This is a genomic window from Streptomyces sp. NPDC102274 (assembly GCF_044766385.1).
Taxonomy (GTDB): Bacteria; Actinomycetota; Actinomycetes; order Streptomycetales; family Streptomycetaceae; genus Streptomyces.
Genome location: NZ_JBIWLW010000003.1, coordinates 241,775 through 356,110 on the forward strand (window position 1 = coordinate 241,775; position 114,336 = coordinate 356,110).

The following is a 114,336-nucleotide window of genomic DNA, read 5'->3' on the forward strand; positions in this document are numbered from 1 at the left end:
GCTGACACCCGAGGAGCGCGGGGTGATCGAACTGCACCCCGAGTACGGGCACGAGATGGTGCGCGGCATCGGATTCCTGGGCGAGGCGCGGTCCGCGATCCTGCACCACCACGAACGGCTCGACGGCACCGGCTATCCGTTCGGACTCGCCGGGAAGCGGATCCCCGAGTTCGCCCGGGTGGTGGCCGTGGCCGACGCCTTCGACGCGATGACCTCGACCCGTTCGTACCGGCGGGGGCGGCCGGTGCCCACCGCGCTGGCGGAGCTGGAGCGGTGTGCGGGGACGCAGTTCGATCCACGGATGGTGCGGGCGCTGGTACGGGCGTTGGACCGGCGCGGCTGGCAGACGGTGGTCACGGCGGACGAGGCCGCTCCACCGGGCCCGCCGCCCGCCGCCGTACCGTCCGCGGCGTCATCGAGCGCGTCCCCCGCCGCGTCCCCCGCCGCGTCCCCCGCCGCGTCATCCGCCCTTCCGGCAGCCCCGCCCTCTGCCCCGTCCCGTGTCCAAACCGTCCTTCCGGCGCCTGCCGCGGTCGGGCGCGGAAACGTCCCTCCGGCCCGGACCGGCGGCACCGGCCGGACGCCCCAGGCCGGCCGTAATGCCGGGACCACCCGGAGCGGCCGGAGCGGCGGGCGATGACCTCGGCCGCGGTCCGGTCGTCGGCCGCCGGTCGCCACCCCGTCGCCCGCACCGTCATCGCGGTGTACGGCGCGGCGGCGCTGCTGACCGCCGTCGGGCTCGGCTCCACGCTCTGGCACGGCCTCGCCGACCCCCGGATCGCGCTGGCCTTCGGCGTACTCATCGCCGTCGGTGAGCTGGCGCGCTGGGGCGCGCTGCCCGGCGAGCGGGAGCCCGCGCCGGTCGCCGCCGCCGGGGCCCTCGCGTACGCGCTGCTCGGTGAGAACGCCGGACAGCCGGTGGGCCACGGCGTGCTCCAGACCGTCACCGTCGTCCTCACAGCCGCGCTCGCCGGGGCCGTACCGCATGTCGCCCGGGGGCGCGGGCCCGTGCTCGACCACATCGTGAGACGCGTTCTCACCGTCGGCTTCGCCGCTGTCTGCTTCCAGCCGCTCTACGACATGGCCGAACTGCGGGAACGGTTCGGCGCCGGTCCCGGCTACGCGATACTCCTGCTCCTGCTGCTGGGGCTCACCGCGCTCTGCGACGCCGTACTGGCCGCGCTCACCCTGCGGGCTCGCACCCGCCACCCCTTCGGGCCCCTGCTCCGCGACGAGTTGCGCGCGCTGCTGCACATCGGCTCCGCCGTCTGTGCCACCGGAGCGGTGATCGCGCTCGGGGTCGCCGTCGCCGGGCTGTGGGCGCTGCCGGTGTTCTGTGTGCCGCTGCTGCTGACCCAGCTGTCCTTCCGGCGGTACGCCGCCGTGCGCACGACCTACCGGCAGACGATCGCCTCCCTCGCCCGCGCCACCGAGATCGCCGGATACACCCCCCAGGGCCATGCCCGCAGGGTCGCGGAACTGAGCCTGGCCGTCGGCCGTGAGCTGAGGCTCTCCGGCCCCGAACTGACCGTTCTGGAGTACGCCGCCCTGATGCACGACATCGGCCAGCTGTCCCTGGTCGACCCGGTGCCCGACGGCGCCACCGCCCTGCTGCCCGTCACCGAACAGCGGCGGATCGCCCTGCTCGGCGGCGCGGTGGTCCGCCAGACCGGGGTGCCCGCCGCCGTCGCGGTGGTGGTGGAGCGGCAGGCGGACCCGTACCGGGAACAGCCGATGTCCGCCCGGATTGTCCGCGCCGTCAATGCGTACGACGACCTGGCCGGGGAATGTGGCACTGCGAGTGGACCGCTCAGCGCGCTGGAGCGGCTCCGGCTCGGGACGGCGCACGACTACCAGCCCGAGGTGGTGGAATCCCTGGCGCGCGTGCTCTCCCGAGGATGGTCGGGACCCCGGTCCGACGGGGTAACCCATGGGTAATGAGCGGGCGTCCGACCGAGCATGGTTGGATGCGAAGAAGAGCAAGATGTGGTGTCCGGGGGCACTGACCCGAACGACCGGCAGGCGGGAATCGTGAGGATCTTCGGGAAGGTACGGCATCGGCCCTCCGCCTCGTGGCGGCAGGCCACCGACCGCGCGTTCACGCTGATCGGTGACGGCAGGTACGAGGACGCGGGGGCGCTGCTGACGCGCGCGGCGGATCTGGAGCCCTGGCTCTCCGAGTCCTGGTTCAATCTGGCGCTGCTGCACAAGTTCCGGCACGACTGGGAGCAGGCGCGGGCCGCCGGGCTGCGCGCCGTCGCCCTGCTGGACAAGGAGACCGGCGCCCCCGACTGGTGGAACGTCGGGATCGCCGCCACCGCGCTCCAGGACTGGCCGCTGGCCCGCCGCGCCTGGCAGGCGTACGGACTGCGGGTGCCGGGCAATCCGCACACCGTCGAGGCCAACGGCGAGCCCGAGGGCATGGAGCTGGGCAGCGCGGCCGTCAGGCTCTCGCCGGAGGGCGAGGCCGAGGTCGTCTGGGGCCGCCGTCTCGACCCGGCCAGAATAGAAGTGCTCTCGATCCCGCTGCCCTCGTCGGGCAGGCGCTGGGGCGAGGTCGTGCTGCACGACGGCGTGCCGAACGGTGAGCGCACGACGGCATCGAGCCCGGACGGCACCACCCGCGCCTACCCGGTCTTCGACGAGATCGAGCTGTGGGCCCCCTCGCCCGTGCCCACCTGGGTGGTGCTGCTCGAAGCGGCGACCGAGGAGGACCGGGACGCCCTGGAGCGGCTGGCCGCCGATGCCGGATTCGCCGCCGAGGACTGGTCCTCGTCCGTACGGCTCCTCTGCCGGGCCTGCTCGGAGTCCACGATGCCGAGCGCCGAGGGCGACGGCGAGCATCTCGACCCGCACGACCACAGCGAGCCGGGCCATCCGGGGCCGCTGGGCCACCGCACGGCCGGCGACCTGTGGGCCCCCGAGCGCGAGTGCGGGATAGCGGCCCCGGCCGCGCTGGTACGCGGCCTGCTGGACGGCTGGGTCGCCGACAGCCCGGACACCCGTGAGTGGCGCGATCTCGAAGAGGTCTGCTGAGCGCTCCCCGAGAGGGGAGATCCGCCGGGCCGGTAAGGGAGATCCGCTGGGGCACGGGGGAGATCCGCCGGGGGACCGGGGAAGATCCGCCGGAGCGGCAGGGGAGATCCGCCGGGGCACGGGGGGAGATCCGCCGGGGCCGTCTGCCGGGAACGTGCTGAGACTCCCCGAGGGCTGCCCTTAGGCTGTATGGGCACATCGCACGGATCGTGCAGGCAGCATCGGGTACCGAGGAAGGCGTACTGCGGACATGGCGCAGCAGGAGACGGACCAGCGGATCGACAGAGGGACCTCGGTGGCGGAGCCGGGGGACGGGTTCGTCGTGGACACGGAGGACGCCGAGGCGCGCGAGCTGGCGCACCGCGAGCGAGGCACGTCCCGCCCGATCACCATCGTCGGGAATCCGGTGCTCCACAAGGAGTGCCGGGACGTCACGGAGTTCGGTGACGAGCTCGCCGCGCTGATCGACGACATGTTCGCCAGCCAGCACGCGGCCGAGGGCGTGGGCCTGGCCGCCAACCAGATCGGTGTGGACCTGAAGGTCTTCGTCTACGACTGCCCGGACGACGACGGCGTACGGCACGTCGGCGCCATCTGCAACCCGGTGCTGGAGGAACTGCCGCCCGCCGAGCGGCATCTCGACGACTCCAACGAGGGCTGTCTCTCCGTGCCGACGGCGTACGCGTTGCTCCCGCGCCCCGACTACGCGGTGGTACGCGGTCAGGACGCTCAGGGCAACCCCGTCAGGGTGCGCGGCACGGGCTACTTCGCCCGCTGCCTCCAGCACGAGACGGACCACCTCTACGGGTACCTGTACATCGACCGTCTCTCGAAGCGCGACCGCAAGGACGCGCTCCGGCAGATGGCGGAGAACACCCCGCGCTACGAGACGGTTCCCAACCCCTGAGGGACCCCCGCCCCCGCGAGCGGCGGCGGGGGCGCCACCGTGCGCTGGTACTCCTCCCAGATCAGCGGCGGGAACGCGCTGCCCCGCTCGGAGTCGGGGCCGCCCACGCCCTGCATGGGAAGCAGGTTCGGGACGTCGGGCTTCGTGCGGAACATCGTGACCGAGGTGCTCAGTTCGCTGGTCGTACCGATGAACCAGGCTGATTTCATCCGGTCGTTGGGACCGGTCTTGCCGACCTGGACCGGGTAGTGGACCTTCCGGTCCTTCGGGGGTTCGAGGGCGCTCCAGCCGACCCGCTGGAGCGCCGCGCCGACGATCGCGGCCACCTTCGGGTCTATCGCGCGCCGTGCCTCGGGCTTCTCGAAGCCGTCGACCTCGACGCCGTCCCGCTCGATCCTGGTCACCGAGTACGGCTCCGTCGCCCGGCCCTCGTTGATGAAGGTCGTATAGGCGCTGGCCAGCCGGACGGCGCTGGGGGTCGAGGTGCCGATCGAGAACGTCGGCTCCAGCTTCGCCATGCTCTCCTCGCGCAGCCCCGCCGCGATCGCCAGCTTCTCGACCGTCTTCAGCCCGATGGCCTTGCCGGTCTGCACGAACGGGGTGTTGTCCGAGTCCACCAGAGCCTGGGCGAGGTCCCAGGGCATCGGCTCGGACCGCGCCGGTGCTACGGGTTTCAGTGCCTTCCCGTCGTCGGCGGGAAGGGCGGACGGATGCTTCCGGGCGCTGACGCGCTCCAGGGCGGCGGCGTACACGAAGGGCTTGAACGCGGAGCCCGCGGGCACGCCCGAGGTGTCCGCGTTGTTGCTGAAGTGCTCAATGGCGTCCGCGCCGCCGTACACCGCGACGATCGCCCCGTCCTCGGGCCGTACGGAGGCCGCGCCGACCTGCGCACGCTGGTCGGCCGCGCGTTTCTTCGGATCCAGGCGGTCCGCGCGTACCTTCTCGACGGCCTTGGTCAGCGCGCGCACCTTGTCCTTCTCGAAGGTGGTGTGGACGCGGTAGCCGCCACCGGCGAGATCCTTGTCGGTGATCTCCGTGCGGCTCTTGATGTACTTGTTGGTGATGTCGACGAGATAGCCGATCTGTCCCGCCTGGCTGGTCGGCTTGACGGGCGGTTTCGGCTCGGGGAACGACGTGTACTTCGCGCGTTCCCCGGCGCTCATCGAGCCGGTCTCGACCTGACGGTCCAGGATCCAGCTCCACCGTTCCACGGCCCGCTTGTGGTTCGCGGGGCCGAGGGCCGGGTCGTAACTGTCCGCGCCCTTGAGGAGTGTGGCGAGCAGGGCGCCCTGACTGGGGTTCAGGTCCTTGGCGGGGACACCGTAATACGCGTACGAGGCGGCCTGGACGCCGTACGAGTCGCGGCCGAACCACGAGGTGTTCAGATAGCCCTGCAGGATCTCGGACTTGGGCTTCTGATTGCTGACTTTCAGGGAGAGGAAGAGCTCCTTGACCTTGCGAGTGATCGTCTGGTCCTGGCTCAGATAGGTGTTCTTCACATACTGCTGGGTGATCGTGGAACCGCCCTGGGTCTCCTCTCCCTTGACGATGTTCACGGCGGCGCGGGCGATGCCCGTCACCGAGATGCCCGCGTCCCTGTAGAAGTCCGCGTTCTCCGCCGCGATGACGGCGTTCCGGACGGACTTGGGCACCTGCGCGAGCGTGATGTCCTGCCGGTTCGTATCGCCCACGCTCACCATCCGGCTGCCGTCCGCCCAGTAGTAGACGGTGGCCTGCCGGCGCGCGGAGTCGTGCTCGTCCGGGATCTCGACGCTCAGGTAGATGGCCACGAACAGGCCCGCGAGCGCGCCGACGGAGAGCAGGAACAGGCCGGAGACGAGCTTCCAGGAGGGCAGCCAACGCCGAAGGCCGCGCCGGCCGTCTCGGGGGAAGTCGATGCGCCGGCGGCGTGGCTCGCGGCGGTCGGCCTGGATGTCGTCGCTGTCGGACGGCGGTTCCGTGTGGTTCGCGCGGCGTATGCGGGGCAGCCTCATGGGGGGTGCGGACCTCCTGGATCATGAGCCGCCACTCGAGGGGATGGCGAACTCGGCCGGGAAGATCTCCGGGCGGCGACCGCGGTTGGTTCGTTCGCGGAACCTCCACATCCCGATCGGCGCTCTTCCACTTCCGCTCCGCCTTGCCGGGGACCGGTTGACGCGCGTCGACCTGTACGCCAATCTCTGCGTACAACTCAGCCCCGGCACAGGGAGATCCGATGCTCAGACGCACCGTCCGACTGCTCCTCAGCCTTGTCATGGCCATGTCCTTCGCCTGGGCCGGAGCGCTCGCCACGGCCGGTACGGCACACGCCGACGGCTGCTACACGTGGTCCCGCACGCTCTCCGAGGGCGCCTCTGGCGCCGATGTCACCCAGCTCCAGATCCGGGTGGCCGGCTATCCGGGGACCGGCGCGGTACTCGCCATCGACGGCGCGTACGGCCCGGCGACCACCGCCGCCGTGAAGCGCTTCCAGTCCGCGTACGGGCTGGCGGCCGACGGGGTCGCGGGCCCCGCGACCTTCAGCAAGTTCTACGCGCTCCAGGACGACGACTGCACGCCGATCCACTTCAGCTACGCCGAGCTGAACACCTGCAACAGCACATGGGCGGGCGGCGCGGTGACCGCGGCCACCGCCAAGTCCAACGCCCTGCGCACGATGTGGAAGCTGGAGGCGATGCGCCACGCGCTGGGCGACCAGCCCCTCCGGGTCACCAGCGGCTTCCGCTCACAGGCGTGCAACAGCGCGGTCGGCGGGGCGGCGAGCAGCCGCCATCTCTACGGGGACGCCGCCGACATCGGTGCCGGGCCGCACTCGCTCTGCACACTGGCGCAGACGGCCCGTAACCACGGCTTCAACGGGATCCTCGGCCCCGGCTACCCGGGCCACGACGACCACGCGCACGTCGACCACCGGCCGAGCCGCTACTGGTCGGCGCCGAGCTGCGGCATCTGACCCGCGCGGCGCGTCGCGTGACCGCGCGGCGCGTCGCGTTCCGGGGCCTCACGCGGCGTGCGAGGGGCCCCGGAACGTACGGCGGTACGTGTTCGGGGTCGTCCCGAGCGTCCGCAGGAAGTGATGGCGCAGCCCGGCCGCGTTCCCGAACCCGGCCCGGCCGGCGACGCTGTCCACCGTCTCGTCCGTCGCCTCCAGCAACTCCTGTGCCAGCAGCACCCGCTGGCGCAGCAGCCAGCGGTACGGAGTGGTCCCCGTCTCCTGCTGGAAGCGGCGGGCGAACGTGCGCGGCGACATATGGGCACGCTCGGCCAGCTGCTCGACGGTCATCTCGCGGTCCAGGTGCCGTTCCATCCAGCCGAGGACGTCGCCGACCGTGTCACAGCGGCTGCGGGGCAGCGGGCGTTCGATGAACTGGGCCTGGCCGCCGTCGCGGTGCGGCGGTACGACCATGCGGCGCGCGATCGCGTTGGCGACCTCGGGGCCGTGCTCCTTCCGTACGAGATGGAGGCAGGCGTCGATCCCGGCGGCGGTGCCGGCCGAGGTGATCACCGGCCCCTCGTCCAGGTACAGCACGTCCGGCTCGACAACGGCCCGCGGGTAGGCGCGGGCCAGCTCCGCCGCGTGCCGCCAGTGCCCGGCGCACCGGCGCCCGTCCAGCAGCCCGGCGGCGCCGAGTACGAAGACCCCGGAACACACGCTCAGCACCCGAGAGCCCCGGTCCACGGCGCGGCGCAGCGCGGCGAGCAGCTCCGGCGGGTACTCGCGGCGCGCGTACGAGTCTCCGGCCGGTACGGCGATCAGATCGGCCTCTTCGAGGCGGTCCAGACCGTGCAGCGAGCCGATCGTGAACCCCGCGTGGGTCCGCAGCACGGGCCCCTCGGCCGACACCACCGCGAAATCGTGCACGGGGAGATCCTCGTCGCTCCGGTCGAGACCGAACACCTCACAGAGGACGCCGAGCTCGAAGGGATGTACTCCGTCCAGCAGGACGGCGGCCACATTGTTCAGCATGGATCCAGTGTGGCAGTAATTCGATGGTTGATGACAGTACTGCCACTGCTTTCGATGCCGGAGACCGGCGAGAGTGGGGACATGGACACCTTCCTGACAGTTCTCGCCCTTATCGCCCTGTTTGTTCTGATGGGTCTGCCGCCGCTGATCTGGCACCTCAAGGACCGGGCGATCGACCGCCAGCTACGCCGTGCCGAACACCCGGAACGCCAGGAGAACGCCCCGCGCCCCGCCGCCACCCCGCCACGGTCCCGTGCGCGAGCCCCGCGCACAGTGCACCGACCGCGTACCACAGCAGGTCAGGGGCGTTGAAGGTCGAGCCGAGCACCAGCCGCGCGAGCACACTGCGCGCGGCCAGCTCGCCCGGAAGGTCAGTGAGCTGAAACAGCTCGACGGCCCAGCTGAACCCGAGCGCGACACCCCCGGCGACGAGCGGCCGCGCCCGGGGAGCGACCAGCACGGCCAGCGTGTACACGAGCACGGTATAGAGCGCGTCCCCGCCGTACTTGACGACGTCACCGCCCCCGGACCCCACACCCCGGATCCCGAGCCCGGCCCCCACGGTCAGCAGCGCGGCACCACCGGCGACCAGGCGCGTACGCACGAGAGTTCCCATGGGGGGAGACCTTAGAGGTCGCGCACATAGGTGGGGCGGCGTCGCGTGCCGATGGGCGGCGCCCGGCGGCGTTGTCGTCGGTCCACGAAGCTCCGCTTCGCCTCCCTCCTCCGCCTTGCCACGCTTGCCCCTCACCCCGCTCCTTCCTCCACCCCACCTATGTGCGCGACCTCTTAGTCCGACCGTCGCATGCGCCCGGTCAGGTCCGGCGCCCTCCAGCAGGATGCCTTCCAGCAGGACGTCGACCTGAATCGGGGTCTTCAAAGTTGAGCGGTGCGGAGGTGTCCGCGGGCTCGATTCCGAGTGGTTACCGCACCTGGCACCCGCTCGCGAAGCGGCTGTGGGACTCCCTTCAGGACTCCGGGCAGGCCGACTTCTATCAAGCGAGCGACTGGACCCTGGCCTACTCGCTGTGCGAAGCCCTCTCCTACTACAAGAAGTCGGGGAAGCGTTCGGGACAGATGCTCCAGACCATCTACTCAGCCTTCGAGCGGCTGCTCGCCGTCGATGAGCCAGAAGTCCGCTGCGGGCAAGGCGACCCCGAGAGCCTGACGGCGAGGCAGCCAGCGCACCTGTTCCCCGGCTTCGATGTTCAAAGGCGTCGTGAGGCGGGGCAGTTGCCGCTGTTGGGATCGATCCCGATGAACCGTAAATCCATAGTGACCTCACTTCATGTCGGCGAGGTCATCGACGGTATGGGTTTCGTGGGGCCGTCTTCAACGAGACTGCAGCGCCTTGCAGATGGACTGGGGAGACGGGCACGGTGGAGGTCAGGCGGGGGTGGTCGGCTGGGTGCCGGCGAACGCGATGAAGGCGTTCCAGTGGTCGGTGGGGAAGTGAAGTATGGGGCCCTGTACGTGCTTTGAGTCGCGGACGTGGACGGTGTGAGGGGCGGCGGCCACCTCTACGCAGTCCCCGCCGTCAGATCCGCTGTAGCTGCTCTTGAACCACGTCAGGTGAGATGACTGGTTGGCAGAGTGTTCGTTGTTCATGCCTCTCCCGCAACTCGCTCGATCAATTGCGCAGATGCCTCCGCGTTCAGGGCCTGCGTCCGCAGCTTGCCATAGCGCAGGGTGAAGCCACTGACCTGTGCGGCGTCGGTGATCACCAGCCCAACTCCCTGCGACTCGATATAGCCGACATGGCGATGCTCCAAGGTCTCCATGAGGACCACAGGTCCATTCAGTCCTGGGTGGAAACCACGGTCCGAGGGCATGACCTGGATCTCGACATTGCGCATTTGGCCTTGCTTGAGCAAGTGTTGAAGCTGCCCTCGCACCACCTCGGGGCTGCCCGCCATACTCATCAAGGCCGTTTCGCCGATGATGAAGCATGTCTCCACCATGGGTGTTCGCGTCAGCAGCTTCTGTCGGCTGAGCCTGGCTTCAGTGTGCTGTTCGATCACCTCCTCGCTGAGCGGTGGGCAATGCGCCGAGAACAACGCCCGCGCGTAGTCCTCGGTCTGGAGCAATCCAGGGATGAGCAAAGGTTCGTAGCACATTCGACTGATGGCCTCCGCCTCGATCAGGGCGAAGTCCTGGAAGAACAGCGGGAGCTTTGCGAGATCCACATCGTCTTGCAGGACCGCCAGCGCTCCCTGCGCGTTCAACGCCTGCTCCGCCCTCTCCGTGAACATTGCCTTGGCTGGCCGTCGGCCCTGCTCGATGGACGCGACCTGTTCGTACGAGTAGCCCACCACATCGGCGAACGCCTCCTGGGTCAGCCCGGCTCTGTTCCGGAAGAGCTTGACCAACTTGCCGTAGCCGACCCAGATGCCCGGTCGGTCGTCGGCCGGAGAACGTTGCTTCTTCGTGCGGCTGGTTCCCATACGTCTCACACTCCAACGCGTGTGCCATTTGCGAATGCCTCTTACCGGCCAACGCCCGGTACTGCGCGAACGGCACGGGTTGCGACCCGTACAAAAAAGTGGCCGACCCGTACCAGCGCGTCAGGTACGACCGCCTGACCTGGCAACACTATGCGCGTGACGGGACCGTTACCCTATGAAGTCGGAAATCGCCGCCCCCACGGTCTCAACGGGCCCGGCCGTCCCCGCCCAACTCACCTCCCCGCCCCCGCTTTCGCCGCTGTATCCGCCCTCTCGGATCAGGCTCAGTTCCAGCCATCGCGGTGCGCGGCTCGCGCGGTTGCTCGCCGCGCAGCAGCTGGCGGAGTGGGGGATTCCACGTACGACGTCCACCGGCACCGTCGTCGTCGCCGTTGTCGCCGAGCTGGCCGCGAACGCCGTGACGCACGGCCGTACCCCCGGGCGGGACTTCGAGGTGCGGCTGGCGCTCTCGGCCGTCGTCGTCCGGGGCGAGGTCCTCGACACCCGGCCCGACCGGCTTCCCCGTGTCCCGGGCCTTACGCTCCCGCCCCCACCGGACGCGACCAACGGGCGCGGGCTGCTGCTCGTCGCCGCGTATGCCGACCGGTGGGGGTGGAGTGTGCGTGATGCGTACACCACCAAGACCGTCTGGGCCGAGGTGGACTACCGAAGAGTCTAGAAGTCGTCAGAGTCTAGAAGTCGTCGTCGAAGCCGACCGTGCCCTCGACCGCGACCTGGTACGCCGACGGGCGGCGCTCGAAGAAGTTCGTCAGCTCCTGGACGCCCTGGAGCTCCATGAAGGAGAACGGATTCCGGGAGCCGTAGACCGCCGGGAAGCCCAGCCGCTGGAGGCGCTGGTCCGCGACGCACTCCAGGTACTCGCGCATCGACTCGGTGTTCATGCCCGGCAGACCGTCGCCGCACAGGTCGCGGCCGAATTGCAGCTCCGCCTCGACGGCCTCCTTCAGCATGTCCGTGACCTGCCGCTCAAGTGCGTCGTCGAAGAGGTCGGGCTCCTCCTTGCGGACCGTGTCCACGACCTCGAACGCGAAGTTCATATGCATCGTCTCGTCACGGAACACCCAGTTGGTGCCGGTGGCCAGGCCGTGCAGCAGGCCGCGCGAGCGGAACCAGTAGACGTACGCGAACGCGCCGTAGAAGAACAGCCCCTCGATACAGGCCGCGAAGCAGATCAGATTCAGCAGGAAGCGCCGGCGGTCCGCCTTCGACTCCAGGCGGTCGATCTTCTCCACCGAGTCCATCCATGTGAAGCAGAACCGCGCCTTCTCGCGGATCGACGGGATCTCCTCCACCGCGTCGAAGGCCGCCGCGCGGTCGTCCGGATCGGGCAGATACGTGTCCAGCAGCGTCAGATAGAACTGGACGTGTACGGCCTCCTCGAAGAGCTGGCGGGAGAGATAGAGCCGCGCCTCGGGGGAGTTGATGTGCTTGTAGAGCGTCAGCACCAGATTGTTCGACACGATCGAGTCGCCCGTCGCGAAGAACGCGACCAGCCGGCCGATCATGTGCTGCTCGCCGGGGGAGAGCTTGGCGAGGTCGGCGACGTCGGAGTGCAGGTCGACCTCCTCCACCGTCCAGGTGTTCTTGATCGCGTCGCGGTAGCGCTCGTAGAAGTCCGGGTAGCGCATCGGCCGCAGTGTCAGCTCGAAGCCCGGGTCCAGGAGGTTCTTGGCGGTTGTCACGGTTGGTTCGGTGGTCATTTACTGGCACGCCTCGCAGGACTCGGGGTTTTCCAGGGAGCAGGCGATGGCGTCCTCATCGGGCGTCATCTGCGCGGGGACCGGCGCGGGTACGGGCACGGGCGCGGGTACGGGCGCCTGTGCCGCCCGCGCGATACGCGTCGCCGGGCGCGAGCGCAGGTAGTACGTCGTCTTGAGGCCCTTCTTCCAGGCGTACGCGTACATCGAGCTGAGCTTCCCGATGGTCGGCGTTTCCAGGAACAGGTTCAGCGACTGGCTCTGGTCGAGGAACGGCGTACGGGCCGCCGCCATGTCGATCAGGCCGCGCTGCGGGATCTCCCACGCCGTGCGGAACAGCTCGCGCACCTCCGCCGGGATCCAGGTGAAGCCCGCCACCGAGCCGCTCGACTCGCGCAGCGCCTCGCGCGTCTGCGCGTCCCAGACACCGAGCCGCTTCAATTCGTCCACCAGGTACGAGTTGACCTGGAGGAACTCCCCGGAGAGTGTCTCGCGCTTGAAGAGGTTGGAGACCTGCGGCTCGATGCACTCGTACACGCCCGCGATCGAGGCGATCGTCGCCGTCGGCGCGATCGCGAGGAGCAGGGAGTTGCGCATACCGGTCGTGGCGATCCGGGCGCGCAGCGCGTCCCAGCGCTCCGGCCAGTTCAGCTCCACGTCGTAGTGGTCGGGGTGCAGCACCCCGCGCGCGGCGCGCGTCTCGGACCAGGCGGGGAGCGGGCCGTTGCGCTCGGCGAGCGCGCAGGACGCCTCGTACGCGGCGAGCATGATCCGCTCGGCGATCTTCGTGGAGAGGGCGGCGGCCTCGGCGGAGTCGAAGGGCAGCCGCTTCTTGAAGAAGACGTCCTGGAGGCCCATCGCGCCCAGGCCCACCGGGCGCCACTTCGCGTTGGACCCGGCGGCCTGCTCGGTCGGGTAGAAGTTGATGTCCACGACCCGGTCGAGGAAGGTCACGGCCGTACGGACGGTCTCGTCGAGCCGCTCCCAGTCGAGGTCGCCCGACTCCAGCACGAACGAACCGAGGTTGATGGAGCCGAGGTTGCAGACGGCCGTCTCCCCGTCGTCCGTCACCTCCAGGATCTCCGTGCAGAGATTGGACGAGTGGACGACACGGCCGGGCTCGGCGGTCTGGTTCGCCGTACGGTTCGAGGCGTCCTTGAAGGTCATCCAGCCGTTGCCGGTCTGGGCGAGGGTGCGCATCATCCGGCCGTACAGCTCGCGGGCCGGGATGGTCCTGCGGGCCAGTCCCGCGGCCTCCGCCTCGCGGTAGCGCGCGTCGAACGCGTCGCCCCACAGGTCGACCAGTTCCGGCACGTCGGCGGGGGAGAAGAGGGACCAGACGCCGTCCGAGTCGACCCGGCGCATGAACTCGTCCGGGATCCAGTGCGCGAGATTCAGATTGTGCGTACGGCGGGCGTCCTCGCCGGTGTTGTCGCGCAGCTCCAGGAACTCCTCCAGATCCGCGTGCCAGGTCTCCAGGTAGACGCAGGCCGCGCCCTTGCGCCGGCCGCCCTGGTTGACGGCCGCGACCGAGGAGTCGAGGGTGCGCAGGAACGGGACGATGCCGTTGGAGTGCCCGTTGGTGCCCCGGATCAGCGAACCGCGCGAACGGATACGGGAGTACGAGAGGCCGATGCCGCCCGCGTGCTTCGAGAGCCGCGCCACCTGGTGGTAGCGGTCGTAGATCGAGTCCAGCTCGTCCAGCGGGGAGTCCAGCAGATAGCAGGAGGACATCTGCGGGTGGCGCGTACCGGAGTTGAAGAGGGTGGGGGAGGACGGGAGGTAGTCCAGCCTGCTCATCAGGCGGTAGAGCGCGGCGACCTCGTCGAGTGCGCGGACGCTCTCGTCCTCGGCCAGTCCGCAGGCCACGCGCAGCATGAAGTGCTGCGGGGTCTCGATGACCTGGCGGGTGATCGGGTGGCGGAGCAGATAGCGGCTGTAGAGGGTACGCAGCCCGAAGTAGCCGAAGCGGTCGTCGGCGTTCCGGTCGATGAGCGCGTCGAGGAAGTCGGCGTGGAGGATGACGAAGGCGGCGGTACGGTCCGCGATCAGGCCCTCGCGGTGGCCGACGGCGACGGACGCGGAGAACGCCACCGAGCCCTGGCCCGCGGCCTCGTCGGCGATGGTGCGGGTCAGCAGCCTCGCCGCGAGCAGGGAGTAGGCGGGGTCCTCGGAGATGAGCCCCGCCGACGCCTCGGTGGCGAGCGCGCGCAGCTCGGCCTCGTCCGACCGGGCGTTACGGCCGCGTAGCGCGGCGGCGGCGACTCTTCCGGGGTCGGTGTCGGGCAGATCGGCGGTCAGGTTCGTCAGGGTCCGCAGCAGTGCGGTCCCGGGTCCGTCGGCCGCCCGCGCGGTGGCCTCGGAGATGCCTGAAGCCGGATCGGCTGGCGCGATGGTCACGTGGTGCTCTCCCTCGCTCGGCTCTGGGCCGTCGGGAGGGGAGCGGGCTTGTTCTCGCGGTACGGAGCGTACGGCCCGGATCCGGGCAGCGCGGCGTACGGCGCCCACCGGCCCATCCACGAGGCCCGGACGTCTCGGCGTCCGGTTCGGTCGAACCGGGCGCACTGCCGGCAGGTGTTCGGACTCGTGGGTACGGCAAAGCACACCACATCACACCGTTGCGGGACAGTTCCGGATTCGCACCGGATTCCCCTGCGTAGACAGCGAGGTCGAGCATACATGTGGGGGCTGGCTCGGGTACCACCCCCCAGATGTTGTGTCGTGCGTCATCCTGTCCGTGGCCGCGCGGACAACGGAAGGGCCGCCGGATCCCCCGCGTACCAAGGGATCCGGCGGCCCTTCCGGACAGGGCCCAGCCGTACGGCAACCGGTCAGCGGCCTCCCGGGCCGCCCGACGTCGGTGCTGGGAGTTCGACCTTCACGCCCGGTTCGCCCGCGTCCGCCGTGTAGTCGGTGGGGCTCGTCTCGTCCGTGCCCTCCGGGGCCTTGGCCGCGCGCAGGACGAAGGTGAGCGCCACCGTCACCACCAGGTTGAGCACGAACGCGGTGAGGCCGATGTAGCCGATCTCACCCAGGCCGGGGATCTCCTTGGACGAGCCCCCGAAGTGCGCCTGGGTCGGGCTGGCCACGCCGTACGCGGCCGCCGTGCCGTAGACCATGCCGACGGCCCAGCCCGCGAGCAGCGCCCAGCGGTGGAACCAGCGGGTGAACAGACCGCCCACCAGCGCCGGCATCGTCTGGAGGATCCAGATCCCGCCCAGCAGCTGGAAGTTGATCGCGACCGTCTTGTCCATGGTCAGGACGAAGGCCAGCGCGCCCACCTTCACCAGCAGTGAGACCAGCTTCGAGACCTTGGTCTCCTGCGCGGGTGTGGCGTCCGGTTTGATGAAGTCCTTGTAGATATTGCGGGTGAAGAGATTCGCCGCCGCGATCGACATGATCGCGGCCGGCACCAGCGCGCCGATGCCGATGGCCGCGAAGGCCACCCCCGCGAACCAGTCGGGGAACATCGTCTCGAAGAGCTGCGGGATCGCCAGCTGTCCGTTGTCGACCTTGACCCCGGCGGCGATCGCCATGAAGCCGAGCAGCGCCAGCAGACCCAGCATCAGGGAGTACAGCGGGAGGATCGTGGTGTTGCGCCGGATCACCTCGCGGCTGCGACTGGAGAGCGTCGCCGTGATGGAGTGCGGATACATGAAGAGCGCGAGCGCGGAACCGAGCGCCAGCGTGGCGTAGCCCCACTGCCCGGCCTCGCCCGGCGCGAGCGAGCCCCGTGGCTGGCCGGTCGCCGGGTTGGTCTGCGCGAAGGCGTCCCCGGCCTTGGCGAAGATGTCGTCGAACCCGCCCAGCTTGATGGGGATGTAGATGATCGCCACGACGATCACGATGTAGATCAGTGTGTCCTTGACGAAGGCGATCAGCGCGGGCGCCCGCAGCCCCGACGAGTAGGTGTACGCGGCGAGCACACCGAAGGCGATCAGCAGCGGCAGGTCCTTGATGAACCAGTGGGTGTTCTCACCGCCGCCGACGCCCATCACGTCCAGCACCGCCTGGATGCCGACGAGCTGGAGCGCGATGTACGGCATCGTGGCGAGGATGCCGGTGACGGCGACCGCCAGCGACAAGCCCTTCGATCCGAACCGGCCGCGGACGAAGTCCGAGGTGGTCACGTATCCGTGCTTGTGCGACACCGACCAGAGCCGGGGCAGAAAGGTGAAGATCAGCGGGTAGACCAGGATCGTGTAGGGCACGGCGAAGAAGCCGGACGCGCCCGCCGCGTAGATCGCCGCCGGTACGGCCACGAAGGTGTACGCCGTATAGAGGTCGCCGCCGAGCAGAAACCAGGTGACCCAGGTGCCGAACGAGCGGCCGCCCAGGCCCCATTCGTCGAGGCTGTTCTCGTTGGCGGCCTTGCGCCAGCGTGCCGCCAGGAACCCCATGACCGTGACGGCCACGAAGAAGATGATGAAAACGGCGAGTGCCACGCCGTTCACGCCGTCCTTCATTTCGACGCACCTCCCTTGCGGGAGCGCTGGTCACGCTTCCACAGCTGGTAGGCGGCCATCGTGAGCACCGCCGAGACCGGGACCCAGAGCATCTGGTACCAGTAGAAGAAGGGGATGCCGATGAACGTCGGCTCGGTCTTCGCGTAGGACCCGACCCAGAGCAGCGCCACGAAGGGCGCGACGAGGCAGAGGGCGATGATCACCCGCGCGGGCGTGACCGTGGGGGGTGGTTTCTCTTCCGGAACTTCTGACACAGCGGCTCCGTTCCCTCGTTGATCGCCTGTGGTAATGCGCAGGAAATCTAAGGGAAGGCGCTGGTCAGCGTCACCCCCTGTCCGCAGGTCGTTACGTCAACGGTATGCGGACGGGGTGCGCCGGGGCGGCGTGCGCTTCAGCGGGCGAGGCGCTTCGGTGGGCGGCGTACGCTTCAGTGGGCGGGGCGTTTCAGTCTTGCCACGAACTTGTAGCGGTCGCCGCGGTAGACGGACCGTACCCACTCCACCGGCTCACCGGCCGCGTCCAGTGAGTGCCGCGAGAGCATCAGCATCGGCAGCCCGACATCCGTACCGAGCAGCCCGGCCTCGCGCGGGGTGGCCAGCGAGGTCTCGATGGTCTCCTCGGCCTCGGCCAGATGGACGTCGTACACCTCGGCCAACGCCGTATAGAGCGAGGTGTACTTGACGAGCGAGCGGCGCAGCGCGGGGAAGCGTTTGGCCGAAAGGTGGGTGGTCTCGATGGCCATCGGCTCGCCGCTGGCCAGCCGCAGCCGCTCGATCCGCAGCACGCGCCCGCCGGTGGTGATGTCCAGCAGCCCGGCCAGCGTGTCGTCGGCGGTGACATAGCCGATGTCCAGCAACTGCGAGGTCGGCTCCAGGCCCTGGGCCCGCATGTCCTCGGTGTACGAGGTGAGCTGGAGCGCCTGCGAGACCTTGGGCTTGGCGACGAACGTGCCCTTGCCCTGGATACGTTCGAGCCGGCCCTCGACCACCAGTTCCTGGAGCGCCTGGCGCACGGTGGTGCGCGAGGTGTCGAACTCGGCGGCGAGCGTACGCTCCGGAGGCACCGGCGTGCCCGGCGGCAGCGTCTCCGTCATATCGAGCAAGTGCCGCTTCAAACGGTAGTACTTGGGCACGCGTGCCGTACGGGTGGCAGGTCCGCTCTCGGTCTCCGTACCGCCCCCGTCCGTGGCCATGGCCTGCCTTCCCGACTCCTGTGCTGCTGCCGTCACCGGCTCCTCCGTCTGTCGCGGCTCACATGGTGGCACGGTCCGGCCACGGGTCGTCGCCCTGCCTCAGAGCCTCTCAGGTGTCGGTCCGATAACGGACACGACTGCCCTTCTTATACACCCTTGACACCCCTAAAGGTCTAGGCCAAGCTCCCCGTACTGGTCTAAACCATTAAAGACCAGGTCCCAGCCCCAGCAGTACTCGTCGTACGTCTTCGCGGTCTTCGCGGTGGGCAGGGGTTGCAGGCATCCCTGAGGAGGGTGGCGTGAAGCGCAAGCTCATCGCGGCGGTCGGCGTCGCGGGCATGATGGCCGGTCTTGCCGCGTGTGGTTCGGAAGAAGGAACGGCGTCCAAGGATCCCAAGGACCGTAAGGAGACGCTGACCGTCTGGCTCATGTCGGACGCGCAGAGCACCTGGCCCGAGCTGGTCAAGGATGTCAACGCGCAGTTCAAGACGAAGTATCCGAATGTGAAGGTCAACGTCCAGTACCAGCAGTGGGCGGACAAGGCCAAGAAGCTCGACGCGGCACTGGCCGGCGACAAGTACCCCGATGTCGTCGAGCTCGGCAACACCGAGACCATGACGTACATCCTCAACGGTGCGCTCGGCGAGATCGACCCGAAGAAGTACGAGAACTCGGACACCTGGATCAAGGGCCTGAAGGACACCTGCTCCTTCGAGGGCAAGCAGTACTGCGTGCCCTACTACGCCGGTGCGCGTGTGGCCATTTACAACAAGGACATGTTCAAGGCCGGTACCGGCTCGGACCAGCTGCCCACCACCGAGGCCGAGCTGACCGCGGCGCTCGACAAGGTCGGCGCCAAGTACGGCAAGGACAAGGCGTTCTCGCCGCTCTACCTGCCGGGCCGTTACTGGTACGCCGCCATGTCCTACGTCGCGGCGTACGGCGGCCGGATAGCCGAGTACGACGAGGGCGCGAAGGAGTGGAAGGCCACCCTCTCCACCCCGGAGGCCCAGAAGGGCATCCAGCACTTCGTCGACCTGGTGAAGAAGTACAACCACGGCGACAAGACCAAGGACGAGGCGGACCACGCCAACGTCATGGCCAACGAGAAGACCGCGCTTCTCTACGGCAACGGCTGGGAGGCCGGCAGCGTCGTCGACTCCGCCACCAACGGCAACCCGAAGCTGAAGGACAAGATCCTCACAGCCGGTATGCCCGGCCCCGACGGCAAGGCCCTGCCGTCCTTCATCGGCGGCTCCGACCTCGCCACCATCTCCAAGTCCAAGATCCAGGACCTCGGCGAGGAGTGGATCGCGGCCTTCACCAGCGCCAAGTCGCAGGAGGTCCTCGCCTCCAAGAACATCCTGCCGAACAACACCAAGCAGCTGGAGCCGCTGAAGGCGAAGCCGGAGACCGCGCCGATCGCCAACGCCGTCCCGGACGCGTGGTTCACCCCGATCGCCCCGGGCTGGACCGCCATCGAGAAGAAGGAAACCCTTGAGGTGATGCTGCTCGACATCATCAAGGGCAAGTCGGTGGCCGACGCCACGAAGGCGGCCGACGCGGAGATCGACCAGCTGATCAACGAAGAATCCTGAGTCCGACGAGTCCGACGAGCTTCTGAGTCTCCGACTCCTTCGTCTCCGACTCTGTTGATCGCCTACGGGGGGTGGCAGGCCCGCGAGGGCTCCGCCGCCCCCCGTCCTCCGGTACCAGGTCCGAACGGAAGGCCAGCACAGTGAGTGCCGCCGACATGAAAGCAGCCGACCCTCCGGTAGCCGTCGCACGCGTCCCCGAGAGATCCGGCTCCCAGCCGCCCGTGGGCGGGCAGCGCAAGCGGCGCAAGGCCGGCGCGCTGCTGCCGTATCTCCTGATAGCTCCCGCGTTCGTCGCGATCGCCGCCGTTTTCGTCTGGCCGCTCATCAAGACGATTCTCATGTCCTTCCAGGACGTCGGCCGCCGTGAGCTGTGGAGTGGGGAGGCCGCCCCCTGGGTGGGCTTCGAGCAGTTCACCAACATCCTCGGCGACGGCGAGTTCTGGGCCGTCGTCTGGCGGACCATCATCTTCATGGTCGCCTGTGTGGTGGCCACGATGGGTATCGGGCTCGGCATCTCCATGCTGATGCAGCGCATGGACACCTGGGTACGACTGCTGCTCACGGCGGCGCTGGTGGCCGCCTGGTCGATGCCGCTGCTGGTGGCGACGTCCATCTTCCGCTGGTTCGCCGACTCGGACTACGGCGTCCTGAACATGGTGCTGACCAAGTACCTCGGGATCGACGCCCAGGGCCACAACTGGTTCCTCGACCCCAAGCAGGGCTTCCTCGTCATCGGAGCCGTCGTCGTCTGGGGCGCCATCCCCTTCGTCGCCGTCACGCTCTACGCCGCGCTCACCCAGGTCCCCCGGGAGCTGGAGGAGGCGGCGTCCCTCGACGGCGCGGGCGTGGCCGGGGTCTTCCGCTATGTCACCTGGCCGGTCATCAAGCCGGTGTTCCAGATGGTGGCCACGCTGTCCGTCCTCTGGGACTTCAATATCTTCGGCCAGATCTTCCTGATCCGCGGCAACAAGCCGGAACCGGAGTACTCGGTCCTCGGGATCTACTCGTTCGAGAAGGCCTTCGAGTCCAACTCGTTCAGCCAGGGCGCGGCCATCTCCCTCATCACGGTCCTGCTGCTCTCCGGTGTCGCCGTGTACTACCTGCGTCAGCTGCTCAAGATCGGAGAGGTCGAATGAGCGCCTCCACCTCCCAGGCCCTCCGCCCGGACACCGAGCGGGGCACCGCGCCGGGCGCCGGGCAGGTCCTGCGCCAGGACCGCAAGAAGAACCGGCTCGTCTACAACATCCTGGGCCTGGCCGTGTTCGTCTTCATGGCCTTCCCGGTGTACTGGCTGATCATCAGCGCCCTGCGGCCGAACCACGAGATCCGCAGCTACGACCAGACCCTCTGGCCCTCGTCGATCACCCTCGACAACTTCCAGCGGGCCATCGACCAGCCGAACTTCGGCACGGCCATCCAGTCCAGCCTGATCATCTGCGGCGTCGCGGTCATCGGCGGCATGCTGCTCGCCACCATCGCCGCCTTCGCCATCGGCCGCTTCCGCTTCCGCGGCCGCAAGTTCTTCATGATCGTGCTGCTCGTCGTGCAGCTGCTGCCGCCGACCGCGATGCTGATCCCCATCTACATCCAGCTCAACGACCTGGGCGGGCTGAACGAGTACTGGGGCGTCATCGTCATCTATCTGGTCTCGACGCTGCCCTTCGCGACCTGGATGATCCGCGGCTTCATCGTCAACATCCCGCCGGAGCTTGAGGAGTCCGCGATGGTGGACGGCTGCAGCCGGATGGGCGCCTTCTGGCGGGTGACCTTCCCGCTGCTCGCCCCCGGTCTCGCCGCGGCGGCGATCTTCTCCCTGATCACGGCGTGGAACGAGTACCTCCTCGCCTACGTCGTCCTCCAGGACAATGACAAGTACACGCTGAACGTGTGGCTGATGAACTTCACCACCTCGCGCGGTATCGACTACGGAGCCCTGATGGCCGCCTCGACCCTGATCGCGATCCCGGTCGTGGCCTTCTTCCTCCTGGTGCAGAAGTACATGGCAACCGGCCTCACCTCCGGCGCAGTGAAGGGTTAGGACCGCCGATGACGACTCTCGTAAGCAGTACGGACACCCTCACCCGCGACGCACTCGCCGTGCTCCAGCCCGGCTTCCTGGGCACCACCGCCCCCGACTGGCTGCTGCGCCGCCTCGGCGAGGGCCTCTCCTCCGTCGGGCTCTTCGGCCGCAACATCGCCTCGCCCGAGCAGCTCGCCGCGCTCACCGAGCGGCTGCGGGCCGAGCGGGACGACGTCCTCGTCGCGATCGACGAGGAAGGCGGCGACGTCACCCGTCTGGAGGTCGGGCACGGCTCGTCCTTCCCCGGCAACTACGCCCTGGGCGCCGTCGACGATGTGGACCTCACCCGGGCCGTCGCCCGGGAGCTGGGCCGGCGGCTCGCCGAGTGCGGGGTCAACCTCAACTGGGCCCCCTCGGCCGATGTGAACTCCAACCAGGACAACCCCGTCATCGGCGTACGGTCCTTCGGCGCCGACACGCCCCTGGTGGCCCGGCACACCGCCGCGTATGTGGAGGGGCTCCAGAGCGCCGGGGTCGCCGCCTGTACCAAGCACTTCCCTGGCCATGGCGACACCTCCGTCGACTCGCACCACGCGATGCCCCGTATCGACGTGGACTTGGACACAGTGAACGCCCGCGACCTGCTGCCTTTCCGCGCGGCCATCGCGGCGGGTTCCAAAGCGGTCATGAGTGCGCATATCCTGCTTCCCGCGCTCGATCCGGACCACCCGGCGACTCTCAGCTCGCGGATCCTCACCGGTCTGCTCCGTGAGGAACTGGGCTTCCAGGGCCTGATCGTCACCGACGGCATGGAGATGCAGGCCATCGCCTCGAAGTACGGGATCGAGCGCGGCTCCGTCCTCGCGATCGCCGCGGGCGCCGACGCCATCTGCGTCGGCGGCGGCCTGGCGGACGAGGAGACCGTGCTGCGGCTGCGCGACGCGCTGGTGGCAGCGGTACGGACCGGCGAACTGCCCGAGGAGCGACTGGCCGACGCGGCCGCGCGGGTGCGCGGACTCGCCGACTGGACGCGCCGGGTCAGGGGGGCTTCGGGGCCGGGCGCGGATTCGCAGGAGGGGACCGCGCCCGGCACCGCGTTCACCGTCGCACCGGACACCGGGATCGGCCTCGTCGCCGCCCGCCGCGCCGTGCGGGTGACGGGCAGCGCGGAGCCGCTCACGGAAGCGCCGTACGTCGCCGCGTTCACCCCCGTCGCGAACATCGCCGTCGGCGAGGAGACCCCGTGGGGCGTCGCCGCGGAGCTGGGGCGGCTGCTTCCCGGTACGGAGACGGGCTCGTACAGCGGCGCCGGAGCGGCCGGTACGGACCCGGCCTGGCCGGCCGGTGAACTGCTCGCCGCCGCCGGCGACCGTACGATCGTCGCCGTCGTACGCGACGCGCACCGCCACCGCTGGATGTCCGACGCGCTGGACGCCGTGCTGGCCGCCCGCCCGGAGACGATCGTGGTCGAGATGGGTGTGAACGAGGCGGAGCCCAGGGGTGCGCTGCACATCGCGACGCACGGCGCCGCGCGGGTCTGCGGACGGGCCGCCGCGGAGGTCATCACGGGCCGCCGGGAGTGAGCCTCCGGGACCGGTTCTGAAACGACGGTGCCGGGCCGCCCCTTCGCGGGGGTGGCCCGGCACCGTCGTGTGTGGGGGCTGGGGTGATGTGGGGGCGCGAGGTCAGATGCCCTGCCAGTCCGGCTTGGACGCGTAGGTGGCGCGGAAGTAGTCGGCGAGCTTCAGCCGGGACGCCGCCGACTCGTCCACGACGACCGTGGCGTGCGGGTGGAGCTGGAGCGCGGAGGCCGGTACGAGTGCGGCGACCGGGCCCTCGACGGCCTGCGCGATTGCCTCTGCCTTGCCCTCGCCGGTGGCGAGCAGCACCAGATGGCGGGCTTCCAGGATGGTGCCGATGCCTTGTGTGATGACGTGGTGCGGCACCTCCTCGGGGCTGTCGAAGAACCGCGCGTTGTCCTCGCGGGTCTGCCGGGTCAGCGTCTTGATGCGGGTGCGCGAGGCGAGCGAGGAGCAGGGCTCGTTGAAGCCGATGTGCCCGTCCGTACCGATGCCGAGCAACTGGAGATCCACACCGCCGGCCCCGCTCAGGGCGCGGTCGTACGCCTCGCACGCCGCCTGCACGTCCTCGGCGGCGCCGTCGGGGCCGATGAAGGAGCTCTCGCTCAGTCCCAGCGGCTCGACGACCTCGCGCAGGACCACGGAGCGGTAGGACTCGGGGTGGCCCGCGGGCAGCCCCACGTACTCGTCCAGCTGGGCTATGCGCGCGCGTGAGGCGTCCACCTCGCCGGCGCGCACCTTGGCCGTCAGCGCCTGGTAGATGGGCAGGGGGGTCGAGCCGGTGGCCACGCCGAGCAGAGCGTCCGGCTTGCGGCGCAGCAGGCCGGCGATGCTGTCCGCGATGAGCTCGCCACCTGCCGCGGCGTTCGGGACGATGACAACTTCCACGCTGGACCCTGCCAATCTGGTAATGAGACTCTTGTGGTATAGACCAATTCTATCAGAGGCTGCCCGGAGCCGAGCGGTGGCGGCCCGGCGACGGCCCGGTGGCGGCCCAGTGGCGGGGGCGCCGGGGCCCATGGCCGAGCGGAAGGACCGGGGCACGACCGGCGGGGGCGTGACGGACTTCGCTATCAGCAAGTGGGCGGCTCGCCCGATGGGCGGCAGAGGCGGCGCAAGCCGGGTGGCATATGCGCGTCGGGGGGGGGCAGGGCCAGGATCCGTACGCGCCGCGCGCGATGGCGAAGACACCGGAGGCCGGCCGGCCGTGCACCGGACGTGCTCCGTACCGGCGGGCCGTGACGCGCTCCGTACCCGCGGGCCGCGGCGCCGCGACGGGACCCTCAACCCGTACGGCACCGCAGCCCGGAGTTGCTACGGCCGGCGGGTGTGCGGTCCCGCGTGGCCGTTGGGAGAGGTCCCGTCGCAGTCAGGGCAGAGAGCGCCGGCACCTCGGTCCACCCTCCTGTGCGGGGAGAGCGGAGGCTCATACAGCATTGTGGACTAGACCATTCTGGCCTGTCCATGCGTGTACCGAGCCTATTTCCCTTCGTACCCTCCAGTACAGACCACGTTCGTGCGGGTTCCCGCCGCGGGTACGCTCGCCTGTGTGCCCTCCATGAACGACCTCGTACGCCAGCACACAGCCCTCAGTGAGTCCGACCTCGAGTGGCTGCATCTGCTGGTCTCGGAGTGGCAGCTGCTCTCCGACCTCTCCTTCGCGGATCTGGTGCTCTGGGTCCCCACCCGCGACGGCACCCGCTATGTGTCCGTCGCCCAGATGCGCCCCAACACCGGACCCACCTCCTACCAGGACGACATGGTCGGCCATCTCGTCCCGCGGGGCCGCCGTCCGCTGCTGGACGCGGCGCTCGACGAGGGGCGGATCGTCAGGGAGGGCGACCCCGAGTGGCGTGAGGAGGTGCCCGTACGGGTCGAGTCCATCCCCGTACGGCGCGACGGCCGGGTCCTCGGGGTCATCGCCCGCAACACCAATCTGCTCACGGTCCGCACGCCCAGCCGGCTGGAGCTCACCTACCTCCAGTCCGCCTCCGATCTGGCCCAGATGATCGCCGCGGGGTCCTTCCCCTTCCCCGGCCAGCAGGTCGACATGGACGCCTCCCCGCGCGTGGGCGACGGGCTGATCCGGCTGGACGCGGACGGGGTCGTCCAGTACGCGAGCCCCAACGCCCTGTCCGCGTATCACCGATTGGGACTCGCGTCCGACCTGGTGGGACACCACCTCGGCCGCACCACCGACGAACTGGCGCCCGCGCGCGGCCCGGTGGACGAGGCCATGGTCAAACTGGCCAGCGGCTACGCGCCACGCGAGACCGAGGTGGAGGGCAGCGGTGGGGTCATCCAACTGCGTGCCATCCCCCTCAAGCCCAAGGGCACCCGGATCGGCTCTCTGGTGCTGCTCCGCGATGTCACGGAACTGCGGCGGCGCGAGCGCGAGTTGATCACCAAGGACGCCACCATCCGGGAGATCCACCACCGGGTGAAGAACAACCTCCAGACGGTCGCCGCGCTCCTCAGGCTCCAGTCGAGGCGGATGGACTCCGCGCAGGGCAGGGAGGCCCTCGACGAGGCTGTACGGCGCGTCGGTTCGATCGCCATCGTGCACGAGACGCTGTCTCAGAATCTGGATGAACGCGTCGAGTTCGACGAGATCGCCGACCGGGTGCTGGCGATGGTCGCCGAGATCTCGCCCGGCAAGGTCGTCTGCCGCCGTACGGGGAAGTTCGGCGTGCTCGACGCCGAAGTGGCCACGCCCCTCTCGATGGTGCTCACCGAAATTCTCCAGAACGCGCTGGAGCACGCCTTCGCGCCGGGGGAGGAGGGCCGGGTCGATGTCTCGGCGGTCCGCAGCGGCGAGTCGCCCGGGGCCAAGCGCCGTGAGGGGGTCCGCTCGGACGCCCGGCTCATGATCACCGTCCAGGACGACGGGCGCGGTCTGCCCGAGGGGTTCGATCCGCAGCGGACCGGAAACCTGGGGCTCCAGATCGTGCGGACTCTGGTGGAAGGGGAGTTGGGCGGCGGCTTCGACATGGTGCCGGCGCCGGTGCGCGGTACGCGCGTACTGCTGGACATTCCGGTGGAGCCCCAGAAGTAGCCCGGAAGTAGCCGCCGTCGGCGAGCGTATTTTCGTACCGCCCAACACAGCAGCGAGCCCCGGACCGTGGTGACGGTCCGGGGCTCGGCTCGAAGCTCACTTTGCGATGCGCATCGGGGGGTACTGCGCGCTGCGTTTCGGGGGCGGGCCTATGCGTACACGCTGTACGCTCCGCCGGCTAGGGCTCGTGGCGGGGTGCTTCAGGCGGTCGCGTTACGCGCCCGGTTACGAGCGGCGCGGCGCTTCATAGCGCGGCGCTCGTCCTCGCTGAGGCCACCCCAGACACCCGAGTCCTGACCGGACTCAAGTGCCCACTGCAGGCACTGCTCCATAACGGGGCAGCGACGGCAGACGGCCTTGGCTTCCTCGATCTGCAGCAGCGCAGGACCGGTGTTGCCGATGGGGAAGAACAGCTCGGGGTCTTCCTCGCGGCAAACGGCGTTGTGACGCCAGTCCATGGCTGCTACCTCTCTTGGTATTACGTGCAGATTGCTTGTGAATGTGAACGCTTTCACGAATCCCCCGACAAGGGAAGGGCCGACCGCCAGTCGAGACCGGCGGGGTCCTTGGTTTGAGGAGGGGTTCTGGCTCTCAGAGAGGCCGATGTTGCGGGCCGTCCCGAGCGCCATGTAGAGATTCGCAAACCTCGGCGGCGGATACAACCCCTTCTGGAAAGTTTTTTTTGATTCCTCGGTGTCGACTAGGTCACAGCCGTACTTCCATGGGGTGGATGCCAGCCTAAACGTTCGAGTGAAAGGACTTTGGCCCCTTCCACTCACACAATCACACGCAGTGCACGGCGTACGCCTGTGAACGTCACGCTCGTGCGCAGTCCGAGATGGTCGCCGTCCATCTGGAAGGGGAGGGGCGCCTTGGAATGCAAGGTGAAGTCGGTCAGGTCATGAAGGGACACCGCATGGCGTCCGCGGGGGCCCCGATCGGGGGTCGAAGTGAGCAATTGGGTCGCATATCTGGCTACCGCCGGAGTCGACATTCTGCTCAACCCGAGGACATCGAGGGCCAGATCGAAAGAGGCCGCGGGGGACGCGTACACCGGACGATTGCCCAGGTAGGTCCAGGGGGCGGTGTTGCAGATTATGGAGAGGACAAGATCTTTCACCGGATCCTCACCGGGGCGTTCCAGTGTGATCAGCCCGCCCCGACGGTGCGGCTCCTCAAGGAACTGCCGTACCACCTGGCGCACATAAAGAGCGTGCGTCGACCGTTTCCCGCGTTCCCGCTGCTGTTCGACCCGCCCGATCACCCCCGCGTCGAAACCGAAGCCGGCGCAGAAGGTGAACCAGCGGGACGGCACGGACTCGTCCTCGGTGCCCGGCGTCCCGGCCGCCAGTCCCAGACCGACCGTACGTTCGCTCCGCAGGGCGAGCGCGTCCAGGATCGCACCGGTCGCCTCGACCGCGTCATTGGGCAGCCCGAGCGCGCGGGCGAAGACATTGGTCGAACCGCCGGGCACCACCGCGAGGCGCGGCAGCCGGTCGGGATCGGGGCCGTTGTGCAGCAGTCCGTTGACGACCTCGTTGACCGTGCCGTCACCGCCGAGGGCGACGACCAGCTCGATGTCATCCGAGTCGGCGGCCCGTCTGCCCAGGTCACGGGCGTGTCCGCGGTACTCCGTGGTTACCGCTTCCAGCTTCATCTCGCTGGCGAGCGCGTGGATCAGTACGTCACGTGTGCGGGCACTGGTGGTGGTTGCTGCCGGATTGACCACGAGGAGTGCGCGCATGCCGAGCAGATTACCGGCCGGGCGCCGGAGGAACGTCCCCGGGAGCCCGGGACGCCGGGGCCTGTCGGGCCGCGACACCGGGCCTGCCGGGCCCCGACGCCGGGGCCTGTCGGCCCGGAAAGCCGGGGCTGTCGGGGGGTGCGCGGCGGCCCTGTGGTTACCCTGCAGAGGTGAGCAGCAGCAGTGAGCAGACCGCCCCCGCATCCTCCCCGCGCCCTACGCGCCTGACCGCGGCGGCCGCCGCCTGTGGGCTCGAAGCCCTGGCACTGGTCGTCGGCGGTGTGTATCTGGTGGTGATGGGCCTGCTCGGGAAGCCCGACAGCCCGCAGCAGGCGGAGATGGGCGGGATCACCCTGATCGCGCTCGGTGTGATCCCGCTGATCGCCGCGCGCGGGCTGCTGCTGCGGCGCGCCTGGAGCCGGGGGCCCGCGCTGATCACCCAGATCATGGCGCTGCCCGTCGCCTATACGCTGCTGACCTCCACGGGCGGCATGATCCCGGCCGGGATCGCGCTCGCGGTGGTCGCGGTGACGGGGCTGGTCCTGCTGGTCAACCCCACCACCACGGAAGCCCTCGGTATCCGCGGCCCCGCCGGCGACTCCCGGTCGTAGCCCTCCGCGGCACGACCCCCGGCGCCGCCGGCTCCTACTCCTCCACCAACAGCCGCTCGCGCAGCTGCGCGAGCGTGCGGGCCAGCAGTCGCGAGACATGCATCTGCGAGATGCCGACCTCCTGCGCGATCTGCGACTGCGTCATGTTGCCGAAGAACCGCAGCAGAAGAATCCGCTTCTCCCGCGGCGGCAGATCCTCCAGCAGCGGCTTGAGCGACTCGCGGTACTCGACGCCTTCCAGCGCCTCGTCCTCCGCGCCCAGTGTGTCCGCGACCGCCGGGGATTCGTCGTCCGTGTCCGGGACGTCCAGTGACAGTGTGGAGTACGCGTTGGCGGACTCCAGGCCCTCCAGGACCTCTTCCTCCGAGATGCTGAGCCGCTCCGCCAGCTCATGGACCGTGGGCGAACGGCCGTGCTGCTGGGAGAGTTCGGCGGTGGCCGTCGTCAGGGCGAGCCGCAGTTCCTGGAGACGGCGCGGCACCCGGACCGCCCAGCCCTTGTCCCGGAAATGCCGTTTGATCTCCCCGACGACCGTCGGCGTCGCATAGGTCGAGAATTCGACCCCACGCTCCGGATCGAAGCGGTCCACGGACTTGATCAGGCCGATGGTGGCGACCTGTGTCAGATCGTCCAGCGGCTCGCCGCGGTTGCGGAACCGTCTCGCCAGATGCTCGACCAGCGGCAGATGCATCCGCACCAGTTGATTGCGGAGGTCCGCCTTCTCGGGCGAGCCGTCAGGCAGCTCGCGCAGCTCGACGAACATCGCCCGCGCCCCGCTGCGGTCATGTGGATCGTGCTGTTTGTCGTTGTGCTGCTCGCTCATAGTGGCCGCCCGCTCTGCCTGCGCCTGCTCCGCCGCGGCCGTCTGGCCGTCAAGCCCGTCCTCCGGATGGGGACGGGCCTGCTGCTCCGGGATGCCCGCGGGGGCGGGCTCCGGCTCCGACGGAGCTTCGTGCCCTTCCCGCGGCTCCCGTGGGATGCGCCCCTCGTCACGCACCGGACCGTCCCCGTTCCTCACGCCGGCCCGGGTCCCGCGCCGCGCTGTTTGTAGAGGCTGATGGTGACCGTACGGTCCTCCGCGACCGTCGAGTCGACCTTGCCGGCCAGCGCGGAGAGCACTGTCCAGGCGAAGGTGTCGCGCTCCGGCGCGCGTCCGTCGGTGGTGGGCGCCGACACGGTCACTTCGAGCGCGTCCTCGATGAGCCGGAAGACGCAGCTGAGTACGGAGCCCGGTACGGCCTGCTGGAGCAGGATCGCGCAGGCCTCGTCCACCGCGATGCGGAGGTCCTCGATCTCGTCGAGGGTGAAGTCCAAGCGCGCCGCGAGGCCGGCCGTGGCCGTACGCAGCACGGACAGGTAGGCACCCGCAGCGGGCAGCCGGACTTCCACGAAGTCCTGGGTCCCGGGCTCGCCTGCGATCTGGGACACCCTCACCTCCAAGGTGGCACAAGCTCTTCTGGGCTCAGGGACGGGGGGTGTCCAGGAGCCTTGCGGTACGTAGTCGGTACGTAGCCGGTCTGGAGTGGCGACGCTATCGCGATCCATGGTGCTGTGTCGCCGGGACCCCCACCCAGCGGCTGTCACTCATGGTAACCATATGAACACAGAAAGTGGCTAGAGGTCTGTGGCGTCCAATTACGAAGAACCGGCGGAGGGTTGACGTACCCAGTCGTCAGACGATCGAACCGTCCACGAAGCACCACCGCCAGCTCTCCCCGAGCTCGAAACTCCGCATCACGGCATGTCCCGTGTCCTTGAAGTGTTGTGTCGCGTGTTGGTACGGCGAGGAGTCACAGCAGCCGATCTTTCCGCAGACCAGACACTTCCGCAGTTGTACGGGGTGACTGCCGGCCGCGAGGCAGTCGTGGCAGGTGTCACCGTGCGGTGCGGGCTCGGGGTGCGGCAGTTCCGCGATGTGGGGGCACTCGCTCATGATGACCAGGTTACGACGGGTGCAGAGGACGTGGAATGGACGTATTGCCGCTGATCGCGCTGGTGGCGGGGAGCGCGGTCATCGCCGGCGCGGCTCGCAGGACGCCGGTGGCCGCGCCGTTGCTGTTGGTCGCCGCGGGGCTGGTCGCCTCGTATGTACCGGGTGTACCGGATTACACACTGGATCCGGATATCGTGCTGCCGCTGGTGCTGCCGCCGCTGTTGTACACGGCCGCGGTGGACAGTTCGTATCTCGATCTGCGCGCGAACATCAGACCGGTCGCGCTGCTGTCGGTGGGCTATGTCCTCTTCGCGACGGTCGCGGTCGGCTGGCTGGTGTACCTGCTGGTGCCCGATCTTCCGTTGACCGCGGCGCTGGTGCTCGGCGCGGTGGTCGCACCGCCGGACGCGGTCGCGGCCACGGCCATCGCGCGCAAACTGGGGCTGCCGAACCGGATCACCACCATCCTCCAGGGCGAGTCCCTGGTGAACGACGCGACCGCGATCACCGCGTTCAAGGTGGCGCTGGCCGCGGCGGTCGGCGAGGGCGCGAGCTGGGCCGGCGGGATCGGGGAGTTCGCGCTCGCCTCGCTCGGCGGCATCGGGGTGGGGCTGGTGCTGATGGTGCCGCTGCACTGGCTCCGGACCCATCTGACCGAAGCCCTGCTCCAGAACACCCTCTCGCTGCTCATCCCGTTCATCGCCTACGCGCTGGCCGAACACGTGGGCGCGTCAGGGGTGCTGGCCGTCGTCGTGGTCGCGCTCTATCTCGGACACCGTTCCTGGCAGGTGGACTTCGAGACCCGGCTCCAGGAAGCGGCGGTGTGGAAGATGGTCGCGTTCATCCTGGAGTCGGTGGTGTTCGCGCTGATCGGACTCCAGCTGTCCTACGTGCTCAAGGGACTCGGGGAGTACGGGGTCGGGCAGGCGCTGCTGTACGCGGTGGGCGTCTTCGCGGTGGTCGTGGTGGTCAGATTCGTCTGGGTCTATCCGGCGACCTTCGTGCCGCGCGTGCTGTCCCCGAGGATCAGGGAGCGCGAACCGGACACCGACTGGACCGGCCCGCTGATCGTCGGCTGGGCCGGGATGCGCGGTGTGGTGTCGCTGGCGATCGCGTTCTCCATTCCGCTGGCACTGGCGGACGGACGGCCGTTCCCCGGGCGCAATCTCGTCCTGTTCCTGACCTTCACGACCGTGATCGGCACGCTGGTGGTGCAGGGCCTCACGCTGCCTCCGCTGATCCGGCTGCTGAAGATCCCGGGCCGCGACCGGCAGGCCGAGACACTGGCCGAGGCGCAGGCGCAGAGCGAGGCGTCGGGGGCGGCTGAACGGCGGCTGGACGCACTGCTGAGAGATGAACGCAACGCGCTGCCGCCGCCACTGGCCGAACGGCTCCGGCACGTCCTGGACCGCCGCCGCAACGCGGTCTGGGAGCGGCTCGGGGCGGTCAACGAGGTGACGGGGGAGTCGGCGGACGAGACCTACCGGCGGCTGTCGCGGGAGATGATCGCGGCGGAGCGCGAGGTGTTCGTGGAACTGCGGGACCGGCGGCGGATCGACGACGAGATGATGCGGACGCTGCTGCGCAGACTGGACCTGGAGGAGGCGGCGGCCTACCGGGAGGAGGGCTGAGGCGGTTCCGGCCGAGGCGGCCTGGGCTCGCGCGGCTCGGGCCGGGACGGTTCCGGTCGAGGCGGTTCCGGCTGGGACGGTTCCGGATGGCCCGTGATGACGGCGGCGACGGTCGTGCCCGGCCGGAAGGCGCCCTCCTCGGCCAGTGTGGTCAGGCCGTACAGCATTTTGGCGACATAGAGACGTTCCACCCGCAGCCCGTGCCGCTCCCCGAACTCCTCGGCGAACGCGTCGAGGGCGGGGGTGGTACGGGCGAAGCCGCCGAAGTGGAAGCGTCCGTCGAGCCGCCAGTCGCCCACAGGGCCGCCGAACGCGGCCCGTTGGAGCTCCTGTATCTCCCGCTCCAGGAAGTCGCCCTTGAGCACCGGGAATCCCACGGCGCGCTGGCCGCTCCCCAGTCCGGCGGCCAGCCCCGCGAGCGTCCCGCCGGTGCCGCAGGCCACGGCGACGGTCCCGGCCACGCCGTGCAGCTCCCGACCCAGCTCGGCGCATCCCCGGGCCGCGAGCGCGTTGCTGCCGCCTTCGGGCACGACATACACGGCGTCGGGCTCCAGCCCCGCCCGGCCGAGGAACGCGGCCATCACCTCGGGCTCCGCCTTGCGCCGGTAGACCGCGCGGTCCACGAAACACAGCCGCATCCCGTCGGCCGCGCACCGGGCGAGCGACGGATTGAGCGGCCGGCCCGCCAGCTCCTCGCCCCGTACGACACCGACGGTGGCGAAGCCGAGGAGCCGCCCGGCGGCGGCGGTCGCGCGCAGATGGTTGGAGTACGCGCCGCCGAAGGTCAGCAGCGTCCGCCGGCCGCTCGCGGCGGCGGCGTGCAGATTCGGAGCCAGTTTGCGCCACTTGTTGCCGGCCAGTTCGGGGTGGATCAGATCGTCGCGTTTGAGCAGCAGCCGTACGCCGTGGCGCGTGAAACGTTCGTCGTCGGCGGGCACCAGCGGCGAGGGCAGCCGGGGCCGCAGGGCGGCGAGGTCGGGCGTTTCAGGGTCGGGCACCCCTTCATTGTGGCGTCTTCGCCGTGGCGTCCCGCGGGGGGGAGCGCCGCCGGTCTCCGCGCGGGTACCGGCGGCGCGCGACGCCTGGACGAACGTGCGCGTGTAATTCCCCGTTCTGGGCGATCCAGTCCCACTCATATGTGTAATGGCGGATGCACGCCACGTGATGGAACCATTCTTCTCGCAGGTCGGTACATGATCGAAGGGGAGACTTCATGTCGGTTGGTAACGAGGTTCTCGCAGGGCAGCCGCCGTCCCAGCAGAGTCTGGGAACGGCCGCGGCCCGGAACCTGGCGACCACCACCAAATCGGTACCGCAGATGCAGGAGATCACCTCACGGTGGCTGCTGCGGATGCTGCCCTGGGTGCAGGTCCAGGGCGGTACGTACCGGGTGAACCGCAGGCTCAGCCACGCGGTCGGCGACGGACGCGTGACGTTCGTGCAGACGGGGGACCGGGTGGCGGTCATCCCCGCCGAGCTCGGCGAGCTGCCGGCGCTGCGCGCGTACGGTGACGAGGGCGTGCTGGCCGAGCTGGCGCGCCGCTGCGAGCAGCGGGAGTTCGCGGCGGGCCAGGTCATGGTGGCCTCCGGCGACGCGGCGGACGAGGTCTTCCTGCTGGCGCACGGACGGGTCGAGAAGGTGGGCTCGGGTCCCTACGGGGACGACGCGGTGCTCGAAGTACTCGCCGACGGGGCGTACTTCGGCGACCAGGCCCTGCTGGACGGGGAGGCCACCTGGGAGTACACCGCGCGCGCGGTGACCGCCTGCACCGTGCTGGTGCTGAGCCGGGGGGACGTACGCAACCTCGCGGAGCGCGAGGAGTCGCTGCGCGACCATCTGGCGGCGTTGGTGTCCGTACCGCGCCAGCGCACCAACAAGTACGGCGAGGCCGCCATCGATCTCTCCGCCGGACATGTCGGAGAGAGCGTCGTACCCCATACGTTCGTGGACTACGACGCGACGCCGCGCGAGTACGAACTGAGCGTCGCGCAGACCGTGCTGAAGGTGCACAGCCGGGTCGCCGACCTCTACAACCAGCCCATGAACCAGACCGAGCAGCAGTTGCGGCTCACGGTCGAGGCGCTGCGCGAGCGCCAGGAGCACGAGCTGATCAACAACCGCGAGTTCGGCCTGCTCAACAACTGCGACTACGGGCAGCGGCTCCAGCCGTACGACGGCGGACCGAGCCCGGACGACATGGACGAGCTGCTCTCCCGCCGCCGCGGCTCGAAGATGTTCCTCGCGCACCCGCGGGCCATCGCCGCGTTCGGGCGCGAGTGCAACAAGCGGGGGCTCGTTCCGGGCAGTGTGGAGGTGGCGGGCCATCATGTGCCCGCCTGGCGCGGGGTGCCGATCTTCCCGTCCAACAAGATCCCGATCTCGGACGCCCGGACGACCTCGATCATCTGTATGCGTACGGGCGAGGCCGAGCAGGGTGTCATCGGCCTTCAGCAGAGCGGGATCCCGGACGAGATCGAGCCGAGCCTGTCGGTGCGCTTCATGGGCATCGACGAGCAGGCGATCATCTCGTACCTGGTCACGGCCTACTACTCGGCCGCCATTCTGGTGCCGGACGCCGTCGGTGTGCTGGAGAACGTGGAAGTGGGCCGCTGGGGGTGAGGTGACCGGCCCGGGGCGGGCCCGGCCGTGCTGTCCGTACGGCCGGGCCCCCGGGGCACCCGGACACCGACACCCGGACACCGACACCCGGACACCGGCACCCGGTGTCGGGCCCTGGTCCGCACCGCACGCCCCATGCCCGTGCCGCATGCCCCGTGCCCATGCCGCATGCCCTATGTCCCATGTCCCGTGGCACATGCGGCATGCCGTACGCCGCATGCCGCATGCCGCAGAGGAAGTGACCGTGACCATGACCAGCAGCGAGGGCCACGAGGCCGTGGCACTCCTGGAGCGCACCCGCACCGCTGTCCATCCCGAACTCCGCTCCACCGTCGAGTCGTTGCCCGATTCCCTGCGCCGGGTCGCGATGTACCACTTCGGCTGGGAGCACGCCGACGGCACCCCGGCCTCGGGCCGGGCGGGCAAGGTGATCAGACCCGCCCTCGTCCTCGCCGCGGCACGCTCGCTCGGCGGGGATCCGCACCACGCCGTACGAGCCGCCGTCGCCGTCGAGCTGGCCCACAACTTCACGCTGCTCCACGACGATGTGATCGACGAGGACCCGACCCGACGGCATCGCGCCACCGCTTGGACGGTCTTCGGTACCGCCGACGCCATCATCGCGGGCGACGCCATGATGGCCCTCGCGCTGCGGCTGCTCGCCGAGGACCCGCACCCGGCGTCGGCCGCCGCCTCCGCCAGGCTCACGGCCTGCGTCATCGAGCTGTGCGCGGGCCAGCAGGCGGACTGCGCCTTCGAGCAGCGCGATCCGCACGAGGTCTCGCTGGACGAGTGCGTGGCCATGGCGACGGCCAAGACCGGTGCCCTGCTGGGCGCTTCCTGCGCCCTCGGCGCGCTGTACGCGGGCGCGGGGGAGGAGCAGGTCGCCGCGCTGGATGCCTTCGGCAGGGAGGCGGGGCTCGCCTTCCAGCTGATCGACGACCTGATCGGGATCTGGGGGGAGCCCGACCGTACGGGCAAACCGGCCGGTGCCGATCTGGCCGCCCACAAGAAGTCCCTGCCGGTGGTCGCGGCCCTGGCCTCGGGCACCCCGGCGGCCGAGGAACTGGCCGAGCTGTACCGGGGGCCGATGGACGCCGGGGCCGTGGCGCGCGCGGCCGACGCCGTCGAACGGGCGGGCGGGCGCGACTGGGCGCAGTTCCAGGCGGCCGAGCGGATGTCCCGGGCCGTGCACGAACTGTCCCGGGCGGTCCCCGATCTCTCGGCGGCGGACGATCTGCTCGCCCTGGCGGAGTTCGTGACGCGCCGTACCCGCTGAGGCGGGCGGACGACAGCAGCGGGAATTCCGCTTGCGCGACCACTCCACCCGAATCACTATGAGTGCAGTGGTCAAGCGCTCTCGGGGCGCCGGCCCTTCCCGTCGTCCAGTGGCCCGGAGGATCCGGCTTGCGCAAGCTCACGTACTACATCGCGGTATCGATCGACGGGTTCATCGGCGACCCCTCAGGGGACGGGACGGCCTTTCTGTCCTTCGTGGACGAGGAGTTCCTCGCCTTCATGAAGGCGGAGTACCCGGAGGCCCTGCCCACCCATGGCCGCCGGCCCCTCGGTATCGACGATCTGGAGAACCGGCGCTTCGACACCATCATCCAGGGCCGGGCCAGTTACGACCTCGTCCTGAAGGGCGGGATCACCAGCCCGTACGCGCACCTGCGCCAGTACGTGGTGTCGCGCAGCATCAAGGAGAGCCCGGATCCCGCGGTCGAGATCGTCTCCGGGGACGTCGTCGCGAAGGTGCGGGAACTGAAGGCGGAGGAGGGCGGGTTCGGGATCTATCTCTGCGGCGGCGCCGATCTCGCCGGGCAGCTGGTCGACGAGATCGACGAGCTGATCATCAAGACGTATCCGCTGGTCCTCGGCTCGGGAATGCCGATGTTCGCCGCGGATTTCGCCCTCGCTGAGTTCGCCCTGGAATCCGTAAGGACGTTCGGGAACGGTGTGCTCGTGAGGAAGTATGACCGGAAGCCGTGACCCGTGCTGCGACGGAAGATCCGGTACCGCTACAGTCCGCGCCATGACAGCGGAGTCGACGGATTCATGGGCGGGTTGGTACCGGGACCGCCTTGGCGCGGAAGCGATCACCCTGAGCGCGGGTGGACGGCAAGTACGTACTCATATCAGGGGAGTTGAGTACGAAGGGGCGGATTTCGCCGTCCTGGAAGCGGTGGGGGCGGGCGGGCCGCTGTCGTCCTGCGTCATGGAATGGGACATACCGCTGCCCGTCAGTTCGGCCGACGCGGTCCAGCAGGCCACGCTCAGCTGTCTGCTGACGCTCGGTGACCGGGCGGCCGAGGGTCCGGTCGGCCGGGCGGAGCTGAGCCTGACGCTGCACTGCGGCGGGGCGGCCTACGCGTCGGGGATCGCCGGGGGAGGCTTCGAGGAGGCGCTCGGCCGGATCCGGCGTCAGCTGCCGAGCGGTACGGAACTGGGCGACCGGCCGCTGGTGGGAGCGTCCTGACGAGCTGACCTCCGGGACCTCTCGGTCCCTCTCGGGATCTCCCGGGACCCCCTGGGGCCTCCCGGGACGCCTCCGGCCCCCGGGACAGCCCTTGGTCGTCTAGTCGGGGACCGGGGCGTCGTCGTGGAGGACCAACCCCTCCGCGATGTCGGCCGGTTGGAATCCGGCCACCATCAGTCCGTCGAGCAGCGCGTCCAGCCGGGCGCGCGCCGCCAGTCTGCCGACTCCGCGGGCGCGCTGTGTCACGGAGCGCTCCTGGACCCCGCGCGACAGCACCCGGCGCGCGGCGCGCGAGACATGCGCGCTGTGCCGTTCGGCGACCGCGGCCAGGCGTCGGGTGTCGTACGGGATCGGCAGCCGCAGCGTGACACGGTGCTCGAAGTGACAGTACGCGGGCAGCGTCGCGGCCTCGGCGTCGGTCTGCGGCACCCCCTCGTTCCAGGGCGCCGCCACCAGCTTCGTCCGTACGACGGGGAACCCGGCCTCCGCGAGGCGCTCCGCACACCGCTCGGCGGCCCGGCGCTGCTCGTCGAGCGTGCCCGTACCGGGCAGGGTGAGCGTCGGCCTGGACGGGGTACGGCCGCGGTCCAGGACGACGAGGCTGACCGCGAGGCCATGGGCGGCGGCCCAGTCATGGAGACACGCGACCCGGTCCGGGCGGTCGGCCCGTACGGTCAGGAGTGTCTCGAAATCGCCCTTGATGGTCCGGCCGAGATCACGGGCGAGATCGTGGCCGGGCTCGCCGGGGGGCTCGCGATGCGGCTCGCGATGGGGCTCGCGGTGGGGCGACGCGCCGGTCTCCGAACTTAAGTCCACCGAGAGAAGTTACCAAGGGGGACACAGGAAGGGGCGCCCCTGGGTGAGTTCGGGGCGCCCCTGATCATGCGAGGGAGGTCAGGCGTGTGGTCTCCGCGGGGGAGGTCAGGAGACCTTGGCCAGCGCGGCGGCGAGGCCGTTCGCCCACAGGGTGTTGACCCGGGAGCGCTCGGCCGCGTTCGGCTGGGCGTTCTGGCAGGAGGTGCCGGGGCCGCCGCCGGACATCAGCTCGCTGCACGGGCCGGAGTAGTGGTCGGGGAGGCCGAGGACGTGCCCGGTCTCGTGTGCGGTGACGCGGGTGGAGTTGTACTGCTGGTTCTGCCGGTAGTCCAGGAAGATGTAGCCGGAACCGTGACCGTCGGTGCTCGCGTACGAGCCGCGCGAGTCATTGCCCTCGTAGTACGTGAAGTCCGCGTTGCTGCCCGCCTGGAGCTTCACATTGGAGACGGCGCTGTTCCATATCGAGGTGGAACTGGCTATCTGGCCGGCGAAGGTGGGCGCGTTCGACGCGTTGTAGACCACGGTGACGGCCTGGGCGCCGGGGTTCGCGGCACGCTTCTCGGCGACCGACTTCAGGACGGCCTCGAAGAACGCCTTGTTGCCCGCGGCCTCCGCCTTCGAGCCCTCGTAGGCGGCGTACGAGGAGGTGGCGGCCTCGCCGGCGGGGGCCGGAGCAGCGGTGGCGGTGGGGGCGACACCGAGCGTCGCGAATGCCAGACCGATACCGGCGATCGCGGAAATGGCGGTCTTGGGGTGTCTCATGTGGGGGGCTCCTACGTGTCCGTTGAACGGGTTCGGTACCGCAGAGTCTCGGGGAGTCCGCCCTTGTGCGGATGATGTCAAAGACCGATAGCACGAGCGCATCACCCTGGCCGTATATCTTCGAATGCGCCTCCAATTACAGGGATTTGGACATCTGGTGTGGTGCGGGAGGCCGCTCTACTCTCTGGGCATGGAGCTGGAGGTGAGACATCTGCGTGCCCTGTGTGCCATTGCCGATGCGGGCAGTCTGCACAAGGCGGCGCGACAGCTGGGGATGAGCCAGCCATCCCTGACCACGCAATTGCGGCGCATCGAGAACGCGTTGGGCGCGGAGCTGTTCTCCCGGGAACGTACCGGCTGCCGGCCCACCCCGCTGGGCCGCTCGGTACTGAGCAGGGCCCGTCCGCTCGTCTCCGGGATGGCCTCGCTGGTCGCCGAGGCGCGGGTGGCGGCCGGTCTGGCCGACGGACCGAGGCTGCGGATCGGCTCCACCGCGAGCCGCGCCCTGGTGGGATGGCTGCGCCGGCTCAGAAATCGGCTGCCCGGTACGGATATCTCCCTCCATATGGACGTCTCCGCCAACGCGTTGCTGCGGATGGTCGCCGCGGGCCAGCTCGACGTGGCGTTCGTCCACGAGGTGGAGGGCTGCCCGCTGCTCGTTCCCGAGGGGCTGGAGCGGCGCGTACTGGTCGAACGGGAACCGCAGTTCATCTCCATGGCCAGGGACCATCCGGCGGCGGGCAGCCCCGTCGTGGAACTGGCGGATCTCGCCGAGGACCGCTGGATGGTCGATCCGACGGTGGACGGTGAATGGGACGGGCTGCGCCGGGTATTGGGCGCGGCCGGGCTCAACCCGCCCGTATTGCATGGGGATTACCTCACGGCTGCCTCACTGATCGCGGTCGGCGAGGCGGTCGCGCCCTGCCAGCCCACGTCGGGCCCGCGCGACGACATGGCGATACGGCCGCTGCGGGACGATCCGCTGGCGGTGCGGCTGCTGCTCTTCTCGCGCCGTGGCGCGGAGGGGGCGGCCACGGGGGGAGCGGGCGTGGAGGGGGCCGGCGGCCACGATGAGGTGTTCACGGACCTGGAGGCGTCGTACCGGGAGGCGGCGCTGCGTGCGGTCCACTACCGCAGATGGCTGACCGCCCACAAGAGCCCCCTGCTGCACGCTCCGGCGGCCTGAGGGGGCGCCGCTTCACGGGGTCCGACCGGGTTCCGACGGGGGCTGCTCCATGGGGGAGCGCAGCCGGAAACCGGTTGATCGGACCGAGCCCGGCCGAGTAAGCAGGAGCCGTGCCCGTAGCTGACGGGCGGCCCCTCCGAGGAGTGACGATGGCTCACCGCATGACCGTGCCCGGCCTGTTTCCGCCGCCCGACTACGCGCATACGGCGATCGTCGAAACGGACCGGCGCCTCGCCTTCCTCGCCGGATCCGTACCGCTCGACGCCGACGGCACGCTCGTCGGCCCCGGCGATTTCGAGGCCCAGACGGAGCAGGTTCTCGCCAATCTGGAGACCGCGCTGCGCGCGATCGGATGCGGCCTGTCCGATGTCGTGGCGACCACGGTGTACGTGGCCGCGACGGAGCCGGCCGATCTCAGCCGGGTCTGGGAGGTGGTCCGCAAGAGCGGCCTGACCCTGGCCCCGCACACCTCCACGCTGCTCGGGGTCACCTGCCTCGGATACACGGGCCAGCTGGTGGAGATCACGGCCGTGGCCGAGGCCCCCTGACGCCTCTCTCCCTCGCTTGGAGCCCGTCGACCCCCGACGCCGATGTCAGTCCCCTCTGAGATGCTGCCCCCCTTGGCGCGGTGCGCCGTGCAAGACGGCAGGAGGAGCCGATGGGCTTTACGGACGAGATCTGGCACGTCGTCTCGCGCCAGGACGAGCAGCCGCTGGGCGACATCGCCATTGAGGAGGCGGACTTCCCCTGGCTCAGCGGCCACTTCACCCCGGGCCCCGGATTCGCCGCGGTGAAGCCCCTGTTCGACCGCGAGCTGTCCCTGCTGGACCGCGTGAACGAAGAGCCCGACGCCTGGGAGGCGGCGTACGACGACGTCGTACGAGCGGTCGCCCTGGTGTCCCCGGACGGCCCGGTGGCGGAATTCCTCCTGCACATTCGGAACGACCAGGCCTGGTTCCGCTGGAGCGACACCCCGTTCCCCGACTCCTGAGCGCGGTCCTCCTCCGGTTTCACGGCGCCGAATCCGGCCTCGGCGGGCTTCGCGATACCTTCGGCAATTCGTTTCCCGTGCACGTGGTAGCGGCGCAAGGGTGACTCGACTCCGGCCGCCTGCATGGTCGGCGCGGACGCCTCGTTGACAGGGAGCGGGCTCCCCATGCGCCGACGAGGGCGCCCGAAAAAGCGACCGCACCCGGTCCAGCAGGGACTCCGTGCCGGAGTCCTGCGGACCGGATGCGGTCGAAAAGCGCTGCGTATGAGGTAACCGCAGGTCAAGCGGCATGATCGGCGATCAGGCCTTCTTCGTCTCCCAGAAGATCTTGTCGATCTGGGCGATGTAGTCCAGGGCCTTCTGGCCCGTGGCCGGGTCCTTCGAGCCCTTCGCGGTCGACAGCGCCTTCAGGGCGTCGTTGACCAGCTGGTGCAGCTCCGGGTACTTCTCGAAGTGCGGGGGCTTGAAGTAGTCGCTCCAGAGCACCGAGACGTGGTGCTTCGCGAGCTCGGCGCGCTGCTCCTTGATGACCGTCGCGCGCGCCTGGAAGTGGGCGTCGTCGTTGCCCTGCATCTTCTCCTGGACGGCCTTGACCGACTCGGCCTCGATGCGGGCCTGGGCGGGGTCGTACACGCCGCAGGGGAGGTCGCAGTGGGCGCTGACCTTCACCTTGGGGGCAAACAGGCGGGAAAGCATGGAGCTGTCCTTCCTCGTGATCGTCTTCTCAGGTGGGACATTACTCCGTGAGAAGCCTGTTTTCGCGGGTGCCCCCTAGGGCTTAGGACAAAAGTCCGGGGTCAGTATGGGACGGGTGGCGGAACGTACCGTGGGACCGGGAGGTGCCGAATGGCGGAGCACGGGCGGGAGCCGAGGGTGTCGTTGGGGATCGCTGTGGTGATGGGTCCGTCCATGTATCCGACGCTCAGGCACGGCGATCAGCTCCTCGTGCACTATCGCGCTCCCCTCAAGCCGGGCGACGTGGCGGTGCTGAAACACCCGTTGCAACAGGACTTGCTCATCGTGAAGCGGCTGGTGGAGCGGCGCGACGGTGGCTGGTGGGTGCTCGGGGACAATCCGGGGGCCGAGGGGGACAGCCGGGTGTTCGGCACGGTGCCCGAGGAGTTGCTGCTGGGGCGGGTCCGGGCGCGGTACCGGCCGCTGGGGGATCAGCGGTCGGCGCGTGCCGTGGTGTCCTGGCTGGTGTCGGCGCTGCGGCCGGTGTCGGCCGAGCGCTCGGTCTCCAGGCGTTTGCGGGCCCGGTAGGCGGCGACGTTGGCGCGGGTCGCGCAGCGGTCCGAGCAGTAGCGGCGCGAGCGGTTGGTGGACGTGTCCAGATAGGCGTTGCGGCAGGGCGCCGCCTGGCACAGGCCGAGCCGGTCGACGCCGTACTCCGTCAGATGGAACGCGAGCCCCATCGCCGCCGTCGCCGCGAACCCGGCGGTCGCGTTGGAGGGGTGGTCCGCGAGGTGCATGTGCCAGCGCGGATGGCCCTCGTCGTCGAGGAAGTCATGGCCCGAGATCTGCGGACTGACCGGGAATTCGAGCAGCAGTGAGTTGAGCAGGTCCACCGCCTGGGTGGCCTCGCCCTCGTCGGCGGCGGTGAAGACCGCGCGCAGTCGGGCCCGTACCGACCGGAAGCGGGTGACGTCCGCGTCGGTGGCGCGGCGGGCCGCCTGGGAGCTGGGGCCGAAGAGGGCGCGGACGGCCTCGACCGAGGTCAGGGTGTCCGTACCGCGGGCCGGTTCCTCGGTGTTGACCAGTCGTACGGCGGAGTCCGAGTAAGAGGCCAGTTCCACTTGTAGTCCTTACGGAAGCGGTCTAGGGTCTGAGGGCAACGATGTAATGGCTGATTTTGCTTCTAGGGTATTACAGGGGAGGGTTTCCATGACGGAGACGGGAACCGCGAGTGCGGGAACCACGGGAACCACGGGCACGGGGGCCGACGAGTCGGCGGGGACGGACTGGCGCGGCTGGCAGGAGAGCTGGGACCGCCAGCAGGAGTGGTACATGCCCGACCGCGAGGAGCGCTTCCGGGTCATGCTGGACATGGTCGAGGCCGCGGTGGGCCCCGAACCGAGAGTGCTCGATCTCGCCTGCGGTACGGGAAGTATCACGGACAGGCTGCTCCGCCGGTTCCCCGGAGCGACCAGCACCGGTGTCGACCTCGACCCCGCGCTCCTCGCCATCGCCCGCGGCTCCTTCGCCGGGGACGAGCGCGTGAGCTTCGTGACCGCCGATCTGAAGGACCCGGGCTGGACGGCGCTCCTGCCGTACGGCTCGTACGACGCCGTACTCACCGCGACCGCCCTCCACTGGCTGCGCGCCGAACCGCTCGCGGCGCTGTACGGGCAGCTCGCGGGCCTGGTCCGGGACGGCGGCGTGTTCATGAACGCCGACCACATGACGGACGACTCCACCCCCAGGATCAACGCGATCGAGCGCGCCCATCGGCACGCCGGAATGGATCGTGCGAAGGCCGCGGGCGCCCTCGACTGGGCGGGCTGGTGGGAGCTCGTCGGCCGGGATCCGGTCCTCGCGGGACCGGCCGCCGAGCGCTTCAGGATCTACGGCGAACACGCGGAAGGCGATACTCCATCCGTGGACTGGCACGCGCGGAAGCTGCGTGACGCGGGCTTCGACGGAGGTACGGACGGTCTGGTCCTCACCGTCCGACGCGCTCGCCCTCGCGCTCAAGTAGGCGGACCGACCGGGCCGGGCCGGGGCCGGCACACGGGTGAGGGGCGGTACGGACGGGTCCGTACCGCCCCTCACCCGTCCCGGACCACCTTCTACAGCACCTTCGACAGGAACGACTTCGTCCGGTCGTGCTGAGGGTTCGTCAGCACATCGCGCGGGTGGCCCGATTCGACGACCACACCGTCGTCCATGAAGACCAGCGCGTCACCGACCTCCCGCGCGAAACCCATCTCATGGGTGACCACGATCATCGTCATACCGTCCTGGGCCAGATCGCGCATCACGTCGAGCACATCGCCCACCAGCTCCGGGTCGAGCGCCGACGTGGGCTCGTCGAAGAGCATCAGCTTGGGCTCCATCGCCAGCGCGCGGGCGATCGCGACCCGCTGCTGCTGGCCGCCGGAGAGCTGGGACGGATAACTCCCGGCCTTGTCGGAGAGCCCGACCCGGTCCAGCAGCCGCTCGGCACGGGCGCGGGCCACGGCCTTCGCCTCGCCGCGCACCTGGATCGGCGCCTCCATGATGTTCTCGACCGCCGTCATATGCGGAAAGAGATTGAAGCGCTGGAAGACCATGCCGATGTCCCGGCGCTTCCTGGCGACCTCGCTGTCCTTCAGCTCGTACAGCTTGTCGCCCTTCTGGCGGTAGCCGACCAGCTCGCCGTCGACCGACAGCCGGCCCGCGTTGATCTTCTCCAGGTGGTTGATGCACCGCAGGAAGGTCGACTTGCCGGAGCCGGACGGGCCGATCAGACAGAAGACCTCGCGCGGGGCGACCTCCAGATCGATGCCCTTGAGGATATGGGCGGCGCCGAAGGACTTGTGTACGCCCTCGGCCTTCACCATCTGGGTCATGCCATGCCTCCCTTGGGCCGGCCGAGGGACAGCAGGTTGACGCGGACGCGCTGGAACGGGGTCATGGGCAGGCTGCGGCTCGACCCGCGCGCGTAATAGCGCTCCAGGTAGTACTGGCCGATGCTGAGCACCGACGTCAGGATCATGTACCAGGCCGCCGCCAGGAAGAGCATCTCCACCGTGGCGCCCGAGGTCTGGGACACGTTCTGGGTTGCGCGCAGCAGCTCGGTGTACTGCACCGCCACCGCCAGCGACGAGGTCTTCAGCATGTTGATGACCTCGTTGCCCGTGGGCGGCACGATCACACGCATCGCCTGGGGTACGACGATCCGGCGCAGCGTCTTGGTGTGGCTCATGCCCAGCGCGTGGGCCGCCTCGGTCTGGCCCTCGTCGACCGCCAGGAGGCCGGCCCGGCAGATCTCCGCCATGTACGCCGCCTCGTTGAGCCCGAGGCCCAGCAGCGCGCACAGGAACGGGGTCATGAACGAGGACCACTCGTCCTTGTAGACGGGCCCGAGGTTGATGTACTCGAAGACGATGCCCAGGTTGAACCAGACCAGCAGCTGTACATAGACCGGCGTGCCGCGGAAGAACCAGATGTAGAACCACGCGATGGCGGACGTCACCGGGTTCTTGGACAGCCGCATCACCGCCAGGACGATGCCGAGCACCACCCCGAGGAGCATCGCGAGCACCGTGATGATCACGGTGTTCTTGACACCGGTCAGTATCTGGCCGTCGAAGAAGTAGTCGGGGATGGCGCCCCAGTTCACGTCGCCCTGGGCGAACGCGTACACGAGCGCGACCAGCACTCCGATCGCGACGACCGCGGACACGTACCGCCCGTAGTGCCGCACCGGAATCGCCTTGATGGATTCCGGTGCGGTGGACGACGTGTCCCGTGGGCCTTCCTTGGGGTCGTCCGATTTGTCGATGCCAACCGTCACGGATGTTGCCTATGCCTTTCAGAGCCTTCGAAGCGGGCGCGGAGTCAGGAACCGCCGTTGAGCTTGGCTTCCTTGACCGCGCCGTCCTCGACGCCCCACTTGGCGATGATCTTGTCGTACTCGCCGTTCTTGATGATCGCCTCCAGCGCGGACTGGAGCGCCTTCGTCAGCGGGTTGTTCTTGGCGACGGCGATCCCGTACGGAGCGGCCTCGACCTGCTCACCGACCAGCTGGAAGTCATTGCCGCCGCCCGAGGTCTTCACCGCGTACGCCGCGACCGGGAAGTCACTGGAACCGGCGTCCGCGCCGCCGCCGCGCAGCCGGGTCTGGGCCTCCAGGTCGTTGTCGAAGGCCTCCAGCGTGATCTTGCCCTTGCGGGCCTGCGTGCACTTCTCGCTCTCGGACTTGGCCAGATCGTGCGAGACGGTGCCGCGCTGGACGACCATCTTCTTGCCGCAGAGGTCGGACCAGGCGGTGATCCCCTTGTCGTCGCCCTTCTTGGTGTAGATCGAGACACCGGCGGTGAAGTAGTCGACGAAGTCGACGCCCTCGCCGACCTTCTTGCCGGTGTCGCCGTCCACACCGTTCTGCCGGTCCTTCGTGTCCGTCATGGCCGACATGGCGATGTCGTACCGCTTCGACCGCAGACCGGTCAGCAGAGTGTCGAAGGTGCCGTTCTCGAACTCGAACGTCACGCCGAGCTGCTTACCGAGCGCGCCGGCGAGATCCGGGTCGATGCCGACGGTCTTGCCGGACTTGTCCTTGAATTCCACCGGCGGGTACGCGATGTCCGAGCCAACCTTGATGACGCCCTTGTCCTGGATCGCCTTCGGCAGCTGGTCGAAGAGCGGGGCCTCGGCGGAGGAACCGCTGACCTTCTTGGCGCCCTCGGTCTGGTCGCCGCACGCGGTCAGCAGCAGGGTGCCCGCGACCGCGAGCGCGCCGACCGCGGCGATCCTGGACTTCGCGACGGTCGTCCGGCGGGTGGTGCTAGCGGTCATGATCAGGATCCTCCGGCGGATGAGGGAGCTGCCAATTGGCCGAGCACGCGTCTTCGAGTGTCGCGACCGAGTGTGATTAGGGCATCTTGCCATTCGGGCTGGCCCATTCAGGGGACCAGGCATGTCAAAATCGGGTAACGGGAGACCCCCTCACCCCGGCATGGCGGTACATCAAGACCGGACCATCTGCTGGAATACCGCCTTTCGGCGGGATAATCTCCGGTCCGTCCCCCTTTCTGGGCATGATTCATGCCGCTTACCGGAAGTGTCCGAATATTCGGCTATGGGTCATCTCACCAGGGAGATGTGGACTCGTGGACGGTGCGGTCCGTCCGGTAAGAAGGACGATTACACCCCTCATCCGGGGCTCAGGGCGCGTGTGCGGCGCGCCCGCGCGTACGTATCACCTTTCGGGCCGAGCGGACCAACCGGCGCGGATCACGCACGCGGTGCCCACCCACCCCTCCTCAACCAGGAGCGGCAACCCTCAACTGATGAAGACTTAAGGGGTCATCCACATGGCAGCGGAGATTGTCAATCCTCGCAGCGACAGCGCCACCGACAACCAGGGCGGTACGGGGAGTGCTTCCGACGAGCGCTTCGATCCGGCCTTCGCGCTGCACCGCGGCGGCAAGATGGCCATCGTGGCCACCGTGCCGGTGCGTGACAAGGACGATCTGTCCCTCGCGTACACCCCCGGGGTCGCGAAGGTGTGCAGCGCGATCGCCGAGCGGCCCGAGCTGGTGCACGACTACACCTGGAAATCGCAGGTCGTCGCCGTCGTGACGGACGGAACGGCGGTGCTCGGACTCGGTGACATCGGGCCGGAGGCCTCGCTCCCCGTGATGGAGGGCAAGGCGATCCTGTTCAAGCAGTTCGGCGGGGTCGACGCGGTGCCGCTGGCGCTCGCGACCACCGACACGGACGAGATCATCGACACCGTCGTGCGGCTCGCGCCGTCCTTCGGCGGCGTCAACCTCGAAGACATCTCGGCGCCGCGCTGCTTCGAGATCGAGCGCAGGCTCCAGGAACGGCTGGACATTCCCGTCTTCCACGACGACCAGCACGGCACGGCCGTCGTGACGCTCGCCGCCCTGCGCAACGCGGCGAAGCTGACGAAGCGCGAGCTCGGCGAATTGCGCGCCGTCATCTCGGGCGCGGGGGCGGCCGGGGTCGCCATCGCGAAGTTCCTGCTGGAGGCGGGCATCGGCGATGTCGCCGTCACCGACCGCAGGGGCGTCGTCAGCCGCGACCGCGACGACCTCACCGACGTCAAGCGGGAACTGGCCGAGATCACCAACCGCGCCGGGCTCTCCGGCTCGCTGGAGTCCGCGCTCTCCGGCGCGGACGTCTTCATCGGCGTCTCCGGCGGTACGGTCCCGGAGCCGGCGATCGCGTCGATGGCGCCGGGCGCGTTCGTCTTCGCGATGGCCAACCCGAACCCGGAGGTCCACCCCGACATCGCGCACCAGTACGCGTCCGTCGTGGCCACCGGGCGCTCCGACTACCCGAACCAGATCAACAACGTGCTCGCCTTCCCGGGGATCTTCGCGGGCGCGCTCCAGGTCCGGGCGTCCCGGATCACGGAGGGCATGAAGATCGCCGCGGCGAACGCGTTGGCCGACGTGGTCGGCGAGGAGCTGGCGGCGGACTATGTGATTCCGTCGCCGTTCGACGAGCGGGTGGCCCCGGCGGTGACGGCCGCGGTGGCGGCGGCGGCGCGATCGGAGGGCGTGGCCCGCCGGTAGCCTCCGGCGTTGCGCCGTCCGGCGGGGGGTCGTGGTGCGGTCGTCTTTGGCCCGGGGCCGGTTTCCGGGTGCGGGTTGTCGCCGGGTGTCGCTCCGGGGCTCGCGCCCTGGACGGCATGCTGTGCTTTTCCGGGGGACACCCCCGGACCCCCGTACGGCGCGACTCTGGCCACAGTCGGAGCACGGGCGGTCGCGCGCCACACATCACGCTTCAGTGTCCCGGACACGACCCCTGCGCGCCCCCCTTCACCGCCCGCACAAGCCACGAGGTCGTGTGCGAGGGCGGGCGGGGGAGGCGGCGGCACCCTCCCGCACCGGCCCACTCACCCCCGCCGAGTGGCCGGGGCCGCCGGGCCGCACTCACCCCCATCCTCAGGCGGGCGGTGAGTGGGAGCCGACCGCCGGGGGGAGGGGGTCGGGGTCGCAGGAGGTGCGTGTCCGGACGTAAAGCGTCGCAGCTCGCGCGAAGCGCGGTGACCACGCGACGGAGTCGCATATCGATCGCAGCGCAGTTCGGACACGGACCTCCGGAGGCCCCGGCCCCCGGCACACGACCACGCACCCCGCACCGCACCCGCACCCCGCACCGCACCCGCCCCCCGCCGGACGGCGCACCGCACCCCTCCGCCGGACGGCGACCCCCGCCGGAAGTTTGGTCGCGGGCCGCTCCCGGTTCACGCTCGCCTGTTGTGATGCTCCGTGACATCTGCCGACACAGGAGGCGCTTGTGAACCTGCTCGTCAACGGTGACGCCGAGCGTGGGCCCGGAGGGAGCGCCGAGCCGGTGGCCGCCGTCCACGGATGGGTCGTACGGGAAGGCGCGCCCGCGCTCGTCGGGTACGACGTCGGGAACGGCTATCCCACCCCCGCCGACCCGGGCCCCGGCGCCGCACACCGAGGCAGCCGGTTCTTCTCCGGCGGGAACAGCCCCCGCACCGCGCTCGTCCAGGACGTCCCGCTGCCCGTCGCCGGGAAGGCCGGCCGCGCCGCCGTGGACGCCGGGCGCGTGCGGTACGCCGTGTCCGGGTGGCTCGGCGGGTACGCCGCGCAGGAGGACGGCGCCAGGCTGTCGGTCGAGTTCCGCGACGGCAGGGGCACCCCCGTCGCCCTGTCCGTGCTCGGCCCGGTCACGGCGGCCGAACGCGGCGGCAGGACCGCGCTGGTCGAGCGGACCGCCGAGGCCGCCGTGCCGCCCGGCGCGCGGTCGGCGCGGGTGCTGCTCGTCTTCACCCGGACCGGCTCCGGGGTTTCCAACGACGGTTACGCCGACGCGATATCGCTGACTCTGACGGCCTCGGGGGGACGGGCATGAAACTGAACCGACGCGATCTGCTCAAGGCGGCCGGAGCCGCCGGAGCGCTCAATGTGGTCTGGCCGCTGAGCGCCGGCCTCTCGCCCGCGCAGGCCCGCGAGGCCGCCGAGGCGCTCGGCTCGACGTACGACGCCGCGCCGTTCACGCTCGGCGTCGCCTCGGGCGATCCGCAGCCGACGAGCGTGGTGCTGTGGACGCGCCTCGCGCCGGAGCCGTTCGCCGAGTCCGGCGAGCAGCCGCTGCCGGAGGTCGTCGAGGTGCGCTGGGTCGTGGCCGAGGACCGGGCGCTGCGCCGGGTCGTCGCCCGGGGCACGGCGCCCGCGTCCGCGACGCTCGGGCACAGCGTGCACGTACCGGTCCACGGCCTGCGTCCGGGCAGCGAGTACTGGTACGCGTTCACCGCGCTGGGCCGTACCAGCAGGCTCGGCAGGACCAGGACCGCACCCTCGGGACGCGTGCGGAGTGCCCGCTTCGCCACGGCCAACTGCCAGAATTACCCGCAGGGTTACTACGCGGCGCTGCGCGGGATCGCCCGCGAGCGGCTGGACTTCGTCATCCATCTCGGCGACTACATCTACGAGTACGGGCCCGAGGGCGGCGATGTCGTCCGCGACAACAACGGCCCGATGATCTACACGCTCGCCGACTACCGCAAGCGCCACGCGCTGTACAAGGGCGATTCCTCGCTGCGCGAGGCGCACGCCGCCCACCCCTGGTTCCTGACCTGGGACGACCACGAGGTCGCCAACGACTACAGCGGTACGGGCGGCGGTGCGCCGTTCCTCCAGCGCCGGGCCGCCGCCTACCAGGCGTGGTACGAGCATCTGCCGCACCGCGACGCCGGTGACTCCGCGCTGCCCGACCCGGACATCCACCGGGTACGCCGCTGGGGCGATCTGCTGGAGCTGGCCGTGCTGGATCTGCGGCAGTACCGCTCCGCGCAGAACCTCCCGGACGGCACGATCCTCGGCGCCGGCCAGAAGGCATGGCTCAAGCAGACCGTCGACCGCGCCCCCGACTCCTGGCACATCTGGGCCAACTCGATCATGCTCAGCCAGCTGCGCGGCTCGCCCGGCGGTTCGTACATGTTCACCGACCAGTGGGACGGCTTCCTCACCGAGCGCAAGGAGGTGCTCGAACACGTCCGTACGAGCGGCCTCGAAGACCTCGTCGTCCTCACGGGCGACTGGCACTCGGCGTTCGTCGACGACATCAGGCCGGACTACGACAACACGGAATCGCCCGTCATCGGTACGGAGTTCACGGCGCACTCGGTGACCTCCAGCGCGTACGACCCGGGGTGGAACGCGACCAACGGCCCGATCATGGGCCGGGCCAATCCGCACCTCCAGTACTTCGAGGGAAACCGCTACGGCTACGACGTGTACGAGGTGACACCGGAGCGCTTCACCACCCACATGCGGGTGATCGAGGACCGCCGGGATCCGGCCTCGCCCGTCTCCACGCTGACGACCTTCCATGTGGACCGGGGGACGGCGGGCGCGTACGAGGACCCGGCGACGAGGAACTCGCCCGCGCAGTACCGCAGGGACTGATCCGGGGCGCGGGACGCGTGTCACACGCGCGTACGGTTCCTCCGCGTCCCGCACCCGCCCTATCGTCAAGGTCATGTTCGCCGCCTACGCAGCCCGTATTGACCGCGACCACCCCCTCGACGGACTTGAGCTGGGCGAACGCCCCGCGCCCGAGGTACGACCCGGCTGGACCACCGTCACGGTGAAGGCCGCCTCGCTCAACCACCACGATCTGTGGTCGCTGCGAGGGGTCGGCCTGCCCGAGGGCAGGCTGCCGATGATCCTCGGCTGTGACGCCGCCGGTCTCGACCCGGACGGCAACGAGGTCGTCGTGCACGCCGTGATCGGCGGGGGCGACCACGGCACCGAGCCCCGTTCGATCCTCACCGAGCACTACCAGGGCACGTTCGCCGAGCAGGTGACCGTGCCCGCCGGGAACGTACTGCCCAAGCCGCCGGAGCTCACCTTCGAGCAGGCCGCCTGTCTGCCGACCGCCTGGCTGACCGCGTACCGCATGCTGTTCACCAACGCCGGTGTACGGCCCGGGGATTCGGTCCTCGTCCAGGGCGCGGGCGGCGGGGTCGCCACGGCGGCCATCGTGCTCGGCAGCGCCGCGGGGCTGCGGGTGTACGCGACCAGCCGCGACGAGGCCAAGCGGGCGCGCGCGCTCGAACTGGGCGCGCTGGAGGCGTACGAGCCGGGCGCGCGGCTGCCGCACCGGGTGGACGCCGTCATCGAGACGGTCGGCGCCGCGACGTGGTCACACTCCGTCAAGTGCCTCCGGCGCGGCGGCACGCTGGTGATCTCGGGCGCGACGAGCGGCGACCGTCCGGCGCACGCCGAGCTGACCCGGATCTTCTTCCTGGAGCTCAGGGTCGTCGGCTCGACGATGGGCTCCAGGGACGAGCTGGAGGACCTGCTCGCCTTCTGCGCGGTGAAGGGCGTACGGCCGGTGATCGACGAGGTGCTGCCGCTGGAGCGGGCGCGGGAGGGCTTCGAGCGGATGGCGGCGGGCGATCTGTTCGGCAAGGTCGTACTGACTCCCTGAGGTTGTCAACTTTTGTTGACAAGGCCTCCATGTCAACGTACGTTGACGTCATGACCGAAGCAACGGATCTCGCCGAACGGGCGGGTGACCGCGACCCCCGGGTCGGGCTGAGGGCGGTCGCCGCGCTGCGGCGGCTGCTGGAGCAGCTCGAAGCCGTACAGGTGCGCAGCGCCCGCAACCAGGGCTGGTCGTGGCAGGAGATCGCGGACGAGCTGGGCGTCAGCCGGCAGGCCGCGCACAAGAAGCACGGGAGGCAGTGATGTTCGAACGCTTCACCGACGGCGCCCGCGGTGTGGTCACCGGGGCCGTCGCACACTCCGAACGCAAGGGCGCGGACACGGTCACCGACGAACACCTGCTGCTGGCGCTGCTCGACCAGCGGGGCACCCGCGCGTCCTTCGCGCTGGCCGCGCTCGGTGTCGCCGACCGGCGCGAGTCCCTGGAGGGAGCGTTCGCGGAGGCGCGCAGGCGGGGCGGGCTGACGAAGGCGGACGCGGACGCGCTGGCCGGGATCGGGATCGACGTGGGAGAGATCGTCTCGAAGGTCGAGGCGGCCCACGGGGAGGGCGCGATGCAGGTCGGCAAGAGGTCGAAGCGGTGGTGGTCGGGGCACCGCGCGTTCACGCCGGAGGCGAAGGCCGCGCTGGAGAAGTCGCTGCGGATCGCACTGGGCCGCGGCGATCGCCACATCGGCGACGAACACCTCCTGCTCGCGCTGACGGCCCGGCCGGGGCTGGTGGCGGAGGTCCTGGCGGACCACGGCGCGACGTACGCGGCGGTGGAACGCGCGATGTTCGGCGGCCTGTCGGAGGCGAGCTGAAGCCCGCGCCGGTCGGTGGCGGGCGGTAAAGGGGGGCGGGCGGGGGTCGTGTCCGGGACACTGAAGCGTGATGTGTGGCGTGCGAACGCCCGTGTCTCAACGCTGGGCAGCTGCGCGCCGTACGGGGGTCCGAGGGTGTCCCCCGGGAAAGCACAGCATGCCGTCCCGGGCGGCGGCCCCCGCCGGAACGCGCACGTCACCCGTTGCGCGTGCGCAGCACCTCGCCGATACGCGTCGCCGCCGACGACAAGTGCCGCCTCGCCTCCGTCAGTTGCGCCTCCGTCACCCCGTTGTCCCGCGCCGCGTCCCGGATGTCGTCGCGGAAGCGGTCGAGCAGCCGGTCCAGGTCGCGTGCCGGGTCGCCCGTCCGTGGGGTGTCCTCCGCCCAGCCCGGGTCGGGCTCCGCCTGCGGGGCGGGCGGCTGTTTGCGGGTGGACCATGCCGTGGCGGCCAGGCCGCTGAGCTGGTCGGCCAGTTCCGACATGCCTTCGCGTACGGCGCTCGGCCAGTCGCCTTCCACGAAGTGGTCCTGGACCTGGTCCTGGACCTGCTTCGCGATGCGCTCCACCGTCTCGCGGGTCTGCTGCGCGTCCTCGCGGGCCCGGCGGGACTCGTCCTTCGCCCGGCGGGCCTGCTCCTTCCACTCCTGCTTCGCGCGCTTGAGTTCCTCCTTGGCCGCGCGCCAGGAGTCGTTGTCCCCGAAGGCCGACTCCCAGTCCTTCCGTGTGCCGCCCTTGCGTGCCTCGCCCTTGCGGGTCTCGGAGGCCGCCGCGCGCATCTCGCTGCGCAGCTGGCCCGCCGCGCCCCGTACGTTGTCACGGATCTCCGCGGCCAGCTCGGCCACGGACTCGCGGATCTCCAGCTCCAGGTCGGCCAGCTCGCCCCCGCGTCCGGCCAGTTCGGCGCGGCCCGCGTCGGTGATCGAGTAGACCTTGCGGCCGCCTTCGGTGGCATGGGTGACGAGGCCCTCGGCCTCCAGCTTGGCCAGCCGCGGGTAGACCGTGCCGGCGGACGGTGCGTACAGGCCCTGGAAGCGCTCCTCCAGCAGGCGGATCACCTCGTAGCCGTGGCGCGGCGCCTCGTCGAGGAGCTTGAGCAGGTAGAGGCGGAGTCGGCCGTGGGCGAAGACCGGAGACATGGTCAGAACTCCTTCGTGTCGGCGGGCGCGGTGCCGGCCGGGGAGGGGGCGGGGGAGTCGTACGGGCCGTCCTCCGCCGGTGGCCTTCTCAGCAGCGCGATCGAGCCGGACACCGTGGTCGCCTTGAGCGTGCCCGTGCCCGCACCCAGCGTGCCGGTGATCTTGTGTGCGCCCCATTGGCCGCTGACCCGCAGATCGTCGAACGCGTTGGAGACGGCGCCGCTCGCCGTGTTCACCTCGACCCGCGCGTCCGTGGGGTGCGGCAGCCGGATCGCGATCTCGCCCGAGACCGAGGTCAGCTTGATGTCGGTGGGCGCGCCCGCCGGGTCGAGGTCCACGACCATGTCGCCGCTGACCGAGTCGGCCCGTACAGACGAACCCGCGCCCTCGACGACCGTCAGATCGCCCGAGACGGAGTGGAAGCGGAGGCCGCCGGTGACCGCCTGGGCCTCCACATTGCCGGAGACCGTGTCCGCGCGTACTTCGCCGGACAGCCCCACGAGCGTGGTGTCGCCGCTGACGCCCCGTACGTCCGTACGTCCCCGTACCCCCGAGACCACGGCCCCCGCGCCGACCACCCCGACCTCGACCTCGGTCCCGGCGGGGACCGCGACGGAGACGACCGCGCTGCGGCGCCTGCCCTTGGGGTCCAGCCAGTTGAGGAAGTCCTTCCAGGGCAGGTCCTCGTAGGCGACCGTGAGCGTGGAGCCGCTTCTGGTCACGATCAGCGGCGGACCCACGATCTGGGAGATCTCCAGATGGGCGCCGCCCTGTTCGTTCAGTACGGCCTCGTCGGTGCCGACGACGTTCACGGTTCCGTTGACCACCCGCACATTGAGCGAGGTCACCGGGTCGTCGAAGGTGAGCTTTCTCGGCTCGGCGACTTCCCACGTCGACTCTGCCATGGTGCTGACCTCCCGAGGCCCCGGCGGAACGCAACATATCGCGTCTCTTGATGAACACGATATATCGCGGCTATCGGAAGTCAAGGCCGGGTGGCCGAACGAGTGGAGCGCAACGGCGGCCGCCCGGAGGTCACGGCGCCCATATCCGGGCAAAGTGCCCTAGCGTAAAGCTATGAACGCGACTTCCGTGGGGGCTCTGCTGCTCTGCCGGGCCGAGCCGGCGGTGGTACGGCCCGCCGCCCACCTGCTCCGCGAACGGCTGCTGCTCGCCCCGGCGGGCGAGGGCTGGACCGTACTGGTCCCCGAGGGCAAGCCCTGGCTGCACGGCGGCGATCCGGTCGACCGGGTCGTCGTGAGCTGGGCCACCGCGCTCGCCGTCGGCTCCAACTGGCCGGTTCTCGCCCTGTGGTGGGACGCGGGCCGGGCCGGCTACACCCTGGCGGCCGCCTTCCGGCGCACCGTCGGCTATGTCTGGCTCGCGGACGGCACGCCCGCGGGGGAGGACGAGGCGATGCGGACGTTCGCGGCCCGCCTCGGCCTCGATCCCGTACTGGATCTCCAGGCGCTGGGGCAGCTGACCGGGCAGGATCCGGAGGCCGACTCCAGGACCAGGCTGCGCGCGCTGGTCACGTTCCTCACCCGTGCGGACCTCGTGCTTCCGGCGGGTCTCACACCGGGAGAACCGGCCGACCGGCTGCGTGAGGTGGCACGGATCCAGCCGGGCGCCGAGCAACTCGAATGGGCGGGCTGGCGCGACACCGTACGGGCCGAGCTGGATGTGGTGGAGGACGGGCCGCTGGGCCCCTGGCTCCGTGGCCCCAAGGCCCGGCTGCTCGCCGCCGCCCAACTCGCGACGGGCGTACCGCTGGTCCTCTGGGCGGCCCGCCGCCGGAGCGCCGGATGGGTCTTCGCGGGCACGCTGCTCGTCACGCACGGCGTGCTGGGACTCGCGTACGACCGGTTCCGCGCCCAGGAATGAGGCCGGGCGGTGCGAAGGCGTGTCGTACGGGCTATTCGTTGTCCTCGTCGTCTTCGTCGTCTTCGTCGTCCAGCCGCGCCAGCCATGTCGCGAGACGTTCGACCGGGACCTCGAAATCGGGATTGAGGTCGACAAACGTACGCAGCTGTTCGGCCAGCCACTCGAAAGTGACCTCCTCCTCGCCGCGCCGTTTCTCCAGTTCCTCGATCCCACGGTCGGTGAAGTACATGGAATCAGCCTAATGCCTGGTGGGCGGGGTGTGAGGACCGGGAGCGAGGCCCCGCGTCCGCCGAGAACCGTCCGGGTACATACCGCCGTCCTTTCCCATGACCCTCGCGCCGGCTCTCTACTGCCGTTAATCTGCGGGGAATTGGGGGAACGGGGGAAGTCATGGGTGATGACGAGGCCAATGTCACGCGCATCGAAATGCCGGATGGTACGCCCGTATGGGCCCGGATCTCGGGGGCCGAGGAACTGCGCCGCCCTTCCGGGGGCCTGACGTACGCGGACACCGGGTTCGCCGACCAGGTGCAGGCGCGGGTCGAGAGCCTGCAATCCGTCGTGACCAGCGTCGCGCGGTCTCTCGCCGGGCCTCTACGCGCGGTGCGTCCCGACGAGGTGAGTGTCGAGTTCGGCATCGAACTCACCGCCAAGTCCGGCAAGATCATCGGACTGCTCGCGGACGGTGAGGCCAAGGGGGGCATCAAAGTCACCCTGACCTGGAACGGCGGCGGTCCGCCCGCCGACCTCGCCGCGCCACGGCCACTGGTGCCGCCCCAGACCGCGCCACCGCCGCCACCGTCCGCGCCGCCGACGGTCCCGCCCGCCGCGCAGCCCGCCGTCCCGGCGCAGCCCGCCGTCCCGCCCGCCGGTGGCACGCCCGGCGCACGTCCCGGCGCACCGGCGCATCCTGACGGGCCCACGCCCCCGGCCGGGAGCGGAGCATGATCGACGGGCTCGGCCGGGGTGTGCCCGGAGCCTTCGGCGACGGCGGACTGGCCCTCCTCGACCTCGTCATGGCCGCCACCGTGCGCATCCATGGCCCGGAGGGCGGGTATGACCCTGACGGGCCAAGCGGAAGCTTCCTGGGGAGCGGCTTCTTCATCGCCCCGAGCTGGGTTCTCACATGTGCGCATGTGGCGTTGCAGGGGGAGGGGCGGGACGTGACCGTGGTCTTCGAAACCGGTCCCCGAAGCGGCGAGACGGCGGTCGCGGGTGCCGTCGTGGCGGCGCTTCCCGAGGCGCCCCCGGGCGGCGGCGGTCCCGGTGCGGGCTGGCCGGCGCCCGATCTCGCGCTCGTCCGGCTCAGCAGACCCGTCGACCACGCCTGTGTGTACGTCAGCGAGCGCCCGGCGAAGTTCTTCGGCGGCGAGCAGGTGCTCTACTCGGGCTGGACCGAGGTGGGCGGCCGGCTGAAGCGGCTCAGCGGGCAGTGCGCCGTACAGGGCACGGTCGGCGGCTGGGCCGACTCCGACGAGCAGATGCGGCTCGGCGGGGATGTGCTGCCGCCGGGGGTCTCCGGCGGGCCCGCCGTCGATCTGCGCCGCGGCGAAGTGATCGGGGTGCTGAAGTCACAGCTCCTGGGTGCCATGGGCGGGACGTCCATCACCATTGACCGGCTGCGTTCGCTGCCCGTGCCCGCCGCCATGGCCGGGGCGGAGTCGGACGACGACTACCAGGCGGTGTTCCACGCCCATGACCGCTACCACGCCGACCGGCACATCAGCCGGGTGGGCACCGGCCGTACGTGGACCGATGTGCAGAGCTCCCTGGCCACCGGCGCCGACCGCGCGCTGACCCCGCAGCAGCGCGTCATGCTGCTCGGCAGGCTCGCCGAGCTGCCGCCGCCGGTCTCCACCCACAGCCTGCTCGATCTGCTCTTCCGGCTGCCCAATGTGCACTCCGTGGACCGCTATCCGGCGCCGCGCAGCTGGCGGGACGGGCTCGGGGCGCTCTACGAGACCCGTGGCGGGGAGGCCGCGCTCGAACTCGTCCTGCGCTACTGCATGAGCGTCATCTCCGCCGAGCGCCCCTATGTCACGCACACCACCGCGGCGGCCGAGGAAGCGCTCTGGGGCTGGGTGAAGGTGATCGCCGACGAGCGGCTCTCGCGGGAGTTCCGCAACGAGATCACCCGGCTGTGGTCGGCCGGACGCCACCGTACGGACCGCGAGCAGCGGCGCGCGTCCCCGGCCTACGGGGAGCGGCTCCGGGAGGGGGAGCGCCCCTTCGTCCTGCTGGAGCTGGAGCCGCGCGGCTGGGAGCGGGACAGCTACGACTGGCGGGTGGGTGTCGCCCGGCACAGCGGAGAGGTGGTGCCGGTCGCCGAGGACAGCCGCGGCACCCCGGGTCACTCCCTGCGCACGCGCGTCACCGCCGCGCTGACCGAGGCGTTCCGCCGCTGCGACGAGCCGGACAGCCCCGCCATGCTCCAGGTCGCCGTCGTGCAGGCACTGCTCGCTCTTGAGGTGGACGGCTGGCAGCTGTCGCCCGACGAGCCGCCGCTCGGGGTCACGCGTCCGGTGGTCGTGCGCTGTTCGGACCAGGAGCCACCGCTCTCGGAGGACGAGTCCCGCGAGCGCAGGGCGCGCTGGAACCGTACGTGGAGCGCGGCGATGCAGGCCGAGATCTTCGACTGCGAGGACGGACTGCGGGTACCCGTTCCGACGGAGGAGGCACTGCGCTCGCTGGCGTACGAGACCGTGCCCGTGCTCTGCCGCTACGGCGACCGGCCCGACGGGGAGACCGCCGCCGGGCTGGCGCGGGTGGTGCGCGGCGGCTTCCATGTCGCCCTGCTGCGACGCGGCATGGACCGTCCCGACGTGGTCTGCGCGGACTTCCACCGGGGCGCGGTGGCCACCGTCGCGGAGGCGGGCACCGCCGATCAGCTGCCGTGGAAGATCCAGGAACTGAGACAGGGAGTACGCGCGGGCCGTACGGAGATGTACTGGTCGGACGGCGTCGCGCTCTTCTACGACGATCCGCACCACCCGCTGCCCGGTTCCGGCCAGTTGCTGGAGGCGCCGTGAACCGCCCCGGCCATCGGCCTCTTACGGGGTCGGCGGCGGATCGCTACCGTGTGGCACGTTCGGCGGTTGCTGCCCCTGGCGGACGAGTGATGACGAGGAACACGCAATGAGTGAACCCAGCGAGTGGCTCATCTATCGAGGGGCCGGCGAGCCGCACGGAGGCATCACGCAACTGCCTCCGCCGCCTCCCTGGCGGGACTTCGCGGGCCGCGGCGACAACTCCCCGCACGGCGAGGGCGGTACGGACGACGGCAAGGACGGCGGCGACGGCTCCGCCGACCGGCGGCTCGGCGGCTACCGGCACGAGGCGGAGCTGCACCGGCCGGGCGCCGAGGAGCTCGAAATGATCAACGCGGCCCTCTACTTGAGGCGCCCGCTGCTGGTCACCGGAAGCCCCGGCGCGGGCAAGAGCACCCTGGCCCACTCCGTCGCGCACGAACTGGGGCTCGGCAGGGTGCTGCGCTGGCCCATCGTCAGCAGGTCCGCCCTCCAGGACGGGCTGTACCACTACGACGCGATCGCCCGGCTCCAGGACGTGCAGCTGGCCGCGCACAGCGTCGTTGGCACGAACGGCGCGAACGGCACGAACGGTGCGGACGGTACGGACCGCCACGACCCGTCGGCGGACATCGGCAGCTATATCCGGCTCGGCCCGCTGGGCACCGCGCTGCTGCCCTCGGAGCAGCCCCGCGTGCTGCTCATCGACGAGCTGGACAAGAGCGACATCGATCTGCCGAACGACCTCCTCAATGTGCTGGAGGAAGGGGAGTTCGGCATTCCGGAGCTGGAGCGGATCGCCGACCGGCTGCCCGACGGCGAGGCCGAGGTCCTCACCGACGACGGCAAGAAGGTGAAGATCAAGGGCGGCCGGGTGCAGTGCCGGGCCTTCCCGTTCGTCGTCCTCACCAGCAACGGCGAACGCGACTTCCCGGCGCCCCTGATGCGCCGCTGTATCCATCTGGAGCTGGGCCGCCCCGACCACCAGCGGCTCGCCACGTTCGTACGGGCACATCTCGGCGACGAGGCCGCGCGCGCCGGCGACGATCTGATCATCCACTTCCTGGAGCGCTCGCGCAGCGAACTCATCTCCACCGACCAGCTGCTGAACGCCATCTATCTCACCGACGCCGCCGCCCCGGCGGGTCGCGACCGTCTCGCCGACCTGCTCATCCAGCGACTCGACCGGCCGAGGTGATGTGCTGATGGCGGGCGGTGCGGCGGACCGTACGACGGACGGCCCGGCGGGCGGGCGGGCGCCGTACGACGGCGCTCTGCTGACCGCGCTCGTCGCCCGGCTGCGTGAGGCCGGTCTCGACCCCGACGCCGAACAGCTCTGCGACGCCCTCTGGCTGGCCGAGCAGACCGGCCGCGGCCGGACGCGGCAGGGCTCCGGAGAGGACGGCGAAGCGGGCGCGGACGGCGGCGAGCGGCCGGCCGCCACCGGCGCGACGGCCGTGGCACCCGCGACCCTCACCGACTCCGTCCAGGAGACCGAGCCGGAGGACGAGCCCGCGCCGCGGCCGGACCCCGGCGAGGAGGACGACCGCCGGATCTCCCTCTATCCCGTACCGAGCCACGGCGGACCGCGCACGCGGTACGGGCGCGGCGCCACCGCGCTCACTCTCGGGGTGCCCGCCGCGCCCGCGCTGCCCGCCCCCCTCGAACTCCAGCGCGCGTTACGGCCACTTCAGCGCTACCGGCCGGCCGCCCCGCCGTTGCGCCGTACCCTTGACGAGGTGGCGACTGTGGAACTGAGCGCTCGGGCCGGCGGGCTGATCATCCCGGTCTTCCGCGGGGTGTCGCGGGCGGACGCGCTGCTCCAGTTCGTCATGGACGCCTCGTCGTCGATGCGCGTCTGGGAGCGGCTCTTCGCCGAACTCCAGCAGATATTCGGCCAGTTGGGCGCCTTCCGGGATGTGCAGGTGCGCTATCTGCACCAGGGGCCCGACGGCGCGCCCGCCGTCAGCAGAAGTCCCGACCCGGCCGCCGCGCCGCTCAGCTCCGCCGACCGGCTGAGCGACCCGACCGGACGTCGCGTCACCGTCGTCGTCAGCGACTGCGCGGGCCCGCTCTGGCACAGCGGACGCGCCCACCGGCTGCTGCACCAGCTCGGCCGCCAGGCGCCCACCGCCGTACTGCAACCGCTGCCGCAGCGCATGTGGAACCGCACCCGGCTACCCGTCACCTACGGTGTGCTGTCCCGGGGCGAGGGGCCGGGCGGCGCGGCCGTGCTGAAGGTCGGCGGCGACGCCGCCACGGCGCCAGCCGCGCGGCCCGGAGCCCTCGCGATCCCCGTACTGCCACCGGTCGCGGGCGCGCTCGACGCCTGGGCGCGGCTGCTGTCGGGCACCGGCGCGGGCCAGATCTCCGGCGCGGTCGCCTGGGTGCGCGCCGACCATCCCGGGGCGCCCGCGCCGCGCCACGGCGACCGGATGTCCTCGCTCCAGCTGGTCAGCCGGTTCCGCTCGGCCGCCTCGCCGGCCGCCGGCCAACTGGCCGTCTATCTCGCCGCGGCCCCGCTCTATCTGCCGGTGATGCAGCTGGTGCAGCGCACGATGCTGCCCGACTCGGGCCCGTCCGAACTGGCCGAGGTGCTGCTCAGCGGACTGCTCTCGCGCAGCAAGGGCGACGGCGCGGACGACGGGCAGTGGTACGAGTTCGCGCCGGGCGTCCAGGACGCGCTGCTCGGACCGCTGGGACGGGACGAGGCGCTGCTCGTGCTCAAGCACTGCTCGGAGTACATCGAGCAGAGATTCGGCAGGGGCGGCCCCAACTTCCCCGCACTGGCCCTGGCCCAGCTGGGCGACAGCAGCCGCGGCCCGTACCTCCCGCGCGGCGGTCTCGACGACGACGGCGCGTTCCGCGGCGAGGGCGAGACGGAGATCGAGCCGGACGGCGAGCACGGCGACTCCGGGGAGAACGGCGGGCCGGAGGGCGGCGTGCGGCGCGCCCCGGATCCCTTCGCCGAGGTCGCGGCCCGGGTGCTGGAGCGGTTCATGCCGCTGCCCGACCAGTTCGCGCCGTACGGCGGCGGTCAGGTCCTCGACCCGCCCACCAACGACGCGGTGGAGAGCGCCCGCGGGCTGCTGCGCCAGTTCGATTCGGACAGCATGGTGCAGTATCTGATCGACGCCGTACAACTGCTGCGCGGCGCCACCGAGCGCGAGGAGCCGGCGTCCGGCTCCGACCCCGAGCTGTGGGCCGAGTTCGCCCGCTGTCTGCTGCGGCTGTGGGAGGTCCAGGGCGGCGCCGGACTGCTGCGCGAGGCCGAACGCGCCGCAGAGAAGGCCGCCGCGCACCCCCGGGCCGTCCGCGAACGGGCCGTGCTCGCCAAGGTGTTGCACGCCGCAGCCGACGACCGGCGGCGGCGCGGTGACCGGCGCGCCGCGCTGGAGCTGCTGCGCCGCGCCGACCGCGAGTACACCGTCGCCTGCGCGGCGCCGGGACTGGAGCCCGGCGAGGCCCTGCGGCTGACTCTGGAGCGGGTGCGCGCCCTGGAGGCGCAGTGGAGGCTGGGCGGCGACAGCGCGCTGCTCCAGGGCGCGATCGGCATGCTGGAGGCGTTCGCCGACGTCTGGCCCGACCAGGAGAACCGGCCGCCCGGCCTGCCGCTGGCCCATGGACGTACGCTGCTGCGGCTGTCCGGCGCGACCGGCGACCTCGAACAGTCCCAGGTGTACGCGGGCCAGGCGGCGCGCTCGCTGCGCAGAGCGCTCGCCCCCGGCGGTCACACCGTCGGCACCCAGGCCCGGATCCTGCTCGATCTGGTGGACGCGCTGCTGCGGTCCGGCGACGGCCTGGACGAGGCGGGGACGCTCGTCGAGCAGTCGCTGGTGACCGTACGGGACGAACGGCTGCTCGCCTCGCTCAGGACCAGGGCGGGCCGGGTGCGGGTCGCCCGGTACGAAAGCTCCGACGACCCGGGCGATCTGGAGGAGGCCGCCGAGTACTTCGCCCGTGCCTCGCGCGGAATCCCCCGTGACTCCCGGGCCCACGCGGATCTGCTCGCCGAGTGGGGCAGGACCCTGCTGAGACGCGCGGAACTGCCGGACGGCAGTCGCTACATCGGCGCGGCGGTACGGGTGCTGCGCGACTGCCGTACGGAAACGGTGCCCGGCATCCGGCAGGCCGACCGGCTGCTGATGCTGGGGAAGGCCCTGATGCTGCGTCACCGGCTGGGCGGCGACCGGGTGGATCTGCGGGAGGCCGAGCATCTCTTCGGGCTCGCGGCCCAGGAGGCGCGCGACCCGCTGACCGCCGCCCGCTGCTGGCTGGAACTGGGCCGCTCGCACTTCGACGCGCACCGGATCCTGCAGCGGCCGGCCCGGCTCGACGAGGCGGCCGAGGCGTTCAGGGACGCGGCGGACTCGGCCAGGACCGCGGAAGCGGAGCTGGACAATCCGCGACAGCGGCTGGAAGCCGTGGCACTGCGCGCCGAGGCCAATCACTGGCGGGGCATGACCTATGAGGAGGCCGGAAGGCCCCGGGCCGCGCGCGAGGCGTACCGCGCGGCGCGTACGGAGTGGGGCAAGCTGCCGGACGGCGGCGGCGACCGGGCGCGTTCGACGATGGAACGGCTGGCCGAGCTGGAGCGGTGAGGACCGGGCGCGTACGGGGTACGGGAAGGGGTACGACCGATACGACAGCACGGACACGGCAACGGGGAGGCCTGATGGACGAGTTGGCACGGACGACACACACAGTGGATGCGACGGACGCGACACATGCGACGGACGCGGGCGCGCCGGACGGTCCCGGCGGTCTGCCAGATCTGCTGGCGCTGGACCTGGAAACGCTGCGCACCCTCGACCACCCGGTCCTCGCCGAGGTGGTCGCGGATCTGCGCGGCCGGGCCGAGCAGCCCCGCGAGATGCTGTGGGGCTTCACCAACGCGTTCTGACCGGACGGATCCTGGTTCCGTTCCCGGGCCCGCGGGTGTTTTCGGCCCGGGGCCTCTGTTGAACAGGACAACCTGTCGCACCACGCGTTTGCCCGCCGGGTCGTCCAGGGAACCAGCCTCGGGCCTGTCCGGGCGATCCCCGGCCGTCCCGGACGCCGTACAGCATCGGGGGTGTGGAGTGTCTCGACAGGCGATGGCGCGCGGGCCGACGCCCGTGCCGGCACCGGTGGTCCGAGGGGCGCCCACCGCCGCCCCCACGCCCGTCCCGGCCCCCGTCCCCGCTCACTCGCCCGTTCCCTTCGGGCAGTTCATCGTCAAGGTGCACGGCCGCTGCAACCTCGCCTGCCGCTACTGCTATCTGTACGAGGGCCCCGACCGCACCTGGCGCGAGCGCCCTGCCGCCGCCTCGCCCGCCGTCCTGGACCGCGCGGCGTCCCGTATCGCCGAGCACGCCGCCACCCACGGGCTACGGGAACTCTCGCTCGTCCTGCACGGCGGTGAGCCGCTGCTCGCGGGCGCGGGCCGACTGGCCGCCTTCGCCGCGCTCGTACGCGAGCGGGTACCGCCCGGCCGCACCGTCCACACCACCGTGCAGACCAACGCCACCCTGCTCACCGAGGCCAGGATCGCCACCCTCGCCCGGCACGGAATTCGCGTCGGCATCAGCCTCGACGGCGGACTGGCCGCCCACAACACGCTGCGCGTCGACCACGCGGGCCGCCCCTCCTGGCCCGCGGCCTCGCGCGGCGCCCGGCTGCTCGCCGAGCACCACCCCGAGGCGTACGCGGGCATCCTCACGGTCGTCGACCCGCGCACCGACCCCGCCGAGGTGTACGCGTCCCTGCTCGCGCTGCGCCCGCCCGCCCTCGATCTGCTGCTCCCGCACGGCAATTGGTCCGCCCCGCCGCCCGGTCTGCCCGACGCCGGCCCCGGTGGTCCTGATGGCCCCGATGGCCACAACGCCCCGGGCGGTCACGACGCCCCCGGTGGTCCCGGCTTCTCCGACCGCCCCACCCCGTACGGCGACTGGCTGAGCGCGGTCTTCGACCGCTGGTGGTCGGCCGGGCGCAGAGAGACCCGGATCCGGCTCTTCGAGGAGTGTCTCGCCCTGCTGCTCGGCCTGCCCGGCGCCACCGAGTCCCTGGGGCTCGACCCCGTCAACGCCATCGTGATCGAGACGGACGGCGCCATCGAACAGGTCGACTCCCTGAAGTCCGCCTACGACACGGCCGCCGCCACCGGACTCGACATCTTCCGGCACACCTTCGACGACGCCGGCAGCCATCCCGCGGTCGCCGCCCGCCAGTCGGGCGCCGCGTCCCTCGCCGCAGGCTGCCGCGCCTGTCCGCTGCTCACCGTCTGCGGCGGCGGCCACTACGCCCACCGCTACCGCGCGGGGCACGGCTTCACCAACCCCTCCGTGTACTGCGCGGACCTCCAGCGGCTGATCCGCCATGTGGCGGCCAGGCTCGGCGAAGCGACGACCCCCCGGCCGGTGAGCAGGGGAGGCTCCGGGTGAGCCCCGTCGTACCGGAGCCACTGCTGCGTGAACTCGGCCGTACCGAGGGCGGATCCGAAGCCCTCGGGCTGCTCGTGCGCGACCAGCACACGCGCCGGCTCGTGCTGCTGCGGGCCCTGCTCGACGCGGCGTCCGCCGCCCCCGCCGCCGTCTGCCCGCCGGGCCGGCTCGACCGGCTGCGCCAGGACTGGGCGCTGCTGGAGGCCGCCGAGCGCGCGGACCGGGCCGCGGCGCGCTCCGTCCTGCTCCATCCGCTGGCGGGCCCCTGGGCACAGCGTTGTCTGCGCGGCCTCACCGCCGCCGTGCCGACCCCCGAACTCGCCGCCGATCTGGCCCACTTCAGTGCCCTCGCCGCAGCGGCGGCGATCCGCGCGGGGCTGCCCTTCCAGGCGCGCCTCACCGCCCCCGACGGGCTGCTCGTCCTGCCCACGCTGGGCGCGCTGCGCACCGGCCCGGGAACAGCGACGGCGGTCGACATCGCCCAGGCTGACGGGGAGGTGACGCTACGTCAGCAAGGCGCCGGAGCCGTCACCGTACGGCTTGGCGAGGACGGCACGCCCTCGGCGGGCCCTCGCTCCGGCGACCCGCGCTGGCTGCCCGTGCTCACCCTCCCCGCCGTCCTGCCGGGCACCGCGCCCGTACCGCTGGACGACCTCGATCCGTACCGCACGGCGGGCAGCGGTCTCCAGCGGTTCGGGCTCTCCTCCGTCGCGGGGCTCGACGCGAGGGAACGCGCGGCATGGCGGGAGCTGTGGGACGGGGTGGCGCCCATGCTCCGGATCGGCGGCGCCCACCGCACCGCCGAGACGGCGGCCCTGCTGCGCTGTCTGGTCCCGCTCTCCCCGCCGCCCGGCTCCACCTCCCCGGGCTCCCCATCCGTGGGCTCCACCGGTACCGGTTCGCCGTCCACCCGCGAGGGCGCCGCGCAGTGCAGCGGGACCCGGCGCGAGGCGTTCGGCGCGATCCTGAGCAGCAGGCCCGCCACGGCCGCCCACTTCGCGTCGACCCTCGTCCACGAACTCCAGCACACCAAGCTCGCCGCGCTCGCGGCCCTCACCCCGCTGCACCACGAGGACGCGACACCACGGCACTTCGCGCCCTGGCGCCCCGACGCCAGGCCCTTCGACGGGCTGCTCCAGGGCGCCTACTCGCATATCGCGCTCGCCGACTACTGGCAGCGCTGCGCGCTCGGCGCGGACCGCCCCTCCGCCCGCGATCCGGCCTGGGCCGAGCACGCGCGCTGTCAGGAGCAGGTCGGCGCGGTCCTGCCGGTGCTGGCGGCCTCCGGCGCGCTGACCCCGGAGGGCCGCGTTCTCGTCAACGAGATGATCTCCATGTACCACCGGCTGGCCGACACACCCCCGCCGCCCGGACATCTCGCCCGAGCGGTGGCCTACGTCCGCACCGCGCGCATGATCTGGCGCCAAAGGAACGCAAGTTAATGCGGCGCGCACCCGGATGGATTCCGTGCGCGCGGGGGTATGTTAAAAGGGCGTATGACGAAGCAGGGAGACGGTCGAATGCCCGGAGCGCGTAAGCCAGTTGGAGCAACCGGGACGCAGGCTGTCACCATCAGTTTCGCCGGTTTCAACCGGGCCTGGGCGGCCTGGATCGGGGACCGGCTCCAGCGCCGCGGGCTCTCGGTCGTCTACCAGCGGTGGGACCCGCCGGTGGAGACGTCGCTGGAGGAGGGGTTGGAAGATCTCCTGCTGGCGCCCGGACCCATTCTCGTGGTGCTGAGCGACTGGTACTTCCAGCTCGGCCCGCGCAGCCACGACGAGTGGAACCGCGCCCTGCGCCAGGTGGTCGCGGCCCAGCCCGACCGGTTCGCCGCCGTCACGGTCACCACGTCCGCGCTGCCCGGCGCCACCACCGTCTTCGCCGCCGCGGATCTGACCACCGTCGGTGAGTCGGAGGCCGAGCGGCGCGTCCTGGTCCGCCTCGGGCTGCCCACCGAGCCGCTGCCCGACCTCGGCGAGGGGCGGTCCGGCCCGCGCTATCCCGCGGACACCCCCGACGTGTGGGGCGGGGTCCCCCGTCGCAACACGCGCTTCACCGGCCGCGAGACGCTGCTCAACAACGCGTACCAGGCGCTCCAGGAGGCCGGCGGCGGCGCCGGTGTGGTGACCCTGCACGGCATGTCGGGCGTGGGCAAGACCCAGCTGGCCGCCGAGTACGTGTACCGCTTCGGCGCCGAGTACGACGTGGTGTGGTGGGTCTCCGCCGACAAGCGGGTCACCTGCCGGCAGAAGCTCGCCGAACTCGCCCCGGCGCTCGGCCTGTCCACCGGTGTGGAGTACGGCGAGCGGCTGCGCGCCGCCCGGGACGCGCTGCGCCGCGGCGATCCGTACCGCCGCTGGCTGCTGGTGCTGGACGGGGCCGACGAACCCGACCAGATCTGGGACCTGGTGCCGACCGGGCCCGGCCATGTGCTGATCACGGCGCGCAACCCGGAGTGGGGCGAGCACAACAGCGCCCTGATGGAGGTGCCGGTCTACGAGCGCGACGAGTCGGTCGCGTTCATCCGCCGCCGCGCCCCGCGCCTGACCCACGTGGAGGCGGACCAGCTCGCGGAGGCCCTCGAAGACCTGCCGCTGCTGCTCGACCAGACCGCGGGCTGGCTCAATGACTCGGACATGTCGGTCGACGAGTACATCGAGCTGCTGGAGGACGGCATCGACCAGGATGTCGTACGGGTCTCCGCCGACTTCCCGCTCGCCTTCCAGACCGGCTGGTCGATACTGCTCAACAAGCTCCGCGAGACCGTCCCGGAATCCGTCGATCTGCTCCGGCTGTGCACCTTCTTCGCGCCGGGCGCCATCCCCGTACGGCTGGTGCGCGACCTGCCCGTGGACACGCTCCCGGAGAAGCTGCGCGGACTGGTCGACGATCCGGTGCGCTGGGCGCGGGCGATCAACAAACTGCGGCAGTACGCCGTCGTACGGGCGGCCGGGGTCGGCGAGCGCGAGGTCCATGACTCGGTGCACGACGCCGGCCTCTCCGGCGTGGCGGGCGACACCCTCTACATGCACCGTATGGTCCACCAGATCGTCCACCAGGACATGCCCTCGCGGGACCACCAGGAATTCATCGAGGTGGTGCGCCGGGCGCTGGTGGCCGCCGACCCGGGCCGGCCGACCGACACCCGGCTGTGGCCCCGGTACGCGGAGATCACCCCGCACCTTAAGTGGGCCGATGTCCTGAAGAGCACCGACCCGGCGATGCACACCCTGATCCTCAACTGCCTGCGCTACATGTATCTTTCCGGCGAGTACCGCGCGGGCATCAACCTCGGCCGGCGCACGCTGGAGGCCTGGCGCCGGCTTCTGGGCGAGACGCACCCGAGGATCTGGGACGTCAGCTACCACTACGCCAACCTGATGCGCGCGGTGGGCGACTACGCGGGCACCGAAGCCATCGAACGCGCCGCCGTCGAGCATCTGCGCACCGAGCGCGGCCCGAAGGACCTGGAACATCTCCGGGCCTCCGGAGGGCTCGCCGCCGATCTGCGCGGCCTCGGCCGGTACGAGGAGGCCCTGGAGGTCTCCTCCTGGATCCTGATGTGCTACCGCGAGCTGCTGGGCGAACAGGACTCCCGCACCCTCAACGCCCAGAACAACCTGGCCGTCTCGCTACGGCTGCTCGGCCGCTACGAGGAGTCCCTCGACATCAACCGGCGGACGCTGGAGGCCCGTCGGCAGACGCTGCGCCTGCGGCACAACTGGACCCTCTTCTCCGAGATCAACTACGCCACCGACCTGCGCCTGCTCGGCCGGTACAACGAGGCCGAATCGCTCCAGTCGCAGAGCGTGCGCGTCCATCGGAAGGTGCTGGGCCGGGACAACCCCCAGACGCTGCGCGCCGAGCACAACCTCGCGCTGTGTCTGTACCGCTCCGGCGAACGCGGCAAGGCGGCCGTGCTGTTCACCCAGGTCCTGGAGAACTGCGAGCGGGTCCTCGGCGAACACGACCCGCTCACCATGATGTTCGCGGCCGGCCAGAGCTGCTTCGCCCGCGAACACGGCGACATCGACCAGGCCATGGACATAAGCGACAAGGTCGTCCACGGCTATCTGGCGATGCTCGGGGAAGGCCATCCGTTCGTCGCGGGCGCCCGCGCCAACCACGCCCTGATCCTGCGCAATGTGGGGGAGCGGGAGCAGGCGCACGCACTGATCGAGGAATCCCTCGCCGATATGACCAGGGCCGTCGGCGAGCACCATCCCTGGACGCTGGGGTGCGCCATCAACACCTCGGCGCTGCGCAATCTGGTGGGCGACCCGGAGGGCGCGGCCACGCTGACCGGCGACACCATCACCCGCGCCACCGAGACGCTCGGCAGGACCCATCCGCTGACGCTCTCGGCGCGTATCGCGCACGCCGCGGACCTGCGGGCCCTGCGCGAGGGGCAGCGCGCCGAGAAGGCGGAGGGGGAGGCGCTGGACGACCTGGCGGCGACGTTGGGCGCGCAGCATGTCCACACCGTCGCGGCCCGGTCCCGTAACCGCCCCTACTGGGACTTCGAGCCGCCGATCGTCTGACACCCGGGCAGCCTTGGAAAGCCCGGAAAGCCGGAGGGCCCGGCCCCGCGATCCGCGCGGGGCCGGGCCCTCCGGCTTGTGGAGACGGGTCCGTCAGGCGTCGAAGACCTCGCTGGCCAACTGCTGCTGCTCGGCCTGGTGGCGCTTGGCCGAGCCGACCGCCGGGGACGAGGAGTGCGGACGCGAGATACGGCGCAGCCGCTCGCCGTGCGGCACATCCGCGCCGACCGCCAGGTCCAGGTGGTCGATCAGGTTGAGCGCGATGAACGGCCAGGCACCCTGGTTCGCCGGCTCCTCCTGCGCCCACAGGTACTTCTCGGCGTTCGGGAACTTGGCGATCTCGGCCTGGAGTTCCGCACCCGGCAGCGGGTACAGGCGCTCCAGCCGCAGGATCGCGGTGTCCGTCACGCCGCGCTTCTGCCGCTCGGCGTCGAGGTCGTAGTAGACCTTGCCGGCGGTGAAGACGACCTTGCGCACGGCGTTCGGGTCCACGCTCGGGTCGCCGATCACCGGGCGGAAGCCGCCGCTGGTGAACTCCTCCGCCTTGGACGCCGCGGCCTTCAGACGCAGCATCGACTTCGGCGTGAAGACGATGAGCGGCTTGTGGTGCGGGTTGTGGACCTGCCAACGCAGCAGGTGGAAGTAGTTCGACGGCAGGGTCGGCATGGCGACCGTCATGTTGTTCTGCGCGCACATCTGGAGGAAGCGCTCCGGGCGGGCGGACGAGTGGTCCGGGCCCTGGCCCTCGTAGCCGTGCGGCAGCAGCAGCGTGACTCCGGAGGTCTGGCCCCACTTCTGCTCGGCCGACGAGATGAACTCGTCCACGACCGTCTGCGCGCCGTTGACGAAGTCACCGAACTGGGCCTCCCACATGACCAGCGCGTCCGGCCTGGCCAGGGAGTAGCCGTACTCGAAGCCCATCGCCGCGTACTCGCTGAGCAGCGAGTCGTAGACGTTGTAGCGGGCCTGCTCGTCGGTGAGGTACTGGAGCGGGGTGTAGTCCTCGCCCGTGCCCTGGTCGACCAGGACCGCGTGGCGCTGGCCGAACGTACCGCGGCGGGTGTCCTGACCGGAGAGCCGCACCGGCGTGCCCTCCATCAGCAGCGAGCCGATGGCGAGGGTCTCGCCCATGCCCCAGTCGATCGAGCCGTCCTCCACCGAGGCCGCCCGGCGCTGCATCTGCGGCATCAGGCGCGGGTGGACGGTGACCGTGTCGGGGACGTTGACCTGCGACTCGGCGATCCGCTTGACGACCTCCTGGGAGACCGCGGTGGTGACGGACACCGGGAACTCCGCCTGGGCGTCCGGCACCTGGGCCGTGCCCGGGTTCGAGGTGGCCTCGCGGACCTCCGCGAAGACCTTCTCCAGCTGGCCCTGGAAGTCCTGGAGCGCCTGCTCCGCCTCTTCCAGCGTGATGTCGCCGCGGCCGATCAGCGACTCGGTGTAGAGCTTGCGCACCGAGCGCTTCTTGTCGATCAGACGGACCATCTGCGGGTTGGTGAACTGCGGGTTGTCGCCCTCGTTGTGACCGCGGCGGCGGTAGCAGATGAGGTCGATCACGACGTCCTTGTTGAACGTCTGGCGGAACTCGAAGGCGAGCCGTCCGACGCGGACCACGGCCTCCGGGTCGTCACCGTTCACATGGATGATCGGCGCCTCGATCATGCGGGCCACATCGGTCGCGTACATGGAGGAGCGCGACGCCTCGGGGGCGGCGGTGAAGCCGACCTGGTTGTTGATCACGATGTGGACCGTGCCGCCGGTGCGGTAGCCGCGCAGCTGCGACATGTTGAGCGTCTCGGCGACCACACCCTGGCCCGCGAAGGCCGCGTCGCCGTGCAGCGCGAGCGGCAGGACCGTGAAGTCCGTACCGCCCTTGTTGATGATGTCCTGCTTGGCGCGGACGACGCCCTCCAGGACCGGGTCCACCGCCTCCAGGTGCGAGGGGTTGGCGGTCAGCGAGACCTTGATCTGCTCGCCGTCCAGACCGGTGAAGGTGCCCTCGGCGCCCAGGTGGTACTTCACATCGCCGGAGCCGTGCATCGACTTCGGGTCGAGGTTGCCCTCGAACTCCCGGAAGATCTGCGCGTACGACTTGCCCACGATGTTGGCGAGGACGTTCAGCCGGCCGCGGTGGGCCATGCCGATGACGACCTCGTCGAGCCGCGACTCGGCGGCGGAGTCGATGACCGCGTCGAGCAGCGGGATGACGGACTCGCCGCCCTCCAGCGAGAAGCGCTTCTGGCCGACGTACTTCGTCTGCAGGAAGGTCTCGAACGCCTCGGCCGCGTTGAGCCTGCGCAGGATCCGCAACTGTTCCTCGCGCTCGGGCTTGGCGCGCGGACGCTCCACCCTGTCCTGGAGCCACTTGCGCTGCTTCGGGTCCTGGATGTGCATGAACTCGATGCCGGTGGTGCGGCAGTACGACTCGCGCAGCACGCCCAGGATGTCGCGCAGCTTCATCATGGACTTGCCGGCGAAGCCACCGACCGCGAACTCCCGCTCCAGGTCCCACAGCGTGAGCCCGTGCTCGGTGATGTCCAGGTCGGGGTGCTTGCGCTGGAGGTAGTCCAACGGGTCGGTGTCGGCCATGACATGGCCGCGGACCCGGTAGGAGTGGATCAGCTCGAAGACCCGGGCGGGCTTGGTGACGTCCTCGTCGTGCGAGGCGTCGATGTCCTTGAGCCAGCGCACCGGCTCGTAGGGGATGCGCAGCGCCTGGAAGATGTCGTCGTAGAACTCGTTCTCGCCGAGCAGCAGTTGGCTGACGATCCGCAGGAACTCGCCGGACGCGGCGCCCTGGATGACGCGGTGGTCGTACGTCGAGGTCAGCGTCATGACCTTGGAGATGCCCAGCTTGTTCAGGGTGTCCTGCGACGTGCCCTGGAACTCGGCCGGGTAGTCCATGGATCCGACGCCCATGATGACCGACTGACCGGGCATCAGGCGCGGTACGGAGTGGACCGTACCGAGGCCGCCGGGGTTGGTCAGCGAGACGGTGACGCCCGTGAAGTCGTCCATCGTCAGCTTGTTGCCGCGGGCGCGGCGGACGATGTCCTCGTACGCCTGCCAGAACTCGAAGAAGTTGAGCGTCTCGGCCTTCTTGATGCCGGCGACGACCAGCTGGCGGTCGCCGTTCGGCTTCACCAGGTCGATGGCCAGACCGAAGTTGATGTGCTCCGGCTTGACCAGGGTCGGCTTGCCGTCGCGCTCCGCGAAGGAGTAATTCATCGACGGCATGGCCTTGATGGCCTGCACCATCGCGTACCCGATGAGGTGCGTGAAGGAGATCTTGCCGCCACGCGCGCGCTTCAGGTGGTTGTTGATGACGATGCGGTTGTCGAAGAGGAGCTTCACCGGGACCGCGCGCACGGACGTGGCCGTGGGCAGCTCCAGCGAGGCGTTCATGTTCTTCGCGACGGCGGCGGACGGGCCACGCAGCGTCACGTACTCCGGGCCCCCGGGGGCCGCGGTGGCCTCGCCGCCGGTCGCGGCGGGCATGGCCTTCGCCGGGGCGGGAGCCGCCGGGGGCTGCACGGGGGCGGCCGGTCGCGCGGGCGCCGGGGCGGCGGCCGCGGGCTTCGCCGGTGCGGCGGGGGCCGCGGCCGGTGCGGCCGGCCGCGCGGGTGCCGGTGCCTGCACCTGCGCGGGAGCCTGTGCCGGAGTCGCGGGCCGTGCCGGAGCGGCGGGTGCCGAGGGGGCGGGAGCGGTCGCCTGGGTCGTGGGCACCGCAGCCCCCGCGGCTGCGGTCGCTTCGGACCTGTCCGCCTTACCGGGGGTGCCCGGCTTGTAGTCGGCGAAGAAGTCCCACCAGGCACGGTCAACCGAATTCGGATCCTGGAGGTACTGCTGGTAGATCTCGTCGACAAGCCACTCATTGGCACCGAAGGCCGCGGCAGGGTTCTTGCCCTGCCCGTCTTCGTCGGTCGAGATGCTCGCGTTACTGGGGGACTGAGACGACACGGCGTGAACCGCCCTCTTCCGCTTCACAAGGTGATGGACAGCGGGAATCAAGGCTACGCCTACCAGGCCAGGAGGTGCAGGCCGGGCGTGCCATCGTCGTGCAAGTCACATCGGACGGCAAGTTTCAGCGTAATAAACGGCGGGAAACAAGCCAGGTTCCCTTGTGCCCGGAACGCGTAACGCTCCGGGAACGACCGGTTCACGGCCTGTTGCTCGCCCGTCCCCGACTCCGTGCCCGGAGATCGTGCGCTTTCGCTTCGAACTCTACGTCAATGGCGGGGTCGCGGTGCTCCCGGCAGAGTGACCCGTATCAGGCAGCCACGGGCCGATTCGGCCACCCCTATCCGCCCGCCGTGCAGATCCACGGCCCAGCGGGCGATCGCCAGGCCCAGGCCCGTACCGCCGTCGCTGCCGGGCCCGTGCGGGTACTGCGCGGTGCCCCGGTTGAACCGCTCGAAGACGCGGTGCCGCTCCTGTTCCGGGATCCCGGGCCCCTCGTCCTGCACCTCCAGGTCCAGCGACTCGGGACCGATGCCGCGCCGGGCCCGTACGGTGACCCGGCCGTGCGGCGGGCTGTGCTTGACCGCGTTGTCGATGAGGTTGGCGACGACCTGGTGCAGCCGCTCCGCGTCCGCGTGCGCGGTCAGCTCGGGCGGTGAGACATCCAGGTGGAGATGTACGTCCGTACGGGTGTGATGGCCGGAGCCGGAGATCGGCCCGCGCTGCGAGGACGCCAGATTGGCCTCCTTCAGCACCCCGGAGAGATACGGCCAGACCTCGAAGCGCCGTGACCGAAGCGGTACGACCCCGTTGTCCAACCGGGACAGATCGAGCAGCGTCTCCGTCAGCCGGCCGAGCCGCTCGGTCTGCCGCAGGGCCGTGAGCATCGTCTCGGGATCGGCGGGCGAGACTCCGTCCACCACGTTCTCCAGCACGGCGCGCAGCGCCGCGATGGGCGTGCGCAGCTCGTGCGAGACATTGGCGATCAGCTCCTTGCGGTGCCGGTCCTCGGCCTCCAGATCGTCGGCCATGCGATTGATCGTGGAGGCGAGGTCGCCCAGCTCGTCCCGGCGGTCCGCGCCGCTGACACGGCGGGTGTAGTCGCCGTGCGAGATGCCTTTCGCGACCGTGTTCATCTCGTCGAGTGGCGCGGTCAGGCCGTGCGCCACGAACTGGGTGATCAGCAGCGTGGCGATCATCGAGAAGACGGTGATGAAGCGCAGCTCGGTCTCGGTGCGCAGGGCCACCATCAGCAGCCCGGTGGTGATGAAGACGGAGATGACGACGAGGCTGCCGAGCTTGGCCTTGATGGAGAAGGGCCGCAGCCCGGTGCCGTCGAGGCCGCGGGGCCCGGGGCGGAATTCCAGGGCCGGGGGGCGCCGGGCGCCGCGGCTGTCGCCGCCTTTGCCGATCCCGGCGGAGCGGGTGCCGCCGGACCCGGGCTTCCGGGGGGAGCCGGAGGGGGCGGGGGACGCCGGGGCGCCCCGCCCGTCGGCCCCGGTTCTGTCTCCGTCGGCGCCGCCGCCGTCACCCGACCCGGTCATGGCGCCGGGGTCTCCAGCGCGTAGCCGACGCCGTGGACGGTACGGATCCGCTCGGCGCCGATCTTCCGGCGCAGCGCCTTGATGTGGCTGTCGACCGTACGGGTCCCCGACGCGTCCGCCCAGTCCCACACCTCGGCGAGCAACTGCTCCCGGGAGAGCACCGCGCGGGGTGTGTTCGCCAGACAGACCAGCAGATCGAACTCGGTGGGCGTCAGATGGACATCCTCACCGCGCACCCGGACCCGGCGCTGCGCGTGATCGATCTCCAGCTCGCCCAGCCGCAGGATGCCGCTGCGTGGCGTCACCGCGGCGAGCGCCGCCCGCTCCACCCGGCGCAGCAGCACATGCACCCGCGCGGCCAGCTCCCGCATCGAGAACGGCTTGGTCATGTAGTCGTCGGCACCGACCCCGAGGCCGACCAGCATGTCGGTCTCGTCGTCGCGCGCCGTCAGCATCAGCACCGGCACCGGGCGTTGCGCCTGGACGCGACGGCAGACCTCCAGGCCGTCGAAGCCCGGAAGCATGACGTCGAGGACCATCAGGTCCGGCTGCCAGGCCTCGGCCGCGTCCACGGCCGCCGGTCCGTCCAGCGCCGTCTGCACCAGAAAACCCTCGGCCCGCAGCCGTGCGGCGATGGCGTCGACGATCGTCGCATCGTCCTCGACGACCAGGACCCGGCGCTGGGCGCCGGGCGTCGCCGCGACCCCGTTGTGGCTGGTGTGTGTCTGCTCCATCGCCCCGCCCCTGGTACGCGTTCCGCGATCCTTGATCCGCGATCTGCATGAAGTATGCAGATCCGTGTGTGTGGAGCAGCGTAGAGGCAGCGGGAGCCTTCCGGCTACGCAGTGCGAACAGCGAGATGGACCACGTCGGGTACGCCTCGGGCAACTTGGATCTCTTCCGCCCTTACCCCGCTGAATCCGGCATTCCCCAACGCTTCGGCGAAGGAGGGAGAGGGATTCGCCGACCATACGGCGAGGACACCGCCCGGATTCAGCCGCGCGCGGCAGGCGGCCAGTCCGTCCGGCGAGTACAGGTTTTCGTTGTCCTCGGTGACGGTCCACTCGGGCCCGTTGTCGATGTCCAGGCAGAGGGCGTCGTAACGGTCCGTGGTCGTCCGCAGATACGCCACCAGATCGGTGTGCAGGATCACAGCACGCGGGTCGGCCAGCGCCGCCCCGGAGATCCGCCGGAGCGGCCCGTCCCGGTGCCAGTCGATGACGGCGCGCTCGCGCTCGACCACCACGATCCGGCCCCAGCGGGGATCGGCGGCGGCGTGCGCGAGCGAGAACCCGACCCCGAGGCCACCGACCAGAACGGCCGGCCGGCGCCGCTCCTCGGGGAGCGCCGCCAGGGCCGCGTCGATGAGCAGCCGCTCGGATCGGCCGTCGGAGGTGTCCATCAGGAAGCACCCGTTGGCGATGATTTCCAGCCGTTCGCCGCGCTGGCGCAACACGATCTCGCCGTAGGGTCCGTCACGCCGGTCGAGCGTGACGGGACCGAAGTCGGGTGCGGACGCGGAGCCGAGTGCGGGTACGGACATGCTGAGCCTCTCCGTCGGTGGCTGGTACCGCCTGACATCCTGCTCGTAGCGGGTGGAGCGGGACAATCCGTTTCCCGCGCACCCCAATCGAACCGGCCCCGCCCCGGCCCCCGCACCAGCCCCGCTTCAGCGCCGGTCCGGCCGCGCCCCGCGCCGCGCGTACACCGCCGCACCGACTCCGTACACCGCGACCGCGCTCAGCCACGCGCCGGCCTGCGGTCCGGGCTGTACGGGCCAGGCCCAGAAGGCTGCCGCGCCGCCTGGCGGTCTCGGCGGTGCCGGTGAGCGCGGCCAAGGTGGCCGGGAGGACCCCGGAACGGGCGTAGAGGCCGAGGGCGGTGGGCGGCAGGCGGGTGGGGAGCGGCTGTGTCATGGGACCGGCACCTCGTCGGGGTCAACAGCGGTCGGCAGCGAGATACCGGGTGAGATTCGCGCACCGTGAAACCGGGGTAGTACCCGAACTCCTGCGGGAGATAGCCCAGCCGCCGCCGTACCGCCGCGCGGGCGCGGTGCTCCGCGACGTCATCGCCGAGCAGTTCCACCCGCCCTCCGGCCGGCGCCGCGACGGTGGCCAGCACCCGGATCAGGGAGGTCTTGCCCGCGTCGTTCGGACCCAGCAAACCGTGTACGCCGGTGCCGAATCCGAGATCCACCGTGTCGAGCGCGATCGTCCTGCGATGTCTGACGGTCAGACTGTGTACCGCGGCTGTCATGCCGCTCGCCCCCCGCCTTCTCTGTGGCTCTGTCTCTGTCCGTCCTCGCGCCGTCGCCCGCGCTCCCATCGCCCGCCTCCGACCGTTGAGGGCCGGTCGGTCGAACGCGCGCCGCCGCAGGATCAGCAGCCCCGCGCACACCGCCGCCGCCGTGGCCCAGCCGCTCTGCGCCGCCGTCCCGGAGAGGAACCGCGTCAGGTGCGCGGACAGCTCAGCCGCCGACAGCGGCGGGTACCCGCCGCTGTCCGGGCGCGGCATCCGCAGCGCCGGTACCGCCAGGGCGACCGCCCAGGCCGCGGCCAGCACCCCCGCCGCCGTACGGCAGTCGACGTACGAGCCCAGCGCCAGCGCGGCCAGCGTCAGCGCCAGGCCCGGCAGCAGCCATGCCGCGGCTCTTGGCGCCCCGGCCGACGCCGGCAGCAGCGCCACCAGCCAGGGGGCCGCGCAGCGCGGGCCCGGCCGCCCACAGGACACAGGACGTGAACCCGACCCGGCGCGCTGACCCCGGCTCGACGGACAGGTCCGGGGCCTTCTCCGCCAGCACCGCCCCCGGTACCTCCGCGAGTACCGGGCCGACGGCTGACCCCTGTACCGTCGCTGACGGCCCGGTGATGGTCCCGCTCGCCGCCCGCGTCTGCCGCTCGTACGCCGGGACCTCCCGGTTCGAGGTGGGGGAGGGCAAGTGTTCCGGACCTGGTGAAAATCCATCAGGGTGTTTGGGGTTTTGGCGCCGCGAACCTGTCCGGCCCCGGCACGTGCACCTGGGCCACCCCGTCGCGCCCGGCCTTGCCGACGCCCGCACATTGTGCGGCGTCGCGTGCCCCGGCTGCCCGAAGGCATCCGGCGCTGCACCGGCCGTTTGAAGGGCGACATCTGGTCAGGGGCCCGCCTACCGCCTCGCGTCATGGCCGGATCAGGCATCACGCCGTGTCATACGTTCCTGGCGGACGGTAGCCTGCTGTCGGGCCGATAGGACTGACAATCAGGCGCGGGGTGACTGTGGAGCAGCCGGACCTTGCGGAGCACTACTCGGAGCTCGCCGCCGAGTACGACGAGCATTGGGTGTATGGGCCGGAGTACATTCCCTGGATGTCCGCGCGTATTGCCGAGGCGCTGTCTCTCTCTTCCGCAGACCGCATCGCCGATATCGGTAGTGGCACGGGGTTGTTCGCGCGGGAGGTGGCGCGAATCGTCCACCCCGACCAGCCCATCCTGTGCGTGGACCCGTCCGAAGCGATGCTGCGGCAGCTGAGTACGCCGTCGTCGCCTGGCCTGACACCGATTCTGGCCTCGGCCGAGGACATCGCCGAGGAGCGTACAAGGCTGCCCTATGAAGCGCTGGATGCTGTGTGGCTGAAGGAGTCCGTGCACCACGTCACCGATCCCGGTGCCACTCTGCGGGGCCTGGCCCAACGGCTCGTGCCCGATGGGCGTTTGCTCGTGGTGATGCTGCCCGCCACCATTCAGTACCCACTCTTCCGGGCGGCGCTTGAGCGCTTCGAAGAGTTGCAGCCCGACCCCGCGGACGTCGTTGGACATATGGAGCACGCCGGTCTGCAAGCTCGACTCTTCTACGTGGAACACGAGTTGCGTCTCGACCGAGACAAGTACATCGCAATGGTGCGGGCCCGCTACATGTCATTGCTCTCCACTTTCAGCGACAGTGAGATCAAGAAGGGAATCGACGAGATGCGAGCCACACACCCCGAGCCGGTCCTTGTGTTCCCCGACCGGTTCGCCTTCGTGCTGGGCGTGAGGCAGGGCGGGAAGCGATGAGCATGGTGGTGGACGAGCGGCTTCAGCGGCTCCGCAGTGAACTCGATGATCACTCGCGTATCGCCGACCGTCTGGGTCTCGATCTCGAACGTCCCTTACGCAGCTTGAATGACGGCTATCCGGAAAATGCGGTTGCCCTCGTCGGCAAACTGACGGAGAAGCTGCTCAAGGAGTTGTGGCGGCACCACGGCATAGAAGGCGATCCGTCGAGCAAGGCCCTCAACGACCTGGTCAAGGGATGCCGTCCGCATATCCGCAGCAGCACCGTGCTGAACGCCCTGGACGATATCCGGCGCCTGCGCAACCGATCCACGCATGACGGTTATGACATCTCCGACGAGGACGGTCTGCTGGCGGTACGTCGGCTTGTCGACGTGCTGGTCTGGTTTACCAACACCGGCAGCTCAGCTCTCCTCGGAGGCGAGCCTCATGTGGCTCCCGAGGTCGCGGGTCGCTGTGAATTCCTGGCCGGGCTGTATGTGACCCTCGGCTACCGCCAGGCAAAGCGCTTCGTTCTCACCTCGGACACGGTCTATCTGCTCTTCTGCCGCGAGTCCGGCATGCGTTTGGAGTACATCGAACTCATACTCTCCCGGGACGCCGACGACTTGCGTGCCGTTCTCACCTCCAGCGGCGGTGAACTGCTCCGCACACGCTTGCCCAAACTCACCCGCTTCGTCATTCTGGAAGAGGATCGCAACGGTAACCAGCTGCCGGGCCTTCTCCGTCAGTTACTCGGCCAGGACTATCGGATGGTCCGCTACGAGATGTTCGTCGACACTCTCATCGACCTCGGCATCCACCTCTCGGACAGTGCCTTGACGGACATGGCCGAAGCCCTGACACCCATCACGGCCAGCGTTCTCTCCATCGATCCCCGCACGGGGGATTCCCGTATCGAGGCTGCGGAGGATGCCGCCGCCCTTCTCGCCCGCGCGGCACGTGGCCACGCGAATATCCTTGTCACCGGCCGTCCGGGGAGTGGAAAAAGCACTCTCCTGCGCACGCTTGCCGCGGACTCCGGCACTCGCCGATTTCGCTTCTACTTCGACTTGGGTCTCAAACCGAAGGAAGAGCCCTTCTCGGAGTACGTGGCACGCCTGCTGGCGCCCTGCATGGTGGCGGATCGCTCCCGCGCCTACGACCTCTTCCTGTATCTGATCCGATCCGGCACGGCACTGTGCGTCCTGGACGCTGTCGACGAAGGCGTGGACGAGGCTAGTCCTCACGGGTTCCTGAGGCTCTTCGCCGATCTCGCACCAGTGCTGTCCGCCGAGTCCGCGGTGGTGATGAGTTCCAGGGTGTCCTTCCTCGCTGACTCGCCCCAGATCCGTCAGCTGCTGGACAGTGGCGCGGCCCGCTCCGAGCAACTGGTCGAGCAGATGTACGCCAACGGAGTCGACCCGGCCCGAGTGCCGCACTTCCACCTTGTGCGGCTCACAGAGCCCGACGCGACCCTGCTGGAGAAACGCCTGACCGCTTCCCTCCAACTGCCGCCCTCTCAACATCTCGATGCGCTGCTGGGCGCACACATCACAAGGACTTTGGCGGACCAGGACCGGGCGGCCATGGAGGACCGTCTCCCGGAGGTCTTCGGAAGGCACTTTCTGGGGGACCGGACCACCTTCTCCGTCCTCGACCTGCATCGGGAACTCGGCGCCGATGCCTTCGTAGACGGGCATCTGGATCGCAGCGCCTCCGTGCTCGCGCCCTTATTGCGGTCCGCCGGGCCAGATCGGGTCGCATTCGCGCACACCGCCTACCAAGAGCTGCTCGCCGCCCGGCACCTTGCTACGCCGAGCGGTCTCGAAGAGGCCGCGGACATGCCCGGCGGCGCCTTCATCACCGAACAGGTGAGAGCCTTCCTCGCTCGCATGTCCATGGGCGGCTCCACCGACGACTGCGTGCTACCCGCCGGGGTCTACCTCGTCGGGCCCGCCGAACGGCTTCTGCTGCGACGCGTACGACGTCCCGTCCGTTTCGACCGCCACGCCGTCACGGTCAGCCGCTATCGCCGCTTCCTCGACGTGCTGCTTCCTGATGGCACCTCACCCTGGGATCACCCGGAGCAACCGGCCAACGTCACGCACGTGCCCTGGACGGACCGGCTTCGCGAAGCGGATTACTACGTCAACCCACGGTATGGCAGTTACCCAGCCACCTGCGTCAGCTGGTGGAGCGCCTTCGCCTTCGCGGCCTTCGAGGGCAAGCGTCTGCCCACCGCGCTGGAATGGGAAGCCGCCGCCCGCGGGACGGACGGCCGTCTCTTTCCCTGGGGAGACGATTCCGAAGGCGCGTCGGTCAACTGCGCGGACACGTGGGTCGGCCACCCCGTGGTGACCTTCCATGCCTGGCAACAGGAGTTCGCGCAACGGGCGCTCCGCACGGCGTGGGTCACGCCGGTGGAAGAGCGACCGACGAACCGTTCCCCATACGGCATTGAAGACATGGCCGGCAATGTCTGGGAGTGGACCTCTACGAGCCTCGACGACCCTGGCGAGGCGGTGCTCTGCGGTGGCAGCTACGACAATCCGATACGCGCCGTGCAGACCAGCAGCAAGGGGAGCTACCGCAAACGCGGCGGCAGTAACGCCGTCGGCTTCCGGTGTGTGCAGGACATCGACCAATCGGAGGCGGAAGCCTGATGAACGATGCACGGCATGGCATCATCGTCGACCGCAGGCCCACCGGGGGCGGACTCACCGGCGCGGTCGGCGCCTTCATCGTTCAGGACGAGGCGGACGGCCACCACTACACCTTTGACTACACACACATCGTCACTGAAGGCTTCCGTACGATCCGGACCGGTGAACGCGTCCGCTTTCATGTCGCCGCCGACCGCCCCGGCCGCGCGGAGTTCGTCATCCGGCTCGACCAACCCGACCCGGCCGAGTACTACCAGTGACTGGGGACCTGGAAACCGTCACGGGAGCGCGCCAAGCCCTCACCGTCATACTTCCCGTGCGGCTGGTGCGCACTCCGGCCTGGGCGGAAGGCCCCTTCCCTTTCGAACTCGGCAGTAGGCGAACCGACGCGGCCACGCGTGCGACGTACTTCGCAGCTGCTTCCGTCCGGGTTCTCTACGGCTCACCTGAGCGTCCTCGCCGCTGGCACCGGCCGATGTCGGTCGACCACGACGGACTGCGTCTGGACGGTATGGAGATGCTGCGCACAGCCACTGCTCGGTACCAGGATCATGCCCTCGCGGTGCTGCACTTCACGGTAGCCAGACCAATGCTTCCCCTGCTGCGAGCCGTCGGCCACCGTCCCGCTGCCGAACCGGACCCTCTCGCGGGTCCTTTCGCGCCCGAACTGCTTCTCAGTGACGTTGCCGAAGTCCGTGCGGGAAGCGGCACGTTCGCGCTTGCCCGCCCGTACACCATCGCCTTCCTCACTCCCGAAGCCCATCACACACCGGCGCTCCGGCCCGATCCCACGGCAGGTCTTTCCCCGTCCGCCGACCAATGGCTGTGGCAATTGGCCTCGCGATCGACCTCGGCCGACTTCCCCCTGGCACCAGAGATCGCCGCGGACGAGTTCAGGCACGCCGTACGCATTTCAGCCGACTGGAGTGCGCTGGTACTGCGGCACGGTGCCGCTTTCCTCGGTCACCGTGCCGACACCGGTGACGGAGACTTCTACGAGTTCGGAGCGCTGCACGCCCGTACCGTCTACCTTGATGCACTACTCCTCGGCTCTCTGCAGCGCGACCACATCGAAGAACTCACCGACGAGCTCTCCGAGGTCTTCGACGGAGCACGACTGGCCCGCAGAGTCGCCGCGTTGGAGAGGAAGATCGCGCACTTCCGCAGCACCTACTGGCGTCAGCACCTGACCGCGCATGGCCCGGCCAATGAGCTGCTGCTCGCCTTCCAAGCACAGCATCGGTTGCCTGTCCGCTTCGCCGAAATCCTGGCAGAGGCAGCGGACAACAGTCGGATCGTTCAGACTCAGGAGAGCCAGCAGATCAGTGGGGCCCTCGGCGTTCTCACCATCCTCGGGCTTCCCCTCGGTTCCGCGCTCGGCATCCTCCAAGTCCTGGGTGACGAGTCAGTGGCCCACCTGCTCATCGCTCTGGCTCTCTCCGTAGCGGCTACCGCCGCCGGCCTCAGCACCCGATACGGCCGCTTGGTGATCTCGTCCTTGCGCGGAGGCATCGGATAGGTTCCGCGCGGGAGGCGCACCACAGCGCTCGGGGAACGGGCGCGTGCTCTTCCTCCACCGCAGCCTCCGGCCGGTCCTGGCCCAGGATCCGGTTGCCACGCGCCGGTTCGACTCGGGCGCCGCCAGGGCCGCGGTCAGAGCGTCGAGCGCGTCGAACAGCAGTCGTGGTTTGGGCGGAGCTGCAAAGCCGTTGCTGCTCCCACCTGGATGTCCGGTGCCGGTGCTTCGAAACTCTTCCCGCCGCGCTTACAACAAGTGGTCGGCCTTGCCGGCCTTGATGTCGCGGATGAGGGTGGTGAGGGCTTCGCGGGTGTCGGTGAGGTACGTGTCCTCCTGACCCGCGAGTGCTATGTATGCGTTGCCGTCGGTGTCGGTGCCGATGCGGAAGCAACTGTTGCCTTCTCCGCAGAAGGGGTCTTCCCAGGTGATCTCGTTCATGGTGTGCTCCTCATAGCTCCCGGACGAGGCTGTGGATGAAGTCGCGCGAGGCGCTCACGGACAAACATTCCTTGTCCATCCACTCCAAGTGGGCTCGGTATTTGGCGAGGTGCGGCTCGGTGTGCAGGAAGTCTGGACCGTGGGCTGAATCCACTTGAACAGTATCGAGTTGTGGCACGGCTCCCTCCGCGTAGAGCAGGGACTGCCCGGCGCCAGGAAAGCTGCCGCGTGCGACGGGCACTACGCGGATGGTGATGTTGTCCTTCTCGGATGCCGTGATCAGCGCGTTGAGCTGACTCCGCGTCGCATCGTCACCGCCGAAGCGCATGCGCAGTGCCGCTTCGTGAACGTAACCCACGAAGCCGACGGGGTGTTCCCGGTTCAGCACTTGTTGCCGTTCCACGCGGTGGGCTACGCGAAGTTCGACTTCGAGGCGCGACAGCGCTGGGAGTACCGCAGCGAAGATGCTGCGGGCGTAGTCCTCGGTCTGTAGCAGGCCGGGTACATGGATGGATTGCACGTTCTGGATGCGAACCGCGTTCCACTCCAGTTCCGCGATGTCCAGCAGCCCCGGCGACAGCCGACCCCGGTACTCGTCCCACCAGTTCCGCCGCGAGGGCACGGCGAGTTTCAGGAGCGCGGTTGCGAATGCCTCGTTGATGCACTCGCAGTGGGTGATCAGGGTCTGGAGCCGGTCGGGGTTGATGTTGCGGATACCTGACTCGATGTTCGAGATCTTGCCGCGATCGACGCCGAGCAGTCCGGCCGCGAACTCGGCGGACATGTCCACGCCGGTGCGCAACTTCCGGACCTCGATGCCAAGCCGCCTCTGCCGCTGCGTGGGTGTTGTCCGTGAGGCCATGCGAACCCCTCCTGTTGGTTCAGCGTCCAGTCCGCCGAGCATCACCATACCGCCCCTGTGGGGGCTAATTTTCCAACTTGAGATGGCGTAACGCCCACTTAATGCCCTACCTTCGGTGATGCGGCGCTCACGTACAGCGAAACAGATGCGCATCCCGCGAGCCTGCCCGCCTCCTCCTGCCCTGGGAGGGGCGTGCTCGCGTCAGGGAGACATACAACTGCTCGCCGCACGTCGCAGGCGTCCACCGACACAACAACCAACGCATCAGCGAGCGGAGTTGTCATGCCTGAGAGCGAAACCACACCCGTTTCGACGACAAGCGACCCCACCCCCGGCGGGCCGGACGTCGGCGCCCCTGGCTCCGTAACCCCGAACGCTCCGGGCGTGTTCGGCGCGTGCGGCGGCTTCGGGCCGAACCCGGTGGACCCGCCCCTCGCGTCGTGTCCGCCGCCGCTGCCCGGCCTGGAGGAGCCGTCGCCCCGGAACCTCGCGTACAGCCTCACCCTCCCGGCCGGCCTGGCCAGCCCGACCGTCGCGCGGGAGGTCGCCGAACTCGTCCTCGACGTGCACGAGATGGAGCGCCTGATCGATCCCGCCTTGGTGGTGGTGCGTGAACTGGTCGCGTACGCCAGCCGGTTCTCCGGGGACGGCGCGGATGTCTATCTGTTCCTCCGGCAACGGGCCGATACGCTGCGCGTCACCGTGCGCGACACTCACGCGGCCCACCCCCACCCCCACCTCGCCGCCCTCTGCGCCGAGCGCCGGCGCTCCGCCCTCGAACGCACCCCCGACGTGGTAGCCGCCTACCGTGGCACCTGGGGCTTCCGCTCCGCTCAGTGCCCGGGTGCCGGCACGTGGACCTGGGCCACCCTCGTGCACACCCCCCGAAGCTGGGCCGCCTGAAAGACAGACGTCATCATCGCCGCCGTGCCGAAGCCGGTGCGGCGGCCCCGGTCGAGCCTGACCGGACGCCCGGCCTCGCTGACGCCTGGATCCGGACTTTGCCGACACCGATGCGGAGCTCGCGTCGGCTGGAGACCTTGAGCACCCCATGTGTGAAGTCACGGGCTGGGGTCGTGGATGCAGTTCTCCGCGGTGAGGTCCGCGAGCAGGTCTTGCGCGATCGCCGTGCCCCGGTCGGAAGCCTCGTCCAGCAGGGCGTTGCACGCGCCGATCTCGTCGAAGGCACGCCGAGCGGTGCGTATCGCCAGGTCGATCATCTCGCCTGGCTCACCGTCCAGCATCCGGGCGGGGTTGAGGACCGGGCACGCACGACGCTGAGATACCGGGGCACGCGGAGAAGCTTGTCGGGGTGGAAGTTGAGCGTGATAAGCGTGTGCGCGCGAATGAAGGAGGTGAGCCGGCAGCGATCCGGGCGAGCGCGGCTTCGGAGTCGGCCGCTCCAGTCATTCGTCCGTAGCGGAGCGCGGCAAGCTGGGCCGAGGTGAGCCGGGCGTCAGTGGCGTTCATCGTGGGAGTGTCGCCGCGAGGAACGGCGGCGACAATCGGATTATCGGCGTGCGGACGCCGTCGTCCCCGCCGTTTCGCTCCAGTAGGTGTGGCCGCGTTCCGGACCGAGGCCGAAGTAGTGGCGGAAGTTGTAGATGAGCGGACTCCACGCTGCGGGGTCGACGTGATCGGTGCCGGGCACGACGATGTCCGGGGCCGCGTGCACCTTCCGTACGACCGCCTCGATGATCAGGAAGCCTCCTGAGACATCGAGCCGTACCCGGTCGGCGTATGCCTCCAGCTGAAGGGGACACTCGGCGACGCGTGGCGGCCCGACCGGGTGGGAGGGTGCGGGGCTGAAGCCGGACGCGGTGAACTTGTCCGGTTCGAAGCGGCACGCGGGCGGCTTGCTCGCGATGACCACATGGCGGGTCCCGGCCGCCGCCAGGGACTCCGTCCCGGAGTCGGTCGAGGAGTCGGTCGCGGAGCCGGTCGAGGAGCCGGTCGAGGAGCCGGTCGGGGAATCCGTCAGGGTGTCCGTCGAGTTGTTCATACGGTCGACGCCAGGACGCGGACGCTTCGGCCCTGGCCGAAGGATCTGCGCTGGTCAGCGGTCCCGGGCCGGTGATCGCTCAGAGCGAACGGAGCCGGGGGAACATCCGGGGGCTCACAAGCATTGAGTCGGTATAGCTCAACTTGACTGCCGAAGGGGAGATCATGGCTGACACCTCCACATCGCTCACGCTTCCCGTGCTGCCGCTCGACGACGAGGTCGTCCTGCCCGGCATGGTGGTGCCTCTGGACCTGTCCGACGCCGAAGTCCGCGCCGCGGTGGAGGCCGCCCAGGCGGCCGCCCGTGACGGGGGCGAGGGCGGCGGCAAGCCCAAGGTGCTGCTCGTGCCGCGCATCGACGGGACGTACGCCGGGACGGGTGTGCTGGGAACCGTCGAGCAGGTCGGCCGGCTCTCCGACGGGGATCCGGGCGCGCTGATCCGCGGCCGTGGCCGCGTCCAGATCGGTGCCGGTACGACCGGGCCCGGCGCGGCCCTCTGGATCGAGGGCATCGCCGTCGACGAGGCGGCGCCCGACCCGCTTCCCGGGTCGGTCACCGAGCTGATCAAGGAATACAAGGCGCTCGCCACCGACTGGCTGAAGAAGCGCGGCGCCTGGCAGGTGGTGGACCGCGTCCAGCAGATCGACGACGTGTCCACGCTCGCCGACAATTCCGGTTACTCACCGTTCCTGACCACCGCACAGAAGGTGGCGCTGCTGGAGACCACCGACCCGGTGGCCCGGCTCAAGCTCGCCACCGAGCAGCTGCGCGAACACCTCGCCGAACAGGACGTCGCCGAGTCCATCGCGAAGGACGTCCAGGAGGGCGTCGACAAGCAGCAGCGCGAGTTCCTGCTGAGGCGCCAGCTCGACGCCGTGCGCAAGGAGCTGCGCGAGATCAACGGCGAGGGCGATGACGACGAGTCCGCGGACTACCGGACCCGTGTCGAGAACGCCGACCTCCCCGAGAAGGTGCGGGAAGCCGCACTGAAGGAGGTCGACAAGCTGGAGCGTTCGTCCGACCAGAGCCCCGAGGGCTCCTGGATCCGCACCTGGCTGGACACCGTCCTCGAACTGCCCTGGAACGAGCGCACGGAGGACGAGTACGACATCAGGGGCGCCCAGGCCGTGCTCGACGCGGAGCACTCCGGCCTGGAGGACGTGAAGGAACGCATCACCGAATACCTGGCCGTGCGCAAGCGGCGCGCGGACCGCGGTCTCGGTGTGGTCGGCGGCCGTCGTGGCGGCGCCGTACTGGCCCTGGTCGGCCCTCCTGGCGTCGGAAAGACCTCGCTCGGCGAGAGCGTCGCGCACGCCATGGGCCGGAAGTTCGTCCGGGTCGCGCTGGGTGGTGTACGGGACGAGGCGGAGATCCGCGGCCACCGGCGCACGTACGTCGGCGCCCTGCCCGGCCGTATCGTCCGGGCCATCAAGGAGGCCGGTTCGATGAACCCGGTCGTCCTGCTGGACGAGATCGACAAGGTCGGCTCCGACTTCCGCGGCGACCCGGCCGCGGCGCTGCTCGAAGTCCTGGACCCGGCGCAGAACCACACCTTCCGCGATCACTACCTGGAGGTCGAACTCGACCTGTCCGACGTGGTGTTCCTCGCCACGGCGAACGTCCTGGAAGCGATCCCGGAGGCCCTGCTCGACCGTATGGAGCTGGTCAGGCTCGACGGCTACACGGAGGACGAGAAGGTCGTCATCGCACGGGACCACCTGCTGCCCAGGCAGCTGGAGCGCGCGGGCCTGGAGCCCGGCGAGGTCACGCTGGAGGACGACGCGCTGCGCAAGCTGGCGGGCGAGTACACCCGCGAGGCGGGCGTACGGAACCTGGAACGCGCCATCGCGCGGCTGCTCCGCAAGGTCGCGGCCGAGCACGAACTGGGCGAGCGGGAGCTGCCGTTCACGCTCGGCGCCGAGCATCTGCGCAAGCTGATCGGCCGGCCGCACCACGTGCCCGAGTCCGCCCAGGACCCGGCCGAGCGCCGCACGGCGGTGCCGGGCGTGGCCACGGGCCTCGCGGTCACGGGCGCGGGCGGTGACGTCCTCTACGTCGAGGCGTCGCTGGCCGACCCGGAGACGGGCGGCTCCGGCCTGACCCTGACCGGACAGCTCGGTGACGTGATGAAGGAGTCGGCACAGATCGCGCTCTCCTTCCTCCGCTCGCGCGGCGCCGAAGTGGAGCTGCCGGTGGCGGATCTGAAGGACCGGGGTGTGCACATCCACTTCCCGGCGGGCGCGGTGCCGAAGGACGGCCCGAGCGCGGGCATCACGATGACGACGGCCCTGGCCTCGCTGCTCAGCGGCCGGCTGGTCCGCACGGACGTCGCCATGACCGGCGAGGTCTCGCTGACCGGACGCGTCCTGCCCATCGGCGGCCTCAAGCAGAAGCTGCTGGCCGCGCACCGCGCGGGCATCACGACGGTCGTGATCCCGAAGCGCAACGAACCCGACCTGGACGACGTCCCGGCCGAGATCCTCGACAAGCTGGAGGTCCACCCGGTGACGGATGTCCGCCAGGTCCTGGACATCGCGCTGGCCCCGGCGGAGGTCCTGGTATCGGCCGCGGCCTGACGTACCCGCCCCGGCACGTCGGCCCGAACCCGGCCGGCGCATGACAACGCGGTCCCGACCGGCCCTCCGTTCCGGTCGGGACCGCGCGCTGTCGTGGTGCGGTCAGCGGGGGAGCGCCGCGGTCAGCCGTTCGCCAGGGCCTGGACCCGGTCCAGGGCGCCGTTGAACCGGTTGTGGTCACCGACGATGGGGCCCGTCGAGGTGTACTGCCAGATCGTCTGGAAGCCCCAGCCCGCCGGCAGCTCGCCGATCGTGGTGTTGTAGCGGGCGATCCAGAGCGGGTTCGTGGTGCCGAAGCCCGCGTAGTTGCCGGTGCAGGTCTTCCACCAGCTCGTGGCCGTGTAGATCACGGCGTCGCGGCCGGTGCGGGCCTTGTACGTGTTCAGGAAGTCGCGGATCCAGGCGACCATCTGGGCCGGTGTCTTGCTGTAGCACTGCTCGCCGTACGGGTTCCACTCGATGTCCAGCACACCGGGCAGGGTCTTGCCGTCGCGCGACCAGCCGCCGCCGCCGTCCACGAAGTAGTTGGCCTGGTTGGCGCCGCTGGAGTCGTTCGGCGTACCGAAGTGGTACGCCCCGCGGATCATGCCGATGTTGTAGGAGCCGTTGTACTGCTGCGTGAAGTAGGGGTTCTTGTAGTAGTTCCCCTCGGTGGCCTTGACGTAGGCCCACTTCACTCCGCTGTTCCAGAGGGACGCCCAGTTGACGTTCCCCTGATGGCCGGAGACGTCCACGCCTTCCGTCTGGACGACGCGATTGCCGCGGGGCAGGCCGCCCTGGCCGTCGTGCGCGATGACGCCCATGCCCATGTGGGCCGAGCCGCGTGCGGGGGTACCGGCCGGTGGGTCGGCCGGGGTGGTGGTGGCGCCCGCCGCACCCGGGAGGGTGAGGAGGAGCGCGAGACTTGCGAGGAGAGCGCCGGCCGCGGTGGCGAACGAACGGCCGGTCGTTCCGGATCTGTGCACGGGCATTGCGTGCCTCCGAAGACCTCGGTGGGGGGATCTCATGACGGGTCTGACACGTCGACATGTAGTGCAATGGACATGCCAGCATTGACGCTACGCACGTAGACCCTTGTCACGGAAGAGCGCCACGCGGCTTCCGTTGGTATAAACCTGCGAAATACTGGCGGAGCTGCGGCAACAGTCGTCGGCGAAAGAAACTTTCAGGAGTGGAAAAGCGCGCGATGGGTGCTGACGTGCACAGAAATGGTACGGCGAAAGATCCCGCCCCCGCCGGAAGCAGTGGTGTGGACCACGAATTCCTGGCATTGGAACGGGAACTGGCGGTCTTTCTGCGCCGCGCTCGGGCCAGCTCCGGCGAAATGGCGCGCGAGGTCCACCCCGAGCTGGAGCCAGCCGCGTACGGACTGCTCGTACGGCTGGAGGAGAACAGCTGTCAGCGGGCTACCGAACTCGCCGCCTATTTCGGGGTCGGAAAGGCGACGATAAGCCGTCAACTGCGTGCCCTGGAGGAACTGGGGCTGGTGACGCGCGAGCCCGATCCCGCCGACGGGCGCGCCTCGCTCGTCCGGATCACCGACGAGGGCCGCACCCGCTTCCGGCGTGTGCGCGACGCGCGCCGTGAGCGGTATGTGCAGAAGCTGGCCGACTGGGACCGCGCCGAGATCGCCGAACTGGCCCGGCTGCTCCACCATCTGAACGCCCGCGCCGAGAGCTGACCGGGGAGGGGGCACCCGCCGCGTCGGCCCGCGGGCCCGCCCCCTACAGGTCCCCCCTACAGGTCCCCCTACAGGTCCCCCTACAGGTCCCCCTACAGGTCCCTCCTACAGGCCCGCCCTCTACAGCTCCACGTACGTCACTGTCGCGTCGTCGCCGACCTTGCCCCGCCGGAACGCCACCCCGTCCGGGTCCGCCGACTCCGAGGCCCTCACCCGGTCGATCAGCTCCTGCGCGCCGTTCTTGCGCACCAGCGCCAGACAGTCCGCCCAGCCGCCCTCCCGGAAGACCTCCACCCAGCGTGCGGCGCCGTCCGTCAGCGCCAGCAGGGCGCGTACCTCCGCCGCCGGCGTACGGCCCGTCACCGCCTTCGCCGCGACCGCCGGGTCCGCCGCCGCCGTGAAGAAACCGCCCTCCACGTTGCGCAGCGCGTCCGCCGTGGCCACCGAGCGCAGCGCCTCGCGCGGGACACGGTCCAGACGGTCGTCCAGTACCGCGCGTACCTCGCCGTCCGGTGACTCCAGCAGCAGCGTCGAATCGGAGAGCACCAGATGTTCGACGGTGTCCGAGTTCCAACGGGCGAGGACGACGGTCGCCTGAGGCGTACGTACGTGAGAAAGGTCACAGGTTTCGCGGTGGGCGTCCGCCGTACGCGCGATCGATGCCGCGAGGATCTCTGCCAGTGGCATATCCCGTCGTGAACCGGACAGTTCGGCGAGCGCGCCACCCAGCCTGGCGGTGAACCAGGGCACCCCGTGTACACATCCGTCGTCCCCGGCCGGGGGTGTCACTCCGTCCAGCACGACCAGCACGCCTCCCTCGCCCCCGGCGGGCAGGGCCACGGAAGTCCAGTCCTCATTGGGCCGTACGGCGGTGCCCGGCGCGGTGGCGAGTTCGATACGCATGCGCACCAGTGTGCATGAGTCTCCAGGCTATCCGCGTGAACTCTTCACGGTGTCTGCACGTCGTGCCGATCGGTCCGTTCCGCCAGGTCGACCGCTCTCATTCGGTCAGAATGAGTCCCGGACGGAGTCGGGCGCGGACACGAAGGGGGCCGGATTGAGGGGACCGGGGAAGCTGCGGGCGCGCATCTTGCCAAAGCGCGCGCGGAAGGTCCACCCGGCGCGCCAGGTTCACGACGGCCTCCGAGTGGGAAGAGTTGTTCGTCAACTCCTTCTTGCTGTTCACTCGTTCAGGTGGCGGAGCGGCCGATGTGCGTCTTCCTCCCAAGGGCGCTGGAATGGTCGACAGCCGTGCCAGGGGTGGGGGTTCTCACGTAGTGACCGGCCGTCACCTCTGCTTCATGGGCGGACGAATCAAGAATGCGAGCACCGGTGCAGAAGAAGCGGCCTCGGGGTAGCGGTGTCGGGCGGGACGAGGCCACCTCGGTCACCACGGCCGGGACCAGTTCGGCCACGAAGGCCGGGAAGAACAAGCCCGGAAGGAACAGGGCCGGAAACGCGCAGGGCGGAAACGCCAAGGCCGGCGGAACGACGGCCGGGATCGCCACGGCCGGGAATTCCACGACCGATGCCGCCAAGGCTCAGGAAGGACGCCGAGTGCGGGTACGCAACCGGCTGGTAGCCGGTGTCGCGGTCCTGGGGGTCACCGTCATCGCGGCAGGCGCCCCCGCCGTACTCACCGCCTCCACCGAGCTGAACGATGCCCAGAACCTGGTCGTCCTCGCCGAATTGAACCGGCAGGCCGTGATTCTCAGCCACTCCCTCGCGGACGAGCGCGACGAGGTCATCGTCTACATCGCCGCGGGCCGCGACGAGCAGCCCGGCGGGACCGGTGACAAGGGCGACAAGGGCAAGCACACGATCTCGGACACCCGCAGTACCCGGGTCGACCGGCAGATCGACGAGATGCGGGCCACCGCGTCCGCCTCACCCGGCCTGCTGCGCGACCTCTCCACCGTCCCCTCCATCCGCCGCACCGCCCTCACCGGCGAGGGCTCCGCGCTGGAGGCGTACCGCGCGTACTCCGAGGTCATCGCCAAGCTCCAGGACCTCGCCGACGAGCTGGCCGAGCGGACCCCGGCCGAGGCCGCCGACGGCACCCGCGCCCCCGCCGCGCTCTCCCGCGCCGTCGAGCAGGCCTCCGCCACCCGCGGACTGCTGCTGGCCGCGCTCGCCGTGCCCGGTCCCACCGACACCGCACCGGAGTACGACCCGATCACCGGGCTCCCCGTCGAGTCCCGGTCCGACTCGGACAGCAAGAAGAGCGACCAGCTCCGCGACGACCTCAGCGCCGACGCGCAGAAGGCACACGTGCGCGAACTCGGCGCGCTCGCCGACTTCGACCAGAGCGCGGACACCGAGGCACGCGAGTCCCTCACCGGCACCGTCACCGGGCCCGAGATCAAGACCGCCGAGGGGTATCTGACGCGGCTCACCGACCGGCCCCAACTCTCCGACGCCGACCGCGAGGCCGACCAGGAGAAGGTCGAATCCGCGCTCTCCGCCAGGATCGACCAGATGCGCGGCGTCGAGTCGGGCCTCGGCACCAGCCAGGTGGAGCGGCTCGAAAAGCTGCGCGACGACGCCGTCACCGGCCTCGAACTGCGGATCGCGCTGCTCGGCGGCTGTCTGCTGATCGCCGTCGGCGTCTCCACCGCCGTCGCCCGTACGCTCACCCGCCCGCTCGCGGTCGTACGGATCGGAGCGGCCCGTCTCTCGGCGGCGCCGGAGACCGAGGAGCCGGTCAGGTTCACCGGCCGAAACGACGAGTTCGCGCAGGTCGTACGGTCTCTCAACAGCCTGCACAGCAAGCTGCTCGACCTCTCCACCCGCGCCGGGGAGCTGGACCGGGAGCGGCTCGGCCTGATCGGCGCGCGCGAGAAGATCGTCGCCCAGCGCGCCGAACTCCAGGAGCGCACGACCGAACTCTCCGCGCAGCTCCAGCGGTTGCGCCACACCGTGCACCACACCTTCGTCAACCTCTCGCTGCGCACGCTCGGCCTCGTGGAGCGCCAGCTCGATGTCATCGAGAGCCTGGAGGAGCGCGAGCAGGACCCCGAACAGCTCGCCACTCTGTTCAAGCTCGACCACATGGCCACCGTCATGCGCCGGCACAGCGAGAATCTGCTCGTGCTCGCCGGCCATGAGCACGGCCGCGGCTCGACCGGGCCCGTACCGCTCGTGGACGTACTGCGCGCGGCCGTCAGCGAGATCGAGCGGTACGAGCGGGTCACGATCCAGTCCCTGCCCCCGCACGCGCAGGTGGCCGGCTTCGCCGCGGACGACCTCAGCCATCTCGTCGCCGAGCTGCTGGAGAACGCCACCTCCTTCTCACCGCCGGACGCCGAGGTCCAGCTCTCCGGCTGGCTGATGGAGACCGGCGAGGTGATGCTCTCCGTACAGGACCAGGGCATCGGCATGTCCGCGGACCGGCTCACCGCGCTCAACGCGCGGCTCGCCGAACCGGACGTCCCCGAAGGGCTCGACAGCGCTCCGCGCGAGCCGCGTGTGGGCGAGCCGGAGGGCGAGGGGCTCGGCCTGCGCGTCGCCGGGCTGCTCGCGGCGCGCTACGGCGTACGGATCGAGCTGCGCGAGCACCAGCAGGGCGGCGTGGCCGCGGTCGTCGTCGTGCCGCAGGCGCTGCTGCCGACGTCCCCGTCGGCCGCCTCGCCGCAGGACGGGGCACCGACCGTCGACGCGGCCCCCGCGCCCCATCTGCCGGGCTCGACGGCGAAGGTCGACTCCCACACGCTCCAAGGCCGTTCGGAGCCGAACCGGCCGACGGCGGACGCCGGGAATCCCGCGGAACCCGCGGTTCCCGCCGAAGCCGCGACCCCGGAGCTCGACCCGCTGGTGGTGGCCGCCGAGGCGGCGATCCGCAGAGCCGAGGCCGAAGAGGCGCACGGACCAAGCGCACCGGAGCGGGACCGTACGCCGGAGCGGGAACGCGCGGCCGAGCGGGACCGTACCCCGGAGCGGGAACGTACATCGGAAGGGGAGCGCACGGCCGACACCGGCGCCGTCGCCGCGTACGGGGCGACCACCCCGGACACGGCCGTCGGCCCGTATGCCATCGGCCCCGACTCCCACGAGCGTGTCCATGACGACGGGCCGCCGACCACCGGCCCCGACCAGGACACTTTCACGATGCGGCTGCCCCGGCAGCCCAAATCCGCCAAGGCGGAGCCGGACGCGCCGACCGACGCGGACGGACCGGGGAGAGTCACCGAAAAGGGGCTGCCCAAGCGCACCCCCAGGATCGTCAAGCCTGCCGCCGCGCCCGCCGCGCGGACCGGCAGTGTGGACGCGGAAGCGCTGCGCCGCAGGCTCGGCGGCTTCCACCGGGGGGCGAAGGAAGGCCGGCGCGATGTCGAGGCCGAACTGACGGAGCAGTCGGAGCAGTCTGACCGTGCTGAGCACGCGGAGCCCATGGCCCCCGCGGCACGGACCGAAGTACATACCCGCGAGACGGGGGAGACAGTCGAGGAGGCACGCAGTTGACTGCGACCGGCACATTCGGACTGAGCAGCGAAGCCCGTAACCTGCACTGGCTGTTGAGCAACCTCGTCGAGGAGGTGCCAGGGGTGCACTCGGTCGCCGTCGTCTCGTCCGACGGACTCCTGTTGCTCTCCTCCGACCCGGGGCTGAACACCGAGGCGGCCACCCCTGTGCGCAGGCAGGGCCCCCGCGGCTCCAGCGCCGACCTGGCCACCATCGTGTCGGGTATCGGCAGCCTCACCATCGGAGCGGCGAAGCTGATGGACGGCGGCGGGGTCAAACAGACCATGGTCGCCATGGAGGAGGGCAGCGTCTTCGTCATGGCGATCAGCGACGGCTCGCTGCTCGGGGTGCACGCCACCCCCGACTGCGACATGAGCGTGGTGGCCTACCACATGGCGCTCTTCGTGGGCCGCGCCGGACACGTACTGACGCCCGAACTCCGCGACGAGTTGCGCAAGTCGATGGAGAGCGACAAATGACGCGGTCCGCCGATCCCGCGCACAGGCTGCCTGTGCGCGATTCGGACCGCAGGCCCGCCCGGGTCCGTCCGTACTCTCTCACCGGCGGACGTACCCAGTTCGGGCATGTACTGATGGTCGAGACCTTCGTCGCCGCGCTCGAAGCGGCCGACGAGCGCAGGGAACTGACGGACGGTTCAGGCGCGTCGCGCATCATGCCGGAGATGCTGGCCATCGTCGAGCTGTGCCGGCGCATGCGTACCGTCGCCGAGGTGTCGGCGCTGCTCAAGATGCCGCTGGGGGTGGTGAGGGTGCTGCTCAGCGACCTCGCCGACCAGGGAAAGATCCGTGTGTACGGGACCGGGCACGAGACCGGCCAGCCCGACCACGCACTGCTGGAAAGGGTTCTGAGTGGACTCCGCCGCCTCTGACGTCATCGCCGCCTTCGGCGTCGCCGGCTCGCCGCCGACCGTTGTCGAACCCGAACGTGAAGAGGATCTCCAGCCCTGGCAGCTGGATCGTACGCGCGCCCCGATCGCCACCAAGATCGTGGTCGCGGGGGGTTTCGGTGTCGGCAAGACGACCTTCGTCGGGTCGGTCTCGGAGATCCCGCCGCTCCAGACCGAGGCGCTGATGACCGAGGCCAGCGCCGAGCTCGACGATCTCAGCGCGACGCCCGACAAGGTCACCACCACGGTGGCGATGGACTACGGGCGTATCACCCTCGACGACGACCTCGTCCTCTACATTTTCGGCACCCCGGGCCAGAAGCGCTTCTGGTTCATGTGGGACGACCTGGTGCGCGGTGCGATCGGCGCCGTCGTACTGGCCGACACCCGACGGCTGCCCGACTGCTTCCCGGCGCTCGACTACTTCGAGAGCTGCGGACTGCCGTATGTCGTGGCCGTCAACCACTTCGAGGGAACACCGGCGTTCGAGCCGGCTGATGTGCGTGATGCCTTGTCGATTCCGTCGAGCGTGCCTGTACTGATCATGGACGCCCGCAAACGGAACACGGCCGTCGAGTCGCTGCTCACGCTGGTGCGGCACGCGCTCGAAGCGTCTCCGGAGTAGGCCCCGTCCGGTCGAGCAGCCTGGGCCGAGGTCAGTTGTGAGCGCCGAGCGTCTCTCGGGTCAGACCTCCGGTGCCGCCTCCTCGCCGTAACCGGAGTCCGAGCCGTCCAGTGCGCCCGGAGGCAGTGCGGGCGGCTCGTACATCCCTGGGTCCAGCGCCCCGGCCTCCGGGTCCGGACGTACCGCGCCCAGCAGGGGGTTCGCCGCGATGGGGGAGACCTTGACGTTGGTCCCGGGGCGCGGCGCCTGGATCACCATCCCGTCGCCCAGATAGATCGCCACATGCGTGGCCCCCGGGAAGTAGATCACCAGATCGCCGGGGCGCAGCTCGCGCAGCGAGACCTTGGGGAGTTCGTTCCACTGCTCCTGGCTGGTACGGGGGATGGTGAGGCCGGCGCGCGCCCAGGCCCGCGAGGTCAGTCCGGAGCAGTCGAACGAATCGGGCCCCTCGCCGCCCCACTCGTACGGCTTGCCGATCTGCTCGACGGCGTACTCCAGGGCCGCCCGGCCCGCCCGCGAGGGCGCCTTACGGACCGACGCGCCGGGCGGACCGCCCGCTCCTTGTGGTCCGCCCGCGCCCTGGGGCGTGCCTTCGCCGAGGGCGCCGGAGGCGAGCAGTTCGCGCTGCGCCTTGTCCGTAACGGCCCGTTCCAGATCGGTCAGTGCCGCGATCTGAGCACGGCTGAGGGAAGCGAGCAGCTTCTCGACCTCCAGGAGCCGGGATCTGACCATGTCGCGCTGTCTCTTCTGCTTGGTGGCGAGCGCCTGCTGCCGGTCGAGGGCCTCACGGGACGCCCTGGCGAGGGACTGGGCGCGCTGCTCGCCGCCCGTCAGCCGGTGCAGCGTCTCGGCCCTGCCGCGCGCCGCGCGCGCCAGCAGATACGTCTCGTCCAGCGCGCTCTGCGGGTCGCGGGCGAGCAACAGCCGCAGATAGCCGGAGAGACCGGACTGCCCCTGGTACTGCTCGCGGGCGAGCCGGCCGGCGTTGACGCGGCTGAGGGCCAACGCGGAGCGGGCCCGCGCGAGTTCGGAGTCCACCCTCTTGGTCTCGGCGCGCTGCCGGGTGAGCTCGGCGGCGGTGGCGTTGTACTCCTCGGTGGCCTTCTCGGCCTCGCGGTAGAGCTGTTGGAGCCGGGTCAGCATCTCCGCGACGGTACGGGGCGGGGCGTCGTCGGTGACGCCGAATCCGCCGAGTCCGCCGGTTCCGTCAGCGCCGCCGAGTCCGCCAAGTACGTCGGGTTCGCCGGGACCGTCGGGTTCGCCGGGACCGTCGGGTTCGCCGGGTCCGGCGGAAGCCGATGCGGAGGGGGCGGGTGAGGGAGACGGCGACGCCGACGCGATCGGCACCGCCGCGAAGACCGTCGCGGCGGCCAGGGCCGCCGTACAGACGGATTGCGACACTCTTCCTGACACGTCATCACCTCCGGTTGTGGGACGGGCAGTCCAGCACTAGGCGATGATGAGGTGATATGGGTTGTTAAGAGCTCATTAATGGGCGGAGTGGCGCAACAGCATCATCCTTGTGAGGGACGGTCGCCCCGCTCCGTGCCGCCGCCCCGCTCCGTACCGCCACCGGGCTTCGACCAGGGCCACTTCAGCGTGCGCCGCTCACGCCCCTCGGCGACGAACTCGTATTTCCAGCCGCGCTGGATCCCGAGCCGCTTGGTGTAGCCGGCCGGGGCACGACGGTAGGTGAGGACCGTGGGCGGCCCGCCGTCCGCGTCCGGCACAGGGACTTCGTACCACTTGGGCGGCTGCCCGGTCGGTCCGGTCAGTACGGGCAGTACGCGCCCGTCCAGTGGCCCACCGACAAAGAGGGTGTCTTCGCTTCTCACGACCTCAGTCTCGCCTACGGGAGGTGCGCCGCCGCGTTCACCAGGGGCAGCACTCGGCGGGCCAGCGTTTCCACGGGGCCGTCCGGGTGTTCGTGCGCCACGAGCGCGCCGACGGCCGCCGCGGTCTCCTCGTCGGTGGCGGCCGTGACCATCAGCAGCGCGATCAGATGGTCGACGAGCCAGTCGCGCAGCTCGACCGCGGGCGGGCGCTTCTCCTCGTCCAGCCATATCAGCGAGGCGGATTCGACGGCCGCGATCCAGGTGCGCACCAGCATCCGCAGCCGTGCGCCGTGCGCCGCCACGCCGCCCGCGGGGTCCGTGCCGCCCGTGCCGCCTGTGCCGTCCGTGCCGCCCGTGCCGCCTGTGCCGTCGGTTTCGCCTGTGCCGTCGGTTTCGCCTGTGCCGTCGGTTTCGCCTGTGCCGTTCGTGCCGTGCGTGCCGTCCGTTCCGAGGTGCAGCAGGATCTGTTCGGCCGCGGCCCGCCGTACCTCGTCGACGATCGCGCTCGTCCGGGACGTCTCGCAGACACTGCCGCCCCGGAGCAGCGCGCTGAACCCGGTGTCGTGCTGGTCGACGAAGGCGAGATAGCCGTCGAGGACGCGCCCCAGCCGCCCGGTCGGCGGCCCCACCGGGGGCTCGGTGAAGCACAGTTCCAGTTCGTCGGCGGCGGAGCGCAGCGCTTCCTCGTACAACTGCTGCTTGCCGCCGCTGAAATAGCGGTAGACGAGCGGCCGGGACACCCCTGCCGCGGCGGCGACATCATCGAGCGAGACGTCCTCCGGCGCCCGGTGCGCGAACAGGCCGAGGGCCGCGGCGAGGAGTTGCGTACGGCGCTCCTCGACGCTGAGCCTTCGGTACGCGGGCGTTGCGGGCGCGGTCATGTCCGCAGGGTAACCGTCGGGCGGCGGGGTGGGGGTGTGGAACGGGGCGGTCGCGGAACGGGGGCGGCGGCCGGCGCTCTACCCACGTGTGAGCCCGCGGCCCGCGGCTCGCCGACGGCCCGTCAACGCCCCGCCGGAAGGGGCCGCGTCACGTCGCCATGTCCTCCAAGGCGGCCAGGACGCCGCTCGCGATCACCAGCAGCACCAGCAGCACCGCCCCGGCGGTCTTCAGCCTGCGGTGGCGGCCCGACCGCAGCACGCCCAGGGCCCTGCCCCAGTGGTGACGGAACGCTTCGAGACCGGAGAGCGGAGCCGACGAGGGCGACGGGCCCGACCCGGCCCACTCCGTCCGTGCCGCCGACACCGCCCTGTGCTGCCCGTCCAGCACCGTCGGCTCGTACGACTGTCCGGCCCCGGCCGGGACGAGCGGGTTCGATTCCCGCCGCACCACCTCGTCCGCGACCCGCGACGGCAGCCACCACCCCTCGCCACGCGTCAGCGCCGTGCCCTCCGCCGCCGCGACACGATGGCACTCCTCGATGACCTCTTCCAGACCGGGCCGCTTCTCCGGGTCCTTGGCCAGGCAGTGCCGCACGAGGGAGCGCAACCGCTCCGGGCACGCCGTCACGTCCGGTTCCTGCGACACGATCCGGTAGAGGAGCGCCTGCGCGTCACCCTCGCCGAACGGATGCTTGCCCGTCGCGGCGAAAAACGCGATCAGCCCGAGGGCGAAGACGTCGAGCGGTGGTCCGGCGGGGTCGCCCGACGCCTGCTCGGGAGACATGAAGGCGGGTGTGCCCAGTCGTACGTCCGTACCGGTCAGGGCCGTCGCGTCCACCGCCCGCGCGATACCGAAGTCGATCACGCGCGGGCCGTCGGCGGCCAGCAGCACATTCGACGGTTTGAGATCGCGGTGCACCACCCCGGCGGCGTGCACGGACTGGAGAGCCTCGGCCACGCCCGCGATCAGCAGCAGGACGGTACGCAGCGGAAGCTGCCCGTGTTCGTCGACGGCCCGCGCCAGCGAAGGACCTGGCACGTACGCGCTGGCCAGCCATGGCATCGGGCCATCGGTGCTGCTGTCCACCACGGCCGCGGTGTACGCCCCTTGCACCCGCCGCGCCGCCTCCACCTCCCGGGTGAAGCGACGCAGGAACTCCGGGCTCTGGGCGAACTCACGACGGATCACCTTCAACGCGACCGGCTGCCCACCTCTGGTGTGCGAGAGATACACGCTGCCCATTCCGCCCTCACCGAGCCGGCCGCGCAGCGTGTAGCCCGACACTTCGGTCGGGTCCCCCGTTCCCAACGGATCGACCATGGTGGCTAATCTCCCTGTGTAACTCTCGGTCAGGCCAAGCGGCTGGGGCGTGTCGCGGAAGCGGTGCCGTCCGCCCGCGGGTCAGGCGGGGGCTTTCGCGACAGGCCCCCGTACCGTACAACTCGCCCTGGAACGGCGCGCGATGGGGAAGGGTCTGCCCGGTGGATCCGGCTTTCGGCGGACCCATGGCGGATATACGCCCGAATCCCCCGCGTAACACCGCGTCGCACGGCACGATGGCGCGTATGACCGCCCCACACCCCGGTGCCGACCGCGCGGCCGCCCGCCGCAGTCTCGAAGGACTCGCTCTGGGCGACGCCTTCGGCGAACGCTGGTTCCCTCTCTTCCGCGAACGTCAGCGCGCGTACGCGGAGATCAGGGCCAGGATCACCCCGCCGGAGCTGGAGTGGCACTGGACGGACGACACCGCGATGGCCCTCGCCGTACAACGCGTCCTCGACGAAAGCGGCGCCATCGACCAGGACCGGCTCGCCCTGTGCTTCGCCCTCACCTATGACGCCGATCCGGCCCGTGGTTACGGGCACGGTATGCACATGCTGCTGCCGGCCCTGCTCGCGGAGCCGGCGAGCTGGCGCACCCTGGCCCCCGGGCTGTTCGAGGGCGGCAGCCTGGGCAACGGCGCGGCGATGCGGGTGGCGCCGCTCGGCGCCTGGTTCGCGGCCGACCTGGACCGCGTGGCCGAACAGGCTGTGCTGTCGGCCGAGGTGACCCACGCGCACCCGCAGGGCGTCGCGGGCGCGGTGGCGGTCGCGGTGGCGGCGGCGCTGTCGGTACGGTCCGAACTCTCCGTGGCGGCGGTGGCGGAGGCCACCCCCGAGGGGCCGGTACGGGACGGCCTGGCGCGGGCGGCGGAGCTGCCCTTCACCACCGAGCCCTGGAAGGCGGCGGATCTGCTCGGCAACGGCCAGCGGATCCGCGCCGACGACACCGTGCCGTTCGCGGTATGGACGGCGGCCCGTCACCGCGACGATCTGGCCGCCGCGCTCTGGTCGACGGCGGAGGGCTTCGGCGACGTCGACACGACCTGCGCGATCACGGCGGGCATCGTCGCCGCCCGCACCGGAACGGGCGCGGTCCCTACGGCGTGGCGCGAGCGCCGGGAGGCGCTGACGTAGGCGACGCGGGAGCAGGGGCGGGGGCGGGGGCCGCGAGGGCGATCTCGGGGAGCGAGGCGTCCGCCCCGCGCGCCGCCACCAGTTGCAGCCCCACCGGACACCCGTCGGCCGTGAAACCGGCCGGAATGCTCGCCGCGGGATGCCCGCTCAGATTGAACGCCCAGGTCAGCGCGGTGGAGTACAGCTCGCCCGGACCCTCGTGGCCATGCGGTCTGTTGGGAGTGACCGGGGTGAGCAGCAGCGGCGTACGGGCGAAGAGCGCGTCGAGCCGCCGGTCGTTCTCCGCCCGTACCCCCGCCGCCTGCGAGCCGTCGCCTCCCCGTATCGCCGTCCAGGCCTCGCGCGGGTCCAGCAGCGTGAACGGCCGCCGCGTCGGCTCAAGGCGTACGACCCCCGCCGCCACCAGCCGGTCCACCGCCGCACGTACCACCGCCGCGACCTCCGGGTCCGGCCGCGCGTACCCGAGGTCGGGGGAGAAGACGGCGGGCACGGGGAAGGCCGGCGGCGGCGCCTCGTCATCGCCCAGCACACACCGCAGATACGCCCGCGCCTCCACCGCCGAACGCGCCAGCACCCCCGCCGAGGCCAGGCCGGTACGGTCCGGTGACGGCAGCAGCCCGTTGGTCGTCTTCAGCCCGAACACCCCGCACCAGGCCGCCGGGATCCGGACGGAACCGGCGCCGTCGCTGCCGGTCGCCAGCGGCACCATGCCCGCCGCGACCGCCACCGCCGACCCGGCGCAGGACCCGCCGGGGGTACGGTCCGGGCGGTACGGGTTGACCGTGCGGCCGTGCCTGCCCCGCCCCCAGGTCTGCCAGTACGTGCCGGGCCCCGGCACCGCCGTCGACCCGACCGGCACCGCGCCCGCCGCGATCAGCCGCCCCGCCGCGTAGGACCGGATGCCGGACGGTCCCTTCACCGCGAACGGCAGCCCCGCGAGCGGCAGTCGGCGGTCCACCGTCCGTGCCCGTTCCCTGGCTTCCGCGTCCCACACCTCGATGAAGGCGCACAGAGAGGGATCGAGCCGCTCGATCCGCGCCAGCGCCTCCGCGACCCTGTCCACCACCGCACCCTCCCCTTGGGAGGCCGCGCGCATAGCTGGGGCGGCGTCGCGTGCCGATGGGCGGCGCCCGGTGGCGTTGTCGTCGGGCGCCGACGCTCCGCGTCGCCTTCCTCCTCCGCCTTGCCGGGCTTGCCCCTCGCCCCGCTCCTTCCTCCACCCCACCTATGCGCGCCGGCCTCTGATCCGGCCTATTCTCGCAGTGCCGCCCGCATCACCGCCCGCGCGATCGGCGCCGCGTCGCCCCCGCCGCTGATGTCCGGCCGGTTCGCCTCGGCGTCCTCCACGACCACCGCCACCGCGACCGCCGGTCTGCTCGAATTGCCCGCCTGCGCCCAGGCGATGAACCAGGCGTACGGCGTACCGGCGTTGCCCAACCCGTGCTGCGCCGTCCCCGTCTTCCCGCCGACCGTCGCCCCGTCGATCCCCGCGTTCGCCCCGGTCCCGTCCTCGACGACCCCGATCATCATCTGCCGCAGCCGCTGCGCCGTGGCCGGCTCGACCGCACGCCGGTAGGGGCGCTCGCCGGTACGGGAGACGATGTCGCCGTCCGAGTCCATGGTCCGGTCCACCAGGAAGGGGTACTTGAGCTCCCCGCCGTTCGCGACCGCCGACGCGACCATCGCCATCTGGAGCGGGGTGGCCCGCGTGTCGAACTGCCCGATCGACGACAGCGCCAGCTGATCGTCGGCCATACGGGTGTCGAAATGGGACGCGGCCACCCCTGAAGGGATCGTGATGCCGGTGTCGTTGAAGCCGAACTTCTCCGCCGTCTCCACCATCGCGGGCAGGCCGGTCTTCACCCCCAGCCCGGCCATCACCGTGTTGCAGGACCATCTGATCGCGTAGTCCAGGGACGCCTTGTCGCAGCCGTCGGCCTCATTGGGCAGTTCGGTCCGTGTGCCCGGCAGGACATACGGCTCGGCGATGCCGGTGGGGGCGTTGACATCGGTGACCGTCCCGGAGTCCAGCGCGGCCGCCGCCGTCACGATCTTGAAGGCGGAACCGGGCGGATAGGTCTGCCGGATGGCCCGGTTGAGCAGGGGCTGCGTGTCCGACCCGGTCAGCCGGGCCCAGGAGTCATTGACGGCCCCGCCGGTGCCCGACAGCCGCCCGGGGTCGTACGACGGACTGCTGACCAGCGCCAGGATCCTGCCGCTGAACGGCTCGACGGCCGCGACCGCGCCGCGTCTGCCGGCCAGTCCGTCGTACGCGGCCCGCTGCGTGGACGCCTTGATCGTGGTGGCGACATGCCCGCCGGGGCGCCGGCCGCGGGTGATCTCGTTCCAGAGGGGGAACGGGGCGAGCATCGGGTCCGTACCGGAGAGGAAGCCATCCTCGGCGTTCTCCAGCAGTGTCGTGCCGTACGTCTGGGAGGCGTAGCCGGTGACGGGCGCGTACAGCGGGCCCTGCGCATAGGTGCGTTCGTAACGCAGTTGCTGTCCGCTGTCCCTGGAGCCGGTGACCGTTCGGCCGTCGACGAGGATATCGCCGCGCGGCTGCGAGTAACGGGCCACGGTGTCACGGCGGTTGGCGGGGTTGTGATCGAGGGAGTCCGCCTCGATGACCTGGATTCTGGTCGCGTTGACCAGCAGGGCGACCAGGAGGAGGAGACAGAAGACGGCGGTCCGCCGGATGTAACGGGTCACCGCTGATTCCTCCCGCGGGTGTGGCGGGTCACCACTGGTTCCTCCAGGCGTTGCCGTTCTCCTCGGCCGGTGCGATGACGCCCGGTTCCGCGCTCTCCGGGCGCGGGCTGCGGGCCGAGTCGCTGAGCCGGATGAGCAGCGCGACCATCACCCAGTTGGTGACGACGGACGAGCCGCCCTGGGCGAGGAAGGGCATCGCCATGCCGGTGAGCGGGATGAGCCCCGTCACCCCGCCCGCGATGACGAAGACCTGGAGGGCGAGGATCGCGGAGAGGCCGACGGCGAGCAGCCGGCCGAAGGGGTCGAGCAGGGCGAGGGCGGCGCGGTAACCGCGGGCGACCAGCAGGGCGTACAGCAGGAAGAGGGCGGTCAGGCCGACCAGGCCCAGTTCCTCGCCCGCCGTGGCCAGGATGAAGTCGGACTTGGCGGCGAAACCGATCAGGATGGACCGGCCGAGTCCGAGTCCGGTACCGAGCATTCCTCCCGCGGCGAAGGAGAAGAGGGACTGCGCGAGCTGGCCGGGTCCGCGGCCGGCGGCGATGGACGCGAACGGGTCGAGCCAGTCTTTTACCCGGCTGTGGACATGCGGCTCCAACGAACCGACGGCGAACGCGCCGAGCGCGGCGAGCAGCAGCCCGACGGCGATCCAGCCGGTGCGTCCGGTCGCGACGTAGAGCAGGATCACGAAGAGCCCGAAGAAGAGCAGCGACGTCCCCAGATCCCGTTCGATGACGAGGACGATGACGCTGAGCAGCCAGATCGCCACGATCGGGCCGAGTACACGGCCGGTGGGCAGTTGGAGCCGCCAGACCTTGCGGCCGGTGTAGGCGAGGGCGTTGCGGTTGGCGGCGAGATACGCGGCGAAGAAGACCGCCAGCAGGATCTTGGCGAACTCGCCGGGCTGGAAGGAGAATCCGCCGATCCGGATCCAGATCTTGGCCCCGTTCACGGCGGGGAAGCAGATCGGCATGATCATCAGCACCAGCGCGGTGGCGACCGACAGATAGGCGTACCGCTGGAGCAGCCGGTGGTCGAGCAGGAACACGACGACAGCGGTGAACAGCGCGACACCGAGCGTGGACCAGACCAGCTGGGTGGGCGCGGCCTTGTCGCCCGGAGTCTCCAGGTCGAGGCGGTAGATCAGCACCAGACCGAGGCCGTTGAGCAGCACCGCGATGGGCAGCAGCAGGGGATCCGCGTACGGTGCGCGCAGCCGGACGGCGATATGCGCGAGCAGGGCGAGCATGCCCAGACCGGCGCCGTATCCGGCCGCGTCGGGCGGTACGGCGTGGTTCCTGCCGAGGCCGACGCCGATGTAGCCGAAGACGGAGATGAGGACGGCGCAAACGAGGAGCGAGAGTTCGACACCCCGGCGCTTGGGCCGGCGAATCCCGGGTGGGGGAGCGTCCGCCATCGTTGCGGTCATGCGTGGAAACGTAGCAAGGCTACGTGCCTTATGTCCGGTTATGTGGGGACATGAGGCATGCCGAACTCACATGGCAGGGCTTTCGACTCGACGTATCATCAGCTGGTCGTTCCGGCGCTGGTCCCTTCCGTCAGTGGGTGGCGGCGTACTCGCGGTCGCTCACCGCTGGGCTCACTGCTGGTAGGGGTTCCGCTGCTGCGGCTGCCCGTACGGCTGACCGCCACCCTGTCCGTTCCCGGGTCCGTACCCCTGCCCGTACCCCTGTCCGCCCGCCTGGCCGGTGCCCTGGGCCATGAGCTGGTCGGCCTGCTCCTTGGCCACCTGCCGCTCCGCGCCGCAGAACGTGCACTGGGTCGCGAATTTGGTGGAGAACGGGAACAGCGGCACGAAGAAGAGCGTGAATTTGGTGACGCGCTTGCGGAGCGTGTGCGCCGACGGGTTGCCGCACTGGCCGCAGACCAGCGTCAGTATCGCCAGTTGGTAGAGGTAGCCCTTGGTGCCGAAGATGATCATGACTGGAATTCCTTAGGGAGGACCGGCGCGTGCGGAGGGAGCGCGTACTGGGAAAGAGTCTGCCGCACGGTGGTGACAACTGGCCCGCGGTAACGGGAAGGAATGGTCGGTGGGCGGGCGGCGAGGGCTATTGCCCCCGTGGCCCGGGTGCTGTTCCCATGGTCCTGGGGGTGATGGGGCATGAGCCGATTACGCGTCACGCCGACGCACGGGCAGGGCCGGGGCCGGCTGTACGTCAGTCTGCGGGACGGTACGACCGTCGCCTGGTACGACAAGGACACCGGCCGGGTGAGTCTGCTTTCCGGGGCGGGGCGCGACGAGGTGCTGTCCGTCCTGGCGCCGTATCTCACCGGTGAGGTAACCGTAGGGCCGCCGCGAGTGCCGACCCCGGCAGATCTCGACCGGCTCTCGCTCCACCCCGACGACGACCTGGCCCCCAACCGTCCGGGCGAGGCGCTCCACGCGGAACTGGACGCGCTGGGGGCCGCCGCCTCCGCCCGGTCTTCCGCGTCTCCCGCACCTTCCACGTCTTCCACATCTCCCTCGTCGCTCCTGTCGCGCCGATGGCGCCAGGATCCCCGGCAGGCGGAACTGCTCGCTCAGGAGACGGTCGGTGACCGGCTCGACGGGCTGGAGGGCGCGGGCTGGCGGGTGCTGCACTCGATACCGCTTCCCGGCGCCGCCCGTATCGACCATCTGGCGATCGGCCCGGCCGGAGTCCTGGCCGTACGGACGCTGCCGGCCCGAAAGCGCCGGGTCCGTGTCGACGACCCGATGGTCCGCGTGGGGCGTGCCGCGCCCGCGCCCCATCTCCGCTGGGCCCGCCGCGCCGCGGAACGCGCCTCGCGCGCCCTGGCGGCCGATGTGCGCCCCGTACTGGCCGTGGTCGAGCCCGCACGGCTGGACGCCCCGCCGATGCCGACGGGCGTACGAATCCTGCGCGACACCGAGATCGCGGTGCTGGCGTCGCTCGGGGGCGTACTGAAACCGGCGGACATCGAGTCCCTGTACGCGACGGCGCGCGACCGCCACAGCTGGCTGCGCGTCTAGGGCCTTCTTCAAAGTCCCGCCTGCCCGGCGGCGCCCGGCACGCACGCCCCAGCGCATTGCCCGACGCGGATTACTTTCGGCCCGAACGTCCGGGGCCCGTCCGCTGTGCCGGCTGCCGGTTCGTGGGGCCGCTCCGTCGTGGGGGCGGGGTGGGGCTTATGTGAGCACGTGGTGTGATTGGTCGGTGCGGGTAGGGTAATCGGGGAATTCAGCGAGGGCGGGGGCCGGTGGTGGGTGCTCGGTGATGGGAGATCGGCTGTGCTTCAAGGTCCTGGGGCCGCTGATTGTGATGTCGGGTGATCACAACGTTGTGGTGGGCGGGGCGCGGCAGCGGACGGTGCTGTCGCTGTTGTTGCTGAGTCCGGGACGGACCGTTCCGGTCGACACGCTGATCGACGAGGTGTGGAACGGGTCGCCGCCGGCCACCGCGCGGACACAGATCGCCATCGTGGTGGCCGCGTTGCGGAAGACCTTCAGGGCGGAGGGCGCCGCCGACGACATGATCGTGACGGCTCACCCAGGGTATCTGCTCAACACCGAAGGCCATTACGTCGATTCGGTGGATTTCGCGGATCTGGTGGCGCGGGCGGAGGCCGCGGTGGCAGAGGGGCGGCTCGACGACGCCGCCCAGTGCTACCGACGCGCGCTCGACCTGTGGCGGGGGTCGGCGCTGGCCGGTGTGTCGGGTCCGGCGGTCGAGGAGGAGGCGGCCCGCCTCCAGGAGCACCGGCTGAACGCGTACGACGACGCGACGGCTGTGCGGCTGGCGCTCGGGCGGCACTACGAGTTGGTGCCGGAGCTGGGGGGTGTGGTGCGTGAGCATCCGCTGCGGGAGCGGACCCGGCATCACCTGATACTGGCGCAGTACCGCTCGGGGCGGCGCGCGGAGGCGATGGAGTCCTACCGCGAGGCGCGCGAGGTGTTCGTGGCGGAGCTGGGTCTGGAGCCGGGGCCGGATCTCCAGGAGTTGCACGACCTGGTCCTCCGGGACGATCCGTCGCTGACGGTGGAGGGTGGCCGGGCCGGTCCTGTGGCGGTCGCGAACGTACCCGAGGTGGTGGTCGTCCCGTCCGAACTGCCGCCGGACGTACCGGGGTTCACCGGCCGGGAGGCCGAGCTGACGGCCCTGGACGGTCTGGTCCGGGAGGTGGCGTCCGGCCGGCACCGGCCCGCGGTGGGACTGGTCACCGGGGTCGCGGGGGTCGGGAAGTCAGGACTGGTGGTGCACTGGGCGCACCGGGTGGCGGAGGCGTTTCCCGATGGGCGGCTGTTCGCGGATCTGCGGGGATACGACGGTGAGCACGAACCGGTCTCTGTGAGCGACGTGCTGAGCCGTTTCCTGCGGTCGCTGGGGATACGTGGTCCGCGGGTGCCTGACACGCTGGAGGAGCGTGTGGCGCTGTACCGGAGTCTGCTGGCGGAGCGGCGCGTCCTGATCGTCCTGGACAACGTGCGGATGTTCGGACAGCTGCGGCCGCTTCTGCCAGGGAGCGGGGCGAGTTGTGCGCTGATCACGAGCCGGGACCAGCTGGAGCAGCTGGTGACATGGCCGCAGGAGGCGCGGGTTCATCTGGGGGTGCTGCCGCGCCACGAGGCGGTCGAGCTGGTGGGCCGGATCGCGGGACTGGAGCGGATCGGGGCACGGACCGATGTGGAGCGGCTTGTCGAGTTGTGCGACAGGCTGCCGCTCGCGGTGCGGATCTCGGCGGCGCGGCTGGCTTCGAAACCGCACTGGAGCGTACGTCACATGGTGGGACGACTCAGTGACGAGCGGCGCAGACTCGACGAGTTGAGCCAGGGGGAGTCGCAGGTCCGGGCCGGTTTCGAGTTGAGTTACCGGTATCTGACGGAGCTGACGGCCAGGTTGTACCGGTGCCTGGGACTGGTCGACGTGCCGGACTTCACGTCGTGGGTGGCGGCGGCGCTGCTGGACGTGGAGGTGCTGGACGCGGAGCTGCTGCTGGAGGATCTGGTCGACGCGCAGTTCCTTGAGGTCGTGGGGATGGACGCGACGGGGCGGCTGCGGTACAGGCTGCAGAATCTGCTGCGCCTCTACGCGGCGGAGCGAGCCAGTCAGGAGGATCCGGCGGGAGACCGGCGGGAGGCGCTGCGGCGGGTGTTCGCGACCGGCCTGGCCATCGCGGAGGAGGCGCACCGGCGGGAGCACGGGGGGCATTTCAGCATCGTGCACAGTGAGGTGGCGCGGCGCCCTGTGGACGGCGAGCTTCTGGCGGAGCTGCTGGTCGAGCCGCTGGAGTGGTTCGAGGCCGAGCGGCTGTCTCTGGTGGGGATGATCGAGCAGTCGGCACGGATGGAGATGGCCGGGCTGGCCTGGGACCTGACGGTGTCTTCGGCGGTGCTGTTCGAGACGCGCGGCTATATCGACAACTGGCGGGTGTGCGCGGGGCAGGCGCTCGACGCGGCGCGCGCGGCGGGTGATGTACGGGGCCAGGCGGCGATGCTGCAGCATCTGGGCGCTATCGCGCTGAGCCATCACAGCATGGACGACGCGGTGGCGCGTTCGCTCGAGGCGCGGGAGCTGTTCGGTTCGGTGGGGGAGGAGCTGGGACGGGCCCTGGTCCTGCGGAATCTGGCCGTGGCGTACCGCATCACGGGGGAGGTGGAGCGGGGCGCGGAGTGTCTGACGGAGGCGCTGCCCGTTTTCCGTGCGGCGGGGGATCGTTCTTCGGAGGCGTCGGCGTTGCAGAGCCTGGCACAGCTGGAGCTGGACCGCGGCGATCCCGGGGCGGCGCTGGGGCATGCCCTGGAGGCGGTGCGGGTGGCGGAGCCGCTGGGTTCAGGAGGGTCCCGCAACCTGGCGCAGTCGCTGTACCGGGTGGGCTCGGCGCAGTTCGCGCTCAAACGTTTCGCCGAGGCGGAAGCGGCGCATCTGCGGGTCGAGTGCCTGTCGCGGGCGAAGGCGGACGATCACGGCCTGGCGCACGCCCTGTTCGGGCTGGGACAGGCGCGGGCCGCGCTGGGGGCGGTGGAGCAGGCGGAGCGGGCGTTCGTCGAGGGCCGCGCGCTCGCGCAGGCCATCGAGAGTCCGCTGATCGAGGGCCGGATCCGGTTGGGGCTCGGGGTGCTGCTGGGCGAGCAGGGGCGCTGGGAGGAGGCGCGGGTGGACGTTCTGCGGGCGGGCGAGCTGTTCAAGCGCAGTGGTGCCACGCCATGGCAGAAGGAAGTGGCGCGGGTGATCGAGGAGTTCGGGACGTCCGGCTGATCCCACGGTGCGGAGCGTGGTATCGCGCCCATAGGGCCGGTACCCAAGGGCTGTCCGCCGACGTGTCTGGAGAGTTCCATCATCAACGCGGTGCGCACGGCGGCGTCGGCCGTGCTCGCGGCGGGAGCACTGACCCACTGGCTGGACAAGGAAGCGGAGAGGAGGGACAGATGACACCTCGGCGGAACACCGCGATCAGCGAGGTGTACATACCTGAGCCGGGCACCTCGGCCACAGGTTTCGCCCGCCGTTCTCATCCACCGTTGAAAGAAGAGAAGTTGCGTACGCGTCAGTCATCCCTTGCGATAGATCGTATATAGATCGAGGGGTCAGGCTGCTCCCGATGCGTTTCCCCTGGAAGCGCACTATGGAGAGGACTGGTCGCGCATGATCATCGAAAGGAGCGGCCGTCGCTCGCGGAAGAGCAGCAGCGGCTACCCCACTGAAGCCCGGGGGTACGCCCTGCGCCTGGACGACGTGACCAAGGTGTACGGCAAGAACGGCCGCGGTGTCCGTGCCCTCGACGGGGTCGCGGTGAGCATCGAACGAGGCTCGTTCACCGCGGTGATGGGCCCCTCGGGCTCCGGCAAGTCCACCTTCCTGCACTGCGCCGCCGGCCTCGACAAGCCGACCACCGGGTCGTCCTACATCGGCGACACCAAGCTGAACGACATGACCGAGACCAAACTGACCAAACTGCGCAGGCAGCGGGTCGGCTTCGTCTTCCAGGCGTTCAACCTCATTCCCTCTCTCTCCGTGCTCCAGAACGTGGAGCTGCCGCTACGCCTGGCCGGCGAGAGCCTCGACAAGGCCTGGCTGCAGGAGATCCTCCACCGCGTGGGCCTCGAAGGCCGGGCCCGTCACCGTCCCGCCGAACTGTCCGGCGGCCAGCAGCAGCGCGTCGCCATCGCCCGCGCCCTGATCACCCGCCCCGACGTCATCTTCGGCGACGAGCCGACCGGCGCCCTGGACACCGTGACCGCCAAGGAGATCCTCTCGCTGCTGCGGTCCTGCGTGGACGAGACGGGCCAGACCGTCGTCATGGTCACCCATGACCCGGTCGCCGCCGCGTACGCCGACACCGTCCTGTTCCTGGCCGACGGAAAGCTCGCCGGCCAGATGAACACCCCGACCGCCGAAGGCGTCGCCGAGCGTATGACACACCTGGGAGCGTGGGCCTGATGCTGCGGTACGCCTTCCAGACCCTGAGAGCCAGGAAAGGCAGCTTCATCGGCGCCTTCCTCGCCCTGTCCTGCGCCGCCGCGCTGGTCACCGCCTGCGGCATCCTGCTGGAGACCGGTCTGCGCGGCCCCATCAGGACCGAGCGCTACGCGGCCACCCCGGTGATCGTCGGCGCCGACCAGAACGTCCACCAGACCACCAACAAGCACAAGAAGGGCAAGACCAAGACGAAGCACAAGGCCAAGCCCCTCGCCGAGCGGGTCTGGCTGCCCGCGGGGACGGACGACACACTGTCCTCGCTGCCCGGCGCCGCCAAGAGCGTCCCCGAAGTCACCTTCCCCGCCTACGCGGTCGACGGCGGCGGCCGGATCGTCCCCGGCATCGACGGCAAGAAGTCCTTCGGGCACGGCTGGTCCTCGGCCGCCCTGACTCCCTTCGCCCTCAGCAGTGGCAAGGCACCCGGCGCGGGCGAGGTCGTCGTCGACCAAGAACTCGCCGGCCGTATCGGCCTCAAGCCCGGCAACAAGCTCGTCGTCCAGTCGACAGGAGCCCCCACCCCGTACAAGGTCAGCGGTATCGCCGCCGCCGAGAACGGCGACCTGAGCCAGCAGACCTCCCTGTTCTTCTCCGACCCGGAGGCCCAGCAGCTCTCCGGCCGCGGCACCCGGGCCGCCGTGATCGGCGTACTGCCCAAACCGGGTGTCTCCGCCGGTGAACTGGCCGCACAGGTCAACAAGGCCCTCGCCAACGACAAGGGCATCAGATACAAGGTCGCCACCGGCGGCGACCGCGGCCCGGTCGAATTCCTCGACGCGGGCGCCGCGCGGGTCAAGTTGGTCTCCATGGGCGGCGCCATGGGCGGCACGTCCCTGCTCGTCGCGATCCTCGTCGTCGTCGGCACCTTCGCCCTCTCCATCCAGCAGCGCACCCGTGAAATCGCCCTGCTGCGCGCCATCGCCGCGACGCCCAAGCAGGTCCGCCGGCTCATCGGCCGCGAAGCGCTGATCATCGGAGTGCTCGCGGGCGTGCTCGGCTCGGCCGTGGGACTGCCCATCGCGTACTGGCTGCACGGCAAGTTCGTCGACTTCAAAGCCATCCCCGAAACCCTGGAGGTCACGTACAGCGTCGTCCCGTTCTTCGCGTCGATCGGTGCCGCGCTGCTGGGCGCCTGGTCCGCCGCCCGCATCAGCGCGCGCCGTACCGCGCGGATCCGTCCTGCCGAAGCGCTCTCCGAAGCGGCCATGGAGAAGCGGCACTTCACCTGGGGCAGGCTCCTCACCGGCGCCCTGGTCCTGGCGGGCGGCATCGTCCTCGTCGTCGTCCTCAGCTTCCTGCGGACCGAACCGGCCTCGCAGCCCGTCACCTTCCTGTGCGTCATCGCGCTGTCCGTCGCCGTGTCCGTCCTCGGCCCCGTCATCTCGCGGATCGCGGTCGCCCTCGCCGGCATCCCGCTGCGCTTCTCGCGGGTCGCCGGCCACCTCGCCACGGCCAACGCCCGTGCCAACGCCAAGCGGATGGCCTCCGCGGTCACCCCGCTGACGCTGCTCATCGGCATGGCCTCCACGGTCCTGTTCGTCCAGACGACCATGGGGGACGCCGCCCAGGCCCAGGCCAAGGCGGGCAACAAGGCGACCTGGGTGGTCGGTTCCAGCGGCCCGGGTGTCCCGGCCGGGGCAACCGCGGCACTGCGCCAGGTCCCCGGGGTCACCGATGTGACCGAGGTGGTACGCACCACTGTCCGCGTCGGCCTGGACAAGTACCCGGCGCAGGGCCTCACCCCGCAAGGACTGACCGGCAACTGGGACCCGGACGTCTCCCGGGGCTCGATCCAGGGCTTCGACGACGAGAGTGTCGCGCTCAGCGACGTATCGGCCGACAACCTCGGCAAGAAGCCGGGCGACAGCCTCAAACTGACCCTCGGCGACGGCACCGTCGCCACCCTGAAGGTCGTCGCCGTCTACGAACGCGGCCTGGGATTCGGTGACCTGACCATGTCGCACACCCTGGTCGCCCAGCACGTTGACAACCCTCTCGCCTCCTCGGTCCTGGTCAGGACGGCCGGTGGCGGAGAGACGG

Annotated in this window: 97 protein-coding genes, 3 pseudogenes and 1 riboswitch (2 of these 101 only partly in view); of the genes and pseudogenes, 53 read left to right on the plus strand and 47 right to left on the minus strand. The window is 70.3% G+C overall.

The window, feature by feature from the left end; genetic code table 11:
* From ACIRQP_RS05655 to def, 4 genes are all read left to right on the plus strand, one after another.
* Positions 1-640, plus strand: partial view of an HD-GYP domain-containing protein gene (locus tag ACIRQP_RS05655; protein ID WP_403883917.1) — the end only. The gene continues 938 nt to the left of window position 1, outside the view; the window shows 640 of its 1,578 coding nt (coding positions 939-1,578); its start codon lies beyond the left edge, outside the window; it ends in the stop codon at positions 638-640.
* Positions 637-1,938, plus strand: a complete 1,302-nt coding sequence (locus ACIRQP_RS05660; protein WP_403883920.1) for an HD-GYP domain-containing protein — start codon at positions 637-639, stop codon at positions 1,936-1,938. Before ACIRQP_RS05655 ends, ACIRQP_RS05660 begins: the two co-directional genes overlap by 4 nt.
* 93 nt (positions 1,939-2,031) lie before the next feature.
* Positions 2,032-3,036, plus strand: a complete 1,005-nt coding sequence (locus ACIRQP_RS05665) for a hypothetical protein (protein ID WP_365971434.1) — start codon at positions 2,032-2,034, stop codon at positions 3,034-3,036.
* Between the two features lie 250 nt (positions 3,037-3,286).
* Positions 3,287-3,943 carry a peptide deformylase gene (def, locus tag ACIRQP_RS05670; RefSeq protein ID WP_403883924.1) on the plus strand — a complete coding sequence of 219 codons (657 nt, stop codon included), beginning with the start codon at positions 3,287-3,289 and terminating at the stop codon, positions 3,941-3,943.
* Here def and ACIRQP_RS05675 read toward each other — a convergent pair.
* Positions 3,919-5,937: a transglycosylase domain-containing protein gene (locus tag ACIRQP_RS05675; RefSeq protein WP_403883927.1), complete on the minus strand. Its 2,019-nt coding sequence runs from the start codon at positions 5,935-5,937 to the stop codon at positions 3,919-3,921. The two genes, def and ACIRQP_RS05675, sit on opposite strands and share 25 nt — an antisense overlap.
* Positions 5,938-6,158: 221 nt before the next feature.
* On the opposite strand from ACIRQP_RS05675, the gene ACIRQP_RS05680 reads away from it, so the two are divergent.
* Positions 6,159-6,896 carry a D-Ala-D-Ala carboxypeptidase family metallohydrolase gene (locus ACIRQP_RS05680; protein ID WP_403883930.1) on the plus strand — a complete coding sequence of 246 codons (738 nt, stop codon included), beginning with the start codon at positions 6,159-6,161 and terminating at the stop codon, positions 6,894-6,896.
* Between the two features lie 48 nt (positions 6,897-6,944).
* Here ACIRQP_RS05680 and ACIRQP_RS05685 read toward each other — a convergent pair whose 3' ends face one another.
* From ACIRQP_RS05685 to ACIRQP_RS05705, 5 genes and pseudogenes are all read right to left on the minus strand, one after another.
* On the minus strand, positions 6,945-7,910 hold the full coding sequence (locus ACIRQP_RS05685) for a GlxA family transcriptional regulator (protein ID WP_403883933.1): 966 nt from the start codon (positions 7,908-7,910) through the stop codon (positions 6,945-6,947).
* Between the two features lie 157 nt (positions 7,911-8,067).
* The gene (locus ACIRQP_RS05690) at positions 8,068-8,526 is read right to left on the minus strand and encodes a DUF2809 domain-containing protein (RefSeq protein WP_403883936.1); all 459 of its coding nucleotides are present in this window, start codon (positions 8,524-8,526) and stop codon (positions 8,068-8,070) included.
* A gap of 500 nt (positions 8,527-9,026) precedes the next feature.
* Positions 9,027-9,128, minus strand: a pseudogene (locus tag ACIRQP_RS05695) (DUF6879 family protein); the annotation flags it as partial.
* A gap of 168 nt (positions 9,129-9,296) precedes the next feature.
* A complete protein-coding gene (locus tag ACIRQP_RS05700) occupies positions 9,297-9,518 on the minus strand; it encodes a DUF397 domain-containing protein (RefSeq protein ID WP_403883939.1) in 222 nt (73 codons plus the stop codon).
* Positions 9,515-10,354, minus strand: coding sequence for a Scr1 family TA system antitoxin-like transcriptional regulator (locus ACIRQP_RS05705; RefSeq protein WP_403883942.1), 840 nt, complete (start codon positions 10,352-10,354; stop codon positions 9,515-9,517). The genes ACIRQP_RS05700 and ACIRQP_RS05705 overlap by 4 nt, the downstream gene beginning before the upstream one ends.
* A gap of 175 nt (positions 10,355-10,529) precedes the next feature.
* On the opposite strand from ACIRQP_RS05705, the gene ACIRQP_RS05710 reads away from it, so the two are divergent.
* Positions 10,530-11,033, plus strand: coding sequence for an ATP-binding protein (locus ACIRQP_RS05710; RefSeq protein WP_403883945.1), 504 nt, complete (start codon positions 10,530-10,532; stop codon positions 11,031-11,033).
* Between the two features lie 13 nt (positions 11,034-11,046).
* Here the strand turns inward: ACIRQP_RS05710 and ACIRQP_RS05715 are convergent, their stop codons facing one another.
* The 5 genes from ACIRQP_RS05715 to ACIRQP_RS05735 form a co-directional block, all read right to left on the minus strand.
* Positions 11,047-12,075 (minus strand): ribonucleotide-diphosphate reductase subunit beta, encoded by a 1,029-nt coding sequence (locus ACIRQP_RS05715; protein WP_403883948.1) that lies wholly within the window; start codon positions 12,073-12,075, stop codon positions 11,047-11,049.
* Complete coding sequence (locus ACIRQP_RS05720; RefSeq protein ID WP_403883951.1) at positions 12,076-14,472, minus strand: ribonucleoside-diphosphate reductase subunit alpha; 2,397 nt, start codon at positions 14,470-14,472, stop codon at positions 12,076-12,078.
* Between the two features lie 151 nt (positions 14,473-14,623).
* Positions 14,624-14,792: riboswitch (cobalamin riboswitch) on the minus strand.
* Positions 14,793-14,903: 111 nt separating this feature from the next.
* The gene (gene mctP / locus ACIRQP_RS05725; protein ID WP_403883954.1) at positions 14,904-16,538 is read right to left on the minus strand and encodes a monocarboxylate uptake permease MctP; all 1,635 of its coding nucleotides are present in this window, start codon (positions 16,536-16,538) and stop codon (positions 14,904-14,906) included.
* Positions 16,535-16,792, minus strand: coding sequence for a DUF3311 domain-containing protein (locus ACIRQP_RS05730; RefSeq protein WP_403883957.1), 258 nt, complete (start codon positions 16,790-16,792; stop codon positions 16,535-16,537). The genes mctP and ACIRQP_RS05730 overlap by 4 nt, the downstream gene beginning before the upstream one ends.
* Positions 16,793-16,965: 173 nt before the next feature.
* A complete protein-coding gene (locus tag ACIRQP_RS05735) occupies positions 16,966-17,730 on the minus strand; it encodes a GntR family transcriptional regulator (RefSeq protein WP_403884378.1) in 765 nt (254 codons plus the stop codon).
* Between the two features lie 299 nt (positions 17,731-18,029).
* On the opposite strand from ACIRQP_RS05735, the gene ACIRQP_RS05740 reads away from it, so the two are divergent.
* The 4 genes from ACIRQP_RS05740 to ACIRQP_RS05755 all read left to right on the plus strand — a co-directional run bounded on the left by ACIRQP_RS05740 (position 18,030) and on the right by ACIRQP_RS05755 (position 22,931).
* A complete protein-coding gene (locus ACIRQP_RS05740; protein ID WP_403883959.1) occupies positions 18,030-19,328 on the plus strand; it encodes an extracellular solute-binding protein in 1,299 nt (432 codons plus the stop codon).
* 140 nt (positions 19,329-19,468) lie between these two features.
* Complete coding sequence (locus tag ACIRQP_RS05745; RefSeq protein ID WP_403883962.1) at positions 19,469-20,464, plus strand: carbohydrate ABC transporter permease; 996 nt, start codon at positions 19,469-19,471, stop codon at positions 20,462-20,464.
* Entirely contained in the window at positions 20,461-21,366 is a 906-nt protein-coding gene (locus ACIRQP_RS05750; RefSeq protein WP_403883965.1) for a carbohydrate ABC transporter permease, read from the plus strand. Before ACIRQP_RS05745 ends, ACIRQP_RS05750 begins: the two co-directional genes overlap by 4 nt.
* A gap of 8 nt (positions 21,367-21,374) precedes the next feature.
* Entirely contained in the window at positions 21,375-22,931 is a 1,557-nt protein-coding gene (locus ACIRQP_RS05755; RefSeq protein ID WP_403883968.1) for a glycoside hydrolase family 3 protein, read from the plus strand.
* Positions 22,932-23,033: 102 nt separating this feature from the next.
* Here ACIRQP_RS05755 and nagB read toward each other — a convergent pair whose 3' ends face one another.
* Positions 23,034-23,816, minus strand: coding sequence for a glucosamine-6-phosphate deaminase (nagB, locus tag ACIRQP_RS05760; protein WP_403883971.1), 783 nt, complete (start codon positions 23,814-23,816; stop codon positions 23,034-23,036).
* 670 nt (positions 23,817-24,486) lie between these two features.
* Between nagB and ACIRQP_RS05765 the strand changes: the two genes are divergently transcribed.
* Positions 24,487-25,983 carry a PAS domain-containing sensor histidine kinase gene (locus ACIRQP_RS05765; protein ID WP_403884381.1) on the plus strand — a complete coding sequence of 499 codons (1,497 nt, stop codon included), beginning with the start codon at positions 24,487-24,489 and terminating at the stop codon, positions 25,981-25,983.
* A 200-nt stretch (positions 25,984-26,183) separates the two neighbouring features.
* Here the strand turns inward: ACIRQP_RS05765 and ACIRQP_RS05770 are convergent, their stop codons facing one another.
* Positions 26,184-26,441 (minus strand): WhiB family transcriptional regulator, encoded by a 258-nt coding sequence (locus tag ACIRQP_RS05770; RefSeq protein WP_004937597.1) that lies wholly within the window; start codon positions 26,439-26,441, stop codon positions 26,184-26,186.
* A 317-nt stretch (positions 26,442-26,758) separates the two neighbouring features.
* Positions 26,759-27,727 carry a diacylglycerol kinase family protein gene (locus ACIRQP_RS05775; protein ID WP_030352801.1) on the minus strand — a complete coding sequence of 323 codons (969 nt, stop codon included), beginning with the start codon at positions 27,725-27,727 and terminating at the stop codon, positions 26,759-26,761.
* 170 nt (positions 27,728-27,897) lie between these two features.
* On the opposite strand from ACIRQP_RS05775, the gene ACIRQP_RS05780 reads away from it, so the two are divergent.
* Positions 27,898-28,338, plus strand: a complete 441-nt coding sequence (locus ACIRQP_RS05780) for a hypothetical protein (protein ID WP_403883974.1) — start codon at positions 27,898-27,900, stop codon at positions 28,336-28,338.
* 34 nt (positions 28,339-28,372) lie between these two features.
* On the opposite strand, the gene ACIRQP_RS05785 is transcribed toward ACIRQP_RS05780, so the two are convergent.
* From ACIRQP_RS05785 to ACIRQP_RS05795, 3 genes are all read right to left on the minus strand, one after another.
* Positions 28,373-29,356, minus strand: a complete 984-nt coding sequence (locus tag ACIRQP_RS05785; RefSeq protein ID WP_403883977.1) for an RNA polymerase sigma factor SigF — start codon at positions 29,354-29,356, stop codon at positions 28,373-28,375.
* Entirely contained in the window at positions 29,353-29,766 is a 414-nt protein-coding gene (locus ACIRQP_RS05790; RefSeq protein WP_030352798.1) for an anti-sigma regulatory factor, read from the minus strand. The genes ACIRQP_RS05785 and ACIRQP_RS05790 overlap by 4 nt, the downstream gene beginning before the upstream one ends.
* Positions 29,767-30,010: 244 nt before the next feature.
* Positions 30,011-30,271, minus strand: a complete 261-nt coding sequence (locus ACIRQP_RS05795) for a UBP-type zinc finger domain-containing protein (protein ID WP_403883980.1) — start codon at positions 30,269-30,271, stop codon at positions 30,011-30,013.
* Positions 30,272-30,306: 35 nt separating this feature from the next.
* Between ACIRQP_RS05795 and ACIRQP_RS05800 the strand changes: the two genes are divergently transcribed.
* A complete protein-coding gene (locus ACIRQP_RS05800; RefSeq protein WP_403883983.1) occupies positions 30,307-31,902 on the plus strand; it encodes a Na+/H+ antiporter in 1,596 nt (531 codons plus the stop codon).
* On the opposite strand, the gene ACIRQP_RS05805 is transcribed toward ACIRQP_RS05800, so the two are convergent.
* Entirely contained in the window at positions 31,884-32,900 is a 1,017-nt protein-coding gene (locus tag ACIRQP_RS05805; RefSeq protein WP_403883986.1) for a 1-aminocyclopropane-1-carboxylate deaminase/D-cysteine desulfhydrase, read from the minus strand. The genes ACIRQP_RS05800 and ACIRQP_RS05805 overlap by 19 nt on opposite strands.
* Before the next feature lie 215 nt (positions 32,901-33,115).
* Here ACIRQP_RS05805 and ACIRQP_RS05810 point away from each other — a divergent pair, with 215 nt between their 5' ends.
* The 4 genes from ACIRQP_RS05810 (at position 33,116) to ACIRQP_RS05825 (ending at position 37,001) form a co-directional block, all read left to right on the plus strand.
* On the plus strand, positions 33,116-34,522 hold the full coding sequence (locus ACIRQP_RS05810) for a family 2B encapsulin nanocompartment shell protein (protein WP_403883989.1): 1,407 nt from the start codon (positions 33,116-33,118) through the stop codon (positions 34,520-34,522).
* 217 nt (positions 34,523-34,739) lie between these two features.
* Positions 34,740-35,801 carry a family 2 encapsulin nanocompartment cargo protein polyprenyl transferase gene (locus ACIRQP_RS05815; RefSeq protein WP_403883992.1) on the plus strand — a complete coding sequence of 354 codons (1,062 nt, stop codon included), beginning with the start codon at positions 34,740-34,742 and terminating at the stop codon, positions 35,799-35,801.
* Positions 35,802-35,929: 128 nt separating this feature from the next.
* Positions 35,930-36,514: a dihydrofolate reductase family protein gene (locus ACIRQP_RS05820; protein ID WP_403883995.1), complete on the plus strand. Its 585-nt coding sequence runs from the start codon at positions 35,930-35,932 to the stop codon at positions 36,512-36,514.
* Between the two features lie 43 nt (positions 36,515-36,557).
* Positions 36,558-37,001, plus strand: coding sequence for a DUF6304 family protein (locus ACIRQP_RS05825; protein ID WP_403883998.1), 444 nt, complete (start codon positions 36,558-36,560; stop codon positions 36,999-37,001).
* Between the two features lie 99 nt (positions 37,002-37,100).
* Here ACIRQP_RS05825 and ACIRQP_RS05830 read toward each other — a convergent pair whose 3' ends face one another.
* Complete coding sequence (locus ACIRQP_RS05830) at positions 37,101-37,817, minus strand: hypothetical protein (RefSeq protein ID WP_403884001.1); 717 nt, start codon at positions 37,815-37,817, stop codon at positions 37,101-37,103.
* 105 nt (positions 37,818-37,922) lie between these two features.
* The gene (gene snpA, locus ACIRQP_RS05835; RefSeq protein WP_403884004.1) at positions 37,923-38,579 is read right to left on the minus strand and encodes a snapalysin; all 657 of its coding nucleotides are present in this window, start codon (positions 38,577-38,579) and stop codon (positions 37,923-37,925) included.
* Between the two features lie 190 nt (positions 38,580-38,769).
* Here snpA and ACIRQP_RS05840 point away from each other — a divergent pair, with 190 nt between their 5' ends.
* The 3 genes from ACIRQP_RS05840 to ACIRQP_RS05850 all read left to right on the plus strand — a co-directional run bounded on the left by ACIRQP_RS05840 (position 38,770) and on the right by ACIRQP_RS05850 (position 40,756).
* Positions 38,770-39,765 (plus strand): LysR family transcriptional regulator, encoded by a 996-nt coding sequence (locus ACIRQP_RS05840; RefSeq protein WP_403884007.1) that lies wholly within the window; start codon positions 38,770-38,772, stop codon positions 39,763-39,765.
* 149 nt (positions 39,766-39,914) lie between these two features.
* Positions 39,915-40,313: a RidA family protein gene (locus ACIRQP_RS05845; RefSeq protein WP_403884009.1), complete on the plus strand. Its 399-nt coding sequence runs from the start codon at positions 39,915-39,917 to the stop codon at positions 40,311-40,313.
* A gap of 110 nt (positions 40,314-40,423) precedes the next feature.
* Positions 40,424-40,756 (plus strand): hypothetical protein, encoded by a 333-nt coding sequence (locus ACIRQP_RS05850; RefSeq protein ID WP_403884012.1) that lies wholly within the window; start codon positions 40,424-40,426, stop codon positions 40,754-40,756.
* Positions 40,757-41,056: 300 nt separating this feature from the next.
* Here the strand turns inward: ACIRQP_RS05850 and sodN are convergent, their stop codons facing one another.
* Positions 41,057-41,452, minus strand: a complete 396-nt coding sequence (sodN, locus tag ACIRQP_RS05855; protein ID WP_403884014.1) for a superoxide dismutase, Ni — start codon at positions 41,450-41,452, stop codon at positions 41,057-41,059.
* A 150-nt stretch (positions 41,453-41,602) separates the two neighbouring features.
* Here sodN and sodX point away from each other — a divergent pair, with 150 nt between their 5' ends.
* Positions 41,603-42,019: a nickel-type superoxide dismutase maturation protease gene (gene sodX, locus ACIRQP_RS05860; protein WP_403884017.1), complete on the plus strand. Its 417-nt coding sequence runs from the start codon at positions 41,603-41,605 to the stop codon at positions 42,017-42,019.
* Here the strand turns inward: sodX and ACIRQP_RS05865 are convergent.
* A complete protein-coding gene (locus ACIRQP_RS05865; protein WP_403884020.1) occupies positions 41,923-42,552 on the minus strand; it encodes a CGNR zinc finger domain-containing protein in 630 nt (209 codons plus the stop codon). The two genes, sodX and ACIRQP_RS05865, sit on opposite strands and share 97 nt — an antisense overlap.
* Before the next feature lie 88 nt (positions 42,553-42,640).
* On the opposite strand from ACIRQP_RS05865, the pseudogene ACIRQP_RS05870 reads away from it, so the two are divergent.
* Positions 42,641-43,454 (plus strand): annotated as a pseudogene (locus tag ACIRQP_RS05870) (class I SAM-dependent methyltransferase).
* Between the two features lie 91 nt (positions 43,455-43,545).
* Here ACIRQP_RS05870 and ACIRQP_RS05875 read toward each other — a convergent pair.
* The 3 genes from ACIRQP_RS05875 to ACIRQP_RS05885 are packed head-to-tail and all read right to left on the minus strand — an operon-like array spanning position 43,546 to position 46,255.
* Positions 43,546-44,298, minus strand: coding sequence for an amino acid ABC transporter ATP-binding protein (locus ACIRQP_RS05875; protein WP_106979208.1), 753 nt, complete (start codon positions 44,296-44,298; stop codon positions 43,546-43,548).
* A 5-nt stretch (positions 44,299-44,303) separates the two neighbouring features.
* A complete protein-coding gene (locus ACIRQP_RS05880) occupies positions 44,304-45,254 on the minus strand; it encodes an amino acid ABC transporter permease (RefSeq protein ID WP_403884022.1) in 951 nt (316 codons plus the stop codon).
* A 44-nt stretch (positions 45,255-45,298) separates the two neighbouring features.
* Positions 45,299-46,255, minus strand: a complete 957-nt coding sequence (locus tag ACIRQP_RS05885; RefSeq protein WP_403884025.1) for an ABC transporter substrate-binding protein — start codon at positions 46,253-46,255, stop codon at positions 45,299-45,301.
* A gap of 518 nt (positions 46,256-46,773) precedes the next feature.
* Between ACIRQP_RS05885 and ACIRQP_RS05890 the strand changes: the two genes are divergently transcribed.
* The 6 genes from ACIRQP_RS05890 (at position 46,774) to ACIRQP_RS05915 (ending at position 52,718) form a co-directional block, all read left to right on the plus strand.
* On the plus strand, positions 46,774-48,003 hold the full coding sequence (locus ACIRQP_RS05890) for an NADP-dependent malic enzyme (protein ID WP_403884028.1): 1,230 nt from the start codon (positions 46,774-46,776) through the stop codon (positions 48,001-48,003).
* A 727-nt stretch (positions 48,004-48,730) separates the two neighbouring features.
* On the plus strand, positions 48,731-49,315 hold the full coding sequence (locus ACIRQP_RS05895; protein ID WP_403884031.1) for a phosphoesterase: 585 nt from the start codon (positions 48,731-48,733) through the stop codon (positions 49,313-49,315).
* On the plus strand, positions 49,312-50,871 hold the full coding sequence (locus ACIRQP_RS05900; protein ID WP_403884034.1) for an alkaline phosphatase D family protein: 1,560 nt from the start codon (positions 49,312-49,314) through the stop codon (positions 50,869-50,871). The genes ACIRQP_RS05895 and ACIRQP_RS05900 overlap by 4 nt, the downstream gene beginning before the upstream one ends.
* Positions 50,872-50,944: 73 nt before the next feature.
* Positions 50,945-51,898: a zinc-binding dehydrogenase gene (locus ACIRQP_RS05905; protein ID WP_403884037.1), complete on the plus strand. Its 954-nt coding sequence runs from the start codon at positions 50,945-50,947 to the stop codon at positions 51,896-51,898.
* 50 nt (positions 51,899-51,948) lie between these two features.
* Positions 51,949-52,158: an HTH domain-containing protein gene (locus tag ACIRQP_RS05910; RefSeq protein ID WP_030355647.1), complete on the plus strand. Its 210-nt coding sequence runs from the start codon at positions 51,949-51,951 to the stop codon at positions 52,156-52,158.
* Positions 52,158-52,718, plus strand: a complete 561-nt coding sequence (locus ACIRQP_RS05915) for a Clp protease N-terminal domain-containing protein (RefSeq protein ID WP_403884040.1) — start codon at positions 52,158-52,160, stop codon at positions 52,716-52,718. Before ACIRQP_RS05910 ends, ACIRQP_RS05915 begins: the two co-directional genes overlap by 1 nt.
* 196 nt (positions 52,719-52,914) lie before the next feature.
* Here the strand turns inward: ACIRQP_RS05915 and ACIRQP_RS05920 are convergent, their stop codons facing one another.
* Both ACIRQP_RS05920 and ACIRQP_RS05925 read right to left on the minus strand, forming a co-directional pair.
* Positions 52,915-53,856: a helix-turn-helix transcriptional regulator gene (locus ACIRQP_RS05920; RefSeq protein ID WP_403884043.1), complete on the minus strand. Its 942-nt coding sequence runs from the start codon at positions 53,854-53,856 to the stop codon at positions 52,915-52,917.
* Between the two features lie 2 nt (positions 53,857-53,858).
* Positions 53,859-54,761 (minus strand): DUF4097 family beta strand repeat-containing protein, encoded by a 903-nt coding sequence (locus tag ACIRQP_RS05925; RefSeq protein WP_403884046.1) that lies wholly within the window; start codon positions 54,759-54,761, stop codon positions 53,859-53,861.
* A 172-nt stretch (positions 54,762-54,933) separates the two neighbouring features.
* On the opposite strand from ACIRQP_RS05925, the gene ACIRQP_RS05930 reads away from it, so the two are divergent.
* Positions 54,934-55,740, plus strand: a complete 807-nt coding sequence (locus ACIRQP_RS05930) for a hypothetical protein (RefSeq protein ID WP_403884049.1) — start codon at positions 54,934-54,936, stop codon at positions 55,738-55,740.
* A 31-nt stretch (positions 55,741-55,771) separates the two neighbouring features.
* On the opposite strand, the gene ACIRQP_RS05935 is transcribed toward ACIRQP_RS05930, so the two are convergent.
* Positions 55,772-55,969 (minus strand): DUF6104 family protein, encoded by a 198-nt coding sequence (locus ACIRQP_RS05935; RefSeq protein ID WP_403884053.1) that lies wholly within the window; start codon positions 55,967-55,969, stop codon positions 55,772-55,774.
* A 161-nt stretch (positions 55,970-56,130) separates the two neighbouring features.
* Here ACIRQP_RS05935 and ACIRQP_RS05940 point away from each other — a divergent pair, with 161 nt between their 5' ends.
* The 8 genes from ACIRQP_RS05940 to fxsT all read left to right on the plus strand — a co-directional run bounded on the left by ACIRQP_RS05940 (position 56,131) and on the right by fxsT (position 69,729).
* Positions 56,131-56,688, plus strand: coding sequence for a CU044_2847 family protein (locus ACIRQP_RS05940; RefSeq protein WP_403884056.1), 558 nt, complete (start codon positions 56,131-56,133; stop codon positions 56,686-56,688).
* Positions 56,685-58,769 carry a trypsin-like peptidase domain-containing protein gene (locus ACIRQP_RS05945; protein WP_403884059.1) on the plus strand — a complete coding sequence of 695 codons (2,085 nt, stop codon included), beginning with the start codon at positions 56,685-56,687 and terminating at the stop codon, positions 58,767-58,769. The genes ACIRQP_RS05940 and ACIRQP_RS05945 overlap by 4 nt, the downstream gene beginning before the upstream one ends.
* 106 nt (positions 58,770-58,875) lie before the next feature.
* Positions 58,876-59,964, plus strand: coding sequence for an AAA family ATPase (locus ACIRQP_RS05950; protein WP_403884062.1), 1,089 nt, complete (start codon positions 58,876-58,878; stop codon positions 59,962-59,964).
* A 7-nt stretch (positions 59,965-59,971) separates the two neighbouring features.
* A complete protein-coding gene (locus ACIRQP_RS05955) occupies positions 59,972-63,367 on the plus strand; it encodes an SAV_2336 N-terminal domain-related protein (RefSeq protein ID WP_403884065.1) in 3,396 nt (1,131 codons plus the stop codon).
* 74 nt (positions 63,368-63,441) lie between these two features.
* Positions 63,442-63,669 (plus strand): FxSxx-COOH cyclophane-containing RiPP peptide, encoded by a 228-nt coding sequence (gene fxsA / locus ACIRQP_RS05960; RefSeq protein ID WP_403884068.1) that lies wholly within the window; start codon positions 63,442-63,444, stop codon positions 63,667-63,669.
* 193 nt (positions 63,670-63,862) lie between these two features.
* Complete coding sequence (locus tag ACIRQP_RS05965; RefSeq protein ID WP_403884071.1) at positions 63,863-65,188, plus strand: radical SAM protein; 1,326 nt, start codon at positions 63,863-63,865, stop codon at positions 65,186-65,188.
* A complete protein-coding gene (locus tag ACIRQP_RS05970) occupies positions 65,185-66,630 on the plus strand; it encodes an aKG-HExxH-type peptide beta-hydroxylase (protein WP_403884074.1) in 1,446 nt (481 codons plus the stop codon). The genes ACIRQP_RS05965 and ACIRQP_RS05970 overlap by 4 nt, the downstream gene beginning before the upstream one ends.
* A 78-nt stretch (positions 66,631-66,708) precedes the next feature.
* Positions 66,709-69,729, plus strand: coding sequence for an FxSxx-COOH system tetratricopeptide repeat protein (fxsT, locus tag ACIRQP_RS05975; protein WP_403884077.1), 3,021 nt, complete (start codon positions 66,709-66,711; stop codon positions 69,727-69,729).
* A 93-nt stretch (positions 69,730-69,822) separates the two neighbouring features.
* On the opposite strand, the gene ACIRQP_RS05980 is transcribed toward fxsT, so the two are convergent.
* From ACIRQP_RS05980 to ACIRQP_RS06000, 5 genes are all read right to left on the minus strand, one after another.
* Positions 69,823-73,692 (minus strand): multifunctional oxoglutarate decarboxylase/oxoglutarate dehydrogenase thiamine pyrophosphate-binding subunit/dihydrolipoyllysine-residue succinyltransferase subunit, encoded by a 3,870-nt coding sequence (locus tag ACIRQP_RS05980; protein WP_403884080.1) that lies wholly within the window; start codon positions 73,690-73,692, stop codon positions 69,823-69,825.
* A 269-nt stretch (positions 73,693-73,961) separates the two neighbouring features.
* Positions 73,962-75,017 (minus strand): ATP-binding protein, encoded by a 1,056-nt coding sequence (locus ACIRQP_RS05985; RefSeq protein WP_403884385.1) that lies wholly within the window; start codon positions 75,015-75,017, stop codon positions 73,962-73,964.
* A 215-nt stretch (positions 75,018-75,232) separates the two neighbouring features.
* Positions 75,233-75,970 carry a response regulator transcription factor gene (locus ACIRQP_RS05990; RefSeq protein WP_382871826.1) on the minus strand — a complete coding sequence of 246 codons (738 nt, stop codon included), beginning with the start codon at positions 75,968-75,970 and terminating at the stop codon, positions 75,233-75,235.
* A 104-nt stretch (positions 75,971-76,074) separates the two neighbouring features.
* A complete protein-coding gene (locus ACIRQP_RS05995; RefSeq protein ID WP_403884084.1) occupies positions 76,075-76,779 on the minus strand; it encodes a spermidine synthase in 705 nt (234 codons plus the stop codon).
* A gap of 197 nt (positions 76,780-76,976) precedes the next feature.
* On the minus strand, positions 76,977-77,492 hold the full coding sequence (locus tag ACIRQP_RS06000; RefSeq protein ID WP_403884388.1) for an ATP-binding cassette domain-containing protein: 516 nt from the start codon (positions 77,490-77,492) through the stop codon (positions 76,977-76,979).
* 993 nt (positions 77,493-78,485) lie between these two features.
* Between ACIRQP_RS06000 and ACIRQP_RS06005 the strand changes: the two genes are divergently transcribed.
* From ACIRQP_RS06005 to ACIRQP_RS06020, 4 genes are all read left to right on the plus strand, one after another.
* A complete protein-coding gene (locus ACIRQP_RS06005; RefSeq protein WP_403884087.1) occupies positions 78,486-79,268 on the plus strand; it encodes a class I SAM-dependent methyltransferase in 783 nt (260 codons plus the stop codon).
* Positions 79,265-81,913 (plus strand): SUMF1/EgtB/PvdO family nonheme iron enzyme, encoded by a 2,649-nt coding sequence (locus ACIRQP_RS06010; protein WP_403884090.1) that lies wholly within the window; start codon positions 79,265-79,267, stop codon positions 81,911-81,913. The genes ACIRQP_RS06005 and ACIRQP_RS06010 overlap by 4 nt, the downstream gene beginning before the upstream one ends.
* Complete coding sequence (locus ACIRQP_RS06015) at positions 81,913-82,173, plus strand: hypothetical protein (RefSeq protein WP_403884093.1); 261 nt, start codon at positions 81,913-81,915, stop codon at positions 82,171-82,173. The genes ACIRQP_RS06010 and ACIRQP_RS06015 overlap by 1 nt, the downstream gene beginning before the upstream one ends.
* A 251-nt stretch (positions 82,174-82,424) precedes the next feature.
* Positions 82,425-83,432: a hypothetical protein gene (locus tag ACIRQP_RS06020; RefSeq protein WP_403884095.1), complete on the plus strand. Its 1,008-nt coding sequence runs from the start codon at positions 82,425-82,427 to the stop codon at positions 83,430-83,432.
* A gap of 246 nt (positions 83,433-83,678) precedes the next feature.
* Here the strand turns inward: ACIRQP_RS06020 and ACIRQP_RS06025 are convergent, their stop codons facing one another.
* Complete coding sequence (locus ACIRQP_RS06025) at positions 83,679-83,870, minus strand: hypothetical protein (RefSeq protein ID WP_403884098.1); 192 nt, start codon at positions 83,868-83,870, stop codon at positions 83,679-83,681.
* Between the two features lie 10 nt (positions 83,871-83,880).
* Positions 83,881-84,732, minus strand: coding sequence for a helix-turn-helix domain-containing protein (locus tag ACIRQP_RS06030; RefSeq protein ID WP_403884100.1), 852 nt, complete (start codon positions 84,730-84,732; stop codon positions 83,881-83,883).
* Positions 84,733-85,014: 282 nt separating this feature from the next.
* Here ACIRQP_RS06030 and ACIRQP_RS06035 point away from each other — a divergent pair, with 282 nt between their 5' ends.
* Positions 85,015-85,635 carry an ATP-binding protein gene (locus ACIRQP_RS06035; protein ID WP_403884103.1) on the plus strand — a complete coding sequence of 207 codons (621 nt, stop codon included), beginning with the start codon at positions 85,015-85,017 and terminating at the stop codon, positions 85,633-85,635.
* A gap of 158 nt (positions 85,636-85,793) precedes the next feature.
* On the opposite strand, the gene ACIRQP_RS06040 is transcribed toward ACIRQP_RS06035, so the two are convergent.
* Positions 85,794-85,976, minus strand: a complete 183-nt coding sequence (locus tag ACIRQP_RS06040; protein WP_403884106.1) for a hypothetical protein — start codon at positions 85,974-85,976, stop codon at positions 85,794-85,796.
* 266 nt (positions 85,977-86,242) lie between these two features.
* Positions 86,243-86,635 (minus strand): annotated as a pseudogene (locus ACIRQP_RS06045) (flavin reductase family protein); the annotation flags it as partial.
* A 263-nt stretch (positions 86,636-86,898) separates the two neighbouring features.
* On the opposite strand from ACIRQP_RS06045, the gene lon reads away from it, so the two are divergent.
* Entirely contained in the window at positions 86,899-89,310 is a 2,412-nt protein-coding gene (gene lon / locus ACIRQP_RS06050; RefSeq protein ID WP_403884108.1) for an endopeptidase La, read from the plus strand.
* A 122-nt stretch (positions 89,311-89,432) separates the two neighbouring features.
* On the opposite strand, the gene ACIRQP_RS06055 is transcribed toward lon, so the two are convergent.
* Entirely contained in the window at positions 89,433-90,281 is an 849-nt protein-coding gene (locus ACIRQP_RS06055; RefSeq protein WP_403884111.1) for a lysozyme, read from the minus strand.
* 215 nt (positions 90,282-90,496) lie between these two features.
* On the opposite strand from ACIRQP_RS06055, the gene ACIRQP_RS06060 reads away from it, so the two are divergent.
* Positions 90,497-90,991 carry a MarR family winged helix-turn-helix transcriptional regulator gene (locus tag ACIRQP_RS06060; protein WP_403884113.1) on the plus strand — a complete coding sequence of 165 codons (495 nt, stop codon included), beginning with the start codon at positions 90,497-90,499 and terminating at the stop codon, positions 90,989-90,991.
* Between the two features lie 120 nt (positions 90,992-91,111).
* Here the strand turns inward: ACIRQP_RS06060 and ACIRQP_RS06065 are convergent, their stop codons facing one another.
* A complete protein-coding gene (locus ACIRQP_RS06065; protein ID WP_403884116.1) occupies positions 91,112-91,894 on the minus strand; it encodes a protein phosphatase 2C domain-containing protein in 783 nt (260 codons plus the stop codon).
* 417 nt (positions 91,895-92,311) lie between these two features.
* On the opposite strand from ACIRQP_RS06065, the gene ACIRQP_RS06070 reads away from it, so the two are divergent.
* Genes ACIRQP_RS06070 through ACIRQP_RS06085 form a run of 4 tightly spaced genes read left to right on the plus strand, consistent with a single transcriptional unit; the run spans position 92,312 to position 96,984 of the window.
* Positions 92,312-95,452 carry a nitrate- and nitrite sensing domain-containing protein gene (locus ACIRQP_RS06070; RefSeq protein ID WP_403884119.1) on the plus strand — a complete coding sequence of 1,047 codons (3,141 nt, stop codon included), beginning with the start codon at positions 92,312-92,314 and terminating at the stop codon, positions 95,450-95,452.
* Complete coding sequence (locus ACIRQP_RS06075; protein ID WP_403884122.1) at positions 95,449-95,931, plus strand: roadblock/LC7 domain-containing protein; 483 nt, start codon at positions 95,449-95,451, stop codon at positions 95,929-95,931. Before ACIRQP_RS06070 ends, ACIRQP_RS06075 begins: the two co-directional genes overlap by 4 nt.
* Positions 95,928-96,341 (plus strand): DUF742 domain-containing protein, encoded by a 414-nt coding sequence (locus ACIRQP_RS06080; protein ID WP_403884126.1) that lies wholly within the window; start codon positions 95,928-95,930, stop codon positions 96,339-96,341. The genes ACIRQP_RS06075 and ACIRQP_RS06080 overlap by 4 nt, the downstream gene beginning before the upstream one ends.
* Complete coding sequence (locus tag ACIRQP_RS06085; protein ID WP_403884129.1) at positions 96,322-96,984, plus strand: GTP-binding protein; 663 nt, start codon at positions 96,322-96,324, stop codon at positions 96,982-96,984. Before ACIRQP_RS06080 ends, ACIRQP_RS06085 begins: the two co-directional genes overlap by 20 nt.
* Before the next feature lie 60 nt (positions 96,985-97,044).
* On the opposite strand, the gene ACIRQP_RS06090 is transcribed toward ACIRQP_RS06085, so the two are convergent.
* The 4 genes from ACIRQP_RS06090 to ACIRQP_RS06105 all read right to left on the minus strand — a co-directional run bounded on the left by ACIRQP_RS06090 (position 97,045) and on the right by ACIRQP_RS06105 (position 101,021).
* Positions 97,045-98,397 (minus strand): NlpC/P60 family protein, encoded by a 1,353-nt coding sequence (locus ACIRQP_RS06090; protein ID WP_403884132.1) that lies wholly within the window; start codon positions 98,395-98,397, stop codon positions 97,045-97,047.
* Between the two features lie 101 nt (positions 98,398-98,498).
* Complete coding sequence (locus ACIRQP_RS06095) at positions 98,499-98,819, minus strand: hypothetical protein (RefSeq protein WP_403884135.1); 321 nt, start codon at positions 98,817-98,819, stop codon at positions 98,499-98,501.
* Positions 98,820-98,833: 14 nt separating this feature from the next.
* Positions 98,834-99,700: a TetR/AcrR family transcriptional regulator gene (locus tag ACIRQP_RS06100; protein ID WP_403884138.1), complete on the minus strand. Its 867-nt coding sequence runs from the start codon at positions 99,698-99,700 to the stop codon at positions 98,834-98,836.
* A 148-nt stretch (positions 99,701-99,848) separates the two neighbouring features.
* Complete coding sequence (locus ACIRQP_RS06105) at positions 99,849-101,021, minus strand: serine/threonine-protein kinase (protein WP_403884141.1); 1,173 nt, start codon at positions 101,019-101,021, stop codon at positions 99,849-99,851.
* A 236-nt stretch (positions 101,022-101,257) separates the two neighbouring features.
* Between ACIRQP_RS06105 and ACIRQP_RS06110 the strand changes: the two genes are divergently transcribed.
* The gene (locus tag ACIRQP_RS06110) at positions 101,258-102,157 is read left to right on the plus strand and encodes an ADP-ribosylglycohydrolase family protein (protein ID WP_403884144.1); all 900 of its coding nucleotides are present in this window, start codon (positions 101,258-101,260) and stop codon (positions 102,155-102,157) included.
* On the opposite strand, the gene ACIRQP_RS06115 is transcribed toward ACIRQP_RS06110, so the two are convergent.
* From ACIRQP_RS06115 to ACIRQP_RS06130, 4 genes are all read right to left on the minus strand, one after another.
* Complete coding sequence (locus ACIRQP_RS06115) at positions 102,120-103,253, minus strand: amidase family protein (protein ID WP_403884147.1); 1,134 nt, start codon at positions 103,251-103,253, stop codon at positions 102,120-102,122. The genes ACIRQP_RS06110 and ACIRQP_RS06115 overlap by 38 nt on opposite strands.
* A gap of 155 nt (positions 103,254-103,408) precedes the next feature.
* Positions 103,409-104,866: a penicillin-binding transpeptidase domain-containing protein gene (locus ACIRQP_RS06120; protein ID WP_403884149.1), complete on the minus strand. Its 1,458-nt coding sequence runs from the start codon at positions 104,864-104,866 to the stop codon at positions 103,409-103,411.
* A 28-nt stretch (positions 104,867-104,894) separates the two neighbouring features.
* On the minus strand, positions 104,895-106,292 hold the full coding sequence (locus ACIRQP_RS06125; RefSeq protein WP_403884152.1) for an FtsW/RodA/SpoVE family cell cycle protein: 1,398 nt from the start codon (positions 106,290-106,292) through the stop codon (positions 104,895-104,897).
* 171 nt (positions 106,293-106,463) lie between these two features.
* Positions 106,464-106,805 carry a zinc-ribbon domain-containing protein gene (locus ACIRQP_RS06130; protein ID WP_403884155.1) on the minus strand — a complete coding sequence of 114 codons (342 nt, stop codon included), beginning with the start codon at positions 106,803-106,805 and terminating at the stop codon, positions 106,464-106,466.
* A gap of 180 nt (positions 106,806-106,985) precedes the next feature.
* Here ACIRQP_RS06130 and ACIRQP_RS06135 point away from each other — a divergent pair, with 180 nt between their 5' ends.
* The 4 genes from ACIRQP_RS06135 to ACIRQP_RS06150 form a co-directional block, all read left to right on the plus strand.
* Positions 106,986-107,855, plus strand: a complete 870-nt coding sequence (locus ACIRQP_RS06135; protein WP_403884158.1) for a nuclease-related domain-containing protein — start codon at positions 106,986-106,988, stop codon at positions 107,853-107,855.
* Between the two features lie 244 nt (positions 107,856-108,099).
* On the plus strand, positions 108,100-111,078 hold the full coding sequence (locus ACIRQP_RS06140; RefSeq protein ID WP_403884161.1) for an AfsR/SARP family transcriptional regulator: 2,979 nt from the start codon (positions 108,100-108,102) through the stop codon (positions 111,076-111,078).
* Between the two features lie 387 nt (positions 111,079-111,465).
* Entirely contained in the window at positions 111,466-112,260 is a 795-nt protein-coding gene (locus ACIRQP_RS06145; RefSeq protein ID WP_403884165.1) for an ABC transporter ATP-binding protein, read from the plus strand.
* Positions 112,260-114,336: the 5' portion of an FtsX-like permease family protein gene (locus ACIRQP_RS06150; RefSeq protein ID WP_403884168.1), read on the plus strand. It continues 491 nt past the right edge of the window; 2,077 of the gene's 2,568 nt are visible here — the first part of the coding sequence; the start codon lies at positions 112,260-112,262; its stop codon lies beyond the right edge, outside the window. Before ACIRQP_RS06145 ends, ACIRQP_RS06150 begins: the two co-directional genes overlap by 1 nt.

Bases quoted from the DNA above. Each gene is read 5' to 3' on its own strand.
- ACIRQP_RS05915 (WP_403884040.1), top strand. From the start codon at position 52,158: ATGTTCGAACGCTTCACCGACGGCGCCCGCGGTGTGGTCACCGGGGCC.
- ACIRQP_RS05850 (WP_403884012.1), top strand. From the start codon at position 40,424: ATGGGCTTTACGGACGAGATCTGGCACGTCGTCTCGCGCCAGGACGAG.
- ACIRQP_RS05815 (WP_403883992.1), top strand. From the start codon at position 34,740: ATGCCGCATGCCGCAGAGGAAGTGACCGTGACCATGACCAGCAGCGAG.
- ACIRQP_RS06000 (WP_403884388.1), bottom strand. From the start codon at position 77,492: ATGACAGCCGCGGTACACAGTCTGACCGTCAGACATCGCAGGACGATC.
- ACIRQP_RS05920 (WP_403884043.1), bottom strand. From the start codon at position 53,856: ATGTCTCCGGTCTTCGCCCACGGCCGACTCCGCCTCTACCTGCTCAAG.
- ACIRQP_RS05825 (WP_403883998.1), top strand. From the start codon at position 36,558: ATGACAGCGGAGTCGACGGATTCATGGGCGGGTTGGTACCGGGACCGC.
- ACIRQP_RS05715 (WP_403883948.1), bottom strand. From the start codon at position 12,075: ATGACCACCGAACCAACCGTGACAACCGCCAAGAACCTCCTGGACCCG.
- ACIRQP_RS05700 (WP_403883939.1), bottom strand. From the start codon at position 9,518: ATGAACAACGAACACTCTGCCAACCAGTCATCTCACCTGACGTGGTTC.
- ACIRQP_RS05750 (WP_403883965.1), top strand. From the start codon at position 20,461: ATGAGCGCCTCCACCTCCCAGGCCCTCCGCCCGGACACCGAGCGGGGC.
- ACIRQP_RS05885 (WP_403884025.1), bottom strand. From the start codon at position 46,255: ATGACCGCTAGCACCACCCGCCGGACGACCGTCGCGAAGTCCAGGATC.
- ACIRQP_RS06105 (WP_403884141.1), bottom strand. From the start codon at position 101,021: ATGGTCGATCCGTTGGGAACGGGGGACCCGACCGAAGTGTCGGGCTAC.
- ACIRQP_RS05875 (WP_106979208.1), bottom strand. From the start codon at position 44,298: ATGGTGAAGGCCGAGGGCGTACACAAGTCCTTCGGCGCCGCCCATATC.
- ACIRQP_RS05940 (WP_403884056.1), top strand. From the start codon at position 56,131: ATGGGTGATGACGAGGCCAATGTCACGCGCATCGAAATGCCGGATGGT.
- ACIRQP_RS06035 (WP_403884103.1), top strand. From the start codon at position 85,015: ATGCCTGAGAGCGAAACCACACCCGTTTCGACGACAAGCGACCCCACC.
- ACIRQP_RS05685 (WP_403883933.1), bottom strand. From the start codon at position 7,910: ATGCTGAACAATGTGGCCGCCGTCCTGCTGGACGGAGTACATCCCTTC.
- ACIRQP_RS06130 (WP_403884155.1), bottom strand. From the start codon at position 106,805: ATGATCATCTTCGGCACCAAGGGCTACCTCTACCAACTGGCGATACTG.
- ACIRQP_RS05990 (WP_382871826.1), bottom strand. From the start codon at position 75,970: ATGGAGCAGACACACACCAGCCACAACGGGGTCGCGGCGACGCCCGGC.
- ACIRQP_RS06025 (WP_403884098.1), bottom strand. From the start codon at position 83,870: ATGAACGAGATCACCTGGGAAGACCCCTTCTGCGGAGAAGGCAACAGT.
- ACIRQP_RS05840 (WP_403884007.1), top strand. From the start codon at position 38,770: ATGGAGCTGGAGGTGAGACATCTGCGTGCCCTGTGTGCCATTGCCGAT.
- ACIRQP_RS05660 (WP_403883920.1), top strand. From the start codon at position 637: ATGACCTCGGCCGCGGTCCGGTCGTCGGCCGCCGGTCGCCACCCCGTC.
- ACIRQP_RS06140 (WP_403884161.1), top strand. From the start codon at position 108,100: ATGGGAGATCGGCTGTGCTTCAAGGTCCTGGGGCCGCTGATTGTGATG.
- ACIRQP_RS05690 (WP_403883936.1), bottom strand. From the start codon at position 8,526: ATGGGAACTCTCGTGCGTACGCGCCTGGTCGCCGGTGGTGCCGCGCTG.
- ACIRQP_RS05995 (WP_403884084.1), bottom strand. From the start codon at position 76,779: ATGTCCGTACCCGCACTCGGCTCCGCGTCCGCACCCGACTTCGGTCCC.
- def (WP_403883924.1), top strand. From the start codon at position 3,287: ATGGCGCAGCAGGAGACGGACCAGCGGATCGACAGAGGGACCTCGGTG.
- ACIRQP_RS05930 (WP_403884049.1), top strand. From the start codon at position 54,934: ATGAACGCGACTTCCGTGGGGGCTCTGCTGCTCTGCCGGGCCGAGCCG.
- ACIRQP_RS05710 (WP_403883945.1), top strand. From the start codon at position 10,530: ATGAAGTCGGAAATCGCCGCCCCCACGGTCTCAACGGGCCCGGCCGTC.
- ACIRQP_RS06100 (WP_403884138.1), bottom strand. From the start codon at position 99,700: ATGACCGCGCCCGCAACGCCCGCGTACCGAAGGCTCAGCGTCGAGGAG.
- ACIRQP_RS05935 (WP_403884053.1), bottom strand. From the start codon at position 55,969: ATGTACTTCACCGACCGTGGGATCGAGGAACTGGAGAAACGGCGCGGC.
- ACIRQP_RS06125 (WP_403884152.1), bottom strand. From the start codon at position 106,292: ATGACCGCAACGATGGCGGACGCTCCCCCACCCGGGATTCGCCGGCCC.
- ACIRQP_RS05950 (WP_403884062.1), top strand. From the start codon at position 58,876: ATGAGTGAACCCAGCGAGTGGCTCATCTATCGAGGGGCCGGCGAGCCG.
- ACIRQP_RS05910 (WP_030355647.1), top strand. From the start codon at position 51,949: ATGACCGAAGCAACGGATCTCGCCGAACGGGCGGGTGACCGCGACCCC.
- fxsA (WP_403884068.1), top strand. From the start codon at position 63,442: ATGGACGAGTTGGCACGGACGACACACACAGTGGATGCGACGGACGCG.
- ACIRQP_RS05905 (WP_403884037.1), top strand. From the start codon at position 50,945: ATGTTCGCCGCCTACGCAGCCCGTATTGACCGCGACCACCCCCTCGAC.
- ACIRQP_RS06115 (WP_403884147.1), bottom strand. From the start codon at position 103,253: ATGCGCGCGGCCTCCCAAGGGGAGGGTGCGGTGGTGGACAGGGTCGCG.
- ACIRQP_RS06040 (WP_403884106.1), bottom strand. From the start codon at position 85,976: ATGCTGGACGGTGAGCCAGGCGAGATGATCGACCTGGCGATACGCACC.
- ACIRQP_RS06060 (WP_403884113.1), top strand. From the start codon at position 90,497: ATGGGTGCTGACGTGCACAGAAATGGTACGGCGAAAGATCCCGCCCCC.
- ACIRQP_RS05675 (WP_403883927.1), bottom strand. From the start codon at position 5,937: ATGAGGCTGCCCCGCATACGCCGCGCGAACCACACGGAACCGCCGTCC.
- ACIRQP_RS06055 (WP_403884111.1), bottom strand. From the start codon at position 90,281: ATGCCCGTGCACAGATCCGGAACGACCGGCCGTTCGTTCGCCACCGCG.
- ACIRQP_RS06065 (WP_403884116.1), bottom strand. From the start codon at position 91,894: ATGCGTATCGAACTCGCCACCGCGCCGGGCACCGCCGTACGGCCCAAT.
- ACIRQP_RS05890 (WP_403884028.1), top strand. From the start codon at position 46,774: ATGGCAGCGGAGATTGTCAATCCTCGCAGCGACAGCGCCACCGACAAC.
- ACIRQP_RS05800 (WP_403883983.1), top strand. From the start codon at position 30,307: ATGGACGTATTGCCGCTGATCGCGCTGGTGGCGGGGAGCGCGGTCATC.
- ACIRQP_RS05900 (WP_403884034.1), top strand. From the start codon at position 49,312: ATGAAACTGAACCGACGCGATCTGCTCAAGGCGGCCGGAGCCGCCGGA.
- ACIRQP_RS05735 (WP_403884378.1), bottom strand. From the start codon at position 17,730: ATGGCCACGGACGGGGGCGGTACGGAGACCGAGAGCGGACCTGCCACC.
- ACIRQP_RS06030 (WP_403884100.1), bottom strand. From the start codon at position 84,732: ATGGCCTCACGGACAACACCCACGCAGCGGCAGAGGCGGCTTGGCATC.
- ACIRQP_RS05765 (WP_403884381.1), top strand. From the start codon at position 24,487: ATGAACGACCTCGTACGCCAGCACACAGCCCTCAGTGAGTCCGACCTC.
- ACIRQP_RS05755 (WP_403883968.1), top strand. From the start codon at position 21,375: ATGACGACTCTCGTAAGCAGTACGGACACCCTCACCCGCGACGCACTC.
- ACIRQP_RS06020 (WP_403884095.1), top strand. From the start codon at position 82,425: ATGGAGATGCTGCGCACAGCCACTGCTCGGTACCAGGATCATGCCCTC.
- sodX (WP_403884017.1), top strand. From the start codon at position 41,603: ATGGCGGAGCACGGGCGGGAGCCGAGGGTGTCGTTGGGGATCGCTGTG.
- ACIRQP_RS05945 (WP_403884059.1), top strand. From the start codon at position 56,685: ATGATCGACGGGCTCGGCCGGGGTGTGCCCGGAGCCTTCGGCGACGGC.
- ACIRQP_RS05775 (WP_030352801.1), bottom strand. From the start codon at position 27,727: ATGCGCGCACTCCTCGTGGTCAATCCGGCAGCAACCACCACCAGTGCC.
- ACIRQP_RS06015 (WP_403884093.1), top strand. From the start codon at position 81,913: ATGAACGATGCACGGCATGGCATCATCGTCGACCGCAGGCCCACCGGG.
- ACIRQP_RS06010 (WP_403884090.1), top strand. From the start codon at position 79,265: ATGAGCATGGTGGTGGACGAGCGGCTTCAGCGGCTCCGCAGTGAACTC.
- ACIRQP_RS06110 (WP_403884144.1), top strand. From the start codon at position 101,258: ATGGCGCGTATGACCGCCCCACACCCCGGTGCCGACCGCGCGGCCGCC.
- lon (WP_403884108.1), top strand. From the start codon at position 86,899: ATGGCTGACACCTCCACATCGCTCACGCTTCCCGTGCTGCCGCTCGAC.
- ACIRQP_RS05965 (WP_403884071.1), top strand. From the start codon at position 63,863: ATGGCGCGCGGGCCGACGCCCGTGCCGGCACCGGTGGTCCGAGGGGCG.
- ACIRQP_RS05680 (WP_403883930.1), top strand. From the start codon at position 6,159: ATGCTCAGACGCACCGTCCGACTGCTCCTCAGCCTTGTCATGGCCATG.
- ACIRQP_RS06080 (WP_403884126.1), top strand. From the start codon at position 95,928: ATGACGCGGTCCGCCGATCCCGCGCACAGGCTGCCTGTGCGCGATTCG.
- ACIRQP_RS06135 (WP_403884158.1), top strand. From the start codon at position 106,986: ATGAGCCGATTACGCGTCACGCCGACGCACGGGCAGGGCCGGGGCCGG.
- ACIRQP_RS05705 (WP_403883942.1), bottom strand. From the start codon at position 10,354: ATGGGAACCAGCCGCACGAAGAAGCAACGTTCTCCGGCCGACGACCGA.
- ACIRQP_RS05795 (WP_403883980.1), bottom strand. From the start codon at position 30,271: ATGAGCGAGTGCCCCCACATCGCGGAACTGCCGCACCCCGAGCCCGCA.
- sodN (WP_403884014.1), bottom strand. From the start codon at position 41,452: ATGCTTTCCCGCCTGTTTGCCCCCAAGGTGAAGGTCAGCGCCCACTGC.
- ACIRQP_RS05810 (WP_403883989.1), top strand. From the start codon at position 33,116: ATGTCGGTTGGTAACGAGGTTCTCGCAGGGCAGCCGCCGTCCCAGCAG.
- ACIRQP_RS06145 (WP_403884165.1), top strand. From the start codon at position 111,466: ATGATCATCGAAAGGAGCGGCCGTCGCTCGCGGAAGAGCAGCAGCGGC.
- fxsT (WP_403884077.1), top strand. From the start codon at position 66,709: ATGCCCGGAGCGCGTAAGCCAGTTGGAGCAACCGGGACGCAGGCTGTC.
- snpA (WP_403884004.1), bottom strand. From the start codon at position 38,579: ATGAGACACCCCAAGACCGCCATTTCCGCGATCGCCGGTATCGGTCTG.
- ACIRQP_RS05955 (WP_403884065.1), top strand. From the start codon at position 59,972: ATGGCGGGCGGTGCGGCGGACCGTACGACGGACGGCCCGGCGGGCGGG.
- ACIRQP_RS06070 (WP_403884119.1), top strand. From the start codon at position 92,312: ATGCGAGCACCGGTGCAGAAGAAGCGGCCTCGGGGTAGCGGTGTCGGG.
- ACIRQP_RS05770 (WP_004937597.1), bottom strand. From the start codon at position 26,441: ATGGACTGGCGTCACAACGCCGTTTGCCGCGAGGAAGACCCCGAGCTG.
- mctP (WP_403883954.1), bottom strand. From the start codon at position 16,538: ATGAAGGACGGCGTGAACGGCGTGGCACTCGCCGTTTTCATCATCTTC.
- ACIRQP_RS05845 (WP_403884009.1), top strand. From the start codon at position 39,915: ATGGCTCACCGCATGACCGTGCCCGGCCTGTTTCCGCCGCCCGACTAC.
- ACIRQP_RS05925 (WP_403884046.1), bottom strand. From the start codon at position 54,761: ATGGCAGAGTCGACGTGGGAAGTCGCCGAGCCGAGAAAGCTCACCTTC.